The organism is Streptomyces sp. NPDC127114 (assembly GCF_042677525.1).
GTDB lineage: Bacteria > Actinomycetota > Actinomycetes > Streptomycetales > Streptomycetaceae > Streptomyces.
In genome coordinates this window covers 55,894-169,459 of sequence record NZ_JBHXTJ010000003.1, presented here as the reverse complement: position 1 = coordinate 169,459, position 113,566 = coordinate 55,894, and the positions used below count along the sequence as shown (strand labels likewise).

The 113,566-nt window shown below is 72.4% G+C and carries 102 protein-coding genes and 3 tRNA genes (2 of these 105 running past the window's edge); 62 read left to right on the top strand and 43 right to left on the bottom strand.

The window, feature by feature from the left end; translation table 11 throughout:
* The 4 genes from ACFVGS_RS04590 to ACFVGS_RS04575 all read left to right on the top strand — a co-directional run.
* Positions 1 to 787, top strand: partial view of an aspartate kinase gene (locus ACFVGS_RS04590; protein WP_384408867.1) — the 3' portion only. 485 nt of this gene lie to the left of the window's left edge; 787 of the gene's 1,272 nt are visible here — the last part of the coding sequence; its start codon lies off the left edge, out of view; it ends in the stop codon at positions 785 to 787.
* Positions 788 to 831: 44 nt separating this feature from the next.
* Entirely contained in the window at positions 832 to 1,923 is a 1,092-nt protein-coding gene (locus ACFVGS_RS04585) for an aspartate-semialdehyde dehydrogenase (RefSeq protein WP_385690321.1), read from the top strand.
* A gap of 518 nt (positions 1,924 to 2,441) precedes the next feature.
* Complete coding sequence (locus ACFVGS_RS04580; protein ID WP_384408897.1) at positions 2,442 to 3,032, top strand: SigE family RNA polymerase sigma factor; 591 nt, start codon at positions 2,442 to 2,444, stop codon at positions 3,030 to 3,032.
* Positions 3,029 to 4,285, top strand: a complete 1,257-nt coding sequence (locus ACFVGS_RS04575; protein ID WP_385690318.1) for a hypothetical protein — start codon at positions 3,029 to 3,031, stop codon at positions 4,283 to 4,285. The genes ACFVGS_RS04580 and ACFVGS_RS04575 overlap by 4 nt, the downstream gene beginning before the upstream one ends.
* 226 nt (positions 4,286 to 4,511) lie before the next feature.
* On the opposite strand, the gene ACFVGS_RS04570 is transcribed toward ACFVGS_RS04575, so the two are convergent.
* Positions 4,512 to 5,252, bottom strand: a complete 741-nt coding sequence (locus ACFVGS_RS04570) for an SURF1 family protein (RefSeq protein ID WP_384408861.1) — start codon at positions 5,250 to 5,252, stop codon at positions 4,512 to 4,514.
* Positions 5,253 to 5,275: 23 nt separating this feature from the next.
* Positions 5,276 to 7,174, bottom strand: a complete 1,899-nt coding sequence (locus ACFVGS_RS04565; protein WP_384408859.1) for a prolyl oligopeptidase family serine peptidase — start codon at positions 7,172 to 7,174, stop codon at positions 5,276 to 5,278.
* A 70-nt stretch (positions 7,175 to 7,244) separates the two neighbouring features.
* Here ACFVGS_RS04565 and ACFVGS_RS04560 point away from each other — a divergent pair, with 70 nt between their 5' ends.
* The 3 genes from ACFVGS_RS04560 to ACFVGS_RS04550 all read left to right on the top strand — a co-directional run bounded on the left by ACFVGS_RS04560 (position 7,245) and on the right by ACFVGS_RS04550 (position 9,553).
* Positions 7,245 to 8,072: a class I SAM-dependent methyltransferase gene (locus ACFVGS_RS04560; protein WP_384408858.1), complete on the top strand. Its 828-nt coding sequence runs from the start codon at positions 7,245 to 7,247 to the stop codon at positions 8,070 to 8,072.
* Between the two features lie 115 nt (positions 8,073 to 8,187).
* Positions 8,188 to 9,204, top strand: a complete 1,017-nt coding sequence (locus ACFVGS_RS04555; protein ID WP_385690313.1) for a YdcF family protein — start codon at positions 8,188 to 8,190, stop codon at positions 9,202 to 9,204.
* 67 nt (positions 9,205 to 9,271) lie between these two features.
* Positions 9,272 to 9,553, top strand: a complete 282-nt coding sequence (locus tag ACFVGS_RS04550; protein ID WP_384408854.1) for a hypothetical protein — start codon at positions 9,272 to 9,274, stop codon at positions 9,551 to 9,553.
* A gap of 176 nt (positions 9,554 to 9,729) precedes the next feature.
* Here ACFVGS_RS04550 and ACFVGS_RS04545 read toward each other — a convergent pair whose 3' ends face one another.
* Both ACFVGS_RS04545 and ACFVGS_RS04540 read right to left on the bottom strand, forming a co-directional pair.
* A complete protein-coding gene (locus tag ACFVGS_RS04545; protein ID WP_385690310.1) occupies positions 9,730 to 10,896 on the bottom strand; it encodes a protein kinase in 1,167 nt (388 codons plus the stop codon).
* An 87-nt stretch (positions 10,897 to 10,983) separates the two neighbouring features.
* Entirely contained in the window at positions 10,984 to 11,610 is a 627-nt protein-coding gene (locus ACFVGS_RS04540) for a LysE/ArgO family amino acid transporter (RefSeq protein ID WP_384408852.1), read from the bottom strand.
* Positions 11,611 to 11,679: 69 nt separating this feature from the next.
* Here ACFVGS_RS04540 and ACFVGS_RS04535 point away from each other — a divergent pair, with 69 nt between their 5' ends.
* Positions 11,680 to 12,585 (top strand): LysR family transcriptional regulator ArgP, encoded by a 906-nt coding sequence (locus ACFVGS_RS04535; protein WP_385690307.1) that lies wholly within the window; start codon positions 11,680 to 11,682, stop codon positions 12,583 to 12,585.
* Positions 12,586 to 12,612: 27 nt separating this feature from the next.
* On the opposite strand, the gene ACFVGS_RS04530 is transcribed toward ACFVGS_RS04535, so the two are convergent.
* Positions 12,613 to 13,182, bottom strand: coding sequence for a hypothetical protein (locus ACFVGS_RS04530; protein ID WP_384408848.1), 570 nt, complete (start codon positions 13,180 to 13,182; stop codon positions 12,613 to 12,615).
* 243 nt (positions 13,183 to 13,425) lie between these two features.
* Positions 13,426 to 13,875 carry a DoxX family membrane protein gene (locus ACFVGS_RS04525; RefSeq protein ID WP_384408844.1) on the bottom strand — a complete coding sequence of 150 codons (450 nt, stop codon included), beginning with the start codon at positions 13,873 to 13,875 and terminating at the stop codon, positions 13,426 to 13,428.
* A gap of 206 nt (positions 13,876 to 14,081) precedes the next feature.
* On the opposite strand from ACFVGS_RS04525, the gene ACFVGS_RS04520 reads away from it, so the two are divergent.
* On the top strand, positions 14,082 to 15,272 hold the full coding sequence (locus tag ACFVGS_RS04520; protein ID WP_384408893.1) for an amidohydrolase family protein: 1,191 nt from the start codon (positions 14,082 to 14,084) through the stop codon (positions 15,270 to 15,272).
* Between the two features lie 113 nt (positions 15,273 to 15,385).
* Here ACFVGS_RS04520 and ACFVGS_RS04515 read toward each other — a convergent pair whose 3' ends face one another.
* The gene (locus ACFVGS_RS04515; RefSeq protein WP_385690303.1) at positions 15,386 to 15,781 is read right to left on the bottom strand and encodes a hypothetical protein; all 396 of its coding nucleotides are present in this window, start codon (positions 15,779 to 15,781) and stop codon (positions 15,386 to 15,388) included.
* Positions 15,782 to 16,029: 248 nt separating this feature from the next.
* On the opposite strand from ACFVGS_RS04515, the gene ACFVGS_RS04510 reads away from it, so the two are divergent.
* Together ACFVGS_RS04510 and ACFVGS_RS04505 are read left to right on the top strand one after the other, a co-directional pair.
* Positions 16,030 to 16,953, top strand: a complete 924-nt coding sequence (locus ACFVGS_RS04510) for an FkbM family methyltransferase (RefSeq protein ID WP_384408840.1) — start codon at positions 16,030 to 16,032, stop codon at positions 16,951 to 16,953.
* Between the two features lie 263 nt (positions 16,954 to 17,216).
* On the top strand, positions 17,217 to 17,615 hold the full coding sequence (locus ACFVGS_RS04505; protein WP_384408838.1) for a DUF2690 domain-containing protein: 399 nt from the start codon (positions 17,217 to 17,219) through the stop codon (positions 17,613 to 17,615).
* Positions 17,616 to 17,717: 102 nt separating this feature from the next.
* Here ACFVGS_RS04505 and ACFVGS_RS04500 read toward each other — a convergent pair whose 3' ends face one another.
* From ACFVGS_RS04500 to ACFVGS_RS04475, 6 genes are all read right to left on the bottom strand, one after another.
* Complete coding sequence (locus tag ACFVGS_RS04500; RefSeq protein WP_384408836.1) at positions 17,718 to 18,482, bottom strand: glycosyltransferase family 2 protein; 765 nt, start codon at positions 18,480 to 18,482, stop codon at positions 17,718 to 17,720.
* 8 nt (positions 18,483 to 18,490) lie between these two features.
* Positions 18,491 to 19,279, bottom strand: coding sequence for a GntR family transcriptional regulator (locus ACFVGS_RS04495; protein WP_385690299.1), 789 nt, complete (start codon positions 19,277 to 19,279; stop codon positions 18,491 to 18,493).
* Positions 19,280 to 19,516: 237 nt separating this feature from the next.
* Positions 19,517 to 23,527 carry an AAA family ATPase gene (locus tag ACFVGS_RS04490; RefSeq protein ID WP_385690296.1) on the bottom strand — a complete coding sequence of 1,337 codons (4,011 nt, stop codon included), beginning with the start codon at positions 23,525 to 23,527 and terminating at the stop codon, positions 19,517 to 19,519.
* A 522-nt stretch (positions 23,528 to 24,049) separates the two neighbouring features.
* Positions 24,050 to 24,123: transfer RNA gene (locus ACFVGS_RS04485), tRNA-Pro, on the bottom strand.
* Between the two features lie 38 nt (positions 24,124 to 24,161).
* Entirely contained in the window at positions 24,162 to 24,842 is a 681-nt protein-coding gene (locus ACFVGS_RS04480; RefSeq protein WP_385690293.1) for a Pr6Pr family membrane protein, read from the bottom strand.
* Positions 24,843 to 24,891: 49 nt separating this feature from the next.
* Positions 24,892 to 25,830 carry a metallophosphoesterase gene (locus ACFVGS_RS04475; RefSeq protein WP_384408828.1) on the bottom strand — a complete coding sequence of 313 codons (939 nt, stop codon included), beginning with the start codon at positions 25,828 to 25,830 and terminating at the stop codon, positions 24,892 to 24,894.
* A gap of 95 nt (positions 25,831 to 25,925) precedes the next feature.
* Between ACFVGS_RS04475 and ACFVGS_RS04470 the strand changes: the two genes are divergently transcribed.
* A complete protein-coding gene (locus tag ACFVGS_RS04470) occupies positions 25,926 to 26,390 on the top strand; it encodes a GatB/YqeY domain-containing protein (RefSeq protein ID WP_384408826.1) in 465 nt (154 codons plus the stop codon).
* Between the two features lie 122 nt (positions 26,391 to 26,512).
* On the opposite strand, the gene ACFVGS_RS04465 is transcribed toward ACFVGS_RS04470, so the two are convergent.
* Positions 26,513 to 28,753 (bottom strand): transglycosylase domain-containing protein, encoded by a 2,241-nt coding sequence (locus ACFVGS_RS04465; protein WP_384408824.1) that lies wholly within the window; start codon positions 28,751 to 28,753, stop codon positions 26,513 to 26,515.
* A gap of 361 nt (positions 28,754 to 29,114) precedes the next feature.
* Between ACFVGS_RS04465 and ACFVGS_RS04460 the strand changes: the two genes are divergently transcribed.
* Complete coding sequence (locus tag ACFVGS_RS04460; protein ID WP_046910200.1) at positions 29,115 to 29,459, top strand: WhiB family transcriptional regulator; 345 nt, start codon at positions 29,115 to 29,117, stop codon at positions 29,457 to 29,459.
* A 114-nt stretch (positions 29,460 to 29,573) separates the two neighbouring features.
* Here ACFVGS_RS04460 and ACFVGS_RS04455 read toward each other — a convergent pair whose 3' ends face one another.
* Both ACFVGS_RS04455 and ACFVGS_RS04450 read right to left on the bottom strand, forming a co-directional pair.
* Positions 29,574 to 31,049, bottom strand: coding sequence for an ArsA family ATPase (locus ACFVGS_RS04455; protein WP_385690622.1), 1,476 nt, complete (start codon positions 31,047 to 31,049; stop codon positions 29,574 to 29,576).
* A gap of 71 nt (positions 31,050 to 31,120) precedes the next feature.
* Positions 31,121 to 32,083 carry an ArsA family ATPase gene (locus ACFVGS_RS04450; protein ID WP_385690288.1) on the bottom strand — a complete coding sequence of 321 codons (963 nt, stop codon included), beginning with the start codon at positions 32,081 to 32,083 and terminating at the stop codon, positions 31,121 to 31,123.
* Positions 32,084 to 32,198: 115 nt separating this feature from the next.
* On the opposite strand from ACFVGS_RS04450, the gene ACFVGS_RS04445 reads away from it, so the two are divergent.
* From ACFVGS_RS04445 to ACFVGS_RS04425, 5 genes are all read left to right on the top strand, one after another.
* Complete coding sequence (locus ACFVGS_RS04445; RefSeq protein ID WP_005314434.1) at positions 32,199 to 32,360, top strand: DUF4177 domain-containing protein; 162 nt, start codon at positions 32,199 to 32,201, stop codon at positions 32,358 to 32,360.
* Entirely contained in the window at positions 32,357 to 32,833 is a 477-nt protein-coding gene (locus ACFVGS_RS04440) for a RidA family protein (protein ID WP_265865233.1), read from the top strand. The genes ACFVGS_RS04445 and ACFVGS_RS04440 overlap by 4 nt, the downstream gene beginning before the upstream one ends.
* A 200-nt stretch (positions 32,834 to 33,033) precedes the next feature.
* The gene (locus ACFVGS_RS04435; protein WP_384408820.1) at positions 33,034 to 33,924 is read left to right on the top strand and encodes an NUDIX hydrolase; all 891 of its coding nucleotides are present in this window, start codon (positions 33,034 to 33,036) and stop codon (positions 33,922 to 33,924) included.
* Positions 33,921 to 34,751, top strand: a complete 831-nt coding sequence (locus tag ACFVGS_RS04430; protein WP_384408818.1) for an MBL fold metallo-hydrolase — start codon at positions 33,921 to 33,923, stop codon at positions 34,749 to 34,751. Before ACFVGS_RS04435 ends, ACFVGS_RS04430 begins: the two co-directional genes overlap by 4 nt.
* An 80-nt stretch (positions 34,752 to 34,831) precedes the next feature.
* Entirely contained in the window at positions 34,832 to 35,716 is an 885-nt protein-coding gene (locus ACFVGS_RS04425; protein WP_384408816.1) for a prohibitin family protein, read from the top strand.
* Between the two features lie 155 nt (positions 35,717 to 35,871).
* On the opposite strand, the gene ACFVGS_RS04420 is transcribed toward ACFVGS_RS04425, so the two are convergent.
* Positions 35,872 to 36,546 carry a Crp/Fnr family transcriptional regulator gene (locus ACFVGS_RS04420; RefSeq protein ID WP_046910193.1) on the bottom strand — a complete coding sequence of 225 codons (675 nt, stop codon included), beginning with the start codon at positions 36,544 to 36,546 and terminating at the stop codon, positions 35,872 to 35,874.
* Positions 36,547 to 36,774: 228 nt separating this feature from the next.
* Between ACFVGS_RS04420 and nth the strand changes: the two genes are divergently transcribed.
* From nth to ACFVGS_RS04405, 3 genes are read left to right on the top strand one after another with little or no spacing between them, the layout of a single operon-like run.
* The gene (gene nth / locus ACFVGS_RS04415) at positions 36,775 to 37,803 is read left to right on the top strand and encodes an endonuclease III (RefSeq protein WP_385690282.1); all 1,029 of its coding nucleotides are present in this window, start codon (positions 36,775 to 36,777) and stop codon (positions 37,801 to 37,803) included.
* A gap of 60 nt (positions 37,804 to 37,863) precedes the next feature.
* Positions 37,864 to 38,562 carry an NUDIX hydrolase gene (locus ACFVGS_RS04410; RefSeq protein ID WP_384408814.1) on the top strand — a complete coding sequence of 233 codons (699 nt, stop codon included), beginning with the start codon at positions 37,864 to 37,866 and terminating at the stop codon, positions 38,560 to 38,562.
* 48 nt (positions 38,563 to 38,610) lie between these two features.
* Entirely contained in the window at positions 38,611 to 39,810 is a 1,200-nt protein-coding gene (locus ACFVGS_RS04405; RefSeq protein ID WP_384408812.1) for a MarP family serine protease, read from the top strand.
* Between the two features lie 108 nt (positions 39,811 to 39,918).
* Here ACFVGS_RS04405 and ACFVGS_RS04400 read toward each other — a convergent pair whose 3' ends face one another.
* The 6 genes from ACFVGS_RS04400 to ACFVGS_RS04375 all read right to left on the bottom strand — a co-directional run bounded on the left by ACFVGS_RS04400 (position 39,919) and on the right by ACFVGS_RS04375 (position 47,935).
* Positions 39,919 to 40,107, bottom strand: a complete 189-nt coding sequence (locus tag ACFVGS_RS04400; protein ID WP_384408810.1) for a hypothetical protein — start codon at positions 40,105 to 40,107, stop codon at positions 39,919 to 39,921.
* A gap of 130 nt (positions 40,108 to 40,237) precedes the next feature.
* The gene (locus ACFVGS_RS04395; protein ID WP_384408808.1) at positions 40,238 to 41,185 is read right to left on the bottom strand and encodes an alpha/beta fold hydrolase; all 948 of its coding nucleotides are present in this window, start codon (positions 41,183 to 41,185) and stop codon (positions 40,238 to 40,240) included.
* A complete protein-coding gene (locus ACFVGS_RS04390; RefSeq protein ID WP_384408805.1) occupies positions 41,182 to 41,676 on the bottom strand; it encodes a phage holin family protein in 495 nt (164 codons plus the stop codon). The genes ACFVGS_RS04395 and ACFVGS_RS04390 overlap by 4 nt, the downstream gene beginning before the upstream one ends.
* A gap of 37 nt (positions 41,677 to 41,713) precedes the next feature.
* Complete coding sequence (gene nhaA, locus ACFVGS_RS04385; RefSeq protein WP_385690277.1) at positions 41,714 to 43,111, bottom strand: Na+/H+ antiporter NhaA; 1,398 nt, start codon at positions 43,109 to 43,111, stop codon at positions 41,714 to 41,716.
* Between the two features lie 261 nt (positions 43,112 to 43,372).
* Positions 43,373 to 45,328, bottom strand: coding sequence for an acetate--CoA ligase (gene acs, locus ACFVGS_RS04380; protein WP_385690274.1), 1,956 nt, complete (start codon positions 45,326 to 45,328; stop codon positions 43,373 to 43,375).
* 195 nt (positions 45,329 to 45,523) lie between these two features.
* Positions 45,524 to 47,935: a SulP family inorganic anion transporter gene (locus ACFVGS_RS04375; RefSeq protein ID WP_385690272.1), complete on the bottom strand. Its 2,412-nt coding sequence runs from the start codon at positions 47,933 to 47,935 to the stop codon at positions 45,524 to 45,526.
* A 370-nt stretch (positions 47,936 to 48,305) separates the two neighbouring features.
* Here ACFVGS_RS04375 and ACFVGS_RS04370 point away from each other — a divergent pair, with 370 nt between their 5' ends.
* Positions 48,306 to 49,610, top strand: a complete 1,305-nt coding sequence (locus ACFVGS_RS04370; protein WP_385690269.1) for a hypothetical protein — start codon at positions 48,306 to 48,308, stop codon at positions 49,608 to 49,610.
* Positions 49,611 to 49,626: 16 nt separating this feature from the next.
* On the opposite strand, the gene ACFVGS_RS04365 is transcribed toward ACFVGS_RS04370, so the two are convergent.
* Positions 49,627 to 50,613: an ATP-binding protein gene (locus tag ACFVGS_RS04365; RefSeq protein ID WP_384408794.1), complete on the bottom strand. Its 987-nt coding sequence runs from the start codon at positions 50,611 to 50,613 to the stop codon at positions 49,627 to 49,629.
* Positions 50,614 to 50,715: 102 nt separating this feature from the next.
* Between ACFVGS_RS04365 and ACFVGS_RS04360 the strand changes: the two genes are divergently transcribed.
* Positions 50,716 to 51,534: a Fic family protein gene (locus tag ACFVGS_RS04360; RefSeq protein WP_384408792.1), complete on the top strand. Its 819-nt coding sequence runs from the start codon at positions 50,716 to 50,718 to the stop codon at positions 51,532 to 51,534.
* A 399-nt stretch (positions 51,535 to 51,933) separates the two neighbouring features.
* On the opposite strand, the gene ACFVGS_RS04355 is transcribed toward ACFVGS_RS04360, so the two are convergent.
* Positions 51,934 to 52,806: an HAD family hydrolase gene (locus tag ACFVGS_RS04355; RefSeq protein ID WP_384408790.1), complete on the bottom strand. Its 873-nt coding sequence runs from the start codon at positions 52,804 to 52,806 to the stop codon at positions 51,934 to 51,936.
* Positions 52,807 to 53,301: 495 nt separating this feature from the next.
* Between ACFVGS_RS04355 and ssd the strand changes: the two genes are divergently transcribed.
* The 7 genes from ssd (at position 53,302) to ACFVGS_RS04320 (ending at position 58,441) form a co-directional block, all read left to right on the top strand.
* Entirely contained in the window at positions 53,302 to 54,525 is a 1,224-nt protein-coding gene (gene ssd / locus ACFVGS_RS04350; protein ID WP_385690265.1) for a septum site-determining protein Ssd, read from the top strand.
* Positions 54,522 to 55,673: a TadA family conjugal transfer-associated ATPase gene (locus tag ACFVGS_RS04345; protein ID WP_385690262.1), complete on the top strand. Its 1,152-nt coding sequence runs from the start codon at positions 54,522 to 54,524 to the stop codon at positions 55,671 to 55,673. Before ssd ends, ACFVGS_RS04345 begins: the two co-directional genes overlap by 4 nt.
* Complete coding sequence (locus tag ACFVGS_RS04340) at positions 55,670 to 56,527, top strand: type II secretion system F family protein (protein WP_385690259.1); 858 nt, start codon at positions 55,670 to 55,672, stop codon at positions 56,525 to 56,527. Before ACFVGS_RS04345 ends, ACFVGS_RS04340 begins: the two co-directional genes overlap by 4 nt.
* Positions 56,524 to 57,300 (top strand): type II secretion system F family protein, encoded by a 777-nt coding sequence (locus ACFVGS_RS04335; RefSeq protein ID WP_384408653.1) that lies wholly within the window; start codon positions 56,524 to 56,526, stop codon positions 57,298 to 57,300. The genes ACFVGS_RS04340 and ACFVGS_RS04335 overlap by 4 nt, the downstream gene beginning before the upstream one ends.
* Before the next feature lie 259 nt (positions 57,301 to 57,559).
* Positions 57,560 to 57,697, top strand: coding sequence for a DUF4244 domain-containing protein (locus ACFVGS_RS04330; protein WP_361585035.1), 138 nt, complete (start codon positions 57,560 to 57,562; stop codon positions 57,695 to 57,697).
* A gap of 10 nt (positions 57,698 to 57,707) precedes the next feature.
* Positions 57,708 to 58,040 (top strand): TadE family type IV pilus minor pilin, encoded by a 333-nt coding sequence (locus ACFVGS_RS04325; protein ID WP_384408651.1) that lies wholly within the window; start codon positions 57,708 to 57,710, stop codon positions 58,038 to 58,040.
* Between the two features lie 44 nt (positions 58,041 to 58,084).
* Entirely contained in the window at positions 58,085 to 58,441 is a 357-nt protein-coding gene (locus ACFVGS_RS04320; RefSeq protein WP_385690256.1) for an Rv3654c family TadE-like protein, read from the top strand.
* A 266-nt stretch (positions 58,442 to 58,707) separates the two neighbouring features.
* On the opposite strand, the gene ACFVGS_RS04315 is transcribed toward ACFVGS_RS04320, so the two are convergent.
* The gene (locus tag ACFVGS_RS04315) at positions 58,708 to 61,383 is read right to left on the bottom strand and encodes a DEAD/DEAH box helicase (RefSeq protein ID WP_385690253.1); all 2,676 of its coding nucleotides are present in this window, start codon (positions 61,381 to 61,383) and stop codon (positions 58,708 to 58,710) included.
* An 80-nt stretch (positions 61,384 to 61,463) separates the two neighbouring features.
* On the opposite strand from ACFVGS_RS04315, the gene ACFVGS_RS04310 reads away from it, so the two are divergent.
* From ACFVGS_RS04310 to ACFVGS_RS04240, 15 genes are all read left to right on the top strand, one after another.
* Entirely contained in the window at positions 61,464 to 61,817 is a 354-nt protein-coding gene (locus ACFVGS_RS04310) for an STAS domain-containing protein (RefSeq protein WP_384408645.1), read from the top strand.
* 52 nt (positions 61,818 to 61,869) lie between these two features.
* Positions 61,870 to 62,328, top strand: coding sequence for an ATP-binding protein (locus ACFVGS_RS04305; RefSeq protein ID WP_384408643.1), 459 nt, complete (start codon positions 61,870 to 61,872; stop codon positions 62,326 to 62,328).
* 341 nt (positions 62,329 to 62,669) lie between these two features.
* On the top strand, positions 62,670 to 65,024 hold the full coding sequence (locus ACFVGS_RS04300) for a sodium-translocating pyrophosphatase (RefSeq protein ID WP_384408642.1): 2,355 nt from the start codon (positions 62,670 to 62,672) through the stop codon (positions 65,022 to 65,024).
* 190 nt (positions 65,025 to 65,214) lie between these two features.
* A complete protein-coding gene (locus ACFVGS_RS04295) occupies positions 65,215 to 65,868 on the top strand; it encodes a small secreted protein (protein WP_384408640.1) in 654 nt (217 codons plus the stop codon).
* A gap of 125 nt (positions 65,869 to 65,993) precedes the next feature.
* The gene (locus ACFVGS_RS04290; protein WP_384408638.1) at positions 65,994 to 67,541 is read left to right on the top strand and encodes a methyltransferase; all 1,548 of its coding nucleotides are present in this window, start codon (positions 65,994 to 65,996) and stop codon (positions 67,539 to 67,541) included.
* On the top strand, positions 67,538 to 68,548 hold the full coding sequence (locus ACFVGS_RS04285) for an ArsR/SmtB family transcription factor (RefSeq protein WP_384408636.1): 1,011 nt from the start codon (positions 67,538 to 67,540) through the stop codon (positions 68,546 to 68,548). The genes ACFVGS_RS04290 and ACFVGS_RS04285 overlap by 4 nt, the downstream gene beginning before the upstream one ends.
* A gap of 60 nt (positions 68,549 to 68,608) precedes the next feature.
* Positions 68,609 to 69,679 carry an ATP-binding cassette domain-containing protein gene (locus tag ACFVGS_RS04280; protein ID WP_385690248.1) on the top strand — a complete coding sequence of 357 codons (1,071 nt, stop codon included), beginning with the start codon at positions 68,609 to 68,611 and terminating at the stop codon, positions 69,677 to 69,679.
* Complete coding sequence (locus ACFVGS_RS04275; RefSeq protein WP_384408632.1) at positions 69,676 to 70,458, top strand: ABC transporter permease; 783 nt, start codon at positions 69,676 to 69,678, stop codon at positions 70,456 to 70,458. The genes ACFVGS_RS04280 and ACFVGS_RS04275 overlap by 4 nt, the downstream gene beginning before the upstream one ends.
* Before the next feature lie 10 nt (positions 70,459 to 70,468).
* Complete coding sequence (locus ACFVGS_RS04270; RefSeq protein ID WP_384408630.1) at positions 70,469 to 71,263, top strand: ABC transporter permease; 795 nt, start codon at positions 70,469 to 70,471, stop codon at positions 71,261 to 71,263.
* A gap of 166 nt (positions 71,264 to 71,429) precedes the next feature.
* Complete coding sequence (locus ACFVGS_RS04265; protein ID WP_384408628.1) at positions 71,430 to 71,627, top strand: hypothetical protein; 198 nt, start codon at positions 71,430 to 71,432, stop codon at positions 71,625 to 71,627.
* Positions 71,628 to 71,889: 262 nt separating this feature from the next.
* Positions 71,890 to 74,727, top strand: a complete 2,838-nt coding sequence (gene topA / locus ACFVGS_RS04260; protein WP_385690243.1) for a type I DNA topoisomerase — start codon at positions 71,890 to 71,892, stop codon at positions 74,725 to 74,727.
* 106 nt (positions 74,728 to 74,833) lie between these two features.
* The gene (gene tmk, locus ACFVGS_RS04255) at positions 74,834 to 78,196 is read left to right on the top strand and encodes a dTMP kinase (RefSeq protein ID WP_385690240.1); all 3,363 of its coding nucleotides are present in this window, start codon (positions 74,834 to 74,836) and stop codon (positions 78,194 to 78,196) included.
* Between the two features lie 60 nt (positions 78,197 to 78,256).
* Positions 78,257 to 79,459 (top strand): DNA polymerase III subunit delta', encoded by a 1,203-nt coding sequence (locus tag ACFVGS_RS04250; RefSeq protein ID WP_384408622.1) that lies wholly within the window; start codon positions 78,257 to 78,259, stop codon positions 79,457 to 79,459.
* 155 nt (positions 79,460 to 79,614) lie between these two features.
* On the top strand, positions 79,615 to 81,150 hold the full coding sequence (locus tag ACFVGS_RS04245) for an alpha/beta hydrolase (RefSeq protein WP_384408620.1): 1,536 nt from the start codon (positions 79,615 to 79,617) through the stop codon (positions 81,148 to 81,150).
* A gap of 74 nt (positions 81,151 to 81,224) precedes the next feature.
* Positions 81,225 to 81,298 (top strand) — tRNA-Thr (locus ACFVGS_RS04240).
* Between the two features lie 46 nt (positions 81,299 to 81,344).
* On the opposite strand, the gene ACFVGS_RS04235 is transcribed toward ACFVGS_RS04240, so the two are convergent.
* The 14 genes from ACFVGS_RS04235 to ACFVGS_RS04170 form a co-directional block, all read right to left on the bottom strand.
* Complete coding sequence (locus tag ACFVGS_RS04235) at positions 81,345 to 82,754, bottom strand: tyrosine-type recombinase/integrase (RefSeq protein WP_385690236.1); 1,410 nt, start codon at positions 82,752 to 82,754, stop codon at positions 81,345 to 81,347.
* Between the two features lie 54 nt (positions 82,755 to 82,808).
* On the bottom strand, positions 82,809 to 83,009 hold the full coding sequence (locus tag ACFVGS_RS04230) for a helix-turn-helix domain-containing protein (RefSeq protein ID WP_385690233.1): 201 nt from the start codon (positions 83,007 to 83,009) through the stop codon (positions 82,809 to 82,811).
* 453 nt (positions 83,010 to 83,462) lie between these two features.
* Positions 83,463 to 84,938, bottom strand: coding sequence for an ATP-binding protein (locus tag ACFVGS_RS04225; RefSeq protein WP_385690230.1), 1,476 nt, complete (start codon positions 84,936 to 84,938; stop codon positions 83,463 to 83,465).
* A gap of 1 nt (position 84,939) precedes the next feature.
* A complete protein-coding gene (locus ACFVGS_RS04220) occupies positions 84,940 to 85,800 on the bottom strand; it encodes a bifunctional DNA primase/polymerase (protein ID WP_385690227.1) in 861 nt (286 codons plus the stop codon).
* Between the two features lie 85 nt (positions 85,801 to 85,885).
* Positions 85,886 to 86,551 carry a hypothetical protein gene (locus ACFVGS_RS04215; protein WP_385690224.1) on the bottom strand — a complete coding sequence of 222 codons (666 nt, stop codon included), beginning with the start codon at positions 86,549 to 86,551 and terminating at the stop codon, positions 85,886 to 85,888.
* Between the two features lie 10 nt (positions 86,552 to 86,561).
* Positions 86,562 to 86,750, bottom strand: a complete 189-nt coding sequence (locus tag ACFVGS_RS04210; RefSeq protein WP_385690221.1) for a hypothetical protein — start codon at positions 86,748 to 86,750, stop codon at positions 86,562 to 86,564.
* Positions 86,751 to 87,010: 260 nt separating this feature from the next.
* Positions 87,011 to 89,173: an FtsK/SpoIIIE domain-containing protein gene (locus tag ACFVGS_RS04205; RefSeq protein WP_385690214.1), complete on the bottom strand. Its 2,163-nt coding sequence runs from the start codon at positions 89,171 to 89,173 to the stop codon at positions 87,011 to 87,013.
* A 90-nt stretch (positions 89,174 to 89,263) separates the two neighbouring features.
* Complete coding sequence (locus tag ACFVGS_RS04200) at positions 89,264 to 89,464, bottom strand: DUF6257 family protein (RefSeq protein WP_385690211.1); 201 nt, start codon at positions 89,462 to 89,464, stop codon at positions 89,264 to 89,266.
* A gap of 79 nt (positions 89,465 to 89,543) precedes the next feature.
* A complete protein-coding gene (locus tag ACFVGS_RS04195) occupies positions 89,544 to 89,930 on the bottom strand; it encodes a DUF6251 family protein (protein WP_385690208.1) in 387 nt (128 codons plus the stop codon).
* Positions 89,927 to 90,118, bottom strand: a complete 192-nt coding sequence (locus tag ACFVGS_RS04190; protein ID WP_385690205.1) for a hypothetical protein — start codon at positions 90,116 to 90,118, stop codon at positions 89,927 to 89,929. The genes ACFVGS_RS04195 and ACFVGS_RS04190 overlap by 4 nt, the downstream gene beginning before the upstream one ends.
* 20 nt (positions 90,119 to 90,138) lie before the next feature.
* Positions 90,139 to 90,477, bottom strand: a complete 339-nt coding sequence (locus ACFVGS_RS04185; RefSeq protein WP_385690203.1) for an RRQRL motif-containing zinc-binding protein — start codon at positions 90,475 to 90,477, stop codon at positions 90,139 to 90,141.
* Positions 90,474 to 91,628: a conjugal transfer protein gene (locus ACFVGS_RS04180; protein WP_385690200.1), complete on the bottom strand. Its 1,155-nt coding sequence runs from the start codon at positions 91,626 to 91,628 to the stop codon at positions 90,474 to 90,476. Before ACFVGS_RS04180 ends, ACFVGS_RS04185 begins: the two co-directional genes overlap by 4 nt.
* Positions 91,625 to 91,795 (bottom strand): hypothetical protein, encoded by a 171-nt coding sequence (locus tag ACFVGS_RS04175; RefSeq protein WP_385690197.1) that lies wholly within the window; start codon positions 91,793 to 91,795, stop codon positions 91,625 to 91,627. The genes ACFVGS_RS04180 and ACFVGS_RS04175 overlap by 4 nt, the downstream gene beginning before the upstream one ends.
* Positions 91,792 to 92,058 carry a DUF6284 family protein gene (locus ACFVGS_RS04170; RefSeq protein ID WP_385690195.1) on the bottom strand — a complete coding sequence of 89 codons (267 nt, stop codon included), beginning with the start codon at positions 92,056 to 92,058 and terminating at the stop codon, positions 91,792 to 91,794. Before ACFVGS_RS04170 ends, ACFVGS_RS04175 begins: the two co-directional genes overlap by 4 nt.
* 454 nt (positions 92,059 to 92,512) lie before the next feature.
* Between ACFVGS_RS04170 and ACFVGS_RS04165 the strand changes: the two genes are divergently transcribed.
* The 3 genes from ACFVGS_RS04165 (at position 92,513) to ACFVGS_RS04155 (ending at position 94,140) form a co-directional block, all read left to right on the top strand.
* The gene (locus ACFVGS_RS04165) at positions 92,513 to 93,301 is read left to right on the top strand and encodes a GntR family transcriptional regulator (RefSeq protein WP_385690192.1); all 789 of its coding nucleotides are present in this window, start codon (positions 92,513 to 92,515) and stop codon (positions 93,299 to 93,301) included.
* Positions 93,298 to 93,948, top strand: coding sequence for a YdcF family protein (locus ACFVGS_RS04160; RefSeq protein WP_385690189.1), 651 nt, complete (start codon positions 93,298 to 93,300; stop codon positions 93,946 to 93,948). Before ACFVGS_RS04165 ends, ACFVGS_RS04160 begins: the two co-directional genes overlap by 4 nt.
* 124 nt (positions 93,949 to 94,072) lie before the next feature.
* Positions 94,073 to 94,140: transfer RNA gene (locus ACFVGS_RS04155), tRNA-Thr, on the top strand.
* A gap of 105 nt (positions 94,141 to 94,245) precedes the next feature.
* Here the strand turns inward: ACFVGS_RS04155 and ACFVGS_RS04150 are convergent.
* From ACFVGS_RS04150 to ACFVGS_RS04140, 3 genes are read right to left on the bottom strand one after another with little or no spacing between them, the layout of a single operon-like run.
* Entirely contained in the window at positions 94,246 to 96,348 is a 2,103-nt protein-coding gene (locus ACFVGS_RS04150; RefSeq protein WP_385690186.1) for a serine/threonine-protein kinase, read from the bottom strand.
* 26 nt (positions 96,349 to 96,374) lie between these two features.
* Positions 96,375 to 98,600, bottom strand: coding sequence for a PQQ-binding-like beta-propeller repeat protein (locus ACFVGS_RS04145; RefSeq protein ID WP_385690183.1), 2,226 nt, complete (start codon positions 98,598 to 98,600; stop codon positions 96,375 to 96,377).
* Positions 98,601 to 98,606: 6 nt separating this feature from the next.
* Positions 98,607 to 99,647 carry a serine/threonine protein kinase gene (locus tag ACFVGS_RS04140; RefSeq protein ID WP_385690180.1) on the bottom strand — a complete coding sequence of 347 codons (1,041 nt, stop codon included), beginning with the start codon at positions 99,645 to 99,647 and terminating at the stop codon, positions 98,607 to 98,609.
* 404 nt (positions 99,648 to 100,051) lie between these two features.
* Here ACFVGS_RS04140 and ACFVGS_RS04135 point away from each other — a divergent pair, with 404 nt between their 5' ends.
* From ACFVGS_RS04135 to ACFVGS_RS04070, 14 genes are all read left to right on the top strand, one after another.
* On the top strand, positions 100,052 to 102,904 hold the full coding sequence (locus ACFVGS_RS04135) for a BTAD domain-containing putative transcriptional regulator (protein WP_385690178.1): 2,853 nt from the start codon (positions 100,052 to 100,054) through the stop codon (positions 102,902 to 102,904).
* Positions 102,905 to 103,239: 335 nt separating this feature from the next.
* On the top strand, positions 103,240 to 104,286 hold the full coding sequence (locus tag ACFVGS_RS04130) for a LuxR C-terminal-related transcriptional regulator (RefSeq protein ID WP_385690619.1): 1,047 nt from the start codon (positions 103,240 to 103,242) through the stop codon (positions 104,284 to 104,286).
* The gene (locus ACFVGS_RS04125; protein ID WP_384408577.1) at positions 104,283 to 104,933 is read left to right on the top strand and encodes a pyridoxamine 5'-phosphate oxidase family protein; all 651 of its coding nucleotides are present in this window, start codon (positions 104,283 to 104,285) and stop codon (positions 104,931 to 104,933) included. The genes ACFVGS_RS04130 and ACFVGS_RS04125 overlap by 4 nt, the downstream gene beginning before the upstream one ends.
* A gap of 99 nt (positions 104,934 to 105,032) precedes the next feature.
* The gene (locus ACFVGS_RS04120; RefSeq protein WP_385690175.1) at positions 105,033 to 105,905 is read left to right on the top strand and encodes a diiron oxygenase; all 873 of its coding nucleotides are present in this window, start codon (positions 105,033 to 105,035) and stop codon (positions 105,903 to 105,905) included.
* The gene (locus tag ACFVGS_RS04115) at positions 105,902 to 106,810 is read left to right on the top strand and encodes a hypothetical protein (RefSeq protein WP_385690172.1); all 909 of its coding nucleotides are present in this window, start codon (positions 105,902 to 105,904) and stop codon (positions 106,808 to 106,810) included. Before ACFVGS_RS04120 ends, ACFVGS_RS04115 begins: the two co-directional genes overlap by 4 nt.
* Positions 106,807 to 107,205 carry a holo-ACP synthase gene (locus ACFVGS_RS04110; RefSeq protein WP_384408571.1) on the top strand — a complete coding sequence of 133 codons (399 nt, stop codon included), beginning with the start codon at positions 106,807 to 106,809 and terminating at the stop codon, positions 107,203 to 107,205. The genes ACFVGS_RS04115 and ACFVGS_RS04110 overlap by 4 nt, the downstream gene beginning before the upstream one ends.
* Positions 107,206 to 107,215: 10 nt before the next feature.
* Positions 107,216 to 107,494 carry an acyl carrier protein gene (locus tag ACFVGS_RS04105; protein ID WP_384408569.1) on the top strand — a complete coding sequence of 93 codons (279 nt, stop codon included), beginning with the start codon at positions 107,216 to 107,218 and terminating at the stop codon, positions 107,492 to 107,494.
* A 21-nt stretch (positions 107,495 to 107,515) separates the two neighbouring features.
* Positions 107,516 to 108,340: a class I SAM-dependent methyltransferase gene (locus tag ACFVGS_RS04100; protein WP_385690167.1), complete on the top strand. Its 825-nt coding sequence runs from the start codon at positions 107,516 to 107,518 to the stop codon at positions 108,338 to 108,340.
* Positions 108,340 to 109,362, top strand: a complete 1,023-nt coding sequence (locus ACFVGS_RS04095; protein WP_385690164.1) for a 3-oxoacyl-[acyl-carrier-protein] synthase III C-terminal domain-containing protein — start codon at positions 108,340 to 108,342, stop codon at positions 109,360 to 109,362. Before ACFVGS_RS04100 ends, ACFVGS_RS04095 begins: the two co-directional genes overlap by 1 nt.
* A complete protein-coding gene (locus ACFVGS_RS04090) occupies positions 109,359 to 109,625 on the top strand; it encodes an acyl carrier protein (RefSeq protein ID WP_384408563.1) in 267 nt (88 codons plus the stop codon). Before ACFVGS_RS04095 ends, ACFVGS_RS04090 begins: the two co-directional genes overlap by 4 nt.
* The gene (locus ACFVGS_RS04085; RefSeq protein WP_385690161.1) at positions 109,622 to 110,452 is read left to right on the top strand and encodes a hypothetical protein; all 831 of its coding nucleotides are present in this window, start codon (positions 109,622 to 109,624) and stop codon (positions 110,450 to 110,452) included. Before ACFVGS_RS04090 ends, ACFVGS_RS04085 begins: the two co-directional genes overlap by 4 nt.
* Positions 110,449 to 111,819, top strand: coding sequence for a condensation domain-containing protein (locus ACFVGS_RS04080; protein WP_385690158.1), 1,371 nt, complete (start codon positions 110,449 to 110,451; stop codon positions 111,817 to 111,819). Before ACFVGS_RS04085 ends, ACFVGS_RS04080 begins: the two co-directional genes overlap by 4 nt.
* A gap of 14 nt (positions 111,820 to 111,833) precedes the next feature.
* Positions 111,834 to 112,904 (top strand): polysaccharide deacetylase family protein, encoded by a 1,071-nt coding sequence (locus ACFVGS_RS04075; protein WP_385690155.1) that lies wholly within the window; start codon positions 111,834 to 111,836, stop codon positions 112,902 to 112,904.
* Positions 112,905 to 112,910: 6 nt separating this feature from the next.
* Positions 112,911 to 113,566, top strand: partial view of an MFS transporter gene (locus ACFVGS_RS04070; RefSeq protein WP_385690153.1) — the 5' portion only. Its footprint extends 748 nt past the window's final position; only the first 656 of its 1,404 coding nucleotides appear in the window; the start codon lies at positions 112,911 to 112,913; the stop codon falls past the right edge of the window.

Genomic DNA, 113,566 nt, shown 5'->3' with positions numbered 1-113,566 from the left:
CGCCGCGCTCGACGCCGAGGTCTGCGAGATCTACACGGACGTCGACGGCGTCTTCACCGCCGACCCGCGCGTGGTGAAGAAGGCGAAGAAGATCGACTGGATCTCCTTCGAGGACATGCTGGAGCTCGCCGCCTCCGGCTCCAAGGTGCTGCTGCACCGGTGCGTCGAGTACGCACGTCGTTACAACATCCCGATCCACGTCCGCTCCTCCTTCTCGGGGCTGCAGGGCACGTGGGTCAGCAACGAACCGACAGGGGACTCCACGGTGGAGCAGGCCATCATCTCCGGTGTCGCCCACGACACCTCCGAGGCGAAGATCACCGTCGTCGGCGTGCCGGACAAGCCGGGCGAGGCCGCGGCCATCTTCCGCGCCGTCGCGGACGCCGAGATCAACATCGACATGATCGTCCAGAACGTGTCGGCGGCCTCCACCGGCCTGACGGACATCTCCTTCACCCTCCCCAAGGCCGAGGGCCGCAAGGCCATCGACGCCCTGGAGCGGACGAAGAGCGCGATCGGCTTCGACTCGCTGCGCTACGACGACCAGATCGGCAAGATCTCCCTGGTCGGCGCCGGCATGAAGACCAACCCGGGCGTCACCGCGGACTTCTTCCGCGCGCTGTCCGACGCGGGCGTCAACATCGAGCTGATCTCCACCTCCGAGATCCGCATCTCGGTCGTCACCCGCGCCGACGACGTCAACGAGGCGGTCCGCGCCGTCCACACCGCCTTCGGTCTGGACAGCGACTCCGACGAGGCCGTCGTCTACGGCGGCACGGGCCGCTGACCGCGGACCTCCGTCGACGAGCGGCGCACTTCGGTGAGTGACGCATGAGTGGCAAACCGACGCTCGCGGTCGTGGGAGCGACCGGGGCCGTGGGCGCGGTGCTGCTCCAGGCGCTCTCGCACCACGAGGACGTCTGGGGCGAGATACGGCTGCTCGCCTCCCTCCGCTCCGCCGGCCGCAAGCTGGCGGTACGGGGGGTGGAGTGCGAGGTCCTCGCTTTGAGCGAGGAGAACCTGACGGGCGTCGACCTCGCCCTCTTCCTCGTGCCCGACGACATCGCGGCGCGCTGGGCGCCGATCGCCGTCGCCAAGGGCGCGGTGGTGGTGGACACCTCCGCGGCCTTCCGGGCCGACCCGGACGTGCCGCTCGTGGTCCCCGAGATCAATCCGTACGCCGTACGGGTGAGGCCGCGCGGCATCGTCGCGAGCCCCGGCTGCTCGACCCTGGCGCTGATCGTCGCTGTCGGCGCGCTGCACGCCGAGTACGGCCTCGGCGAGCTCGTCGTCACGGTCCAGCAGGCCGCCAGCGCCGCCGGACGCGCGGGCACGGCGGCGCTGCGTCACCAGCTGGCCCTGGTGACCGGCAGCGAGCTCGGCATCCATCCCGGCGACGTGCGGAGGGCCGTCGGTGACCACACCGGCCCCTTCCCCGGGCCGCTCGCCCTCAACGTGCTGCCCTGGTCGGGCGAGCCCGTCCCGGGCGTGCCCGAGGCGGACGGCCGGCCGACGACGGACGGCTGGTCCACGGAGGAGCTGGCGGTCCGCGAGGAGACCCGGAAGATCCTGGGCCTGCCGGGGCTGCGGGTCTCGGCCACCTGCGTCCGGGTGCCCGTCGTGGCCGGGCACTCCGCTTCCGTGCACGCGCGCTTCGAGCGGCCGGTCACCGTGGCGCGCGCCCACGAGATCCTGGCGACCTCGCCGGGCGTGGTGCTGTACGACGACCCGGCGGCGGGCGACTACCCGACGCCGGCGGACGTGGTGGGCACCGACCCGACGTGGGTGGGGCGGGTGCGGCGGTCGCTGGACGACGAGCGGGCGCTGGAGTTCTTCGTGTGCGGGGACAACCTGCGCAAGGGGGCCGCGCTCAACGCCGTACAGATCGCGGAGCGGATCGCGGCCGACGTCACTCCTCCGTAGCCCGCGGGGGCCGGCGCTTCCCCAGCCCCTTCCTCAGCCCTTCCCAGCCCCTCCCAGCCCCTCCCCAGCTCTTCCAGAGCTCTTCCGAAGCCCTACTGCGGCCCCCAGCGGTTCTCTGGTTGCGCGGGTGTCCGGAAATCGGCACCACCTCACCGTTCAACTTTGTAGGATCTGTGAACGCCTTGTGAGCAAATCGGCTTCAGATGCCTCTTGATCAGGTCAGATGTCCTGGACGACGATGCTGTTCCCTCCCTCTGCAACCAGTGGTCGGGCGGGAGCGTCTTCGCGTGCACCCGGAAGCATGTGACGCGGAGCACGCCGCACCAGCGGGGCATCGGGGGAGAACGGGTACGCATGAGGGCAAATGACGCACCGCCAAAAACGGTGGCGTACGCGTACAACCCTGACGGGGGGAAGCGTGTCCAACAGGCGTGGCAGAGGTACTCGACATCGCGGCGGTCATCCCGCTGCGCAGCACCGCGATGCGCCCGCTCAGGCGGCCGCGCGCGGTCGGCGGCATGCCGGTGATCGCGCCCATGCCCATCAGGACCAGCCGTCCGGCCCCCGTCAGCGGCATTCCGGCGCCCCGCGAGGGCGCTGACGACACGATGGCAGCCGGCACCACCGTCGACCACCTCACCGAGACCTACCGGGCCCACTACCGCTCGCTGCTGGGTCTCGCCGCGCTCCTCCTCGACGACACCGCCTCGTGCGAGGACGTCGTCCAGGAGGCCTTCATCCGGGTCCACTCGGCGCGCGGGCGGGTGCGCGACCCCGAGAAGACCCTGGCCTATCTGCGGCAGACGGTCGTCAACCTCTCGCGCTCCGCGCTGCGTCGGCGCATCCTCGGCCTCAAGCTCCTCTCCAAGCCCATGCCCGACATGGCCAGCGCGGAGGAGGGCGCCTACGACCAGCTGGAGCGCGACGCGCTCATCAAGGCCATGCGCGGGCTCCAGCGGCGGCAGCGCGAGGTCCTCGTGCTGCGATACTTCGCGGACATGACGGAGGCACAGGTCGCGGAGACCCTCGGGATCTCCCTCGGGTCCGTCAAGGCCTACGGCTCCCGCGGCATCGCGGCGCTGCGGGTCGCCATGGAGGCCACGTCATGAGCGGGCCGCTGGACGGCGCCGGTGACGGCACCCGGGAGGGTGCCCGGGACGGCGTCGCGCAGAGCCGCGCCACGAGCCACGCGGCACATCGCGGGGCGAACCGCGGGGCGAGCGGGGGGACGAGCCCCGGGGCGAACCGGGGAGCGAGCCGCGGCGTGGCGCCGAACGAGCAGCACGACCAGCACGGTGACCGGGACGACCTGAGTGGACGCGGGATGGTGAACGAAGCGCCGGAGAACGGCACGCCCGACGAACTGGCGCTGCGGCGCCTCCTCCAGGGCGCGGTGGCCGGTCTCGAACCCTCCGAGGGCGCGCTCGACCACCTGCGCCGCGCCGTGCCCGCCCGCCGGGTGCGCAAGCGGCAGGCGCTCGTCGGCGTCGCCGCCGCGGTGGTCCTCGTCGGTACGGCCGTTCCGGCACTCGTGCACGTCGCCTCCTCGGGCGGGGTCACCGCCGACAAGGCCGTCAACGCCGGGCACGGCGAGCAGGCACAGGGCGGCACGGGCACCGAGACCGGCATCGAGGGCGGCCAGCAGAGCGACGCCCCGGCCCCCGGCACCGCGGCACCCAGCCAGGGCGAGGCCGAGGGCGCCGGAGGCAAGCCCACCGCGTCGGCCGAGGGCCCCGGCGGAAGCTCCGGCGGCGAGACCGCGCCGTCCGGCGCCCCGGAGGCCAAGCCGGTCTGCGAGGCCGGCCAGCTGGGCGTCAGCTCCGTGCAGACCGGTGCGCCGGACGCCTCCGGGAAGGTCTACGGGACCTTCCGCATCGCCAACGTCTCCACCCGCGACTGCGTGGTCGGCGGCTCCGGACAGGTCGGCTTCGAGGCGCGCGGCGCCGCCGACGGCTCGCGGATCACCGTCGTCGCGCACACCTCCGGCGACGCGGCGAGCGCCCTGCCCGACCCGTCGCAGGAGGCGCCCAAGCTGCTGCTGACCCCGGACAACGCGTACGAGGTGCGGTTCGCCTGGGTGCCCAGCGAGACCTGCCCCACCACCGGCCCGGAGCCCACGCCGACCCCGAGCCCGTCGACGGCCGGAGGCTCCACCTCGGCCGGCACCGGAACCACCGGCTCCACCGGCTCGGACAGCACGGACAACGCCGCCACCACCCAGCTCGCCACCGACGGCGGCCCGGCGGACGGCAGCGTCGAGGTGACCCACACCGCGGACCCGGGCGGTCCCGTCGCCGCGGCCACCATCCCCAACGCCTGCGCGGGCACGATCTACCGGACCGGAGTCCTGGACGCTTCCTGAGCGACCCGGCTCGGCCGGGTCGTCCCACAGGGCCCGGCCCCACGCCGGATCGGCCCACAACGCCGCCTCGCGCCGGGCGACGGACCCAGCCTCGCGCCGGGCGACGGACCCAGCCTCGCGCCGGGCCACGGACCCAGCCTCGCGCCGGGCCACGGACCCAGGCCGGCGCCGGGCGACGGACCCAGCCCCGCGCCGGGTCACGGACCCAGCCCGGCGCCGGGTCCGGCTACAGGCCCAGAGCGGCGTCGCGGGAGGCCTCGGCCTCTCGGCGCAGCAGGCGGAACCACATGAAGAGCACGAAGCCGGCGAAGACGAACCACTCGGCCGTGTAGCCCAGGTTCTGGAAGGCCTTCATGTCCAGGGAGGTGCCCGCGGCGGCCGTCGCCGGCACCGGCGTCAGTCCGGCCGGGGAGTCGGTCAGGGTGATCCAGGCGTCGTAGACGTCGTCCGACACCACGTTCACCAGCGACGCGGCACTGATCATGCCGAGCTGCCCCTCGGGCAGCCCGCCGGCCGCGCGGACGCCCTTGGTGCCCGGGTTCTCCGAGGCCTGGAGCGCGCCCGTCACCGTCACCTCGCCGGCCGGCGGCGCCGGTGCCTTCGCGCCCGGGGGCAGCCAGCCGCGGACCACCGGCAGCGCCTTGCCGCCGTCGGTCTTCAGGAGCGTGAGCACGTACGCGCCGGTGCGGCCGTCCAGCTCCCGGTCAGGCACCAGGAACTGCTCACCGAACCGCCCGCTGGCGCGGGCGACCCGCCCGGAGGTCTCCTTGTCCACCGGCAGCAGCGTCTCCAGTGCCTCGGCGGACTGCGCCGCCGGGTCCGGCCGCCGCTCGTCCTCCTGATGGGCCGCGACACGGTCCTCGAACTTGCCCATCTGCCACGTACCCATGAACAGGCAGAACGGGATCGCGAGGAGAACGAAGGCGTTGATCCCCCACCAGCGGGGCGTTCTCAGGAACCGGTACACACCCCCACGGTACGCAAGGCCCCTCAGTCCACCTCCTTCCGGGTCCCCAGGTGGCGGGCCGCGAAGGCGAGGTCCAGCGCGACCTGCTTGATCCGCTCGTCCACCACCAGCGAGCCGTGCCCCGCGTCGTACCGGTACACCTCGTGCACCGCGCCCCTGGCGGCCAGCCGGTCCACGTAGTTCTCGATCTGGCGGATCGGGCAGCGCGGGTCGTTGACCCCGGCCGAGATGTGCACCGGCGCCTTCACCGCGTCGACGTACGTCAGCGGCGAGGAGGCAGCGAACCGCTCGGGCACCTCCTCCGGCGACCCTCCGAGCAGCGTGCGGTCGAGCGCCTTCAGGGCCTCCATCTCGTCCTCGTACGCCGTCACGTAGTCGGCGACGGGCACCGCGGCGAGACCGACCGCCCAGGCGTCCGGCTGGGTGCCGAGGCCCAGCAGGGTGAGATAGCCGCCCCAGGAGCCGCCCGCGAGCACCAGCTTCTCCGGGTCGGCGAGGCCGCTCGCCACCGCCCACTCACGGACCGCCGCGATGTCCTCCAGCTCGATCAGACCGACCCGGTGCTTGAGCGCGTCCGTCCACTCCCGCCCGTAGCCGGTGGAGCCGCGGTAGTTCACCCGCACCACCGCGTAGCCGTGGTCGATCCAGGCGGCGGGGCCCGCGGCGAAGGAGTCGCTGTCGTGCCAGGTGGGACCGCCGTGCACCTCGAACACGGTCGGGAACGGGCCCTCGCCCTCGGCGGGGCGCTGCACCAGGGCGTGGATCCGGCCTCCCGGGCCCTCCACCCACACGTCCTCCACCGGCACCGACGGCGGCGCCTTCGGGCCCGGAGGGTCGAGGACGACCGAGCCGTCCGTGGACCGCACCACCGAGGGGTGGGCCGCCGAGGACCACAGGTACTCCACGGTGCCGTCCGGCCGGGCCGTCGCGCTCGACACCGTGCCCGCCGGGGTGTCCACCCGCACCAGGGCGCCGGTCGCGATCTCGTACCGCCACAGCTCGCTGCGCGCCTCGAAGCCGTGCACGATCAGCAGGCCCGAGCCGTCCGGATACCACTCGGCCGACACGTCGCCCGGCAGGTCGAGCCGCAGATCGGTCTCCGTGCCCGTGGCCACGTCCCACAGCATCGGCTCCCAGCGGCCGCGCCGCTGGTGACCGACGAGCAGCCGGGTGTCCCCGGCCAGCGGCGCGAAGCCGAGGACGGTCAGGCCCAGCTCCTCCGTACCGCCCTTGGTGTCGTCGAGCTCGGCCACCGCCGAGGCGTCGGCGGCGCGCAGCACCCGGATCGCCGAGTGCATCGCGTCGCCGTGCTCGGTGTGCTCGATCGCGATCAGGCTGCCGTCGTGGGACAGGTCGCCGACGCCGGCAGACTCGCGGTGCCGGTAGATCTCCACCGGCCCGTCGGCGCCCGGCCGCAGCAGATGGACGGTCGAGCCGTCCTCGTCAGTGGACCGGCCGACCACGACCGTGCCCTCCCGGCCGATGGCGAGGCCCGCCGGATAGGAGGCCGCGAGCCCCGGCACGGCCGGCTCGTCCGCGCCGCCGCCGAACGGCTGGCGCATCCACACGCCGAACTCGTCGCCGTCGGTGTCCGAGAACCACCAGATCCACCGGCCGTCCGGGCTGAGCGTGCCGTCCGTCGTCCCGTTCGGCCGGTCGGTCACCTGGCGCTGCACACCGGTCGCGCGGTCCCACGCGTACAGCTCGTACGTCCCCGTCGCGTTCGACACGAACAGCGAGCGGTCCGGGGCCTCCTCGGCCCACTCCGGCAGCGACACCCGCGGCGCGCGGAACCGCTGCTCCCAGGCGGGGGCCGCCGCGAAGTCCCTGCCGCCCGCGCCCGTGTCCGCGGCCACGCCCGCGCCCACACCCGTGTCTTCGTCCACGCCCGCGCCTACGTCGTCCTTGATCTCCTCAGTCATGCAGCCATGATGCTCCGTCGGCCCGACAAATGGTTCGCCCCGTCCGCAGCCTGTGGATAACCTCCCGGGCATGTACGCACCCACCCCCGAGGACTGGCACGCGGCCAACCGCGCCCGCTGGGACGAACGCGTCCCGCTCCACGTCGCCAGCGAGTTCTACGACCTCGACGCCTTCCGCGCCGGCAAGGACGCCCTGCGCGACTTCGAGCTCGCGGAGGTCGGGGACGTCACCGGACGCTCGCTGCTTCACCTCCAGTGCCACATCGGCCTGGACACCCTGTCCTGGGCCCGGCACGGTGCCGCCCGGGTCGTCGGCCTGGACTTCTCCGAGCCGGCGGTGGACGTCGCCCGCTCCCTCGCCTCCGACCTCGGCCTCACGCAGGACCGGGCCGCGTTCGTCGCGGCCGACGCGTACGACGCGGCCGAGGCGGTGCCGGACTCCTCGTACGACATCGTCTACACCGGCGGCGGGGCCCTGTGCTGGCTTCCCGACGTCGACCGCTGGGCGGAGACGGCCGCCTCGCTGGTCGCGCCCGGTGGTTTCCTCTACGTCGCCGAGTTCCACCCGATCACCGACTCGTTCGACGACGAGACGGCGACCCGGATCGTGAACGACTACTTCGTGCGCGAGCCGTGGGTCGACACCTCGTCCGGCACGTACGCGGACCTCGACGCCGTCACCGTCCACAACCGCAGCGTGGAGTGGGTGCACCCGGTCGGCGAGGTCGTCACGGCGATCGCGAAGGCGGGGCTGCGGATCGAGTTCCTGCACGAGCACGACGTGACGCTGTTCCCCCGCTTCGAGGCGCTCGCGCGGCACGAGGACGGCTACTACCGCTTCTCGGCCGGCCGGCCCCGCTTCCCGCTGATGTACTCGATCAGGGCCTCGAAAACCTAGTCCATGTCCCGGCGGGGGAACGGCCAAGCGCACGTGCTGGTCGGCGAGTTGTGACCGCCGTACGAGTCGCCGCCGACGAAGGCCCGTTGTCGGAGGCGGGGCCTACGATGACGGCATGTTCGCCTACGCCGTGGCAGCCGTCTTCCTCGGGCTCTTCGGCGCCGGTGTGCTCCGCGACCGGCGCCGCTTCAGCAACGCCGTGTACCTGGGCCTCGCCGTGACCTTCCTCGGCCTCGGCCTGCTCGCCGGGATCGACGACGCGCCGCCCGGCGTCGCCGTCACGGTGATGGTCGTCGTGCTGCTCGTGCTGGCGCTCGGCCCGGTGGCGCTCGCCGGGCTGCTGTGCGCCAACGGGGTCAAGATGGTCCGCAAGGAGGGCAGACGGCCCGCCAATCTGCTCTCGCTGCTGGCCGGGCTCGGCATGTTCGGCGTCATGGGCCTGATGGTCGCCGCCGTCCTCACCCACTCCCCGACCCTCGGCATCGTCGTCGGCACCCTCCTGATGGTCCTCGGCTACGTCTCCTTCCTGTTCCTCAGCTTCATCGGCTACGCGTTCCTCTACGGCCGGATGCGCATCCGGCGCGACGCCGACTACGTCGTCGTCCTCGGCTCCGGCCTGGTCGGCGGCCGCCGCGTACCGCCGCTGCTCGCGAGCCGGCTGGAGCGGGGCCGCCAGGTGTACGAGACCCTGGCCGAGCGCCGCGAGGTGGACCGGACGCCGGTCCTGATCACCTCGGGCGGGCAGGGACCCGACGAGGAGGTCCCGGAGTCGCACGCGATGGCCGACTACCTCGTGGAGCGCGGCTTTCCCGCGGACCGGATCGTGCGCGAGGACCGGTCGCGTACGACCGAGGAGAACATGCTGTTCAGCCACGCCCTGATGGAGGCGGAGCGCCCCGGTTCGGAGTGCGTGATCGTGACGAACAACTTCCACGCCTTCAGAGCCGCCCTGATGGCCCGGAAGGCCAGCGTCAACGGGCAGGTGGTCGGCTCGCCGACCGCCGCGTACTTCTGGCCGAGCGCGACCATCCGCGAGTTCGCGGCGGTCTTCCTCGAGTACAAGGCGGTGAACCTGGGCATCTGCTCGGTCCTGGTCCTGACGGGCGCCGCCGCCCTCGCCGTCATACCGTGACGATGTCGGACGAACCGGGATGGCTCTACGCTGGAGGGAAGGCGGCCCGGCGCGCGGAGGCGACGTCATGAGAGCACGGCACCACTTCCACATCGACTACCGCGGCCACTCGGTCAGCGCCACCGTGCAGACCGGTCACCGCCCGGTGGTCGAGATCCTCGTGGACGGCAAGGAGACGGGCTACGCCACGACGCACGACGACCGCCCGGTCCTCATCCACGTCGAGCTGCCGACGGACCCGCCGACCCCGGTGACCGTCCGGGCGACGCCGGGCCCCGGGGTGCCGCGCTGCCTGCTGCTCGGACCGGAGGAGCAGGAGGGCCATGTGATGGCCCCGCGCGTCTACTGACCGGCTGGCGCCCGGCGACCCGGCTGGCGCCCGGCGACCGGCTGGCGCCCGACGACCGGCCTGCGCCCCGACGACCGGCCCGCGCGCCCTGCGACCGGCTCGCGCCCCCGGTGACCGCCCGCGTCTGCTGAACGGGTCACGTCCACCGACCCGGCCCGCGCCCCCCGTTGACCGGCTCAGCTGAGCCAGGCCATCCCGATGAGCAGGAAGACGACGAACGCGACCGCGCCGGCGACGGCGGCGGTACGGCGCGGTCTGCGCCGGGATATCGCGGCCAGCGGGTTCTCGGCCGGCGGCTGGGCCCGCCGCGACCGCGGCTGAGGCACGGGCGGGACCGGGGCGGGAGCCGGCCGTGCGGGTGCCTGCCGTACGGGCGCGGGCCGGCCGGGGACGGGGGCGCCGGCGGCCGGATGCGGCGCCCCCGGTCGTACGGAACGCGGCCCGGCCTGCGGCGGCACGCCCTGAGGAGCGGGCCGGGGCGGCACGGCATGCGGAGCGGGCTGCGGTACGGCCTGCGGCAGCGGCATCGGCTGGTCGCGCCACGCTCCCGAGGTGAACCAGTCGGCGATGGCCTGCGCCGTCGGCCGCTGCTCCGGCTGCTTGGCGAGCAGCGACAGCAGATACGCCTCGAACGCGGCGGGCATCGGCACGCCGAGCTGCCGCGGCGGCGTCGGCGGGGTGTCGATGTGCTGGTACAGCAGCGCGGTCGCGGTGTCGGCGCGGAACGGCGTCTGTCCGGTGATCAGTTGATACAGCACGCAGCCCAGCGAGTAGACGTCCGATGCGGGCGAGGCGGGCTGCCCGAGGGCCCGCTCGGGCGCGAGGTAGAGCCCGGTGCCCACGATCTGCCCCGTGGTGGTGAGCCCGGCGGAGGGGTCGTCGACGAAGCGCGCGATGCCGAAGTCCGCGAGCTTCACCGTGCCGTCGGCGTCCATCAGCAGGTTCCCCGGCTTGATGTCCCGGTGCACCACGCCCTGCCGGTGTGCCGCGGCGAGCCCCGCAGCGGCGTGCGCGGCGACCGTGGCGACCTGCTCGGCACCGAGCACCACGGGCCGTGCCCGGTCACCGGCGAGGCTGTCGCCCGCCACCAGTTCCATGACGAGGAACAGCTTCCCGTCCCAGGTGCCGAAGTCGAACACCCCGACCACGTGCGGATGGCTCAGCCGGGCCGCGGTCTGCGCCTCCATGCGGAAGCGGTCGGCCGCCGACGGGTCGTGCTCATGACCCAGCATCAGTTTCACGGCCACGTCCCGCCCGAGCACCTCGTCGGTCGCCCGCCACACCTCGCCCATGCCGCCACGTCCGACACACACTTGGAGCCGATATCGGTCCGCGACCAGCACCTGAGAACCCACCCTTCTTCTGGACGCCTCATCGTAGAGCGGGTATTGAAGGGTGATCGCCCCGCGTCCACGTACGCGTCCCGCGCGCTAGGCCCCGGCCACCAGCATCCCTCCCATCGCGAGCATGGTCGCCGCGACCAGCCCGTCCAGCACCCGCCAGGCCCGCGGCCGGGACAGGACGCCGCTCAGCAGCCGGGCGCCGAACCCCAGGGCGGCGAACCAGCTCAGGCTGGCCATGGCCGCGCCCGCGCCGAAGGCCCAGCGCAGGTCGCCGCGGTCCGAGGCGAGCGAACCCAGCAGGAGCACGGTGTCGAGGTAGACGTGCGGGTTCAGCCAGGTCATCGCCAGGCAGGTCAGGACCGCCCGCCGCGCGGACCGCGCCCCCGGCCCGTCGCCGGCCTTCAGGGAGGCCTCCGGGTCGGGGCGCAGCACCCGCCGGGCCGCCAGGAAGCCGTAGCAGAGCAGGAACGCGCCGCCCGCCAGACCGACCGCGGTCAGCGCCGCCGGCCAGGCCGTGACCACCGCGCCGACGCCCGCCACCCCGAGCGCGATGAGCACCGCGTCCGAGACGGCGCAGATCGCGACGACCGCGAGGACGGCGTGCCCGCGGGCGCCCTGACGCAGGACGAAGGCGTTCTGGGCGCCGATGGCCACGATGAGGGAGAGGCCGGTTCCGAAACCGGCGATTACGGCGGCGATGGTGCTGCTGGTCATGAGACCGACCGTACGAAGCATGGCTCCGTGCGTACAGCTAAAGATTCTTAAGTATCCTTAGCGGTACTTATGGACGAGCTTCCCCTGGACCAGGTCCGGACCCTGCTCGCGGTCGTCGACGAAGGCACCTTCGACGCCGCGGCCGCCGCCCTGCACGTGACTCCCTCCGCCGTCAGCCAGCGCGTCAAGGCGCTGGAGCAGCGCACCGGGCGGGTCCTGCTGCAGCGGACCAAGCCGGTACGGCTCACGGAGTCGGGCGAGGTGGTGGTCCGCTTCGCCCGGCAGCTGGCCCGGCTGGAACGGGACGCCCGCGCCGAGCTCGGCCTGGCGGCCGAGCAGGGCCCGGCGAGGGTTCCGATAGCGGTCAACGCCGATTCCCTCGCCACCTGGTTCCTGCCCGCGCTCACCCGGGTGCCGCAGGACCCGCCGATCTGCTTCGAGCTCTACCGGGAGGACGAGTCCCACACCACCGCGCTGCTGCGCGAGGGCCAGGTGATGGCGGCCGTCACCTCCTCGCCGGAGCCGGTGGCGGGCTGCACCGTACGGCAGCTCGGGTCGGCGCGCTATCTGGCCGCGGCCACGCCGGAGTTCGCGGCACGCCATGTCACCGGGGACCTGGCCGCGGACCTGAGCGAGGCGCCCACGGTGGTCTTCGACCGGCGCGACGACCTCCAGGACGCGTTCGTCCGGTCCCTCACAAGGGGCCGCTCCGGAGCGGGGCGGATCCGGCACATGGTGCCCGCCTCGGACGGTTTCCGGGACGCGGTGGCCGCAGGGCTCGGCTGGGGCCTCGTACCCGAACCGCAGGCCGAGCCACTGCTGCGCACAGGCCACCTGGTGGAACTGGCACCGGGCCGGCCCCTGGACGTCCCGCTGTACTGGCAGCAGTGGAAGCTGGACTCACCGGCCCTGTCCACGGTCGCCGACGTCGTGGCGGCGGCCGCCGCCGAGGCCCTGCTGCCCCGCCGCCCGTAGTACGGCGCCCTGCCCCGGCAGAATCGGTCACGTGCCGGCGGTGTCACCCTCGCGCCGCGTGGCGGGAAGCAGCAGGTCCCGCTCGGGGTGCTTCTCGCCGGAGACGCTGCCGTCCACGCCGAGGTCGACGCGGGCCGACTCGTGGAAGGCGTTGATCGCCCGGAACACGGCACGGTTCCGCTCCCGCCAGTCCTCGAGAGTGCCGTCGATCTTGCCGTTGGCCTGCCAGTCGACCTGGGCCGCGGCCAGGTTCAGCTCGTGGGCGGCCTCCACGACGTCGTCCCCGGCGAGCAGCATGATCCGCTCGAAGGCCCGGCCGCGGGTCCGGCCGGCTTCCGACATCTCGGCCAGGAGCTCCTGGTCGGACTTGTCGCGCTCACGCAGGCCTTCGCGGCACTCGTAGAGGTGCACCGCCAGGAATATGCAGGCACGGACGCAGTCGATGTAGCCCTCGTACGCTTCGAGCTTCTTGCTGTCCCAGCGCGTCACCAACTCGTGCTTCTTGCGCAGCCGTTCCATGAAATACGTCGTGAGATGGGTGGTCAGCGCACCCAGCAACACGGCGGCGATCGTGACCCACTGCTCGGCGCTTCCCATGCGTCCCCCTGACACGGCGTCATCTGGATGTCCAGAGGATCTTAGGAGTCGTCGCGGCATCTCGCGGACCGGGGCCACCGCATGCCCGAAAAGCCGTCGCGGCGGCGCGCCACGCCCACACCTCCTCCTCCGCCTTCCCCGCCCCCCGCCTCAGCACGTCCCAGCCGGCCTCGTCCACTGTCGCCTGAGTGGCTGCTCCTGGTTCGCGGGGCTTCTCCGGAATTCCTGCCGTGGCGCTGTGTCCTACAGGAAGAACCCGAAGGCGCCGTCCAGCGACCACGTCTGCCAGCCCATGGCGAAGAACGCGACCGCCGATATCAGCGCCATCATCAGGTTCTGCCCCTGCTCGCCCCAGTCGTGGATCATCAGCACCAGGTAGATCAGATTGAGGACCAGGCCCGCCATCAGCGCGATCGGCGTCAGGAAGCCGAGGACGAGGCCGAGGCCGAGGGCCAGTTCGGCGTACGCGACGAGGTAGGCCATGAGGCGCGGGCGCGGCCGTACGACGAGGTCGAAGCCCTGGCGCACGAAGGGCCAGCGGTGCCCTTCCGCCACGCCCGCCGCCCAGCGGATGCCGCCGCCGGCGAACCAGTCCTTCTTGTCCTTGTGGCGCCAGCTCTCCAACCACCACAGGCCGAGGCCGATCCGGAGAACCGCCATCCACTCGGCTCCGTCGAGCCAGATCGTCCGCATCGGAGCGCTCCTTCCATCCACCGAACCTGACGGATCGTCAGTTCAGCGGATCGCGGAGCGGCTGGCAAGAGGGGTGCGTCGCCGCGTCAGCCTTGCCGCTCACCGGTCCAGCCCATAACCTCGAACTGACGGTTCGTCAGATTCTCGTCGGGGGCACCGACGAGCGGCAGGGGGTAAGCGACGTGGCTACCGACGACAGCGGCACCATGGATCTCCCGAAGGTGATCAGCGTGGACGATCACGTGATCGAGCCCGCCCACCTCTTCGAGACCTGGCTCCCGAGCAAGTACCGCGACCGGGGGCCGAAGCCGTTCACCGCAGGCATCGGGGAGCTGGAGTACGTCGGCGGGAAGTACCGGTTCACGACCGACCCGGAAGGCCAGCTCACGGACTGGTGGCGGTACGAGGACGGGATCTTCCCGTACAAGCGGATCATCGCCGCCGTCGGCTTCTCACGGGACGAGATGACCCTGGACGGCATCACGCGGGAGCAGATGCGCCGTGGCTGCTGGGACCCGAAGGCCCGGCTCGCCGACATGGACATGAACCACGTCGAGGCCTCGCTCTGCTTCCCGACCTTCCCGCGCTTCTGCGGCCAGACCTTCGCCGAGGCGAAGGACAAGGAGGTGGCCCTCGCCTGCGTCCGCGCCTACAACGACTGGATGGTGGAGGAGTGGTGCGGCGACAGCGGCGGCCGGCTGATCCCGCTCTGCCTGATCCCGCTCTGGGACATCGACCTGGCGGTGGCGGAGATCCACCGGAACGCCGCCCGCGGCGTACGGGCGGTGACGTTCTCGGAGATCCCGACCTACCTCGGCCTGCCGTCCATCCACTCGGGCTACTGGGACCCGTTCTTCGCGGCCTGCGAGGAGACCGGCACCGTGGTCAACATGCACATCGGCTCGTCGTCCCAGATGCCCGCGGCCTCCCCGGACGCCCCGCCGGCCGTCCAGGCCGCGCTGAGCTTCAACAACGCGATGGCGTCGATGATGGACTTCCTCTTCAGCGGTGTCCTGGTGAAGTTCCCGCGGCTCAAACTCGCCTACAGCGAGGGCCAGATGGGCTGGATCCCGTACGCCCTGGAGCGCGCGGACGACGTGTGGGAGGAGCACCGCGCCTGGGGCGGGGTGAAGGGCCTGATCCCGGAGCCGCCGTCCTCGTACTACTACCGGCAGATCTTCTGCTGCTTCTTCCGCGACAAGCACGGCATCGAGGCGATCGAAACGGTCGGCGTCGACAACGCCACCTTCGAGACCGACTACCCCCACGTCGACTCCACGTGGCCGCACACGAAGCAGGTGGCGGCCGACCACGTCGCCGGCCTCCCGGACGACGTCGTCTACAAGCTCATGCGCGGCAACGCGATCCGCATGCTCGACCTTCCTTTCGACCGCTGACCCGCAGTCACGCCACGGTCCCGGCCCCGACGGGCAGCCCGGACGGGTCCTCCGCCCATCGGTGGAGGACCCGTCCGGTGCTCGTCGCGCTCAGTGGTGATTGCCGGCCGTTGCTACAGCCAGCCCGCCGCCGTCACCGCCGCGACAGCCGCCCTTTCGGCGGCCTCCGCCCTGGCGTTCAGGTCCTCGTCCCGGCCGAGGGCGCTCCCGCCCGCCGCCGCTGCGGCGGCCAGTGACGCCTGGAGCGCGCTGCGATACGCGGCCTCGGCCAGGTCGCCACCCCCGCCGTGGGCCCTGGCCGCCTCGGCGGCGAGGGTCGCTGCAGCGGCGGCGTTCCGGGCGCAGCGTGCGTCGGCCGCCGGGTCGGGGCTGGTCCCGGCGAGGGAGGCGAGGTTCTGGTTGGTCAGGCGGACCGCCTGGGCCGCCCTCGACTCCGGGCTGTCGGGTACGAGCCTGGCCTGGCTGTCGTCGATGCCTGCGTGGCGGCACGCCGCGACGGCTCGCGCCACGGCGCTCCGCGCACGGGCGCCGTGGCGGTCGCGAAGTGCTGTGTCAGCCGGGCCGGCGTCGGATTGAGCGGTGCCGTTCGGTGCGGTCATGGCCGTCTCCTCGTCTCCGGTGCGCTCGTCGGCGGCAGGGTGGCACGCCCTCCCCGAAGAGGCCAGAGCAGTGCGGACATTAATTGACCGAGGCAACCAGACGCGGGGGCAAGGCCGGGCGCTACGGTTCAGGTGACGCCCGACAGAGAGGCAAGCGGATGATCACCCCCGTCTCAGAGGCCCTGGTGACCCTCGGGCGCCGGTACGTACGTGACGCCCCGGTCCCGGCCGGCAAGGCCCTGCTCGCCGGCCGCTTCCTCAACCCTCGCCTGCGGGAGCACCCTCGTCGCCGCGTCACCGAGACCCGCTTCGGCTCCCGCGTCGCCGTCGACACCCAGGACCTCATCCAGCGGTACCTCTACCTGTTCGGCGTCTGGGAGCCGCACATGACGGGGTGGCTCCAGCGGCGCCTGCGGCCCGGGGACACGTACATCGACGTCGGTGCGAACATCGGCTACTACAGCCTCCTCGCCGCCTCCCTCGTCGGCGCCGAGGGCCGGGTCGTCGCCGTCGAGGCCTCGCCGGTGTTCCACCGGCGCCTCCTGCGGAACGTCGCCCTCAACGAGTACGGCAGCGTCCGCGCGGTCAACGGCGCCGTCTCGGACACCGAAGAGACCCTGAAGTTCGTCCTGGCCAGCTCCGCGAACATGGGCGCCAACAGCATCGTTCCGTACGAGGGACCCGCCGAGTCCACCTTCGAGATCGCGGCGCGACCGCTGCCCGACCTCCTCACCGACGAGGAGATCGCCCGGGCACGCGTGATCAAGATCGACGTGGAAGGCGCGGAGGGCAGTGTCGTCCGGGGGATGGCTCCCATGCTCCCCAAGCTCCGGACCGACGCGGAGATCACCGTCGAGGTCACGCCGGAGCGGATGGCGCAGGTCGGCGACTCCGTCGACGAGCTGATGCGGACGATGCGGGACCACGGCTTCCACCCGTACCGGCTCGTCAACGACTACACGCCGGAGAGCTACGTGGCCGCGCTGGGCGGCGCAGCCCGTGAGCCGGTCCGGCTGGTGGGAAAGGTGACGGGCGAGACGGACCTCGTCTTCTCGCGCGTGGACGCCGCACGGCTTCCCTGACGAGGGCGAGGACGACACGGGCGGCGGTTCGGGTGGCGGACCCCTGACTGCCGCTCATTTCCGTGCGCCCCACCCTCGCGCGGGCGCACGCCTTCGCCGCCGGACAACCCTCGTATGCGCTCTCCAGCGTGGCGAACGCGGGGCCGATCTCTGGATCGTCGGCATCGAAAGTGGCCGCTGAGCTCTGGAGGATGAGCGTGTCGCGTGGACGGCTCGGAAAGGCCCTGCGGCCCTTGAAGTCCCTGAAGCCTGTGAAGGCTGCCGTGTTGCTTGTCGTGGTCGGCGCCGCCTCGCTGCCGCTGGACGCCGCCGCGGCCTCGCCCGCCGGAGCTCCGGCTGCGTCCTGTGTCGGAGCCGAGTGCACCGACAAGGACCCCGTGGCCATGGGATGCGACGCCGGCGCCCGGACCGTGGCTTCGGAGTCGCTGCCCGGCGGCGGGCTCATCGAGCTGCGGTGGAGCGCCGCCTGCCGGGCGAACTGGGCAAGGGTGAGCGGGGTCGCCCGAGGCACCTGGTTCGGCGTGGAGAACGACCTGTACCAGAGCATCGGCGACTACGCGGGAACGTCCAGGTACAGCTACACGGACATGGTCAACGGCACCGTCAGCGCTCATGCGGGAGCCGAGGCCAACGGGAGGGTGTACTGGACCCGATGGGTCTAGCCACCGGCCCGGCCCACCTGCCCGGCCCACCTGCCCGGCCCACCGGCCGCTCGCCCCTCACCAGCGTCGCCCGAGCCCTGGGCCGCGGCAGCCGCGCAGGGCTCAGCCCTGCGCCTGAGCCGGGTACCCCCACCCCAGCTCCGCCAGTCGCTCCGCCCGCGCCTGTACGACCGCCATGCGGGCCTCCCGCTCCGCCGCCTCCGTGTGCGACGGCTGGCTCGTCGCCTGCCCGGGCCACTTGCGGTAGAGCAGACCCACCTCCGCCGAGAACCAGCCACGGCTCGTCGCGTCCAGGGCCATCAGCAGGCCGGTGTCCTCCGAGGCCGGCAGGGCCATCCAGCCGCCCACGGCGAGGAGGAGGTCGCGGCGGACGAAGAGCGTCGCCGGGTGGACCTGGGCGCGGAAGTCGTTCGTCTTCCAGTGCTCCAGGACCTCGCCGCGCTCGATCGCGCCGGGCTCCGGGTCGCCGGGGAAGCCGACGGTCGAGCCGTCGGGCAGCAGGTCGAGCACGCGGGACGTCGCCCAGCCGATCGACGCGTCCGCTTCGAGGGCGGCCAGGTCGCGGGCGAGGACCCCGGGCGCCAGCTGGTCATCGGCGTCCAGGACCTTGACGTAGTCGCCGTCCGCGTGCGCCAGCGCCATCATGCGGGCGACTCCGGGGCCGCCCGGCCTGCCCTGGTGGAAGGTCACCCGCTCGTCCTGCGGGACGTACGGGGCGACCTGGTCGGTCTGGCCGTCCTCCTGGACGAGCCAGTGCCACTCCCAGCCCTCGGGGAGTTCCTGCTCGCAGATCGACTTGTACGCGTCCGACAGGAAGTGGGCGGAAGGGGCGTGGACAGCGGTGACGATGATGATGCGCCGGCTCACGGCAGCACTCACCACCTTTCCAGGGGAGTGGTGAAGAGCATTTCCGTGCGGTCGCCGGGCAGCGTGACGTCGGAGATCTCCACGGCGCGGTTGTCGATGTCGTACGAGGTCTTCCGGAGGACGATGACCGAGGTCCCCGGCGGGAGTTCCAGCTCCTCGGCCTCTTCGGGCGTCGGCGGACGGGCGGTGATCCGCTCCTCGATGCGGTCCAGTTCGATGCCGATCGTCAGCAGCTGGTTCTGGGTGCCGCCGGGCCAGGGCTCGTTGTTCTCGTCCAGGAGGGCGGGGTTCACGGCGACCATGTCGCGCACGAGGTACGAGCTCACGAGGGCGAAGGGCGCGGTCTCGACCGCGTACCGCGTGCGGTAGATCCGCTCGACCAGGGCCGTGCCCTCGGCGACGTCGAAGGCCTCGGCGAGGAACTTGTCCGCCTTGGCCTCCCCGTAGGAGGCGTGGAAGACGAGGTCGTTCACCTGGAGGCCGGTGTCGTGCTCCGTGGCACCGGTCTGCAGACGCTCCTGCTCCGTCTCCAGCGCCCGGTCCTTCTCCCACTGGTGGCGCAGGTTCGTGCGGAGCACGCGCGTACGGGGGCGACGGACGAAATTGCCGCGGCCGTGCTGCTTCTCGATCAGCCCCTCGTCCTGCAGGAGGCGGAGTGCCTCCCGGACCGTCGGGACGCTCTTCCGGTGCTGGTCCGCCAGGGCCGTCTCGGCCGGCAGGCGGTCTCCTGGAACCAGCTGACCTGCGCGGATGGCCTCTCTCAGCTCATCGGCGATCTTCTCGTACGCCTTCGCCATCTGGTACTCACCGTTCCAGTTCGAGGTACGCCGCCAGCATACGACTCCTCAAGAGGTCTTGACGACCGGAGGCGCGTCCGTCATGGCCCTCCGAACAGAACGGAAAGAGCCCGACCGCTGGCGACGGGGGATGCACCAGCGATCGGGCTGTTTCCCCACAGTAACAAGGCACTTGTACCGCCGGAACCGCATGCTCGGACCCGCGGGTGCGTTGTGAGCGGGATCACCCGGGTCGGTTTACTGATCACACGGGGGCTCGTACGAGAGGCGGGGGAGATATTCGGCCCATTTCTCGCGGGTCAGAATGCCGCGAGTGGTCGAGCAGACGTGACGCACGGCCTCGCCGACGTCCAGGTTCCACAGGCGGACGGTATCGGTGCCGCTCGATACCCCGAGCATCGTGCTCTTGGGGCTGAAGGACAGGAAGTTGCCCGTCTTGGCGTTGGGACTCATCGACTGACCGATGGGAGCGGCCGCGGAGGGGACGGAGACGTTCCAGATCCGGACCGTGTTGTCGTTGCCACCGCTCGCCAGCGTGCGACCGCCCCGACTGAACGTCAGCGACACGACCGCCTCGGTGTGACCGGTGAGGGTGGCGACCGCACGGGCCGCCTTGGGGGCGCCGGTGACGTCCCAGAGCCGGACCGTGTTGTCATCGCTTCCGCTCGCCAGCGTGTGGCCGTCCGGGCTGTACGCGAGCGCGTTGACGGGACCCAGGTGGCCCGTCAGGGGCGATCCCAGTCGGGTGATGTGCCGGGGATCGGCCACGTTCCAGAGCCGGATCGTGTCATCCGCGCTGCCGCTGGCGAGAGTTCGGCCGTCCGGACTGAAGGCGAGGGCGTTGACGTAGCCGCCGTGGCCCGCGAGCGGCCTGCCGAGCGGAACGAGCCGGGACGGATCGCCGGCGTCCCACAGCTGGATGGTGCGGTCGTCGTAGGCGGTGGCCAGCATGCGCCCGTCCGGGCTGAACGCCAGCGCACCGGGGCCCGCGAAGCGTGTCCGCAGCGTGACGGGCGGCCCGTAGCGCACCGGCCGGGCCGGGGCGGCGATGTTCCACAGCTGCACCGCGCGGTTCCCGGTGAACACCGCGAGCGTGTGGCCGTCGGGGGAGAGCACCAGCGCACGCGTGGCTCCCTCACCGGGCACGAACGGCCTGCCCAGCAGCACCGGCGCGTGGGGAGTGTCCACGTTCCACAGCCGGACCCTTCCGTCGCGCGCGGCCGTGGCGAGCACCCGCCCGTCCGGGCGGAACGTCCCGATGCGGCCGATCATGTCCGAGGTCGGCAGCGACCACAGGCGGACCTTGTTGTCGCCGCTCCCCGTGGCGAGGGTCCGGCCGTCGGGGCTGAAGCCCAGGGCGTACATCTCGCCGCTGCTCCCGGAGAGGGGTTCGCCGACCTGTGACGGGTACGCGGGATCACTCACGTTCCACAGGCTTGCCCTGCTGTCCGCGCTGCCGGCGGCGAGCATGGCCCCGTTCGGGCTGAACGCCACGGACCACACGGGACCGGTGTGGCCGGTGAGCGGCGTGCCGACGGCAGTCGCATGGCGTGGGTCGGCCACGTTCCAGAGCCGGACGGTGTCGTCCGAGCTGCCGCTGGCGAGCGTCCGGCCGTCGGGGCTGAAGGCGACGGAGTGCACCGTGTCCGTGTGGCCGGTCAGCGGCGCGCCGACGGGCAGCGGGCGACGGGGATCGGCGACGTCCCACACCCGGATCGTGGCGTCGTCGCCACCCGCGGCCAGCGTTCTGCCGTCAGGTGCGAACGCCACGGACCGCACGGCGGCCGTGTGGCCGGGCAGGGCACCGAGCGGCCCCGGCCGGCGCGGGTCGGCCACGTTCCACAGGCGGACCCGGTGGTCGTCGTGGGCCGAGGCCAGCGTGCGTCCGTCCGGGCTGAAGGCGAGCAGGTAGATCGCGCCGCCCCGGCCGGCCAGGGGCGTGCCGATCGGCTGCGGGCTGCGGGGATCCCGTACGTCCCACAGGCGGATCGTGCCGTCGTCCGAAGCGCTGGCGAGGGTGCGGCCGTCCGGGCTGAAGACCGCGGTGCTCACCCAACTGGTGTGGCCGGTGAGGGGCCTGCCCAGTGGTTCGGGGCGCGTCGGGTCCGTCACGTCCCACAGCCGGACGGTCCGGTCGTAGCTGGCGGTCGCGAGTGTCCGCCCGTCCGGGCTGAACGAGGTGAGGTAGACGGCGCCGGTGTGGCCGAGCAGAGGGGTGGCCAGCGGGGCGTTCACGATCGAGATCAACCGGTTGCGCGTGCCCTCGTCGTCCGGGCGCAGGCGGTGCGCCACGAGGTCGAGCTGAGCGGACAACGACGGATCTGTGTACTGGACGCGGTCCGCTTCGGCGAGCACCTGCTCGAACACGGCGTCGTTCCGCTGCTGCCACGCGACCACCGACGAACCGACGGCCAGGACCACCAGGGCGACCAGAGCCGCCACCGCACAACGCCCGATCCGGACCGTGCGCTTGCGCAGCCTGACCGAGGCCGCGAGGAACTCCACCGCGCCGCGGGTCAGGGCGAGGTCGCCGGCCGTCTCCGCCCAGGCGTGAGCGTGTTCGAGACGGGAACCCCGGTAGAGCAGCGACGTGTCGCGGTGCGAGCTCTCCCAGGCCCTGCTGTCGTCCTCCAGCTGCTGACGCAGCAGGTTGCCGTTCCTGTCCTCGTCGATCCACTCGCGCAGCCGCGGCCAGGCGTGGAGCAGCGCTTCGTGCGTGATCTCCACCGTGTCCGCGTCGAGCGTCACCAGGCGGGCGCGCACCAGCGCTTCGAGCGACTCGTCCGTCTTGCCGGGGTCCGTCGACTCCTCCGCCAGCTGGCGGCGCGTCCCTCGCCGCCGGGTGGCCGGGGTGTCCTCGCCGAGCCGGACCAGTCGGAGCAGGAGCAGCCGTGCGGCCGAGCGTGCCGCCGGGTCGAGGCTGGACCACGCGCGCTCGGCGGTCGCCGCCACGGCTCCCTGGATTCCTCCGGACGCGCGGTAGCCGGCCAGGGTCAGCCTTCCCGCCTTCCGCCGCTGCCAGGTGGCGAGCAGGGCGTGGGAGAGCAGCGGCAGGACTCCCGCGTCGTGCGCCCCGCGGGGTCCGTCGGTGCTCACTTCGCGGACGATGAGCTCCGCCAGCCCGGGCTCGAGTTCCAGACCGACGGCCTTGGCCGGCCCGGTCACCGCCCCGCGCAGTTCCGCGGTGGTCAGCGGCCCGAGCACCATGTGCCGGTGCTGCAGCGCGTCGGCCAGCTCGGGATAGCCGAGGCAGTGCTCGTAGAAGTCGGCACGTATGCCGAGGACGACGAGCGCGGGGGCCGGGGCGCCGGGTCCGTCGGGCGAGCAGATGGCGTGGAGCAGCCGGATGAAGGTACGCCTGTTCGTCTCGTCCGAGCAGAGGGTGAACGTCTCCTCGAACTGGTCCACGATGACGACCGGACGGCCGGGGGCTGACGTCTCGCGTCGCGCCCACGCCGTGACGGCCTCCCTCGCCGCTCGCGCGAAGGGCGTGGTGGCGGCAGCCTCCTCCTCTGCCGGGTCGTCCGCCGCGGGGACGACCCGTGCGAGGTCGGGGATCCGGCGGACCAGCTCGGCGAGGGGATCGGCTCCCGGTACGAGGTGCAGGACCTCCCGCGCCTGGTGGTTCTCGTCTCCCGGCGCGCCGTTCCTGAGCGAGGGCACCAGGCCGGCGTTCAGCAGGGAGGACTTGCCCGCCCCTGAAGCACCCACGAGGACGACCAGGCCGCCCGTCTTCTCCGCCGCGCGGAGCTGGGCGACGAGGGCGTCCGTGCTCCGCTCCCGGCCGAAGAACCACTGGGCGTGCTGCGGGCGGTACGCGGCGAGTCCCAGGTACGGGCAGACGCCGCCGGGGACGGCCGGCGCGGCGGCCGGGGGCCGCTCCTCCTCCGCCGCGGACGAGGCGGTGCGCTCGCCGACGGGGTCGGTCACCGCGCGCTCCCACAGGCGCTGCCACTGCGCGAGGTCGTACAGCCCGGCCGACACGGGCACGGGCCGCGAACGCCGGGCCTGGGGGATCAGTACGTGCAGCACGGCCGCGAGGGCGGCGAACTGGGCGGGCACGTTCCTGGCACGCCGCCAGTCGCTGATCCGCTGGGCGGACACCCGCACCAGCCGTCCTCGTTCGTCGACCCGCTGCAGCTGGGCGACCGCCTCGGCCACCCGCTTGAGGGGCGGGTTGCCGGCCTCCTTGTACAGCAGAGCGAGGCGCTCCGCGAAGGCCGTGCGTGCCTCCGAGTCGGAACTCAAGGCCTCTACCCCTTACTTCCCCCGCCCCCGGACATCCGGACCGGAAAACTCACCCTATAGGTCTGACCTGCTGTTATGGCCTTGCCGCGAGGCCGGAGCCTCCCCGGCGGGAGCCAGAACTGACAGGATCACGAGCAGCAGCGAACCAGCCGCGCGTCTCCCGAACAGGGCACCAGTTCAGCGCTCCCCGAGGCAACTCATGACGAGCGTGTTCTTGGTCGCTTCCGCGCCGCCAGTCTTCGGTCCGCGCGGTATCCGCACGGATCGACGCCGCACGCATCGTCCGGTACCGGTCCGCACGCGGGGAGGGACCGGTACCGGACGACGCGGTGGGGAGAGCGTGATCTCCACCGCGCGACTGCGGAAACCGCCTCCTGAAACCACCCCGGGGCAACGGCCCCGGCACACCCGGAAGCACCCCGCAAAACCGCAGCACCTGGCCGCAGACCCACAGCACCCGGAAACCACTCAGGGGCCCGACCCGCTCTCGCGGATCAGGCCCCTGATCTGGTCTTACAGCTGTCGGGGTGGCGGGATTTGAACCCACGACCTCTTCGTCCCGAACGAAGCGCGCTGCCAAGCTGCGCTACACCCCGATGTCGCTGCTCTGTTCTTCACGTCGCGGCGACATCGATTACTTTAGCCCACCCGCGCCCAGAGACGAAATCCGGTTTTCGCGGCCCGCCACCGCAGGTCGGAAGCGGTCCACGGTGACCAGCGCGAGGGCCAGGGCGTAGAAGGCGAGGCCGAGGACCAGGGCGTTGGTGAGGACGCCCGGGTAGCCGTGGGCGGTGACGTCGAGGAACGGGTACGTGTAGCGGGTCGGGGTGTCGGGGGAGACCAGCGCGCCGCGGGCCAGGGCGAAGCCCAGGTAGGCGCCGGGCGCCGCGAGCCACTGGGCGGCGTGGCGCCACCGGAGGGCGCCCGGGCGGGTGAGCAGGAGCCAGTCGAGGACCACGCCGAGCGGGGTCACGCTGTGGAGGAGCTGGTTGGCGACCGCCCTGGCGCCGGTGAGGCGGGCGATCTCGGCGGCCTGGTCGAACTCGCTCGCCGGGTTGTCCAGGACCAGGTGGAAGACCAGCCCGACCACGGAGATGCAGAGCAGCACCCCGCCCGTCCAGACCGGTGCCAGGGGCGGCTGCCGCCGCCAGGCCCGTACGGCACCCAGGCCGAGGACGACGGCGACGGCGGTGTTCGACCAGATCGTGAAGAAGCTGAAGACGACGAGAGGGTTCCCCTCGACGCACTCGATCACGATGCCCGTCGCCGCGGCCAGGGCGATCAGCGCGCGGAAGAGAGAGGTGGCGTACGGCATGGGGGCACCGTACGTGAGCACTCCGGGCCGGGCGCCGGGGTTCGAGCGGTCAGGTGCGGGCCGTCAGGGTGAGGAGGGTCGCCTCCGGCGGGCAGGCGAAGCGGACCGGCGTGTAGCGGTTGGTGCCGCAGCCGGCCGAGACGTGCAGGTAGGAGGTGCGGTCGGCGACGGTGTGGGTGGACAGGCCCTTCACCCGGTCGGTGTCCAGGTCGCAGTTGGTGACCAGGGCGCCGTAGAAGGGGATGCACAGCTGCCCGCCGTGCGTGTGTCCGGCCAGGATCAGCTCGTAGCCGTCCGCCGTGAACGCGTCCAGGGACCGCAGGTACGGCGCGTGGACCACGCCCATCGAGAAGTCCGCGTCCTGGTCGGGGCCGCCGGCCACCCGCTCGTAACGGTCCCGCTTGATGTGCGGGTCGTCGACGCCGGTGAAGGCGAGGTCGAGGCCGGGCAGCTTCAGCCGGCCGCGGGTGTTGGTCAGGTTCACCCAGCCCGCCGCGTCGAAGGCGTCCCGCATGCCTTCCCAGGGGTTGTGGACGGCGCCGACCACCGGCGGGTTGCCGTTGAGGCCGTGCCGGCCCTGCACCTTCTCCTTCAGATAGCGGGCGGGGTTGCGCAGTCGCGGCCCGTAGTAGTCGTTGGAGCCGAAGACGTACACGCCGGGGAACTCCATCAGCGGCCCCAGCGCGTCCAGGACCTCCGGCACCGCCTCCGTGTCGGAGAGGTTGTCACCGGTGTTCACGACGAAGTCCGGGCGCAGCCCGGCGAGGGACTGCAGCCAGGCCCGCTTCTTGCGCTGGCCGCTGACCATGTGGATGTCGGAGACCTGGAGGACCCGCAGATCACGCATGCCCCGGGGGAGCACCGGGATGGTCACCCGGCGCAGCCGGAAGGAGCGGGCCTCGAAGCCCGCCGCGTAGACGATGCCGGCCGCTGCCGTCGCCGTGAGGCCTGCCGTGATCTTCAGGGGGATCCCGTACCGTGCGCGCATCCCCTTATCGTCGCAGACCCGTCGAGCGGCTTCGTGGACACGGCGGTCGGAAATGCGCGGGCGGTACGGGCCCGGCACCTGCCACACTTGTGCGCATGACCACGCTCAAGGCCAGGCTTCAGGACGACCTCAACGCCGCGATCAAGGAACGCGACGAGCTGCGCTCCTCGACCCTGCGGCTGACCATCGCCGCCGTCACGAAGGAGGAGGTCGCGGGCAAGACGAAGCGCGAGCTCTCCGACGACGAGGTGCAGAAGGTGATCGCCAAGGAGGCGAAGAAGCGCCGCGAGGCCGCGGACGCCTTCGCCCAGGGCGGTCGCGCCGAGCAGGCCGAACGCGAGCGGGCCGAGGGCGAGATCCTGGACGCGTACCTGCCGAAGCAGCTGAGCGACGAGGAGCTGGAGGCCGTCGTGGCCGCCGCCGTCGAGGAGGCGAAGGCCGCCGGTGCGGAGGGCCCGCGTGCGATGGGCGCCGTCATGAAGATCGTCAATCCGAAGGTCGCCGGGCAGGCGGAGGGCGGCCGCGTCGCCGCCGCCGTGAAGAAGCTCCTCGCCGGCTGATCCGCCCGCGCACGGCACGCGCGCAGTCACACACGAAGGCGCCCCTCCCGATCGGATCGGGAGGGGCGCCTTCGCCGTACCAGTACGCGTGCGGGTACTACCGCCTACCGGCGGACCACCGGCTATCCGTTCCGGCCGCCGTTTCCGTTGCCGGGCCTGCCCGCCGTACCGCCGATCAGGTCCGGCGGGAGGGTGATCCCGCCCGGGAGCGTGGTGCCCGGGTTCGGCCCGCCCGGCTTGTTGTCGTCGCCGGGGCGCTTGTCCTTGTCCTTGTCCTTGTCACCGGGCTGCGCGCCGCGCGGCACGTGGATCGGGACGAAGGACGGGGTCTCACCGGCGTCGAGCGCGCCGGTCATCGCGATCCGCCAGATCGGGCCGGGGAGGCAGCCACCGCAGACCTTGTCGTAGTACTGGCCGCCGATGGTGATGTCGTACATCGACTTCTTCTCGCCGACGTCGTCACCGACCCACACCGCCGTGGACAGGTTCGGCGTGTAGCCGACGAACCAGGCGTCCTTGCGGTCGTTGGTCGTACCCGTCTTGCCCGCGTTGTCACGGTCGCTCAGACCGGCCTTGGTACCGGTGCCGTCCTCGACGACGCCCTTCAGCATCTGGTTGACGGTGTCGGCGGTCCGCTCGCTCATCGCCTTGGAGCACTCGGTCTGCGGGACCTTCAGCTTCTCGCCGCCCGCCGTCGTGATCGACTCGATGGCGACGGGCGTGCAGTACGTGCCGCGGTTGGCGAAGGTCGCGTAGACCGAGGCCATGTCGAGCGGGGTGGCCTCCTGGCCGCCGAGGGTGATGGAGGGAAGCTCCTTCAGCTTCTTGCCGAGCTCCCGCTCGTACCCCATCTTCTGGGCCATGTTGACGGTCTCGCAGAGACCGGCCATCTGCTCGAGCTGCGCGAAGTAGGTGTTGATGGACTTTCCGAGCGCGCTGGTCATGTCCCAGGTGCCGGCCTCGGACTGCATCTCGTTCTGCAGGTCCCAGTTGCCGCCGCCGGACGGACCGCCGGCGCAGGTGGTGTACGAGTTCATCGGCACCGAGATCTTCCACGGCGTCGTGAACGACTGCGCCGGGCTGAGGCCCTTCTCCAGTGCCGCGGCGGCCGTGATCGGCTTGAAGGTCGAGCCGACCTGGAAGCCGTAGGTCGTGCCGCCCATCTTCTTGCCGACGGAGAGGTTGAGCGTCGTCTGGTGGAGCTTCTGGTCGAGGCCGTACGGGCGGGACTGACCCATCGAGAGGATCTTGCCGCTGCCGGGCTGGACCTGCACCACCGCGGCGGCGACCGGGTCGTCCTTGTCGACCTTGGCGATGGCGGCCTCGTTGGCGGCGGCCTGGGCGCGCGGGTCGAGGGTGGTCCGGACGGTCAGGCCGCCCAGGTTCCACAGCTTCTGGCGCTCCTCGGCGGTCTTGCCGAAGACCGGGTCGTTGAGGATCGTCTTGCGGACGTAGTCGCAGAAGAAGCCGGCGCCGTCGACGGCGGTGATGCAGCCGTTCTTCGGCGACTTCACCTTCAGCTTGATCGGGGTGGCCTTCGCCTTGTCGGCCTCCGCCTGGCTGATGTCCTTCACGTCGGCCATGCGCTGGAGGACGGTGTTGCGGCGCTTGGTCGCCTCCTGGATGTCGTTCACCGGGTCGTAGCGGCTCGGCGACTGCACGAGGCCGGCCATCATGGCGGCCTCGGGGAGGGTGAGGTCGGCGGCGGGCTTGGAGAAGTAGCGCTGCGAGGCGGCCTCGATGCCGTAGGCCTGCTGCCCGAAGAACGTGATGTTGAGGTAGTTCTCCAGGATCTTCTTCTTGCCCAGCTCCTCCTCGACCTGGATGGCGAACTTCAGCTCGCGCACCTTGCGGCCCATGGTCTGCTGGGTGGCCTGGGCGACCTTCTCGGGGTCGTCGCCGGCCTCCTCGACGAAGACGTTCTTCACGTACTGCTGGGTGAGCGTGGACGCGCCCTGCGCGACCCCGCCCGACTGCGCGTTGCGGTTGATGGCGCGCAGCACGCCCTTGAGGTCGATCGCGCCGTGCTCGTAGAAGCGCGAGTCCTCGATCGCGACGATCGCCTTCTGCATGTACGGGGAGATCTTGTCCAGCGGCACGACCTTCCGGTCGCGCGAGTACACGGTGGCGATGTGGCCGCCCTCTGAGTCGAGGATCGTGGTGCGCTGACTCAGCGGCGGCGTCTTCAGGTTGGACGGGATCTCGTCGAACCCCTCGACCGTGCCCTTCGCCGCCAGCCCCACCACCCCGGCCGCGGGCAGGGCGATGCCCGCCAGCACGGCTCCGGCGAGCACACTGACACCGAGGAACTTGGCGGCCTGCTGGGTCCCGGTCAGACCTCCGCCCGAGCGCTTCTTTGCCATGGGGGCAGCCTACGTTCTCATTCGCCGGACACACGTATATGCCTTGGCCTAAGCTGCTCCCAACTGTCACAGCAGTGTGGTCCGGCATCAAGACCCGTGCGTGACGTAGGTGTGAATTCCCGCGTCCCCGAAGCGCGGTGGCTTCATGCCTGAATCGGGCTCATGTCCGGTATGGCCGTGATGTCCTGGCGTCACTCCCCTGGGTGATCTGACGCGTACGCATAGTCCGTTCGGGCCATTCAAGATTGGGCCCGAAGGGGGTGTTGCGCTGTCCCCGCCTTCCGTAACGTCCCAACTGGCAGCGGTGAATATGCCGCTACCGCCGTGGGGGAGCCTCGATTCGGGAGAGGACGGCGCCGGTATGGGCTGGGTAGCTGACTGGAGTGCGCAGGCGGCCTGCCGCACTACCGATCCGGATGAACTTTTCGTGCAGGGCGCGGCGCAGAACAGGGCGAAGGCGGTGTGCACCGGATGTCCGGTGCGGACCGAATGTCTTGCCGACGCCCTCGACAACCGCGTGGAATTCGGCGTGTGGGGCGGTATGACGGAGCGCGAGCGGCGCGCCCTGCTGCGCCGCCGGCCGACCGTCACCTCGTGGCGCCGGCTCCTGGAGACCGCGCGCACGGAGTACGAGCGGGGAGCGGGCCTGCTGCCCGTGGCGATGGACGACGACGCGACGTACGAGACGTACGCGGCGGTGGGCTAGCCCGCCGCCTGACCGCGCACCGCTTGCGCACCGCCCGCTTGGCCACCGCGTGAGCACCGCGTGCCTCCGCCGACAGGCGGGGCGACCTGTACGGCCGGCCGGCCGACGGGTCGGCTACGGCATGCGGCCGAGCGCGAGTCGGTCACCGATGGCCCGCAGCCCGTCGAGGTCGTGCACATCGCCGGGCAGGGCGGCCACCTCGGCGACCGCCACCTCGGGGTGGAGCGCGGTGAAGCGGTCGCGCGTGCGCTGCTCACGCGCGAGCACCTGCATCCGCTCGGCATGGAGCCGGAGCAGACCGGCGGTGAGTTCCTTCACGTCGGCGTCGGGTGCGGCCGCGTCCTGTGCGTCATTGCCGGGCGCGCCGATGTCCGTTGCGTCCGTGTCCGTTGCGGCGGTGTCCGGCATGTCTGGGGTGGGCATGTCCGTGTTCGGCGGATCCGTGTCCGACAGATCCGGGTTCGGCGGATCTGTGTCCGGCAGATCGGTCTCCGAATCCCTGCCGGCTGTGGGGGCAGCCGGGGAATCGGCTCGTGCGGTGGCGGCGCTGGCGGCGGTGGCGAGGTCTGACGGCTCGGGAGAAGTGGCACGGGAGCCACGCCCAGCAGTCTTCCCGCCCTCCTGATCCACAATGCGACCCTCGTCAAGATTTTCCGCGGCGGCCCGCGCCCGCTCGGCCGACAGCCGGGCGGCACCGCTGCCGTGCACCCGGTTGAGGACGAGCCCCGCCAGCGGCATGTCCTCCGCGGCCAGCCGCTCCACGAAGTACGCCGCCTCGCGCAGCGCGTCCCGCTCCGGCGTCGCGACCACGAGGAAGGCCGTGCCCGGAGCCTGCAGCAGCTTGTACGTGGCGTCCGCGCGGGTCCGGAAACCGCCGAACATGGTGTCCATCGCCGCCACGAACGTCTGCACGTCCTTGAGGAACTGACCACCGAGCAGCTTCCCCAGCGTCCCCGTCATCATCGACATGCCGACGTTGAGGAACTTCATCCCCGCCCGGCCGCCCACCTTGGCCGGTGCCATCAGCAGCTTGATGAACTTGCCGTCGAGGAACGAGCCGAGCCGCTTCGGCGCGTCCAGGAAGTCGAGCGCCGACCGGGACGGCGGCGTGTCGACCACGATCAGGTCCCATTCGTCCCGGGCCCGGAGCTGGCCCAGCTTCTCCATCGCCATGTACTCCTGCGTACCGGCGAAACCGGCCGACAGTGACTGGTAGAACGGGTTCTCCAGGATCGCCCGGGCCCGGTCGGCGTCCGCGTGCGCCTCGACGATCTCGTCGAAGGTCCGCTTCATGTCGAGCATCATCGCGTGCAGCTCGCCGCCGTCGCAGCCCTTGATGCCGTCCACCTTGCGCGGCACGTTGTCGAGCGAGTCGATGCCCATCGACTGCGCCAGCCGGCGCGCCGGATCGATCGTCAGGACCACGACCCGCCGGCCGCGCTCCGCCGCGCGCACGCCGAGGGCGGCCGCCGTCGTCGTCTTGCCGACGCCGCCCGCGCCGCAGCACACGATGATGCGGGTGGCCGGGTCGTCGATCAGCGGGTCGAGCTCCAGACCGGGCGCCGTGTCCAGACCGGCCGCGGTGTCCAGACCGGGCGCCGTGTCGAGACCGGTCGAGGCCGCGGTCTCCTTCGCCGCGGCCTCCCTCGTCGCGTTCTCCGTCACGCGCCCACCCCTTGCCTCCGCAGCTCCTTCGCCAGCCGGTAGAGGCCGGCGATGTCCGCACCGTCCCCCAGGAAGGGGAGTTCGAACGTCGGGACCCCGATCCCGTTCAGCGCCTCGCGCTGGGCCCGCTCCAGCTCCACCCGCTGGGCGTGCTCCGCGGCCTGCTCCAGGAGCGGCTCGACCAGCTTCGAGCCGCCCTTGATCCCGACGGACGCCAGCGTCCCGGCGATGGCCTGCCGGTGGTCGCCGGAGGCGGCCCGTACCGCCGCCTCGTCGAGGACGTGCGGGCGCACCATGTTCACGATGGCGCGGCCCACCGGCAGTTCGGCGTCACGCAGCTCCGCGATGCCGTCGGCGGTCTCCTGGACGGGCATCTCCTCCAGGAGCGTCACCAGATGGACCGCGGTGTCCGGCGACTTCAGGAAGCGCATGATCGCCTGGGCCTGATTGTGTATCGGGCCGATCCTCGCCAGGCCCGCCACCTCGTCGTTGACGTTGAGGAAGCGGGTGATGCGGCCGGTCGGCGGCGCGTCCATCACCACGTAGTCATAGGTGAATCCGCCGTGCTTCTCACGCCGGCGCACGGCCTCGCAGGCCTTCCCGGTCAGCAGGACGTCCCTGACGCCCGGGGCTATGGTCGTCGCGAAGTCGATCGCGCCGAGCTTCTTCAGGGCCCGGCCCGCGCTGCCCAGTTTGTAGAACATCTGGAGGTAGTCGAGGAGGGCGCGCTCGGCGTCGATCGCCAGGGCGAACACCTCGCCGCCACCCGGTGCGACGGCGATCTTCCGCTCCTCGTACGGCAGCGCCTCCGTCTCGAAGAGCTGCGCGATGCCCTGCCGGCCCTCCACCTCGACGAGGAGAGTCCGCTTGCCCTCGGTCGCGAGGGCGAGCGCGAGTGCGGCGGCGACCGTCGTCTTACCGGTACCGCCCTTGCCGCTGACGACCTGGAGCCTGCTCACGCCTTCGAGCCTAACCACTGGCGGCCCGGACCAATCAGAGGGCCGCCCCGGACGCGTCCCTGAATGAGCCCCCTACGGGAACGGGGCGCTTCGCGACAGCGGCTACAGTCGCCTCATGACCAAGTGGGAGTACGCGACTGTGCCGCTGCTGGTGCACGCGACGAAGCAGATTCTTGACACCTGGGGCGAGGACGGCTGGGAGCTCGTCCAGGTCGTGCCCGGGCCGAACAACCCCGAGCAGCTCGTGGCCTACCTGAAGCGGGAGAAGTCCTCGTGAGCGGGGCCGGAGCCGTCGAGGCGAAGATCGCCGAGCTGGGCCTGACCCTGCCCGAGGTCGTCCCGCCGATCGCGGCCTACCAGCCGGCCGTGCAGTCCGGCGTGTACGTCTACACCTCGGGCCAGCTCCCGATGGTGGCGGGCAAGCTGCCGGTGACCGGCAAGGTCGGCGCCGAGGTGACGGCCGAGGAGGCCAAGGAGCTCGCCGCCACCTGCGCGCTCAACGCGCTCGCGGCCGTGAAGTCGGTCGCCGGTGACCTGGACCGGATCAAGCGGGTCGTGAAGGTCGTCGGCTTCGTCGCCTCCGCCCCCGACTTCACCGGCCAGCCGGGTGTCATCAACGGCGCCAGCGAGCTGCTCGGGGCCGTCCTCGGCGACAAGGGCGTGCACGCCCGCAGCGCCGTCGGCGTCACCGTCCTCCCGCTGGACGCGCCCGTCGAGGTCGAGGTCCAGGTGGAGCTCGAGTCCGCCTGAGCGCCGCGGGCCGGCAGGCCCTGACGCCGTAGAAGCACCGCGGCCACGCTTCGGCAGTGCTGTTGCCGCGCCGCGGCCACGCCTCGGGCCAGCAGCCGGCGCGCCGCGGAAGCGTCGTACGACAGCCGACGAGCCGGTTTCCTCCCACCCGGAGGGAGCCGGCTCTCGTGCATTTCGATGCTTGCGCATAGCATCCGGCCATGTCGAATGGTCAGTCGAACGGACAGTGGTACCCACCGGAGTGGCCCGACCGGATCCGCGCCCTCGCCGCCGGTGAGCTGGTCCCCGCGACGCCCAAGCGGGCCGCCACCGTGCTCCTTCTGAAGGACGGCGTGGACGGCCCCCTCGTCCACATGCTGCGCCGCCGCGCCTCCATGGCCTTCGCCGGCGGCGCGTACGCCTATCCCGGCGGTGGCGTCGACCCGCGCGACGAGCATCCCGTGCGCTGGGCGGGCCCCTCCCGGGAGGAGTGGGCCGACCGGCTCGGCCTCGCGGATCCGGCGCAGGCGCAGGCCGTCGTCTGCGCCGCCGTCCGCGAGACGTACGAGGAGGCGGGCGTCCTGCTCGCCGGCGAGACCGCGGACACGGTCGTCGGCGACACGACGGGTGACGACTGGGAGAAGGACCGGGCGGCGCTCGTCGCCCGGGAGCTGTCCTTCGCGGACTTCCTCGACCGCCGCGGGCTCGTGCTCCGCTCGGACCTGCTGGGCGCCTGGGCCCGCTGGATCACCCCCGAGTTCGAGCCCCGGCGCTACGACACCTGGTTCTTCGTCGCGGACCTCCCGGCCGGCCAGCGGACCCGCAACGCCTCCACCGAGGCCGACCGCACGGTCTGGATCCGCCCGGCGGACGCCGCGGCCGGGTACGACCGGGGCGAGCTGACGATGATGCCGCCCACCATCTCGACCCTGCGGGCGCTCGAACGGTACGGCAGCGCGGAGGAGGCCCTGGCCGCTGCGCGGGAACAGGACATGACCCCCGTACTCGCGCAGGCGCGCCTGGACGGTGAAAGGCTGGTCCTGAGCTGGCCGGGCCACGACGAGTTCACGAAGCACATCCCGACGGCGGGGCCGGAAGGAGGCACGGCATGAGCGACGCCGCAGCCCTTCCGGGGCAGCCGCGCGGGTCGGTGAGCTCCGGACCGGGCACCACGCGCGCGTACAACGTGCTCGCGCCGAACCCGTCCGCGATGACCCTGGACGGCACCAACACCTGGATCGTCGCCGAACCGGACTCCGACCTCGCCGTCGTCATCGATCCCGGGCCGCTCGACGAGGGGCACCTGCGCAACGTCGTGGCGACCGCCGAGAAGCTCGGCAAGCGGATCGGGCTCACCCTGCTCACCCACGGCCATCCGGACCACGCCGAGGGCGCGGCGCGGTTCGCCGAGCTGACGCGGACCGCGGTGCGGGCACTCGACCCGGCGCTCCGGCTCGGCGACGAGGGGCTCGCGGCCGGCGACGTGATCACCACCGGCGGGCTCGAGCTCCGGGTGGTGCCCACGCCCGGGCACACCTCCGACTCGCTCTCGTTCCACCTGCCGGCCGACCGGGCGGTGCTGACCGGGGACACGATCCTCGGGCGCGGCACGACGATCGTGGCCCACCCCGACGGGCGGCTCGGCGAGTACCTGGACTCGCTGCGGCGGCTGCGTTCGCTCACCACCGACGACGGGGTCCACACCGTCCTGCCGGGGCACGGGCCGGTCCTCGAGGACGCCCAGGGCGCCGTCGAGTTCTACCTGGCGCACCGCGCGAACCGGCTCGCGCAGGTCGAGACGGCCGTCGAGAACGGCTACCGGACCGCCCCGGAGGTCGTGGCCCACGTGTACGCGGACGTGGACCGCTCGCTCTGGCCGGCCGCGGAGCTCTCCGTCCGGGCGCAGCTGGACTACCTGAAGGAACGCGGCCTGATCTGAGCGCGACCCCGGGAACCTTAAGCCTCCCCCGTGTGTCTTACGCTCCGCTTACATCTGGCCGTAGCTCTCGGGGGGATCCCGTGTTCGTCATAGCAATCCTGCTGGTCATCGCGGCAGCGGTGTTGTACTTCGTCGGCCGCGCGAACGACACCCGCGGCCTCAAGCTCGGCGCCCTCGGCGCCCTGCTCGCCGGCGTGTTCTCACTGATCGTGAGCATGACGTACGTGATCAGCGCGTACGAGGTCGGCGTCCCGGTCGCCTTCGGCAAGGTCGGCTCGCCGATGAACTCCGGCATGCACGTCAAGTCGCCGTTCACCAACGTCACGACCTTCTCCACCCGCCCCGTCGACCTCAACCTCTCCGACAAGGACGTGGTCGAGGTTCGCTCCTCGCAGGGCGGCGTCATGTACGCCGAGGTCACCGTGAAGTGGGCGGTGCACCCGTCCAAGGCGGTCGAGCTCTACAAGCTGGCCGGCAGCGAGGACGCCATCCAGCAGCGGCTCGTCTACCCGGACAGCCGCGAGATCGTCCGCAACGTCTTCGCCCGCTACACGAGCGAGCAGGGCTACGCCTCCGACCGCGAGAAGATCAACGCCGAGATCGCCGGCCTCATCAAGGAGCGTCTCGCCCCGCGCGGCATCGACGTCACCACCGTCAACCTGCGCAACGTGAAGCCCTCGGACGCCCTGCAGGGCCAGATCGACCGCAAGATCCAGCAGCAGCAGGCCACCGAGCGGGCCCTGGAGGCCTCCCGCACGGCCAAGGCGGAGGCCGACCGGCGCCGCATCGAGGCGGAGGGCATCGCCCGCGCCAACAAGATCCTCAACGACTCGCTGACCGACAAGGTCCTCATGAACCAGTGCATCGAGGCGTACAAGGAGGCCGCGGCGAAGAACCCGGTCTACGCGGTGCCCTGCGGCAGCGGCGGCTCGAACCCGCTGATCGTGGACGGCTCGAAGCGCTGATCCGGCGCTGATCCCGGGCTGGTCCCGGCCGAGAACGCGGAAGGGGGCCGCCCGGTCGAACCGGGCGGCCCCCTTCTCGTACGTACGGTCTGCCGGCGTACGCGGTGATGCTCAGGGTCTGTCGGCCTTCGGCCTGCCGGCGTACGCGGTGATGCTCAGCGCGAGCGCTTCGCGAGGCGCTCCACGTCCAGCAGGATCACGGCGCGGGCCTCCAGGCGCAGCCAGCCGCGCTGGGCGAAGTCGGCGAGCGCCTTGTTGACCGTCTCGCGGGAGGCGCCGACCAACTGGGCCAGCTCTTCCTGGGTGAGGTCGTGGACGACGTGGATGCCCTCCTCCGACTGCACGCCGAAGCGGCGGGACAGGTCGAGGAGCGCGCGGGCGACACGGCCCGGGACGTCGGAGAAGACCAGGTCGGACATCTGGTCGTTGGTCTTGCGCAGGCGGCGGGCGACGGCGCGGAGCAGGGCGCTGGCCACCTCCGGGCGGGCGTTCAGCCACGGCTGGAGGTCGCCGTGGCCCAGGCCGAGCAGCTTGACCTCGGTCAGCGCGGTCGCGGTGGCGGTGCGCGGGCCCGGGTCGAAGAGGGACAGCTCACCGATCAGCTCGCCGGGGCCGAGGACCGCCAGCATGTTCTCGCGGCCGTCGGGCGAGGTGCGGTGCAGCTTCACCTTGCCCTCGGTGACCACGTAGAGCCGGTCGCCCGGATCGCCCTCGTGGAAGAGCGCGTCGCCTCGGGCAAGCGTCGCCTCACTCATCGAGGCGCGCAGCTCAGCGGCCTGCTCGTCGTCGAGCGCCGCGAACAGCGGGGCGCGCCGCAGAACGTCGTCCACGAGTTCTCTCCTATGTCGACCTCAGTGCGATCAATCACAACAAGTTTGACTCACCGGACGGCCTTTCCGTACGTCAGGGGCCCGATTGGGTCGTGATCGGGTCCGGACGGGGCGGATGTCGGCGGCGGCCCCTAGGCTGGCCGGGTGTCCAACTCGCCGGTGAGAGCACAGGCCAAGGGGGCTGGAAGAGTGCGGGACGAAGTGAATTCCGCTGTGGGCGAACACGGTGTGTCGAAACAGACGAAAGCGACGAAACGCCCCCTGACGGGGGAGATCGGGACGCAGAGCGCGGGCCCTGGGACGGCGGCGCCGAAGCCGGCCGCCGCGAAGAAGGCCGCCGCCAAGAAGACCGCAGCCAAAACCGCCTCCAAGAAGACCGCCGCCAAGAGCGCAGTCCCCGCGAAGGCCGCCTCTGAGAAGGCCGTCTCCGCGAAGGCCTCCTCCAAGAAGGCCGTCTCTGCGAAGGCCGCCCCCAGGAAGGCCGCCAAGCCCGAGTCGCATCTCGCCATGGTCCGGCGGGCCCGCAAGATCAACCGCGAGCTCGCCGACGTCTATCCGTACGCCCACCCCGAGCTCGACTTCCGCAACCCCTTCGAGCTCCTGGTCGCCACGGTCCTCTCGGCCCAGACCACGGACCTGCGGGTCAACCAGACCACGCCCGCCCTCTTCGCGAAGTACCCGACCCCGGAGGACCTGGCCGCGGCCGTCCCCGAGGAGGTCGAGGAGCTGATCCGGCCGACCGGCTTCTTCCGCGCCAAGACCAAGTCGATCATGGGCTTGGCCACCGCCCTCCGGGACGAATTCGGCGGCGAGGTGCCCGGCCGCCTGGAAGACCTGGTCAAGCTGCCCGGCGTGGGCCGCAAGACGGCCTTCGTCGTCCTCGGCAACGCCTTCGGAGTGCCGGGCATCACCGTCGACACCCACTTCATGCGGCTGGCCCGCCGCTGGAAGTGGACCGAGTCCGACGACCCGGTGAAGATCGAGGCGGAGGTCGCCGAGATCTTCCCCAAGAGCGACTGGACGATGCTCTCGCACCGGGTGATCTTCCACGGCCGGCGCATCTGCCACGCCCGTAAACCGGCGTGCGGCGCCTGCCCGATCACCCACCTCTGCCCGGCGTACGGCGAAGGCGAGACCGACCCCGAGAAGGCGAAGAAGCTCCTGAAGTACGAGAAGGGCGGCTTCCCCGGGCAGCGGCTCAATCCGCCGCCCGACTACCCCGGCCGTCCCGCGCCGCCGCTGGGCGCCACGTCCTGAGGGAACGATCCGAGACTCCGACCGCGTTGTGAAACACGGGTGTGAAAGACGGGGGTGCCGATGACGCGCACTGACGAAGAGGTCCACGGGGCGGGCGGCCTGCTCAGCCGTGAGGGGCTGCCCGACTGGCTGGCGCCGGTCGACCGCGCGGCCCGCACGGTCGAGCCGGAGCAGCTCAGCCGCTTCCTGCCGCCCGCGGACGGCGCGGGGCGGCAGTCCGCCGTCCTCATCCTCTTCGGCGAGGGCCCGCGCGGGCCCGAGCTGCTGCTGATGGAGCGCTCCGGCAGCCTCCGCTCGCACGCGGGGCAGCCGTCCTTCCCCGGCGGCGCCCTCGACCCCGAGGACGGCGACCCGGCCGCCGGCGGGCTGCTGCGGACCGCGCTGCGCGAGGCCCGCGAGGAGACCGGCCTCGACCCGGCCGGCGTCCAGCTCTTCGGCGTCCTGCCCCGGCTCTACATCCCGGTGAGCGGCTTCGTCGTCACGCCCGTGCTCGGCTGGTGGCGCACGCCCAGCCCCGTCGGGGTCGTCGACCCCGCCGAGACCGCCCGGGTCTTCACCGTCCCCGTGGCGGATCTCACGGATCCCGAGAACCGTGCCACCGCGGTCCACCCCAGCGGTCACCGCGGCCCCGCGTTCCTCGTCGAATCGGCTCTGGTCTGGGGTTTTACGGCCGGAGTGATCGACCGCATCCTTCATTTCGCGGGCTGGGAGCGCCCCTGGGACCGGTCCAAGCGGGTCCCGCTGGACTGGAGGTCATGACAGGCTGGCCCCGGGGCGACCGATGACGAATCTGCGAGGCTATTGACGGTGAACGTGCTGGACATCCTGTTGCTGCTCGCCGCCGTGTGGTTCGCGATCATCGGTTACCGCCAGGGTTTCGTGGTCGGCATCCTCTCGGTGATCGGCTTCCTCGGGGGCGGCCTCGTCGCGGTCCTGCTGCTGCCGGTCATCTGGAACCAGCTGACCGACCACAGCCAGGTCACCACGACGGCGACGGTCGTCTTCGTGATGGTGGTCATCGTCAGCGCCTCCGTCGGCCAGGCCTTCACCACCCACCTGGGGAACAGGCTGCGCCGGCACATCACCTGGACTCCCGCGCGCGCCCTGGACGCCACCGGCGGCGCCCTGGTCAACGTGGTGGCCATGCTCCTGGTCGCGTGGCTGATCGGTTCTGCACTGGCCCGCACCGCGATGCCCACCGTGGGCAAGGAGGTCCGCAGCTCCAAGGTGCTGCTCGGCATCTCCCAGGTGATGCCGGATCAGGCGCCGAGCTGGTTCGACGACTTCACCTCCGCGCTCGCCCAGAACGGCTTCCCGCAGGTCTTCAGCCCCTTCGCCAACGAGCCCATCACCGAGGTCCGGGCGCCCGACCCGGCGCTCGCCGGCAGCCCCGTCGCCGCCCGCGCCCAGCGCTCCATCGTCAAGGTCGTCGGCACCGCGCCCAGCTGCGGCAAGGTCCTGGAAGGCACCGGCTTCGTGTTCGCCGAGCGCCGGGTCATGACCAACGCCCATGTCGTCGGCGGCGTCGACGAGCCGACCGTGCAGATAGGCGGCGAGGGCAAGCTCTACGACGCCAAGGTCGTGCTCTACGACTGGAAGCGCGACATCGCCGTCCTCGACGTGCCCGGTCTGGACGCCACGCCGCTCCAGTTCACCGACCAGGACGCCCGCAGCGGCGACGACGCCATCGTGGCCGGCTTCCCGGAGAACGGCTCGTACGACGTCCGCTCGGCGCGTGTCCGCGGCCGGATCGCCGCCAAGGGACCCGACATCTACCACCGCGGCGAGGTGCGCAGGGACGTGTACTCCCTGTACGCGACGGTCCGTCAGGGCAACTCCGGCGGCCCGCTGCTCACCGCGGACGGCAAGGTCTACGGCGTGATCTTCGCCCGCTCGCTCGACGACGCCAACACCGGCTACGCGCTGACGGTCGACGAGATCCAGGAGGACATCCTCCGCGGCCGCGCCGCCAACCAGCAGGTCGACAGCCAGGGCTGCGCCCTCTAGCCCGCTCCCTTGCCCGCGTACGGGCTCCGCGCCGGGTACGGCCTCCACGCCCGCGTACGGGCTCCATGCCCGCGTATGGGGTCCGAGCCGCGTACGGGCTGGGTACGGCTATGTACGGGTGTGCCGCAGCCGGGCCGACACCCAGCGGGCCCGGCGGCGGAGGATGCGGGAGATCCCCACGTCCCGCGCCGGGTGCGGGTAGCCCTGGTCCTGCGTGCCGCCCCGCTCCGGGGCGTCGGATCCGCCGATCGAGCGGCGGTCGCGTGCTGTGTCACCGTAGTCGTGCGTCCAGCCCATACCCGGACGTCTGCCCGGGCCCCAAGGTCGGTAACCGCCCCGGGGCCCGCCAATTGGCGTATGCGCGAGGCACATGGCAGTTCGAGGGACGCCTGTGCGTCGGCGGCCACCACGGCCGGGCGACGGGCCGTCAGCGGTCCGGCTCGGGGTCCTTGAGCCAGTTGACGAGCTCCGTGGTGAACGCCACCGGGTCCTCCTCGTGGGGGAAGTGCCCGAGCCCGTCGAACAGCCGCCAGCGGTAAGGAGCCTCCACGTACTCCCCGGAGCCGGCCGCGCTGCGCGTCCGCATCACCGGGTCGAGCGAGCCGTGCAGATGCAGCGTGGGCACCCGCACCGGCCGCTTCATGCGCCGGTTGAACTGGATGCCGTCCGGGCGCGCCAGGGAACGCACCATCCAGCGGTACGGCTCGATGGAGCAGTGCGCGGTCGACGGGATGCACATCGCCCGCCGGTAGACGGCCAGTGCCTCCTCGTCGGCAGCCGAGCGGGGATGCGGGCCCGACCAGTCCTGGATCAGCCTGCCCACGAGTGCCGCCTCGTCGGCCACGAGCTGACGCTCCGGAATCCACGGGCGCTGGAAGCCCCACACGAAGGAGCCTGCGCGGGTCTGCGCGAAGTCGGACAGCATCGCCGAGCGCCAGCGGCGCGGGTGCGGCATCGAGGAGACCACGAGCCGGCGCACGAGCTTGGGCCGCATCACCGCCGCCGTCCAGGCGAGGTAGCCGCCCAGGTCGTGGCCGACGAGCGCCGCGTCCGGCTCGCCGAGCGAGCGGATCACGCCGGTGATGTCGAGGGCCAGGTTGGCCGGGTCGTAACCGCGGGGCGTGCGGTCGCTCCCGCCGACCCCGCGCAGGTCCATGGCCACGGCCCGGAAGCCGGCGTCGGCGAGCGCGGGCAGCTGGTGGCGCCAGGTCCACCAGAACTGCGGGAAGCCGTGCAGCAGCAGCACCAGCGGGCCGTCGCCCATCTCGGCGATGTGGAAGCGGGCACCGTTGGCCGCGACGTCGCGGTGGGTCCACGGCCCGTCGATGCGTACGGGGCTTCCGCCGTTGGCGCTGCTGCTCTCTGGGACGGTCATGCGGACGAGCGTGCCACAGTCTCGCCCTTGGCCAGGGCGACTCGGGCCGCGTCGGCCGCGGGGCGCGGGTGCGGCTTGACGTTCTGCATGATCGCCGCGGTCTGCTTGGCCGAGGCGATGGACTTCTCCGGCTTCTTGACCTTGCGGAACTTCGCGTAGGCGAGCAGGCCGAGCAGACCGGCGAGCAGCACGTTGGCCGTGAAGGACAGCAGGAAGCACCAGACCATGTTCCAGCCGCCGTTGCCGTTGTGCCCGCCGGTCCAGGTGTTGATGGCGTAGGCGAGCGCGAAGCTCAACATCGGCAGGGAGAACAGCAGCACCACGCCGGCGGCGATGCCGGCGGCGCTGCCGATCGCGCCGCGCTTGACGTCCTGACGGATCTCCGCCTTGGCGAGGGCGATCTCGTCGTGCACCAGGGCGGACATCTCGGCGGTCGCCGAGGCGACCAGCTGGCCGAGGCTGCGCTCGGTTCCGTCGAACGGGTCGCTCATGGCTGCTCCCTCTTCTCCTGTGTCGTCTGCCCTCAGATCATGCCGGACGGTCGGCCTCCTCGCGCGATGCCCCCGCCAGTTGGGCGCGCTCTCTGTGCTCCGCGGCCTTCCGCTCGTAGATGTCGGCCATCCGCAGGTGGTACTCCGGCGTGTGCTCCTCGTAGATGTCGGGAATGCCGTCGTGGTCCTCGTCACGCTCCTCCTCCGCGCACAGCGCCTGGTACTTGCGCACCCGCAGCTTCAGCAGCACGGAGGCGAGCACGGCGGCTATGAGCGAGCCGACCAGGACGGCGGCCTTGACCTCGTCCATGAGGGCTGCGTCGTCGGCGAAGGCCAGTTCCCCGATGAGCAGCGAGACGGTGAAGCCGATACCGGCGAGGGTCGCGACGGCGAAGACGTCCGCCCAGGCCAGGTCGGGGTTGAGCTGGGCCCTGGTGAAGCGGGCGGTGAGCCAGGTGCCGCCGAAGATGCCGATCGCCTTGCCGACGACGAGTCCGAGGACCACGCCGAGGGTGACGGGCTGGGTGAACACCTCGCCGATTGCCCCGCCGGAGAGGGAGACCCCGGCCGAGAACAGCGCGAACAGCGGCACCGCGAGGCCGGCGGATATCGGGCGGACCAGGTGCTCGATGTGCTCGCCGGGGGAGTGCTCCTCGCCGTCCCGGGTGGTGCAGCGCAGCATCAGGCCCATGGCGACGCCGGCGATGGTGGCGTGGACGCCGCTGTTGTACATCAGTCCCCAGATGACCAGGGCCAGCGGCACGTAGACGTACCAGCCACGGACGCCCATGCGCAGCAGCAGCCAGAAGAGCGCGAGTCCGGCGAAGGCGCCTCCGAGAGCGGCGAAGTTGAGGTCGCCGGTGAAGAAGATCGCGATGATGAGGATGGCGAACAGGTCGTCGACGACGGCGAGGGTGAGCAGGAAGGCCCGCAGCGCCGAAGGCAGCGAGGTGCCGATCACGGCCAGGACGGCGAGCGCGAAGGCGATGTCGGTGGCGGTGGGTACGGCCCAGCCGTCCATGCTCCCGTCGCCGATGGTGTTGACCAGCGTGTAGACCAGGGCGGGCACCGCCATGCCGCACAGGGCCGCGACGACGGGCAGGGCGGCGGCCTTGGGGTCGCGGAGCTCGCCCGCGACCAGCTCGCGCTTGAGCTCGATGCCGGCGACGAAGAAGAAGATCGCGAGCAGACCGTCGGCGGCCCAGTGCTGGATCGACAGGTCGAGGCCGAGGGCGGCCGGCCCGATGTGGAAGTCCCGTATCGTCGCGTAGCTGTCCTTGAGGGGCGTGTTGGCCCAGACGAGGGCGACGACCGCGGCGACCAGGAGGAGCACGCCGCCGACGGTCTCGGTGCGCAGGGCGTCGGCGACGAACCGGCGCTCGGGCAGGCTCAGACGTCCGAGGAACCTGCGGTCGGTGGGCGTGGGCGCGGTCACGGTGTGGACCTCCGGTCGGTGGGCAGCACAGAGCACATGCCGACCAGACTTCCCGGCGCACCTCGGTTTTCCTGACGCGTCGCTGACGCGATCCTTACTTTACCTAAAGATGCCCGGCGGTGCCTGGTGATCTTCACTTTAGGTGCATAGCCGGACACCGGCACCCCCTGTGGACAACCGCCTGTGGACAACTTTCCGGGCATGCGGAAGCGCCCGCCGCGGAGTCCGGGACGGGCGCTTTCACCTGCGCTTTTCGGCTGCTCAGTCCTCGCTGGACGCGGCCGGCAGCTTGGTCTGGATGAGGTCCATGACCGACGAGTCCGTCAGCGTGGTGACGTCGCCCAGCTCGCGGTTCTCGGCGACGTCGCGCAGCAGGCGGCGCATGATCTTGCCCGAGCGGGTCTTGGGCAGCTCGGCCACCGGCAGGATCCGCTTCGGCTTGGCGATCGGGCCGAGGGTCGCGCCGACGTGGTTGCGCAGCTCGGTGACCAGTCCTTCGTCCTCGCTGGCCGTACCGCGCAGGATCACGAAGGCGACGATCGCCTGGCCGGTGGTCTCGTCGGCGGCGCCGACGACCGCCGCCTCGGCGACGGACGGGTGGGAGACCAGCGCGGACTCGACCTCGGTGGTGGAGATGTTGTGGCCCGAGACGAGCATGACGTCGTCGACCCGGCCGAGCAGCCAGATGTCGCCGTCGTCGTCCTTCTTCGCGCCGTCGCCGGCGAAGTACTTGCCCTCGAAGCGGGACCAGTAGGTGTCGATGAAGCGCTGGTCGTCGCCCCAGATGGTGCGGAGCATCGACGGCCACGGCTCGGTCAGCACCAGGTAGCCGCCGCCCCCGTTCGGGACCTCGTTCGCCTCGTCGTCGACGACGGTGGCCGAGATGCCGGGCAGCGCGCGCTGTGCCGAGCCGGGCTTGGTCTCGGTGACACCGGGCAGCGGGGAGATCATCATCGCGCCGGTCTCGGTCTGCCACCAGGTGTCCACGATCGGGCACTTGTTGGCGCCGATGTGCTCCCGGTACCAGATCCAGGCCTCCGGGTTGATCGGCTCGCCGACGGAGCCGAGGACGCGCAGCGACGACAGGTCGAACTTGGCGGGGATGTCGTCGCCCCACTTCATGAACGTGCGGATGGCGGTCGGCGCCGTGTAGAGGATGGTGACGCCGTACTTCTGGACGATCTCCCAGAACCGGCCCTGGTGCGGGGTGTCCGGGGTGCCCTCGTACATGACCTGGGTCGCACCGTTGGCCAGCGGCCCGTACACGATGTACGAGTGGCCGGTGACCCAGCCGATGTCGGCGGTGCACCAGTAGACGTCGGTCTCCGGCTTGAGGTCGAAGACGGCCTGGTGGGTGTACGCGGCCTGGGTGAGGTAGCCGCCGGAGGTGTGCAGGATGCCCTTCGGCTTACCCGTCGTGCCGGAGGTGTAGAGGATGAAGAGCGGGTGCTCGGCCTCGAACGGCTCCGGGGTGTGCTCGGTGGACTGGCGGGCGACGATGTCGTCCCACCACACGTCGCGGCCCTCGGTGAAGGCGGTGTCCTGCCCGGTGCGGCGGACCACGAGGACGTGCTCGACCTGCGGACAGCGGGCGACGGCCTCGTCGATGGCGGGCTTGAGCGCGGAGGGCTTGCCACGGCGGTAGCCGCCGTCGGCGGTGACGACCAGCTTGGCGTCCGCGTCCTGGATGCGGGAGGCGACGGCGTCGGCCGAGAAGCCGCCGAAGACCACCGAGTGGGCGGCGCCGATGCGGGCGCAGGCCAGCATGGTGATCGCGGCCTCGGGGATCATCGGCAGGTAGACCGCGACCCGGTCGCCCTTGCGGACGCCCAGCTCGGTCAGGGCGTTGGCGGCCCTGGAGACCTCGTCCTTGAGCTCGGCGTAGGTGATCGCGCGGCTGTCGCCCGGCTCGCCCTCGAAGTGGATGGCGACCCGGTCGCCGTTGCCCGCCTCGACGTGGCGGTCCACGCAGTTGTACGCGACGTTCAGCTCACCGTCGGCGAACCACTTGGCGAAGGGCGGGTTCGACCAGTCGAGGGTCTCGGTCGGCTCGGTGGCCCAGGTGAGCCGCCTCGCCTGCTCGGCCCAGAAGCCCAGCCTGTCCGCCCTGGCCTGCTCGTACGCCTCCGCCGTCACATTGGCGTGCGCGGCCAGTTCGGCGGGCGGCGCGAAGCGGCGCTCTTCCTTGAGCAGATTGGCCAAGGATTCGTTGCTCACGACTTCTCCCTTTCCCAGGGCGTCTTATGTGCCTGTGTGTCCCGCGTCATAGCTCATCAGGCGGATGCCCGGGTGACAAGAGCCTCCGGGTAATTGGTTTAGACCTGTGGGGTGACATGCGGAGGTGACCCCTCGCTCCCCGAGCGGAAGGGAGCGAGGGGTCACACACTGGCACGGACGAACGGAAGGAAAGGTTCAGGACGCGCGAGCGGCCTGCCAGACCCCCGGGTACGCCTCCGGCGCCACGGCGGCGGAGGCCACGGCGGGTGCCACGGCCGCCGGCGGCACGTGGTTGAAGACATCGTCGTAGCTGTGCACCTCGTCCGTCCCGGCCAGCAGATAGGCCTGCGCCTCGCCCACGTGGAAGTACATCCCGTGCAGGGTCAGCGTCCCTTCCGCGAGCCGCCGCGCCACCGACTCGTACGCCTTCAGATGCTCCAACTGCTGCACGACGTTGGTCAGACAGAGCTGCTCGACCGCGTCGGCCGGCAGCCGGCCGGAGATCCTGGCCCAGGCGTGCCGGCGGCTCGCCATCCGCTCCAGACTCGGCCGGCCGTGCCGCAGCCAGCGCCGCAGCGGGCTCGGCGGGTCGTCCGGGCCGCCGTTCAGCAGGGCCTGCATCGCGCCACAGCCGGAGTGCCCGCAGACCGTGATCGACTCGACCCGCAGCACCTCCACCGCGTACTCGATCGCCGCCGCCACCGAGTCGTCCCCGCTCTCCTCACCCGGCAGGGGCACCAGATTGCCCACATTGCGCACGGTGAACAGGTCGCCGGGACCGCTCGACGTGATCATGCTGGTGACCAGCCGGGAGTCGGCGCAGGTCAGGAAGAGCTGCGAGGGCGTCTGGCCTTCCCGGGCGAGCCGCGCCAGCTCGTCCCTGACCAGCGGCGCGGTGTCCCGCTGGAACGCGCCGATGCCGCTCGCCAGCCGGTGACCGGTCGTGTGCCGGGTCTCGTCGGCCGGCTGCTCGCCGCACTGGTGGTTGCGCCACGGCGTCCAGGGCCGGCAGCAGGAGTGGGACCCGTGGTCCCGCGCGGACGCGTCCTCGGGCGGGGCGTCGGCGATCCGGCCGCCGGACGGGCCGGTCGTCTCCACCGTGCCGCCACGGGACAGATGCGCGGCCTGCCAGTCGTGCAGCGCCTCGTACGCCGCGTGGTCCATGAAGGAGCCGTCCAGCTCCACCACCACGGCGGCACCCGGCGGGATCTGGTGCAGGGCCCGGCTCAGTCGCGGCACGGCGAGGAAGGTCAACTGGCCGCGGATCCGGATGAGATGGAGCCCGTCCTTCTCCTCCCGGGTGATCCGGGTACGGGCGAGGCGGTGCAGCGCGACGGCGACCGCCACCGCGATCCCGAGGCCGACCCCCTCCAGGAGGCCGACGAACACCACGCCCGCCAGCGTCACCACGTACACCAGCGCTTCACGGTGACGGGTGACCGTGCGGATGTGCGTGATGCTGACCATCTGGATGCCGACGACCATGACGAGGGCGGCGAGCGCGGGCAGCGGGATGAGGTCGAGGACCGGGACGAGGAACAGGGCCGCGAGCACGATCCACACGCCGTGCAGTATCGACGAGTTGCGGCTGACGGCTCCGGCCGAGACGTTCGCGACGCTGCGCACCGCGACCCCGGCCACCGGCAGGCCGCCGAGAGCCCCGGACACCACGTTCGCCGCGCCCTGGCCCGCGAGTTCGCGGTCGAGCCGCGAGCGGGGGACCGCGGCCGCGCCGGTGTCGGCGGCGCGCTTCGCCGCCAGCTTGTCGACGGCGACGGCGGACAGCAGTGACTGCACGCTGGTCACCAGCGTGATGGTGAGCACCCCGGCCGCGATCCCGAGGAAGGGCCCCTCGGGGAGGCCGGGCAGCGCGTGGCTGCTCCAGGAGGGCAGGTCGACCCGCGGCACGCCGAACCCGGCGAGTGTCGCGACGGCAGTGGCGGCGGCCACGGCGACGAGCGCGGCGGGAGCCGTACGCAGCAGCCGGCCCGTACGGCCGGGCAGGCGCGGCCAGAGCAGCAGCAGGCCGACGGTGAGGGCGCTCACGACGAGCGCGGCGGGCGAGGTGTCCGCGAGCTGGGCGGGCAGCCCGAGCGCGTTGTCGACGGCGGAGCTCTGGGGGTTGCCGCCGAGCACGATGTGCAGCTGGGCGAGAGCGATGGTCACGCCGATGCCGGCCAGCATCCCGTGCACGATCGCGGGGGACACGGCGAGGGCGGAGCGGGCCACCTTGAGGGCCGACAGGCCGAGTTGGGCGAGCCCGGCGAGCACCGTGATGGCGCAGGTCGTGCGCCAGCCGTAGAGCTGGATCAACTCGGCGGTGACCACGGTCAGTCCGGCGGCCGGGCCGCTGACCTGGAGCGGGGAGCCGCCGAGGCGTCCGGCGACGATGCCGCCGACGGCGGCGGCCACCAGACCCGCCTGCAGCGGGGCACCGGTGGCGAGCGCGATGCCGAGGGAGAGCGGCAGCGCGATCAGGAAGACGGCCACGGACGCGGAGAGGTCCGCGCCGTCCAGCCGGAAGCGGCGTCGGGGGCTTTCCGGCGGACTGTGGGGCCGCTGGACGCGGGGTCGGTTGGTCGTGCGGGCAGGGGTGGTGAGAGTCATGTCCCGTCTCCTCCGGGGGCAGCGCGGTCGCGGCTCATGCGGGGTGCAGCGGCGGGGCCATCGAGCGTTCTCGACCAGCGAGGATCAACGCTCAGTAAATGAAGAGTAATGGAGAGTAAAGACTCCGGCATTATTTTCGGGGCAAACGGGGCAAGGATTCACCGGATCCGGTGACAGAACGTGGTCATGCCGCTTGTCGTTGCCGCTCTCCGGCCGCCGCGGTGCGACGTTGACGCCGCTTGTACGGAAATCCGAGGAACCGTGCGAAGGGGCAGGCGGGCGACTGCGCAACCCGGGACCCGCCGCACGGCGCAATCCAGGACGCACCGCACGAGGCAACCGAGGACGCAGACCGAGGAGAGGTGGGCGGATGTCAGCCGCCGGGAGAAGGACCACTGTCCACAAGAGGGCGCTCACCGTCGGCGCGCTCGCCGTCGCCCTCGCGGCCGGGCTCGCCGGCTGCTCGGGCTCCGGCGGTTCGGCCCCGGGCGGGGCGCCGGGCGCGGGGGCGAAGAAGGAACCGGCCGCGGCCCCGCAGGCCGCGGTACGGCTGATCGGCGACGGCTCCACCGCCTTCACCGGACAGCAGCCCCACCAGCCGACCTGGCAGCGCCTGAAGCCCGGTCAGGAACCGCCGCAGTTCGTGGTGTTCTCCTGGGACGGCGCCGGCGAGGACAGCCAGCGGCTGTTCTCGCACTTCCGCAAGGTGGGCCGGCAGTACGGCGCGACCATGACGTACTTCCTCAGCGGGGTGTACCTGCTGCCGGAGGACAAGCGCGAGCTGTACGACCCGCCGAAGCACTCCCCGGGCCGCTCGGACATCGGCTTCAACGACGTCGAGGGCATCCGCGACACCGTGCGCGAACTGCGCGGCGCGTGGGAGGAGGGCAACGAGATCGGCACCCACTTCAACGGCCACTTCTGCGGCAAGGAGGGCGGTGTCGGCACCTGGTCGGTCGAGGAGTGGAAGAGCGAGATCAACCAGGCCAAGTCCTTCGTCAAGAACTGGAAGACCAACGCCGGTCTGAAGGCGGAGAAGCCGCTCCCGTTCGACTACGACAAGGAGCTGGTCGGCGCCCGTACGCCGTGCCTGGAGGGCCGGAAGAACTTCGTCCGGGCAGCGGCGCAGATGGGCTTCCGCTACGACACCAGCGGCGTCAACGACCAGATCTGGCCCAAGAAGGACCAGGGCCTGTGGGACCTGTCGATGCAGCTCGTCCCGGTGCCCGGCCGTGCCTTCCAGACGCTGTCGATGGACTACAACTTCCTCGTCAACCAGTCCGGCACGACGAAGGGCGACCCGTCGATGCACGAGTTCTGGGGCAACCAGATGCGCGACGGGCTGGTGCAGGCCTTCGAGCGCTCCTACCGGGGCAACCGGGCGCCGCTGATCATCGGCAACCACTTCGAGTCCTGGAACGGCGGCACCTACATGCGCGCCATCGAGCAGACCATCGCCACGGTCTGCGTGCAGAAGGACGTCAAGTGCGTCTCCTTCCGCCAGCTCGCCGACTGGCTCGACGCCCAGGACCCGGACGTCCTCGCCAAGCTCCGCACCCTGAAGGTCGGCGAGGCCCCGCCGGCCGGCTGGAAGTCCTTCCTCGCCCCGCAGCCCGCCCTCCCGGCCGGCTCGGCGGCCCCGGCGGCCGGGGCCAGGCCGACCGAACGGCGCTGAGCCCCGGCCCGTGCCGTCAGCTGGGCTGGGGGACGGCCAGGCGTTCGTCCAGGACGAAGCCGGGGTCGACCTGCGCCGCCAGGTCGGCCCCCGTCTTGGCGTTGCCCCAGCTCTCCGCGTTCCGCAGGTGGAAGTGGACCATCTGGTGCGTGTAGCGCTCCCAGTCGCGGTGGGCGTACGAGTCGTCCGCCGCGTTCTGGAGGGTCTGCAGGGCCGTGCGGTTGGCCGCCTCAAGGAGATCGAAGCGGGGCGGGCGGCCCTTCTCCATGGAGCGGACCCAGTCGGAGTGGCCGACCGTCACCAGCAGGTCCTCGCCGACCTCGGAGCGCAGGAAGTCGACGTCGTCCGCCCCCTGCACCTTGTTGCCGACCACCTTCAGGGCGACTCCGAAGTCCCGCGCGTACTCCTTGTACTGGCGGTAGACGGAGACGCCCTTGCGGGTCGGCTCGGCCACCAGGAACGTCATGTCGAAGCGGGTGAACATGCCGGAGGCGAAGGAGTCCGAGCCGGCCGTCATGTCGACCACGACGTATTCGTCCGGCCCGTCCACCAGGTGGTTCAGGCACAGCTCCACGGCGCCGACCTTGGAGTGGTAGCAGGCCACACCGAGGTCGGACTCCGTGAACGGGCCCGTCGCCATCAGCCGCAGTTCGCCGTCGTCGAGCCGTACCGGCCGTGCGCAGGCCTCGTACACCGGGTTGTCCTCGCGCACCCTGAGCAGCCGCGAGCCCTCCCCAGGCGGCGTCGTCTTGATCATCGTGTCGGCGGAGGCGATCCGCGGATTGGAGCCCCGCAGGTACTCCTTGATCAGCGGCAGGTGCGCACCCATCGCGGGCAGCGCGGAGGCCTCTTCGTCGGAGAGGCCGAGCGCCGCTCCGAGGTGCTGGTTGATGTCCGCGTCGACCGCCATGACCGGGGATCCGGCGGCGGCGAGGTGACGGATGAAGAGCGAGGACAGCGTCGTCTTGCCGCTGCCGCCCTTCCCTACGAAAGCGATCTTCATGTTCACCTAGCGTAGTGGCATGAATGCTGCGCGTGGTCAAGGTGCGTGAAGAAGACCACTCCAACGTGGGGTGGGGGCCGTGGGCGCGTAGCCTCGCTACTTATGAGTACGCACGCCTCTGACCCCCTGGCCGCCCTCGGCTCCCTGCCGGGCGTCGCCGACTCGGTGGACTCCGTACGCAAGGCCGTCGACCGGGTCTACGGCCACCGCGTGATGCGCCGCCGCAGCAACGAGATCACCTCCGAGGCGGCGCTGCGCGGAGCCCGTGGCTCTGCCGCGCTCGCGGGCGCCGACTGGGCCCTGGAGGAGGTTCGCCGGCGTACCGACTTCGGTGCGGACCCGGAGGCCCGCACCGTCGGCGCGGCGCTGCGGCTGACCGCCGAATGCGGACAGCTGCTCTCCATCTGGCGCCAGTCGCCGCTGCGGGTGCTCGCCCGGCTGCACCTGGTCGCCGAGGGCGAGCCGCTCGACTCGACGGGGCGGCCGCGGCAGGCTGGCGAGCCGGTCGACGAGACGCTGGTCGAGGCGCCGCTGCCGGACCCGGCCGAGGTCTCCGGCAGGCTCGACGGGCTCGCCGACCTGATCATCGCGGGCGGCGACGCCCCGGCGCTGGTCACGGCCGCCGTGGTGCACGGTGAACTGCTGGCCCTGCGGCCCTTCACCTCCCACAACGGTCTGATCGCGCGGGCGGCGGAGCGGATCGTGCTGGTCGGCAGCGGTCTCGACCCGAAGGCGATCTGTCCGGCCGAGGTGGGCCACGCGGAGCTGGGGCGGGCGGCCTATCTGGCGGCCTTCGACGGCTACCTGTCGGGGACGCCGGAGGGCATGGCCGCATGGATCGCGCACTGCGGGCGTGCGGTGGAGCTGGGTGTCCGCGAGTCGACGGCCGTCTGTGAGGCGCTGCAGCGCGGCGCGGCCTGAGAAGCCCCTGACATGGGTTGCGGCGGTACCAGACTTCGGTACCGCCGCTGGCACGTCCACCCAGTTACCAAGCGTCCTCGATATGTGCCCATCAGGCGGGGAACTTTGCCCTTCGCCTGGTGCGGCTGGCCCTTAATCGAAGGGTCGACGTCGCGTGGGTGCCAGGTTTCTGTGCGTCAGGTCCGTGGGGCCGTTCTGCTCAACAGGTGATCCTCTCGGATGTCCTAGGTCTCGCGGGCCTGATTCCTTTCTACTCCTGTCGGCGAGGAAGCGAAAGTCCTGGCTCCGCTTCTTTGCGTTCCGTTCAAATCCGGGCAAAGCGAGTGGCAAGTTCCGAGGTCCGGGCGTCGGCCGGGCGGCGGGTGCGCCGCCCGGTGAGGCGCCGGCTCAGGGCGCGGCTCAGGCGGTGGCCCCGGCCGCGAGCCTCGCCAGCGCGGCCTGCCGGCGGCGGCTCGCGTACCAGACGAGACCGGCGGTGGCGGCCGCCGCGCCCACAGCCGCCGCGGCGACGAGTGCCGGGCGGGGCGGCAGGCGGAACTCGGGCAGCCGCTGCTTGAGCCGCACCGGCCGGTCGAAGACGAGGACCGGCCAGTCCCGGGCCGTCGCCTCGCGGCGCAGGGCCCGGTCGGGGTTCACCGCGTACGGGTGGCCCACCGCTTCCAGCATCGGCAGATCGGTCGCCGAATCGCTGTACGCGTAGCAGCGGGACAGGTCGTAGCCCTCGGACTCGGCGAGCTCCCTCACCGCCTCCGCCTTGGTCGGGCCGTACGCGTAGTACTCCACCTCACCCGTGAAACAGCCGTCCTCGCCGACCACCATCCGGGTGGCGACGACGCGGTCGGCGCCCAGCATCTCGCCGATGGGCTCGACGACCTCGGCCCCGGAGGTCGAGACGATCACGACGTCGCGGCCGGCGGCGTGGTGGTCCTCGATGAGCGAGGCCGCCTCGTCGTAGATGAGCGGGTCGATCAGGTCGTGCAGGGTCTCGGCCACGAGCTCCTTGACCTGGGCGACGTTCCAGCCTTTGCAGAGCGCGGAGAGATATTCGCGCATCCGCTCCATCTGGTCGTGATCGGCGCCCCCGATCAGGAACACGAACTGGATGTACGCCGTCCGCAGTGCGGCACGGCGACTGATCAGCCCGCCCCGGTAGAAGGACTTGCTGAAGGTCAGCGTCGAGGACTTCGCAATGACCGTCTTGTCCAGGTCAAAGAAGGCGGCTGCGCGCGGCATCGAGTGGTTTTCCACGAGCTGAGCATAGGTGCCCGCCATTCGGCGTACGCTGGGGCGCGTGGGTTTGCCTGAGAAGGCTCTCGGGTACACCATGGAAGTCACGGATCGTTCGCGACCGTGCTAACCCGGACCGGCTCCTCCCCCCCCGAGTCGGCCGGAGAGACGACCCCCGCTCTCCCCCCCGGCGGGGGTCGTCGCATGTCCGGACCTGGTCCGGACCTGTTTTCTCCTCGATCTTCCCTCATCCCTGCCCCTCCTCGCCCGACTGTGCCGCCGCGCGGCCGGGTGGACGCGCGACGCCCGGTTTCGTCACTCAGCGTAGTCGAGAGGCTGCTCTCCGGGCAGTACCGGTTTGGGTGGCGAAGTTATTCACAGGCGGCGGGTTATCCACAGTTTTTGACCAAGATCCACAAGTTTTTCCCGATGGCTGCACGGTGATTCCGGTCGCGAAGTCCGCGAACCGCAGGAATCACGTGAGGGGTGTGTGCCGTGGAGGGACCGAAGACTTCCGGAACGCCGACGCGAGGCGCGGCGATGGGGCGGGCGGTCGCGGGAGCGGCCATGGGTTCGCGCACGAGCGCGAGCGCGTATGCCGGCGCGAGTACGGGCTCGGGCGTGGACGGGGGCTCAGGCGTGGGTTGGGGCGTGGGGGTGGGCTCGGGCGCGGGTGTGGGCTCGGGCGCGGGAGAGGGAGGCGGGCGGGCAGCACGGCCGCTGCTCGTCACCGAGGACCTGGCACTCCTCGACGACCTGCTGCGGCTGTGCGCCGCCGCGGGCGCCGAGCCCGAGGTGCACCACACGGTGCCCGAGCGCCGCGCGGCCTGGACGGACCCGCCCCTGGTCCTCGTCGGAGACGACGCGGCGGCCCGCTGCCGCGGCGCCACGCGAAGGCCGGGAGTGCTGCTCGTGGGACGCGACCCGGACGACCCGGGCGTATGGCGGCGCGCCGTCCGGATCGGCGCGGAGGACGCGCTGACCCTGCCCGACGACGAGGGCCGTGTCGTCGACCTCATCGCCGACGCCGTCGAGGGCGTGGGGCGGCAGGCGCTGACCGTCGGCGTCATCGGCGGTCGAGGCGGCGCGGGAGCGTCCACGCTGGCCTGTGCGCTGTCGCTCGCCGCCGTCCGGGCCGGGCAGCGCACCCTCCTCGTCGACGGCGACCCGCTCGGCGGCGGACTCGACGTGCTGCTGGGCGGCGAGCGCGCCGAAGGGCGGCGGTGGCCCGACTTCGCCGCGTCGAAGGGACGGGTGGCGGGCGCGGCCCTGGAGGAGTCGCTGCCGTCGGTGCGCGGGCTGCGAGTGCTGAGCTGGGACCGGGGTGACCCGGTGCTCGTGCCGCCCGAGGCGATGCGCTCGGTCCTCGCCGCAGGCCGCCGGCGCGACGGAGTCGTCGTGGTCGACCTGCCCCGCCGGATCGACGGCACCGTCACCGAGGCCCTCGCCCAGCTCGACCTCGGCCTGCTCGTCGTCCCCGGCGAGCTGCGGGCCGTCGCCGCCGCCCAGCGGATGGCCGGAGCCGTCGGCACCGTGCTGCGCGATCTGCGCGCGGTCGTACGCGGTCCCTACGCCCCCGGGCTCGACGAGCAGTGGATCGCCGACGCCCTGCGGCTTCCCCTCGCCGGCGAGCTTCCCTGCGACACGGGCCTCGCGACGGCCGGGGACGGCGGACCTCCGCCCGGCTCCGAAGTCCGCGGCGGCCTCGCCCGCTTCTGCTCCGCCTTCTGGGAGCGCGTCCTCGTACCGGAGCGTGCGGCATGAGCGGCACGGGACTCCTCGACGCCGTGCGCCAGCGGCTCGCGGAGAGCGGCGCCGAACCGACCCCGGCACGCGTCGCGGCGGCACTGCGGGCCCAGGGGCGGCTGCTCGGCGACGCCGAAGTGCTGGGCGCGGCGGAGGAACTGCGCTGCGAACTGATCGGCACAGGCCCGCTGGAGCCGCTGCTCGCCGACCCGAGGGTGACCGACGTCCTGGTCTCCGCGCCCGACCGGGTCTGGGTGGACCGCGGCACGGGACTCGAGGCGACCGGTGTGACGTTCCCCGACGCCGCGGCGGTACGGCGCCTCGCGCAGCGGCTCGCGGCGGTCGCGGGGCGCCGGCTCGACGACGCCAGGCCCTGGGTGGACGCGCGGCTCCCGGACGGCACCCGCATGCACGCCGTCCTGCCGCCGGTCGCCGTCGGCTCGACCTGTCTTTCGCTGCGAGTGGTGCGGCCGAGGGCGTTCTCCATGAGCGAGCTGGCCGAGGCGGGCACCGTCCCGCCGGGCGGCGAGCCGGTGCTGCGGGCACTGGTCGAGGCCCGGGTCTCCTTCCTCGTCAGCGGCGGCACGGGCTCGGGCAAGACGACTCTCCTGTCCACCCTGCTCGGCCTGGTCGGTCCGTGCGAGCGGATCGTCGTCGCCGAGGACTCGGCCGAACTGCGCCCCGACCACCCACACGTGGTGCGTCTGGAGGCTCGACCGCCCAACCAGGAGGGCGCGGGACTCGTCACCCTGCGGGACCTGGTGCGGCAGGCGCTGCGGATGCGGCCTGACCGGCTCGTGGTCGGCGAGGTCCGGGGCGCGGAAGCGGTCGACCTGCTCGCAGCCCTCAACACGGGCCACGAAGGCGGCTGCGGCACGGTCCACGCCAACGCGGCCGCGGACGTGCCCGCCCGGCTCGAGGCGCTGGGCACGGCCGCTGGGCTCGACCGTGCCGCGCTGCACAGCCAATTGGGCGCCGGGCTCTCGGTGGTGCTGCACGTGGTGCGGGACCGATCCGGAATCCGGCGGATCGCCGAGGTGCACGTTCTCGAACGCGACCGGCAGGGCCTGGTGGTGACGCTTCCCGCGCTGAGCTGGGCACCGGGTGGCTTCCGGCGGGAGCCGGGCTGGGAGCGGCTGCGGTCGCTGATCGGAGGCGGACGATGACGACGACGGGCGCGGCGGCGCTGTGCGCGGTTCTCGCACTGTGGTGGACGGCCCGGCAGGAGCGGGCGGCCCGCAGGGCCCGGGCGGTCCTGGCGGCCCCGGGAGGCCCGGTGGAGAGCTGGACCTGGGCCGCGGCGCCCGCGGTCGCCGCGCGCTGGTGGAGCGGACTGCGCGGCCGGCCGGAGTGGCTGTGCCTGCCGGTGGCGGCACTGCTCGCCCTGCTCGGCTCCTCACCGCTGCCGCTGCTCGCGGGGGCGGTCGCGGTTCCGCTGACCGGTCGCCGGCTCAGGGCGGCGCGGGCGCGACGGGAGCGGAAGGCGCGCGCCGACCGGGTCGTCGCCCTATGCGGGACGGTCGCGGGAGAGCTGAGAGCCGGCTGGCAGCCCGCCCAGGCACTGGCGTTCGCCGCGCGCACCACGGGCGCGCTCGGCGGCCAGGAGGCGGCGGTTCTCGCGGCGGCCCGCTTCGGCGGGGACGTGCCGGAGGCGCTGCGCCGGGCGGCCCGTGACGAGGGTGCCGAGGGCCTGGCCGGGATGGCCGCTTGCTGGCAGGTCGCCGTGGATGGAGGCGCGGGCCTCGCCGCCGGCCTCGACCGGCTGGAGGCCGCGCTGCGGGCCCACCAGGACCAGCGGGAGCGGCTGCGGGCCCAACTGGCCGGTGCCTGGGCGACGGTGGCCGTCCTCGCTGTCCTGCCCGTCGCCGGACTCGGCCTCGGCGCCGCACTCGGTGCCCGCCCGCTGTGGGTGCTGCTCCACACGCCTGCGGGCCTCGCCTGCCTCGCCGTCGGCGGTGCCCTGGAGACGGCGGGGTTGTGGTGGGCGGCCCGGATCGTGCGGGGAGGTGAGCGGTCGTGACAGCCGTCCTCGCCGTGCTGTGCGCCCTCGCAGCGGCGGCCCTGGCCCTGGCCGGCCGACGCCGCGACCGGCGGGCCCGCGCCCGGACGGCGGCCCTGCTGGGAGTGGGGAGGTCACCGGGGAAGCCGCTGGGGAAGTCGCCGGAGAGCAGACGCAGACCGGCGCTTCCGGCTCGGGTACGGGCCTGGGGTGTGCCGTGTGCGGCGGGCCTCGCCGGGTTCGCGCTGATCGGCGGACTTCCCGGGTTGCTGGTCGGAGTCGGCGGGGCCTGGGCGCTGTGGCTGTGGCGAGCACGGCGGCCGCACGCAGGGCGCGAGGAACGAGACGAGGAGACGGCGCGTCAGCTCCCGCTCGCGGCAGACCTTCTGGCGGCGTGCGCCTCGGCCGGGGCGCCGCCCGGGGAGTCGGCGGACGCGGTGGGCCGGTCGCTTGGCGGCCCCGTGGGCGAGCGGCTCGTCCGCACCGCTGCCGAACTGAGACTCGGCGGAGAACCGGCCGACGTGTGGCGGAGGTTCGGCGAGATACCCGGTGCGGTTGGGCTGGCCCGCTGTCTGGAACGCGCGGCCTCCTCCGGGGCGCCCGCGGCCGATGCCGTGGCACGCCAGGCGGAGGCACTGCGCGCGGCCCGCGCCCGAGCGGCGGCAACCCGGGCACAGCGCGCCGAGGTGCTGATCACCGCGCCGGTGGGGCTGTGCTTCCTGCCCGCGTTCCTGGCGGTCGGTGTGGCTCCGGTGGTGATCGGCCTGGCGAGCGGACTGCTCGGCGGCCGGTGAGAACGAAGTGGACGAGAGATCACGAAGAGGTACGGAAATGAAGCTCAGCGAGGTCGGTCAGCTCAGTCACGTCGGCGAGATCGGTGACATCGGTCATCGCGGTGACGTCAGTCGCGTCCGTCAGGACAGGGCTTGCGGGGAGGCCGTCGAGTCCAGGGAGTGCAGGAAGTCCAGGAAGCGCGGGAAGGGCGGGGGCTCGGGGAGCCGGCTGCTCGGATGGTGGCGGGACCGGACGGCGGCGGCACGCCGCGACACGGGCATGAGCACGACGGAGTACGCGATGGGCACGATCGCCGCCGCGGCCTTCGCGGCCGTGCTCTACAAGGTGCTCACCAGCGGCACGGTGAGCAAGGCGCTGGAATCGGTGATCGGGAAGGCTCTCGATGCGCCGTTCTGACCGGGGATCGGTGACCGCGGAGACGGCGGTCGCACTGCCCGCCCTCGTCCTCTTCACCGCGGCCCTGCTCTGGGGACTGGCAGCAGCCGCCGCACAGATCCAGTGCGTGGACGCCGCCAGGGCCGGGGCGCGGGCGGTCGCCCGCTCCGAGCCCGTCCCGGCCGCCGAGGCAGCGGCCCGGGCCGCTGCTCCCGAGGGCGCGACCGTCACGGTGGCACGGGAAGGCGAGCTCTGGCGGGTGAACGTGGAGGCGACCGCGCCGGGGCCCGGTGGGCTCGGGCTGACGTTGCGGGCCGGGGCGGCGGCGCTCGCCGAGGACACGGTAGGGGAGGCGATCCCATGAGGAGCGCCCGCCGGACATGTCCGGCCGACAGGGGTGCGGCCACGGTGTGGACCGCGTTCGCGGCCTGCGCGCTCTGCGTCGTCTTCGGCGCGGTGCTCGCCCTCGGCCAGGCCGTCGCGGCCCGTCACCGCGCGGGCGCGGCTGCCGACCTGGCGGCCCTCGCCGCGGCCGGCCGCACCCTGTGGGGCGAGCAGGACGCCTGTGCGGCCGCGGCCCGCGTCGCGGCGGCGCAGGGCGCCACTCTGGTCCGCTGCCAGGTCCGCGATGACATCGCCGACGTCACCACGCGCGTGGCGCACCCTCCATGGGACCCGCAGTCCCGCGCCCGCGCGGGCCCGCCTGCCCTCCCACCGGCCGGAAGAGCGTCTCCGGCCGGCCCTGACCCGCCGGACACGCCCTAGGGCCTGCGGCGGATCAGAGCCGAACAGGCCCTAGGCCGTCTCTTCCGGATCTTGGCCGGGTCCGCGACGCCTGGCACGGCACCTCGCCGCGTTGCCGAAACGCCCCGATAGCTCCTTCCCCAAGCTCTCGGCTTCGCTCGAGCAGGGGAGACCCCATTCGCGACGCTCCGGCGCCTTGCGATGCTTCGCCTCGGCCCTGGCGGGCCTGGGGAGACCCCATGCACCAGACGCCGCGGCCTGTCCGGCCCTGATCCGAAAGAAACGGCCTAGCCGCCGCTCGCCCGCCGGGGCCGGCCGGGCTCGTCCGTGCCCTCGGGAGAGGCGCCGTCCGCAGACGCGTCTGCTGCGGCCCCACCGTCCCGGGTTCGACCCGCCCGGGCCCCACCGTCCTGGGGCCCACCGTCTCCGGACCCGCCGTCCCGGGGTTCACCGTCCCCGGGCCCACCGTCCCTGGGTCCACCGGCCCCGGACAGGTTCTCCTCCGCCGTGGATTCCTCGGGGGCGCCCCGCAGGAGTTCCGTGAGGAGGCGGACGGCGCCGCGTTTGTGGAGGGGGTCGTTGCCGTTGCCGCATTTGGGGGACTGGATGCAGGACGGGCAGCCCGCGTCGCACTCGCAGGAGGCGATGGCCTCGCGGGTGGCGGTGAGCCAGGCGCGGGCGGTGTGGAAGGCGCGTTCGGCGAAGCCGGCGCCGCCGGGGTGGCCGTCGTAGACGAAGACGGTCGGCAGCAGGGTGTCGGGGTGGAGCGGGACGGAGACGCCGCCGATGTCCCAGCGGTCGCAGGTGGCGAAGAGCGGCAGCATGCCGATGGAGGCGTGTTCGGCGGCGTGCAGGGCGCCGCCGAGGATCTCCGGGTTGATCCGGGCGGCGTCGAGCTGGTCCTCGGTGACCGTCCACCACACGGCCCGGGTGCGCAGGGTGCGGGGCGGCAGGTCGAGCTTGGTCTCGCCGAGCACCTCGCCGGTGATCAGACGGCGGCGGAGGAAGGAGACGACCTGGTTGGTGACCTCGACGGAGCCGTAGCAGAGGCGGCCGGCTCCCCAGGGGATCTCGGTGTCGGTGGACAGGACGGAGATGGAGGTGGTGTCGCGGGCGGTGGTCGAGTAGGGCGGGTTCGCCTCCTCGACGAGGGCCACGGAGTCCTTCAGGTCGAGCTCGCGGACCAGATAGGTGCGGCCCTGGTGGAGGTGGACGGCACCCTCGTGGACGGCGGCGTGGGAGGCGGCCTCGTCGACCGTGCCGAGCAGCCGGCCCGTGCCGGCCTCGACGATCCGTACGGGGCTGCCGCCGCCGCCCCGGATGTCGGCGAGGTCGGCGGCGCGCTCGCGGCGGGTCCAGTACCAGCCGGTGGAGCGGCGGCGCAGCAGGCCGGCGGACTCCAGCTGGGGCAGCAGCTCGGGCACGGCCGGGCCGAAGAGGGCCAGGTCGGACTCGGTCAGCGGCAGCTCGGCGGCGGCGGCGCACAGATGGGGGGCGAGGACGTAGGGGTTGTCGGGGTCCAGGACGGTCGACTCGACGGGCTGCTGGAAGATCGCCTCGGGGTGGTGGACCAGGAAGGTGTCGAGCGGGTCGTCGCGGGCGACGAGGACCGCGAGCGCGCCCTCGCCGGAGCGTCCGGCGCGCCCGGCCTGCTGCCACAGGGAGGCGCGGGTCCCCGGGTATCCGGCGATCACGACGGCGTCCAGGCCGGAGACGTCCACGCCGAGCTCCAGGGCGGTCGTCGCGGCCAGGCCGAGGAGTTCGCCGGAGTGCAGGGCCCGCTCCAGGGCGCGCCGCTCCTCGGGCAGGTAGCCGCCCCGGTAGGCGGCGACCCGGCGGGCGAGGGTGCGGTCGACCTCGGCGAGGCGTTCCTGGGCGATCACCGAGATCAGTTCGGCGCCGCGCCGGGAGCGGACGAAGGCGACCGAGCGGACGCCCTGCACGGTGAGGTCCGTCAGCAGGTCGGCGGTCTCGGCGGTGGCGGTGCGGCGGACCGGGGCTCCCTGCTCGCCGTGGAGCTCGGTCAGCGGCGGCTCCCACAGGGCGAAGACCAGTTCGCCGCGCGGGGAGGCATCGTCGGACACCTCGGTGACCGGCAGCCCGGTGAGCCGGCCCGCGGCGCGGGCGGGGTCCGCGGAGGTGGCCGAGGCCAGCAGGAACACCGGCTCGGAGCCGTAACGGGCGCAGACGCGGCGCAGCCGGCGCAGCACCTGGGCGACGTGGGAGCCGAAGACGCCCCGGTAGGTGTGGCACTCGTCGACGACGACGTAGCGGAGGGAGCGCAGGAACGAGGACCAGCGGGGGTGGGACGGGAGTATGCCCCGGTGGAGCATGTCGGGGTTGGTGAGGACGTAGTTCGCGTACTGGCGGACCCACTCGCGCTCCTCGACCGGCGTGTCGCCGTCGTAGACGGCGGGGCGGATCCGGTTGCCGAGCGGGGCGGCGAGTTCGCGTACGGCGCGCCGCTGGTCGGCGGCGAGGGCCTTGGTCGGGGCCAGGTACAGGGCGGTGGTGCCACGACCGTTCGCGGCCTCGCTGCCGTCGAGGAGAGTGGAGAGGACGGGGGTGAGATAGGCGAGCGACTTGCCCGAGGCCGTTCCGGTGGCGATCACCACGGAGGTGCCGTCCAGGGCGTGCTCGGCGGCTTCCGCCTGGTGGGCCCAGGGATGCTCGATCCCGGCCTTCTCGACCGCCGCGATCACTTCCGCCCGGATGCGGTGCGGCCAGACGGCATGGCGGCCCGCACGGGCGGGCAGATGCTCCGTATGAGTGATGCGCGCGGCCCGGCTCTCGCCTCGCGAAAGCCGGTCGAGGACCTCGCCGGGAGAGGGGCGGCTGCCCGTGTCTCCGGCGGGTCGGCTGGGGCGGTGATTCTCTGCCATCGGCACCGAGTGTGTCACCGGCGTGACGGACAATGCTCCCAAGGCGTCGTGCATGGCTGCCGGTAAGTGATTGAATGCCATCGCGGCCGGCGATCCGTCCCGTGGCTCCGCCCGGGAGACCCCGAGGGACGGCCGCTCGATAGCTAGGTGCTGGAGGACCCGTGGACCTGTCTCTGTCGACTCGCACTGTGCCCGGCCCCAACGGCGACCGTACGGTCGTCGAGGTCGGTGGCGAGATTGATGTGTATACCGCGCCCAAGCTGCGCGAGCAGTTGGTCGAGTTGGTGAACGACGGCAGCTACCACCTGGTTGTCGACATGGAAGGCGTGGACTTCCTCGACTCGACCGGCCTCGGCGTGCTGGTGGGCGGTCTGAAGCGCGTGCGCGCGCATGAGGGATCGCTGCGACTGGTGTGCAACCAGGAGCGCATTCTCAAGATCTTCCGGATCACCGGCCTCACCAAGGTGTTCCCGATCCACACGTCGGTGGACGAGGCCGTCAACGCCGCTGACTGAGGCCACGCACAGCGTCGCCCCGTTCAGCAGCCGAGAATCGCAGGGGGATCACATGGCCACCGTTGAACTCCTCTTCAGTGCCCAGCCCGAGCACGTCCGCACGGCCCGCCTGGTGGCCGCCGCGGTGGCGCGCCGGGCCGGGGTCGACGACGCGGTCCTCGACGAGGTCCGGCTCGCCGTCGGTGAGGCCTGCTCCCGCGCGGTCGGGCTGCACCGCAGCAACGGCGTCACCACCCCCGTCCGGGTCAGGCTGACCGAGGAGGAGAAGACCTTCTCCATCGAGGTCGGCGACGAGGTGCCGGGCGCGGGTGTGGCGGCCGCCGACGCCGTCGGGGTGCCCGGCGCGCGCGAAGCGGCTCCGGCCGAGGACTTCGACGATGCCGGTGGTGAGGACGAGATGGGTCTCGCGGTGATCCGTGGGCTCGTCGACGACGTGGAGGTGAGCGCCGGCGAGGACGGCGGCACCATCAGGATGAGCTGGCCCGCCAACCCGGACGCCGCGCTCGGCTGACCCCGGGACCGGCGCGAGGCTCGGGCGGGACGCGGGGTCAACGGAGGCCGCGCGGCTCGCGAAGGCCCGCGTCGGCACGGAGGTGCCGGGCGGCGGCTGCGCCCGTGGCGCGCCCGTAGGGGCGGCATCCGAGAACATCAGAACGTGAGAAGAGGCCCTGCCCCGCAGGGCCTCTTCTCATTCCCCGGAGCCGAAATCGGCCACGAATGCTTTGGGCCCATTACCGCATTCGGCCGCACTTGTGAGGTATTCGGGAATTACCATTGCGGCGCCCTGTTTTGATCAGGTTTCCCTCCTTACAATCCGCCTTGTCTTGACCCCTCGACGTCAAGGAGGACGGAATGGCGGGTCTAGCAGCCGCGGTGCTCACCGAGGAGAACCGCGTGATCGTGATCGTCGTCGCGGCCGTCGCGCTCGCGGCGCTGGTCGTGGCACAGCTCCTCGTACGACAGGTCCTCGCGGCCGGCGAGGGCACGGAGACGATGCGGAAGATCGCGGCCGCCGTGCAGGAAGGCGCGAACGCCTATCTCGCCCGGCAGCTGCGCACCCTCGGCGTCTTCGCCGTCGTCGTGTTCTTCCTGCTGTTCCTGCTGCCGGCCGACAACTGGTCGCAGCGGGCCGGACGCTCGCTGTTCTTCCTGGTGGGCGCGCTTTTCTCGGCGGTCACCGGATATGTGGGAATGCGGCTCGCCGTACGCGCGAACGTACGGGTGGCCGCGGCGGCGCGGGAGGCCACCCCGGCCGAGGGCGAACCGGAGAAGGACCTGACCTCCGTCTCCCACAAGGCGATGAAGATCGCTTTCCGCACCGGCGGTGTGGTGGGCATGTTCACCGTCGGACTCGGTCTGCTCGGCGCGTCCTGCGTGGTCCTCGTCTACGCCGCCGACGCGCCGAAGGTGCTGGAGGGATTCGGGCTCGGCGCCGCCCTCATCGCCATGTTCATGAGGGTCGGCGGCGGCATCTTCACCAAGGCCGCCGACGTCGGCGCGGACCTCGTCGGCAAGGTCGAGCAGGGCATCCCCGAGGACGACCCGCGCAACGCCGCCACCATCGCCGACAACGTGGGCGACAACGTCGGCGACTGCGCCGGCATGGCCGCCGACCTCTTCGAGTCGTACGCCGTGACGCTCGTCGCCGCGCTGATCCTCGGCAAGGCCGCGTTCGGCGACCTCGGCCTCGCCTTCCCGCTGATGGTGCCGGCGATCGGCGTGGTCACCGCGATGATCGGCATCTTCGCGGTGGCTCCGCGGCGCGCCGACCGCAGCGGGATGACCGCCATCAACCGCGGCTTCTTCCTGTCCGCGGTGATCTCGCTCGCGCTCGTCGCCGTCGCCGTCTTCACCTACCTCCCGTCCTCCTACGCCGAACTCGAGGGCGTCACCGAGCCCGGCATCCCCGCCCACGACGGCGACCCGCGTGTGCTCGCCCTGGTCGCCGTGGCCATCGGCATCGTGCTCGCCGCGCTGATCCAGCAGCTCACCGGTTACTTCACCGAGACCGGCCGGCGCCCGGTCCGCGACATCGGCAAGTCCTCGCTGACCGGCCCCGCCACCGTCGTCCTCGCCGGCATCTCCATCGGTCTGGAGTCGGCCGTCTACACGGCGCTGCTGATCGGCCTCGCCGTCTACGGGGCCTTCCTGCTCGGCGGTGCGTCGATCATGCTCGCGCTGTTCGCGGTCGCCCTCGCCGGCACCGGGCTGCTCACCACCGTCGGCGTGATCGTCGCCATGGACACCTTCGGCCCGGTCTCCGACAACGCCCAGGGCATCGCCGAGATGTCGGGCGACGTCCAGGGCGCCGGCGCGCAGGTGCTGACCGACCTCGACGCCGTCGGCAACACCACGAAGGCGATCACCAAGGGCATCGCGATCGCCACCGCCGTCCTCGCGGCGTCGGCGCTGTTCGGCTCCTACCGGGACGCCATCGCGACCGCCGTCGCCGACGTCGGGGCGAAGGCGAGCGAGATGAACCTCTCCATGGACATCTCCCAGCCCAACAACCTCTTCGGCATGGTGCTCGGGGCCGCCGTCGTGTTCCTGTTCTCCGGGCTCGCGATCAACGCCGTGTCCCGGTCGGCCGGGGCCGTGGTGTACGAGGTGCGGCGGCAGTTCCGCGAGCATCCCGGGATCATGGACTACACCGAGAAGCCCGAGTACGGGCGGGTCGTCGACATCTGCACCAAGGACGCCCTGCGCGAGCTAGCCACGCCCGGTCTGCTGGCCGTGATGGCCCCGATCGCGGTCGGCTTCACCCTCGGTGTCGGCGCGCTCGGCGCGTATCTCGCCGGTGCCATCGGCACGGGCGCGCTGATGGCCGTGTTCCTCGCCAACTCCGGCGGCGCCTGGGACAACGCGAAGAAGCTGGTCGAGGACGGCCACCACGGCGGCAAGGGCAGCGACGCGCACGCCGCGACGGTCATCGGGGACACCGTCGGCGATCCCTTCAAGGACACCGCGGGACCGGCGATCAACCCGCTCCTGAAGGTGATGAACCTGGTGGCGCTGCTGATCGCCCCCGCGGTCGTGCAGTTCGCGTACGGGGACGACGCCAACCCCTGGCTGCGGGCGCTGGTCGCCCTGCTCGCGTTCCTCGTCATCGTGGCGGCGGTGCGGGTCTCCAAGCGGCGGTCCGTGGCCGTCGGCGACGGCTCGGCGGAGCGGGACGGCTCTTCGAAGGACGCCGCCGTCACTCCTTGAGAGGACGTGGGGCACAGCCTGATGAGGATCCGTCAAAGGAGGGGCGGACGGCACATTCTGACGTGACGTCCGCCCCTGTCTGCTTGGTTCAAACGGCTGCAATATCGGATGAATCGGTCGCACGATCGGTGGATGGCGTCCGTGCGGCGTGTATGTTCCGGGGCCGAGAGCCTTGGAAGGGACCGATCCGGTGAACAAGAAGCTTGCGGCCGCACTGTCCGGCGGCGCGGTACTGGTGCTCGTGCTGTCCGGTTGCAGCGACGACGAGGGCGACAAGGTCAACGACTGGGCCAAGACGTTCTGCGACCAGGCGCAGCCGCAGATCCAGAAGCGGGCCAACGCCAACCAGCTGATCATCTCCACGGCCGCCGACAGCAAGCCGGAGGCGATCAAGGCCGCCGACTCGAAGGCCTTCCAGGACATCGCCGCCGCCGACCGGGCCCTCGCCAAGGCCGTCGAGAGCGCCGGGGTGCCGCCGGTCGAGAACGGCGAGAAGGTCCAGCAGGACGCCATCAAGGAGCTCAACGCCACGGCCGTGGCCTACGACGGGCTGAAGAAGCAGGTCGACGCGCTCGACACGTCGAACCAGCAGAAGTTCGCCGACGGCCTGAAGGTCGTCTCCGACAACCTGGCGAAGATCCAGAACATGGACCAGGACGCCGTCGCCAAGCTCCAGGCCGGCGAACTCGGCCAGGCCATGGCCAAGCAGCCGGGCTGCCAGACGCCCAAGGCGTCGGTGCCGCCGAGCGCCTCCCCGAAGGCCGGCGCCCCGGCGACCGGCTCCACCGCGCCTTCGACGAAGCCGTCCGCGAAGCCCTCGGCCTCGGCCAAGAGCGAGGAGTAGGCGCCCGAAGCGCTGCCACGACGCGCGAGGCCCGTTCGGCATTCCGCCGGACGGGCTCGCCGCAGCCCCTGCGGAGGCGGGCGCGGTGACGTCAGTGGCTGCCGTTGTCGGTGGTGGCCGTCACAATGGGGCACGTGAGTACGACCAGCACGACCCCCAGCCTTCCGGTGCCCACGCACGCCGCCCGACTGCGCGAGGCCCTGCTCGCCGCCGACTTCACCGCCGACGGCCTGCTCGACCTGCTCGGCGCCCAGGCCTACGCCGCTCTCGCGCGCAGCGAGACCGTGCCCGCGCTGCGGGCCACCCGCGGGGACTCCCCGCTGGAGACCCTCGTCCGCCTCTTCCTGCTCCAGCGCGCCGTCGAGCAGGAGCGGGCCGCCGCCGCGCTGCCCCTGGAGGACGCGCTCGCCGACGGCTGGCTGGTCCGTGAGGACGACACCGTGTACGCCACGGTCGACGTCCGGCCGTACGGCGGACCGGACGGCGAGGACTGGTTCATCGTCTCCGACCTCGGCTGTGCCGTCGGCGGCGCCGGCGGCATCGGGAAGAAGGACGAAGGAGTCGTCCTCGGGGTCGGCGGGGCGTCCACCACCCTCGCCGGCATCACCGTCCGCACCCCGGTCGCCACCGCGCTGGACCTCGGCACCGGCTCCGGCATCCAGGCGCTGCACGCCGCGCAGCACGCCACCCTGGTCACCGCCACCGACCTCAACCCGCGCGCCCTCGACTTCACCCGGCTCACCCTCGCCCTCTCCGGGGCCCGCGGCGCCGAGCTGCTGCAGGGCTCCCTGTTCGAGCCCGTCGACGGCGACACGTACGACCTGATCGTCTCCAACCCGCCGTTCGTGATCTCCCCCGGCGCCGGACTGACCTACCGGGACGGCGGCATGGGCGGCGACGACCTGTGCCGCACCCTCGTGCAGCAGGCCGGGGACCGGCTCAACGACGGCGGCTACGCCCAGTTCCTCGCCAACTGGCAGCACGTCGACGGCGAGGAGTGGCAGGACCGGCTCCGCTCCTGGGTGCCGGCCGGCTGCGACGCCTGGATCGTGCAGCGCGAGGTCCAGGACGTCACCCAGTACACCGAGCTGTGGCTGCGCGACAGCGGCGAGCACCGCGGCGACCCGGCCGAGTACCGGCTGGCGTACGGGCGCTGGCTCGACGAGTTCGAGGCGAGCAAGACCAAGGCCATCGGCTTCGGCTGGATCACCCTCCGGAAGAACGCTGCCGTCGCCTCGGGCCGGGTCGAGCCCTCGATCGTCGTCGAGGAGTGGCCGCATCCCGTCGAGCAGCCGCTCGGCGACACCGTCCGGGCCCACTTCGAGCGCCAGGACTACCTGCGCGGCCACGACGACGCGGCGCTGCTCGCCGACAGCTTCGTCCTCGCGCCCGAGGTCGTGCAGGAGCAGGTCGGCCTGCCCGGCGCGGAGGACCCGGAGCACGTCCTGCTGCGGCAGAACCGGGGCATGCGCCGCGCCACCCGCGTCGACCACGTCGCCGCCGGGTTCGCGGGCGTGTGCGACGGCACTCTCAGCGCCGGCCGGATCCTCGACGCCATCGGCCAGCTCACCGGCGAGGACCCGGTCCTGCTGCGGGACCGCACTCCGCAGGCCATCCGGCTCCTGGTCGAGGAGGGCTTCCTGCTGCCCGCGACGGGAGAGGAGCCCGCTTGATACGGATCGAGCTCGACGAGGCCGCGCTCGGCGCGACCCGGATCGCGACGAGCCCGCTGCGGGACGCCTTCTGCGCCCTCCACCTGCAACTCCCGCAGCGAAACCCCTCCTGGCCGTACCAGGAGTGGGTGGGGCACGCGCGGGAGGTGTGGCGCGAGGACGACCGGCTGCGGCCGCTGTGGGACCTGTTCGCCGAAGGGCGGTACGAGGTCTCCGACTTCCTGATGCCCCGGCCGGTCGGCACCGCCGACGTGCACGAGGAACTGGACCTGCTGCGGTCCACCGACCCGGCGTTCGTCCGCGCCCAGGCCGCCGTCTGCTACCCCGGCATGGCCGAAGCGTCCTTCCTGCGGCCGTATCTGACGGATCCGCAGGCCGCCTGTGCGGCGCTCGCCGACGCGTACGCCGCCTGGTGGGAGGAGGCCATCGCGCCGTACTGGCCGGTCATGCGCCGGCTGGTGGAGGACGAAGTCCTCGTCCGGGCCAGGACCTTCGCCACCGAGGGCGTCGACGCGCTGTTCGAAGGGCTGGAGAGCCGAGGTCGCTGGGAGCGGCCCGTGCTCGAACTGACCAAGTACCTCGACGCGGAGTACGCGGCGGGGGAGCGGCGGCTCGTGCTGGTGCCGCTGGTCTTCGCCGAGGGCTGCCGGCTCTACTCGACCGACGACCCCGAGGTGCTGACCGTCTCCTTCCAGGCCAGGGGCGCCGGAGTACTGCGCGAGCGGCAGGCCGGGCCGGCCGACGGCGGCGACCGGCTCGGGCTTCTCCTCGGCCGGGGCCGGGCCGCCGTGCTCAGGGAACTGGACGGGCCGCTGACCACGCACGGCCTCGCGGACCGCCTCGGCCTCGCACCCAGTACCGTCTCCGAGCACCTGTCGCTGCTCACCGGCGCCGACGTGGTCACCCGCCACCGGGTGGGACGCTCGGTCTACTACCAGCTGACGGACACCGGGCGTTCGCTGCTCGCGCTGCTCGCCGGCGAAGGGGTGCTGACCGAGGCCGCCTGACGATTCGGGGGCTCCCGAATCGTTCGCCCGGCCGCCGGCCGCGCTCCTACCGTCCGGCGCATGCTTGCGATCGAGGCGGACGCGCTGCGCCGCACCTACACCAGCCGGACCGGATGGCTCCGGCCGCGCCGTACCGAGACCGAGGCCGTGCGCGGGGTCACGTTCGACGTGGCCCCCGGGGAGCTGTTCGGGCTCCTCGGGCCGAACGGCGCCGGGAAGACCACCACCATCAAGATGCTCAACACCCTGCTCCTGCCGACCTCCGGCACGGCCCGGGTGTTCGGGCACGACGTGGCCCGCGAGCCGGTGGCCGTTCGGCGGCGGATCGGGTACGTCTTCGGCGGCGACCGAGGCCTGTACGAGCGGCTCAGCGCGCTCGACAACCTGCGCTACTTCGCCGAGCTGTACGGGGTCGAGGCCCGCGACCAGAAGCGGCGGATCGCCGGACTCCTCGACCTGGTCGGTCTCGCGGGCCGCGAGCGGGAGCGCGTCGAGGGCTACTCACGCGGCATGCGGCAGCGGCTGCACATCGCCCGCGGACTGCTGCACCGGCCCGACGTGCTGTTCCTCGACGAGCCGTCCATCGGCGTCGACCCCGTCGCCGCCCGCGACCTGCGCCGCACCGTCGCCGGCCTCGCGGCCGCCGGCACCACCGTGGTGCTCACCACGCACTACATGGCCGAGGCCGACGAACTGTGCGACCGCATCGCCGTCATCGCGGGCGGCCGGATCCGGGCCCTCGGCACGCCCGAGAGCCTGAAGTCCCGGGTCGGGGACCGGGACGTCCTGGAGTTCGAGGTGTACGGCGTCGACGAGGAGCTGCTCGGCCGGGTCCGCCGGATCCCGGGCGTACGCGGCGCCGCCGTCGAGGAGCGCGGGGCGGCGCAGGCCCTGACCGTGCAGAGCGACCGCGGCGCCGAACCGCACGCGCGGGTCCTCGCGGCGCTCGACGGCGTGCGCGTCGGACGGGTCGTCAGCCGCGAACCGTCCCTGGAGGACGCCTACATCGCGATCGTGGAGGACACGGCCCGACGCGAGCCCACGGACCCCGCGGAGGCGGAGGCGGAGACCCAGGCGGAGTCGCCCGCGGAGTCTCCGTCCGCGTCGTCGGCGCCGGAGGTGGCCGCGTGATCCGCGCCCCACGGCTGCTGCGGCTCGTCGTCGTCGGCGTGCGCACGCACGTCTCGTACATGTCGCGCTCCCCGATCGAGATCACCTTCGCGGTGCTCGTCCCGCTCGTCTACGCCACCCTCGCCGTCTACCTGTTCCGCGCCGCCGGCGACCCCGACCGGCTGCTCACGGCCTCCGTCGGCGCCGGACTCATGGGCATCTGGGGCTCGGTGCTCTTCGGCTCGGGCGGCGCCGTGCAGAACCAGCGCTGGCTCGGCACCCTGGAGACCCTGGTCGCCGCGCCGACCCCGCTCGCTCTCGTACTGCTGCCGATCACCCTCGCGACCGCCGTCATCGGCACGTACGCGATGGGCGCGACCGTGCTGTGGGGCGTGGTCCTCTTCGGAGTGCCGCTGGACTTCGCGCATCCGCTGCTGTTCCTGCTCGCCGTGCCGGTCTGCGTGCTGGCCCTCGGCATGACGGGACTGCTGCTCGCCGCGACCTTCGTCCTGCTGCGCAACGCCAACGCCCTGGCCAACCCGCTCGACACGCCCGTCTGGCTGCTGTCCGGGCTGCTCGTACCGGTCACCGTGCTGCCCGCCTGGACGCACCCGCTCTCCTGGGCGCTGCCCACCACCTGGGGCGCGCGGGCCGTGCACGCGGCGACCTCCGGCGGTGACGTGCTCACGCCGCTGCTCGCCGCCGTGGCGCTGGGCACCGGCTACGCCCTGGCCGCCGTGCTCGTCCTCGGCCGGGTGGAGCGCCGGGCGCGCGCCGCCGCGACCCTTGCCCTCGTCTGAAAGGCCCGCCGTGCTGTTCCGCTTGCTCTCCTCCGCGCGGCTCGTCGTCGTCGGCGGAGCCCTCTCGTACCGCGCCCTGTTCAACTGGACGACGCCGCCCATGTTCATCGGAACTCTGCTGGTCGGCCCGCTCCTTCAGGTTTTCTTCTTCGTCTTCCTCGGGCGGGAACTCGGGGTCGCCGACGACCGTTTCCACCTTGTCGGCAACGCCGTACTCGCAGCTTCCGCCTCCTGCGTGTACGGCGGCACGATGGCCGTCGCCAACGAGCGCCGGTACGGCACCCTCGGGGCCGTCCTGCTCTCACCCCGGCACCGGGTCCCGCTGTGGGCGGGTCGCGCTCTGCCGTACGTCCTCAACGGGCTGCTCGTCAGCGCGTTCGTGCTCGCCGCCGCCACGGCCGTGCTCGGGCTGCCCGTACCGGCGCAGGCGCTGCCCGGACTCGGCCTGGTCCTGCTCGCCGGAGCCGCGGCCTGCTCGGCGTTCGGGCTCGTGCTCGGGGCGTTCGGGCTGCGCTTCCGTGACGTGTTCCTGGTGTCGAACGTGGCGAGCTCGGCACTGCTCCTCCTGACGGGCGCCGCCGTGCCCCGGGACACCCTGCCCGGCTGGATGCGCACCGCCGGGGAGCTGCTGCCGCTGACCCACGCGGCCGACGCGGCGCGCCGGCTCGCCGCGGGCGGCGGTCTCGACGGCCGGCTGCTCGGGACCGAGCTGCTGGTCGGCTCCGGCCACGCGGTCCTCGCCGTCGCGCTGCTCGCCGTCTTCGAGCGGGGCAGCCGGCGCCGCGCCACGCTCGATGTGATGTGAGTGACGTGACGAAAGAAGAGAGGAGGAAGGGGGAGTACCGGCCATCCTCGTGAAACCGTTCGGGACCGATCGTGCCGTTCACCGGGAATTCGCCCTGATGACGCCGGAAGGTGCCAGCCTCGGCTCCGGGGCCGAAAAGCCATGGGCGAGGGAACGGGGTACGGGCATGGAGAGCGGGCCGGCGATCTTCGCGGGGACGGCGTTCGCGCTGTTCGGAGCCGCGCTGCTGCTCTGGACGGGCGTGCGCGTGCGCTACGGCGAGCCCGTCGCGCTCGGCGTCGCGCCGCGGACGGCCGCGGCGCTCACGACCCTCTTCGGGGCCGGCTTCCTCCTCCTCGGGATCTGGTGCTTCGGGCGGCTGTGACGCGAGCCCGGCCGGATGGCCCGCCCGGTCCGTCCGGGAGTCCGGGCGGCAGGAAGGGCAGGAGTCGGGTTACCGTTCGAGTGGCCGTTGCGGGCTTTCGCCGTTTGACACGGGGGCGGGTTGTACCGTCACACTCCGCAGCGACGACAGCGTCACCGTCCGTGTCGCTGCCGTGCGTGCCAGCGCAGCCCGTACGCAGTGCGTCGTACGGTCGCAGTACGCAGTACGTGCCAGAGAGCGTCGACCGGAGAGAAGAGCGAAGTTGTCCCCGACCAGCGAGACCGCACAGGGCGGCCGCCGACTCGTCATCGTCGAGTCGCCTGCCAAGGCGAAGACGATCAAGGGCTACCTCGGCCCCGGCTACGTCGTCGAGGCGAGCGTCGGGCACATCCGCGACCTCCCGAGCGGCGCCGCCGAGGTGCCCGAGAAGTACACCGGCGAGGTGCGCCGTCTCGGCGTCGACGTCGATCATGACTTCGCGCCCATCTACGTCGTCAACGCCGACAAGAAGGCGCAGGTCAGGAAGCTCAAGGAGCTGCTCGCCGAGTCCGACGAGCTCTTCCTCGCCACCGATGAGGACCGCGAGGGCGAGGCCATCGCGTGGCACCTCCAGGAGGTCCTGAAGCCCAAGGTCCCCGTCCACCGGATGGTCTTCCACGAGATCACCAAGGACGCCATCCAGCAGGCCGTGCGCAACCCGCGCGAGCTCAACAAGCGGATGGTCGACGCCCAGGAGACCCGCCGCATCCTCGACCGCCTCTACGGCTACGAGGTCTCGCCGGTCCTCTGGAAGAAGGTCATGCGCGGCCTGTCCGCCGGCCGCGTCCAGTCCGTCGCCACCCGGCTCGTCGTCGAGCGCGAGCGCGAGCGCATCGCCTTCCGCTCCGCCGAGTACTGGGACCTCACCGGTACCTTCGCCACCGGCCGCGCCGGCGACCCGTCCGACCCGTCGTCCCTGGTCGCGAGGCTCGCGACGGTCGACGGCAAGCGGGTGGCGCAGGGCCGCGACTTCGGCGCCGACGGGCAGCTGAAGACCGCGAACGTGCTCCACCTCGACGAGGAGAAGGCCCGCGCGCTCGCCGCCTCCCTCGCCGACACGCGCTTCTCCGTCCGCTCGGTCGAGTCGAAGCCGTACCGCCGCTCCCCGTACGCGCCGTTCCGCACCACCACCCTCCAGCAGGAGGCCAGCCGCAAGCTCGGCTTCGGTGCCAAGGCGACCATGCAGGTGGCGCAGAAGCTGTACGAGAACGGCTTCATCACCTACATGCGTACGGACTCCACGGTGCTGTCCGACACCGCCGTCTCCGCGGCCCGCGCCCAGGTCACGCAGCTCTACGGCGCCGACTACCTGCCGGAGAAGCCCCGCGTCTACGCGGGCAAGGTCAAGAACGCCCAGGAGGCGCACGAGGCGATCCGGCCTTCGGGTGATCGTTTCCGCACCCCGGCGGAGACCGGTCTGACCGGCGACCAGTTCCGGCTCTACGAGCTGATCTGGAAGCGGACCGTCGCCTCCCAGATGAAGGACGCGACCGGCAACTCGGTCACGGTGAGGATCGGCGGCACCGCCGCGGACGGCCGCGACGCCGAGTTCACGGCCTCCGGCAAGACGATCACCTTCCACGGCTTCATGAAGGCCTACGTCGAGGGCGCCGACGACCCGAACGCGGAGCTCGACGACCGCGAGCGGCGTCTGCCGCAGGTCGCCGAGGGCGACGCGCTCGCCGCCGAGGAGATCACCGCCGACGGCCACGCGACCAAGCCTCCGGCCCGCTACACCGAGGCCAGCCTGGTCAAGGAGCTCGAAGAGCGCGAGATCGGCCGCCCGTCGACGTACGCCTCGATCATCGGCACCATTCTCGACCGCGGCTATGTCTTCAAGAAGGGCACGGCCCTCGTGCCGTCCTTCCTGTCCTTCGCCGTGGTCAACCTCCTGGAGAAGCACTTCGGGCGGCTCGTCGACTACGACTTCACCGCCAGGATGGAGGACGACCTCGACCGCATCGCGCGCGGCGAGGCCCAGGCGGTGCCGTGGCTGAAGCGCTTCTACTTCGGCGAGGGCGGCGGCGAGGGTTCCGGCGCGGCCGACGCCGGCAACGGCGACGGCGACCATCTCGGCGGCCTGAAGGAGCTCGTCACCGACCTCGGCGCCATCGACGCCCGGGAGATCTCCTCCTTCCCCGTCGGCGACGGCATCGTGCTGCGCGTCGGCCGCTACGGCCCGTACGTCGAGCGCGGCGAGAAGGACCAGGAAGGCCACCAGCGCGCCGACGTGCCCGGTGACCTGGCGCCCGACGAGCTGACCGTCGCCTACGCCGAGGAGCTGCTCGCCAAGCCGAGCGGCGACTTCGAGCTGGGCACCGACCCGGTCAGCGGCAACATGATCGTCGCCAGGGACGGCCGCTACGGCCCGTACGTGACGGAGATCCTGCCCGAGGACACCCCGAAGACCGGCAAGAACGCGGTCAAGCCGCGTACCGCCTCGCTCTTCAAGTCGATGTCGGTCGACACGGTGACCCTCGAGGAGGCGCTCAAGCTGATGTCGCTGCCGCGCGTCGTCGGCACCGACGCCGAGGGCGTCGAGATCACCGCGCAGAACGGCCGCTACGGCCCGTACCTGAAGAAGGGCACGGACTCGCGCTCCCTGACGGACGAGGAGCAGCTGTTCACGATCACGCTGGAGGAGGCGCTGGCGATCTACGCCCAGCCCAAGCAGCGTGGCCGGGCCGCCGCCAAGCCCCCGCTGAAGGAGCTCGGCACCGACCCCGTCAGCGAGAAGCCCGTGGTCGTCAAGGACGGCCGCTTCGGCCCGTACGTGACGGACGGCGAGACCAACGCCACCCTGCGCACCGGCGACAGCGTGGAGACGATCACGCCCGAGCGCGGCTACGAGCTGCTCGCCGAGAAGCGGGCCAAGGGCCCCGCGAAGAAGGCGGCCAAGAAGGCGCCCGCGAAGAAGACCGCCGCCAAGAAGACGGCGGCCAAGAAGACGACGGCGGCCAAGACGACGGCGGCGAAGAAGACCACCGCCGCCAAGAAGACCACGACGGCGAAGAAGACCACCGCCGCCGCCAAGAAGACGGCGGCCGCGAAGCCGGAGTGACGCTCGCGACACCGCGGGGAGGGCAGGGGCCACGGCGCCTGCCCTCCCCGCTTCTTTGTTCGGGCGAAGGCCACGGGGAGCAAGGCCGTCCGGATAGGGTGGACGGATGACGCGAGCAGAGCAGCCAGACACCGACGCCGCACTCGTCGCCGATTCCCGGGAGCGTGCCGTACGGGCCCTCTTGCGCCATCAGCCCCTGCGGAGGCTGTGGAGCGCCCAGTTCGTCGGCGGCACGGGCGACGCCCTCGCCCTCCTCGTCCTCGTCCTGCTCGGCCTCCAGGCCTCAGTCGTCAGCGGCGCGCTCGGCGGCGGGTACCGGGGCGCCGCGCTCGCCGTCGCCGCCGTCATCGGCGTACGGATGCTCGCGGCGGTCCTCTTCGGCGCCGTCCTGCTCGGCCCGCTCACCGCACTGACCGCGGCCGGCGGCCCGCTCGACCGCCGCTGGACCATGATCGGCGCCGACGCCGTACGGCTCGCGCTGCTCGTCGTCGCCCCGCTGTGGATCGACTGGACCCCCGACAGCGCGCTCTGGTTCCTGCTCGGCACCGTCTTCGTCGCCGGCGCCGCCGAGCGCCTGTGGACGATCGCCAAGGAGGGCGCGGCGCCCGCGCTGCTGCCCGCCCCGCCGATCGAGGGCGAGGCCGTCCGGCCGCTGCCCGACCACCTCGGCGCGCTGCGCACGCTCAGCCTGCGCACCGGATTCCTGGCGGTGCCCGCGGCCGCCGCCGTCCTGCTGCTCGCGACGCTGCTGGGCAACCTGCTCGGCAGCGGCATCGACTGGTTCGGCGAGCACCAGGCCGCCCTCGGCTCGTACGTCGCCGCCGGGCTGTTCTCGGCGTCCGTCTCCGTCCTGTGGTTCGTCGAGCTGCCCGGCGGCCAGACCCCGCGCCCCCGCTCGCCCCTGGAGGGCCTGCGCCGTCCGTCGAGCGACGGCCAGGGCCCCGAGAAGGGCCGCACCGGCGCGCTCGGACTGATCGTGCTCGCCTCCGCCACCGTCGCCGGAGCCATCGCCGCCGCGGCGGCCGTCGCCGTGCTCCACGCGTACGACCTGGGCGGCGGGCCCGTCACGTACGCCCTGCTGATCCTCGCGCTCAGCGGCACCACCGCCGTCGGCATCCGCACCGCCGGATCCGTCCTGACCGTGCTCTCGCGGCGCCGGCTGCTCGCGCTCGCGGTCGCCGTCACCGGCATCGCGCTGCTCGCGATGGGCCTGGTGCCCGACACCGCGACCGTGCTCGCGCTCGCCGTCCTCGCCGGCTACGCCGCCGGAGTCGCCGCCCGCACCGGGCACAGCCTCGCCGACCAGGAGACCGAGGAGGCCCGCAGGCCCCGGGTCACCGCGCACCTCCAGGCCGTCGCCCGCGTCGGCATGGGCGTGGGCGCGCTCGGCGCGCCGCTGCTCGCCGCCGCGATCGGCCCGCACCGGCTCGCCTCCGGCAGCTTCGTCTTCGCCCACGGCGGCGCCGCCTTCACCCTGATGCTGGTCGGCGCCCTGCTGCTGCCCGTCGCCGCGCTCGTCCTCGCCAAGACCGACGACCGGTCCGGCGTCCCGCTCCGCCGCGACCTGCGCGACGCGCTGCGCGGCGCCGACCCGGCCCAGGCGCCCGCGCCGACCGGCTTCTTCATCGCCCTGGAGGGCGGCGACGGCGCCGGCAAGTCCACCCAGGTCGAGGCGCTCGCCGAGTGGATCCGCGCCAAGGGCCACGAGGTCGTCGTCACCCGCGAGCCCGGCGCCACGCCGATCGGCAAGCGGCTCCGCTCGATCCTGCTCGACGTGTCGTCGGCCGGCCTCTCGAACCGCGCCGAGGCGCTCCTGTACGCGGCCGACCGCGCCGAGCACGTCGACTCGCTGGTCCGGCCCGCCCTGGAGCGGGGCGCGGTGGTGATCTCCGACCGGTACATCGACTCGTCCGTCGCCTACCAGGGCGCCGGCCGCGACCTGTCCCCGACCGAGATCGCCCGTATCAACCGCTGGGCGACCGGCGGGCTCGTCCCGCACCTGACCGTGCTCCTCGACGTCTCCCCGGAGACCGCCCGCGAGCGCTTCACCGAGGCGCCCGACCGGCTCGAGTCCGAGCCGCCCGAGTTCCACGCGCGCGTGCGGGCCGGTTTCCTCGCCCTCGCCGCCGGCGACCCCGGCCGCTACCTCGTCGTCGACGCCGGCCAGGAGCCGGCCGCCGTCACCACCGTCGTACGCCACCGGCTCGACCGGATGCTGCCGCTCTCCGCTGCCGAGGTGAAGGCCCAGGAGGAGGCGCGGAAGAAGGCCGAGGAGGAGGCCCGCCGCAAGGCCGAGGAAGAGGCCGCCCGCAAGGCCGAGGAGGAGCGCCTGGAGCGCGAGCGCCAGGAGCAGCTCGCCAAGCTGCGCGCCGAGGAGGAGGCTCGGCGCAAGGCCGAGGAGGAAGAGGCCCGGCGCCTGGAGGCCGAGAGGCAGGCCGAGGAGGCTCGCCGGCGCGCCGAGGAGGCCCGGATCGCGGCCGAGGAGGAGCGCAGGCGGCGCGAGGCCGAGGAGAAGGCCCGCCGCGAGGAGGAGGAACGGCGCCGCAAGCAGGCCGAGGAGGAGGCCCGCCTGCGGGCCGAGGCCGAGGAGCGCCGCAAGGAGAAGCAGCGCAAGGCCGAGGAGGCCCTGCTCCGCGCCGAGGAGGCCCGTCGGCTCGCGGAGGCCGCGGCGGCGAAGGCGGCCGAGGAGGCTGCCGCTCGCAAGGCGGCCGAGGAGAAGGCCGCGGCGGAGCGCGCGGCCGCGGAGAAGGCAGCCGCGGAGAAGGCAGCCGCGGAGAAGGCGGCGGCGGAGCAGGCCGCGGCTGAGCGTGCGGCCGCCGAGAAGGCCGCCGCTGAGCGGGCAGCCGCTGAGCGGGCCGCCGCCGGGAACGCGGAAGCCGAACGCAGGGCGGAAGCCGAACGCAGGGCGGAGGCCGAGCGTCGAGCGGACGCCGAGCGCCGGGCCGCCGAGGCGAAGGCCCTGGAGGAGTCGGCGAACGAGATCACGGTCGCGACGCCGCTCGTGAAGCCGGACCCGCGGTCGGGCGGTCCGCGGTCGGGCGATCCGCGGTCGGGTGAGCAGCCCGGCCCGGAGCCGGACGACGCGCCGACCGTGTCGCCGAACGAGATCACCGTCCCGACCCCGGTCGTCCGGCTCGACGAGGAGACCACGGTCATCCCGCGGATCCGGGAGACCGGGCCCCGCGAGGTCGACGAGACGGCCGTGCTGCCCGCCGTACGGAACGGCGACCCGGCCGACCGGGTGCCGCAGGGCTTCTTCCGCGACGAGCGGGACGAGCACGGCGAGCCGGAGCCCACGGGGGCGAACGACCGCACCCGTGAGCTGCCCCAGCTCGACGAGCAGGGCCGGCCCCGGCGCCGCTCCGACTGGGCCGAGGAGACTCCGCTCGACGACCTCCCGACCCTCGCGGACGAACTGCTCGGCTCCTTCGGTGACGACGACGAGGACGGCCGCGGGCGCCGCCGCTGAGAGCCTGCTGTCAGCGGGGTGCCCCACAATGGAGGGCGTACCTGAGGAGGGGCAGCAGACATGGCCGTATGGGACGACCTCGTGGGGCAGCCGCGGGTCGAGGAGCAGCTGGCCGCCGCCGCGCGCGACGCCGACGCGCTCGTGACCGCGCATGCCGCCGGCGAGCCCGCTCCCGAGGCGTCCAAGATGACGCACGCCTGGCTGTTCACCGGGCCTCCCGGGGCCGGTCGGGACACGGCGGCGCGGGCGTTCGCGGCGGCGCTTCAGTGCGTCAGCCCGGACCGGGCGCTGGGCGGCGCGCCGGGCTGCGGTTTCTGCGACGGCTGCCACACGGCCCTCGTGGGGACGCACGCGGACGTCGAGGTGGTGCGGACCGACCTGCTCTCCATCGGTGTGAAGGAGACCCGGGACCTGGTCCGCCGGGCCCAGCTGTCGCCCGCGGTGGGACGCTGGCAGGTCATCGTCCTGGAGGACGCTGACCGGCTCACCGAGGGCGCGGCGAACGTGCTCCTGAAGGCGGTGGAGGAGCCCGCGCCGCGCACGGTGTGGCTGCTGTGCGCGCCGTCCCTGGAGGACGTGCTGCCCACGATCCGCTCCCGTTGCCGGCACCTGACGCTGACCACGCCGTCGGTGGCCGCGGTCGCCGACGTGCTGATCCGACGTGACGGTGTCGAGCCGGAGGTGGCGCACGCCGCCGCCCGCGCGACCCAGGGCCACATCGACCGCGCGCGGCGGCTCGCCACCGACGAGCGGGCGCGGGCCCGCCGCGCGGTCGTGCTGAAGCTGCCGCTGCGGGTCGGGGACGTGGGCGGCGGGCTGCGCGCGGCCCAGGAGCTGATCGACGCGGCGGCCGAGGACGCCAAGCAGGTGGCCGAGGAGATCGACGTCAAGGAGACCGAGGAGCTGAAGGCGGCGCTCGGCGCGGCGCAGGGCGGGCGGATGCCCCGGGGCACGGCCGGTGCGATGAAGGAGCTGGAGGAGCGCCAGAAGCGGCGCCGTACGCGGACCCAGCGCGACAGCCTGGACCTCGCGCTCTCCGACCTGACCGGCTTCTACCGTGACGTGCTCGCCCTGCAGCTGCGCGCCACGACGCCGCTGGCCAACGAGGACGTCCGGGACTCCGTGGAGCAGATCGCCCGCGACACCGCACCGGAGCGGACCCTGCGCCGGATCGAGGCGGTCCTGGCGTGCCGGGAGGCCCTGGACCGGAACGTGGCGCCGCTGCTGGCGGTGGAGGCGATGACGATGGCGCTCCGCGACTAGGCCGTCCCCGGAGGGTCACGGTCACGATCACGGTCCCGGAAAGCTCGGAGTTGTCCACAGGCAGGCGGAGGACAGGGACGGGCAGCCCTGCGGTTGTCCACAGCCCGACGAGGCGGATTGGACACGATACGTACTCGTGCCGATACGCTCCGGACATGGACTCCCGGCGGCTGCTTCGTAACTCCGCCACCGCCCTCGCGGTCGGTGGCCTCGTCCTTTCCGGCTGTACGGACAGGAGCGGCGCCGTCGCGCCGTCGTCGAGTGCGTCCGGCGCGGCGGGCCCGGCCGCTCTGGGCGCGTACTACGGGCAGAAGGTCGCCTGGCGGGACTGCGGGGTTCCGGACTTCCAGTGCGGCACGGTGCGGGTCCCGCTCGACTACGCGAAGCCCGACGGCGAGCAGGTCGAGCTGGCCGTGTCGCGGGCGAAGGCCACGGGCCCCGGGAAGCGGCTCGGCTCGCTCCTGGTGAACCCGGGCGGGCCCGGCGGCTCGTCCGTCGGCTACGTGCAGGGTTACGCGGGCATCGGCTATCCGGCGCCGGTCCGGGCGCGTTACGACATCGTGGGCGTCGACCCGCGGGGCGTGGCCCGCAGCGAGCCGGTCGAGTGCCTCACGGGCCCGCAGATGGACGCGTACACGCAGGTCGACGTGACGCCCGACACCGCGGCCGAGCAGGACGCGCTGGCGGGCTCGTACAAGGGCTTCGCGGCGGCGTGCAAGAAGCGTTCGGGCAAGGTGCTGCCGCACGTCTCCACGGTGGAGGCGGCGCGCGACATGGACATCGTGCGGGAGGTGCTCGGCGACGAGAAGCTGACGTACGTGGGAGCGTCGTACGGCACGTTCCTGGGCGCCACGTACGCCGAACTGTTCCCGGGGCGGGTCGGGCGGCTGGTCCTCGACGGGGCGATGGACCCCTCGCTGACCGCGGAGCAGCTCAACCGCGAGCAGACGGCGGGCTTCGAGACCTCGATCAACGCCTTCGCCGCGGACTGCGTGAAGAAGGCCGACTGCCCGCTCGGCACGGAGTCGGTGCCGGCGGCCCTCGACGCGCTGCGGGGCTTCTTCCGTGAGACCGACGCCAAGCCGGTGCCGACCGGCGAGAGCCGGCAGCTGGGCGAGTCCCTCGCCACGACCGGCGTGATCGCCGCGATGTACGACGAGTCGGCCTGGCCGCAGCTGCGGGAGGCGCTGACCCGGGCGATGGGCGGCGAGGGCTCGGCGCTGCTCGCGCTGGCCGACTCGTACTACGAGCGGGAGTCGGACGGCACGTACGCGAACCTGATGTTCGCGAACGCGGCCGTGAACTGCCTCGACCTCCCGCCCGCCTTCTCCGGCCCGGCGTCTGTCGAGAAGGCGGTGCCGTCCTTCGAGAAGGCCTCCCCGGTCTTCGGCCGCAACCTGGCCTGGGCCGCCCTCAACTGCACCTACTGGCCCGCCCCGGCCACCGGCCGCCCCCACCGCATCACGGCCGAGGGCGCCGCCCCGATCGTCGTCGTCGGCACCACCCGCGACCCCGCCACCCCGTACAAGTGGGCCCGCTCCCTCGCCGAGCAGCTCTCCTCCGGCACCCTCCTCACCTACGACGGCGACGGTCACACGGCGTACGGCCGGGGCAGCGACTGCATCGACACGGCGATCAACACCTACCTCCTGGAGGGCACCCCGCCCCAGGACGGAAAGCGCTGCTCATAGGGGTGGTCAGAGCACTCCGGGAAACTGTGTAGACTTGGCGACGCTGCTGCACCCACCATGGGGCGCACGGCGGTGCCGCCTTAGCTCAGTTGGCCAGAGCAACGCACTCGTAATGCGTAGGTCTCGGGTTCGAATCCCGAAGGCGGCTCAGATGGAACCCCAGGTCAGATTCTTCTGACCTGGGGTTTTCTGGTTCAGCGGACGCGGCGACGGAGCCGAGAGCGGGCTGCCCGGGTGGCGCTGGTCTCAGTTTTGGTCTCAGTTACGGGCTCCGCGGGGCCTGGGGCCTGCGGCCGAAGCTGGGGGAGGAAGGTGTCTCCCATCCGCTTCATGGCGTCGCGCGATTGCTCAGACCGACCCTTCACGTATCGCCGGGTCTGGGTCACCTGGGTGTGCCGCAGGATCTCCATGATGGTCACCAGGGGAACACCCAGCTCGTTCAGGATCGTGCCGGCGGTGTGGCGGCTCCCGTCGTAGAGCCGCCGATCGTCGATCCCCGCCTCCTTCAGGAGCTCTTTGAACTCCTCCCAGTCCTGACGCGGGTCGAGCGGCCGGCCGTCGAGGCGCGCGAACACGACGTCGTGGTCCTGCCATAGGTCGCCCGCTGCGGTCCTCTCCTGCTCCTGGAGGGCCCGCAGCTCCCGCAGCGGCGGGATGAACGGCGGCGGGATGGGCACCGGATTCTGGCTCTTCTTCGTCTTCGGCCTGGTGAAGACCAGCCCACCACCCTTCCGCTCCGGGCATGCGCTCGCGTGCTTCGTGCACGACTTCTCGCATGGCTTCGGGCATCCGCGCTTGTACCCCTTGTGAGTGGTGCAATCCGGCGGGCACGGCTCGAAGCGGTGCAGCCGCTCACCGCAGGCGTGCGGGTCGGCGCAACCGTGCCTCCACGTGAGCCGCTGGAGCTGCCAGCGTGGGTGGAACAGCTCCGCCTCCAGGTCGACGTACTTCCAGCGCATGCCAAGCGTCTCGCCCTGCCGGAACCCCATGCCCACGCCGACCAGCCAGCGCATGAACGTGGGCCGCTTCGCCGCCGCCTCCAGGAACGCGCGTGCCTGCTCCTGGGTGAACGGGTTCGCCTCGGTCTCGTCCACGGTCGGCGGGTCGACCAGCGTCGCGACGTTCTCGACGATGATCCGGCGGCGGTGTGCGATCTTCAGCGCGCGGGACAGGATGCGATGCACCTTGAGCACGTGGGAGGGCGCGTGCCCCTCCTCCAGCATGGCCGCGTACATCGTCTCCAGGTGCTCCGGCTCCAGCTTGTTCAGACGGTGCTGCCCGATGCCCGGGATGATGTCGTTGCGGGTCTTGGACCAATAGTCGTCCAGCGACCGAGGCTTGAGCTTCAGGCTCGCGATCGTCGTAAGGTACGTCTCCATCCACTGCTGCACAGTCGGCACCCGGCCCGCCTTCGGCGCCCGCTGTTCGTCACGCAGCTTCTCCAGCGCGCGGACTTTGCGGATGACCTCGGCTTCGGTCTTGCCCGTCCGGTGGCGGCGGTCCGGGCTTCCGTCGGACTTCACGCCCATGGTCACGCGGCCGTGCCACTGGCCGTCGCTCCCCTGGTAGATGGACGACTGCATGTTGGGCTTGCGGGTCATCATCGCCTTTCGCGAATGAGGGCCCCGGAGTTGCCGGGGCCCTCAGTGGTTCCTGTGTCAGTGGTTCAGCGGCTTCAACTGGGCTACGAACGCGTCGAGTTCAGCGAGGCGGATGCGGCGGGAGCGGCCGACCTTGACGTACGGCAGCTCTCCAGCGGCCATCAGCTCGTAGACCGTGGACCGGCTGAAGGAGAGGTACTCGGCCGCGTCCTTGACGGTGAACAGGGCACGGTTGGTGGGCTTCACGGCGGTGGTCACGTACGCGGCCTCCTTGGCGAAGTGGGCAGTCGGAGTCTGTCCGAGGTGGGAATTTCTGCGTCACGGCGTCATCAGCGTCATTTAGGCGTCTGACCTGCGGTTTCCAGTGACGCAGGGGGAGACGGGCTGTGTCACAGGTGACGGAGCTGTCCGTCACGGGGTGACGCAGGTGACGAAGGGTGACGCAGAGATTCGGGTCCTGCGTCACCCTTATCGATACAGGTCAGGGCCGGTTTTCGGGGTCGTGGTGACGCGGGTGACGCAGAGTCTTCCTACTTAGGAAAAAGAGGGGCCTGTGCCTGTTGTTGTGCGTGCCTTCGGGCGTGAATGAGGAGCCGCGAAGCGGCACGCCCTTTGAGCGGCGGCAAGCCGCCGAACAGCAAGAAGAGCACGCCGCGTCGGGGCGGGGGTGCTCCTCTTGCTTGTGCGGTCGGGACCCGTGTGGCGCAGGGTCTAGAAGACCTGGCCCTGCTCGTCCTGCGCCGGCTTGGGGCGGGTCATCTCGATGTAGCGGGCGGTGCGGGTGCGGCCCCAGTCGACGAGCACGCCGCGGGCGGCGAGGACGGGCTGGAGGCGCTTAAGGCGGTCGGAGAGGACCTTGCCGGTGGTGGGCCAGCCCTTGGGCAGGGGCCGGAACTCTCCCTCGCCGGTGTAGAGCTGGGTGAGGCCGTGCAGCCACTCGGCGGACGTCATCCGGACCTCGGTGCCGGGCTCGATCTCGGCGGCGCGCTTGAGGACGGTCTGAGCGAGCAGGTCGCCCTCGATGACGTCGTCGTTGAGGTCGTCCAGACTGGCCCGGTAGGCGTCCAGGGCACCGAAGTTCTTCGCGGTGTCGAGCTGCGCGCACAGGTGGGCGAAGTCGGCCATGCGCAGGTCGGTGGGAATGTCGGCCTGGGCGGCGCGGACCTCGACGGCCAGGTCGAGCACCGAGCCGACGATCACGGGCAGGGACTGGGCGAACTCCGACCACAGCTCCGCCTCGGTCCGCCGCACCCGGGGCCGTTCGAGGCGGAGGGGCAGGAGGCGTTCGGCGAGGTCGGGGCGGATGACGCCGACGTCGATGCCGGTCAGCAGCATCGGCCGGCGGTAGCGGGCGCGGACGACGTCGCCGTCGGTGAACAGGGCGCGCTTGATGTTCTCGGCGCCGGTGACGATGCAGCACATGAGGTCGGAGAGGTCCGGGCCGAGGTGGGAGAGGTTGTCCAGGCCGGTGACCCACCCGGCCGCGACGGCCGTGATCAGGTTCTCCTCGTCCTTCGGGGCCCGGCGCAGGTCGCCGCTCATGCCCTCGATGATCCGCACGAGCATCTTGCCGGCGGTCGACTTACCGGCGCCCTGCGGGCCGGTGAGAAACGGGGCGGGGACCGGGACGTCGGGACCGAGGCAGCCGACCAGCCACGCGAGGGCCAGGCTCTCGGCGCGAGCGTCGGAGAAGTTGCACAGCCGCATGAGCAGGTCGATGCCCTTGCCGTCGGTGTCCTTGACCGGGAGCGGGAGTTCCCCGGTGAGCTGGGTGCGGCGCCAGCAGACCTCGCGCGGGTCGGGGGTGCGGATGTCCCAGCCGGTGGGGTGGATGCGGACGGACTTGCCGTCGTCGCGGCCCAGGTCGAGCCAGGTGGCGCCGTCGAATCCGGGGGCGACGCGGATGTGAACGGGCTGGACGTCCTCGGTGAGCGCGAGTGCTTCGATCAAGTCGAGTGCCTCCTTCAAGGCGGTTCCGTTGAAGACGCCGACCCCGTCGCGGAACAGGCCGACCATGAGCTCCTGGCGGTGGCTGCCGGTCGTGCCCTGGGAGCGGATCGGGCGGGCGACCGGGTGGCCGTTGCGCTGGGCGTAGACCGTGCCGTCGATGGTGCGGAAGTACCGGAAGTGGCTCTGCGCGTAGTCGGTGATGACCTCGCGGGCCGGGTTCTTCTCGTCCTCGGACATGTCACATCCCCAAAGCCGTGCGGGCGTTGGTCCAGGCCTCCGTGCAGTGCCGCGGGGACTCTCCCTTGGCCTGAGCGGCGGTGAACAGCCGCTCGATGTGCCCCTCGGTCAGGCAGCCGCACCGGCCGTGGGCGGACAGCACCGCCAGGAACGTCCGGTACACCGTCGCGTGCACCCCGCTCGTGGCGTCCGTGATGCGCTGTTCCGCCATGGCGATGCCCCGCTCCAGGTACGCGGGCGAGCGGTGACGGCACTGTCCGCCCCCGGCGGGCGCGGGCACGGTGAGGACGCGGGGCGCGGGCCGGACGGCGGTCTTCTTCTCGGCGAGCGCGCGCACGACCTGAGGCAGGGCCGTCATGGTGTCGGTGCCGGGCCCGAGCCACCGGGCGTAGGACATCGAGGACTTGATGTCGACGCCCTCGCGGACGCCGTTCACCGAGCACATAGTGCCGGAGTAGATCCAGTGCTGGCCCCGCGTCGTCTGCACGGTGCGGGTCGGCGGCAGGGTGGCACGGGCCCAGTCGACGGCGTCGGCGTCGTCGAGGTCGACCACGGTCACCCCGGCGCCGCCGGGGTGGTAGCCGACGACTCCCGCGCCGCGCCAGGCGGCCGCCCAAGCGGGCGAGGTGAGGACACGGGGGTCGGTGGTCGCGGCGGCCCAGGCGTGGCAGGGCCGAGGGCACAGGCAGGGCCCGGCGGCCTTCATGTTCGGCCGGCCGCCGCACGCGTTGTCGGTGCAGTCGCGGCAGTTACCGAACGGGCCCTTCCCCGCCCGCAACGGCAGCACCGGCACACCGGCTGTGGCGAGGTGCAGGGCGGTGGCGAGGTGCCGGTCTCGCCGGATCGGGTTCGGATGGGTCATGCTGAGTGTCTCCAGTTCTGTAGAAGGTGCTGGCAGACGAGGGCGGCCCCGGACTTTGGCGAGACGGGGGCCGCCCTCGGCGTAGCTACGGGTTGGTGCGGCGGGTGCGGGCGCAGAGCAGAGCGAAGTGGAGTGCGGATTCGGCGAGGACGCCGTAGGCGTAGGCGGCGTCCGCCATGCCGCTAGCCTCGGCGAACGCCTGGTGCATCTCGTACGCCTCGTGGTCCGCGAGGTACTCCTGGTCGGCGAGCGCGGAGGCGTACTCGCCGGCGGAGTCGCAATCCCACCACCGCTGGCGGGCCTTCTCGAGCTTGGCGTTGTCCCGCCAGCGGTCGAGGCCGTCGAGCTGAGGCGGGATGGGGCACAGTTCGCGAGGGATGGTCAGGGAGCCGTCGTTGGTCCAGCCGACCTCGGCATGCGGCGGTTCCTGGCCGTCGAGGACGCGCAGGATGGCCCAGGCGGTGCCGTAGGCGTAGCTGGCGGCGGCCCGGTCGTACAGGCGCGCCATGTGGTTCTCGCACTCGCGCAGCGCGTCGCCGATGCGCATCACGGCCTGGTCGTGCGGGCGGGACAGGGAGCTCCTGCCGGTGACGGCTACCTCGCCGTCCAGGAGACGGACGCGGTCCAGGTCGTACTGCGTGCGGGCCGCCTGCGCGGCCTGGTGGGCAGTGCGAGCCTCACGGGCGGCGGCGCCGAGGGAATAGATGCTGTCGGTGAGGGTCTCGAACCAGGGCAGGGTCTTAGTGGACAAGAGGGACTCCTCAGAGGTTGGAGAGGGCGTCGATGACGCTGTTGGTGAGCTGGTTGATGGGGGTGGCGGCGCCGGTGGAGGCGAGGAAGAAGCCGAAGCCGGCGGCGGTGAACGCGGCGCCGTAGCCAAGTTCCTTGGAGCGCAGGAGGAAGAACAGGACGAGTCCGAAGACGGCGACGAGCGAGACCGTGATGGCCATGGCGGGGATCTCCCTGAAGGGCGGGCAGGCCCCGGATCCGGGGCCTGGCGGGTCCCGGCAGGGGGCGCCAGGGGCCCCCTTTACCGGCATTACCTTGCAGGTCAGAGGCCCTTACCTCCCCCTTGACCGGGGTAAAGGGCCCCCTCTACTTCGCGGCCCCCGGCAGGTGTGCCGGGAGGGCCGTTGGCGGGGTGGTGATCTTGGCTGGGGTAGCGGGGTCCCCTTTACCCACTCCATGGAGTGGTAGAAGGGCACCGGTCCTACCGGCCGGCCGACAGGAGGATCTCGGCGGGCACGGCGGCCTCGATGTCGCGGCGCTGGTACCCGGCGCCGTTGCTGCCGCTGATCTTGACCTGCTTGCTGGTGCGCTTCACGCCGGCGGCCTCCAGGGCGGAGGCGAGCTGCTCGGCGTTGTAGTCGCCGTAGGTGTCCTCGTCGATGTTGACGAGTCCGGCGAGCAGGTCGGTGGTGAACATCCGGGGCGAGTGCCGCATGACTTCGAGGACGTCGGAGACGATCGCGGGCACGGTGATGCCGGCCGCGTCGGCGGCGGCGGTCACGTCTCCGGCCGCGTCGCCGGTGAGCTGCCCGGTTTCCTCGCGCAGCGCGCGACCCTTGCGGCACAGCTGGGCGAAGGTGGGGCCGTCGAGGTAGTCGGCCCGGACGGTCACGTAGGACGCGGGTCCGGTGACGAGGACGCCGACGCCCTTGTGCTCCTCGGAGAGGACCGAGGCGTCGGCGCCCTGGGCGGCCTTGCCCTTGCCCAGCACCATGTCGCTGGACGTGCGGTCCACGACCTGGGTGGAGTAGCGGATGGTGATGATCTCCCGCAGCTTCGGGGGGACGGATTCCGCGTCGGGACGCTGGGAGGCGAAGTTGGAGATGAACCCGGCCGCCGGACCGCGCCGGGCGATGCGGCACAGGTCGTTGATGACCTGCTCGCGGTCCTCGCGCTCCATGGCCGTGAAGTACTCCTGGAGTTCGTCGATGGTGACGAAGATGACCGGCAGGTTGTAGCGGGCGACGATCTCCGGGGTCAGTTTGCCCTCGGGGCACACTGACGTCGGCAGGTCGCGCAGCAGGGCGAAGCGGCGTTCCATCTCCGCCAGCAGTTCGGCGAGCATGGCCTTCAGGGCGTCGATGGCGTCGTCCTCGGCGCCCATGACGAGCCGGTGGGCGACGGCCTTCATGGGCATCCAGTCGGCGCCGCCCTTGCCGTCGGCGATGTAGTGCCGCACGTATGGGTCGAGCAGGCCGGCCGCCGTGAGGAGACGCTGGGTGAAGGTCTTGCCCCGGCGGGGCAGGCCGCCGAAGAACATCGACTGCCACATGACCGGCACGCTGATCCGGGTGCCCCGGGCGTCCTGGCCGAAGGGGACCGGCTCCCAGATGGAGAACCGCTCGGCCTTCTCCAGCGGCGAGGGGTTCGGGGTGCCCAGGTAGGGGTCATCGTCGGCAACCCACATCGAGACGCGGCCGGCGTTGCCGCCCTTGGCGGCGCGGACGCGGGACATGATGACCTGGATCTCGTCCACGCCGAGTTCCTGGGCGATGACCTCCCGCTTGGCGAGCACGTCGGAGGCGGTCTTGCCGCCACCGCGCGGCATGTCGAAGATCACCGACCAGCCACGGCCGTCCCGGACGGGGCCCATCGTGCACGTAACGCGCGGAAGTTCCTTCTCGTCCTTGCCGCCACCGCTTTTGAGGAGGCCGGCGGCCCGCAGCGCTTCGTTGAGCTGCTGCGCGGACATGTCCACCCGGATCGGCGGCGCGGCCTGATCCAGCAGCTTCGTCTCCTCGCCCCGCCCGAGGTGGGCAAGGGGGATGGTGATGGCGGCGGCGATGCCTGCCTGAAGCAGTGGGTCGGCGAGCAGGACGCCGGTCGCGGCGGCCGCGACACCGGTGGCGGCGATGCCGAAGCGCCACTTACGCGAGCGGGTTCGCTCGGCGTAGGCGGCCTGGTGGCGGGCCGCCAGGTCGATGTCCTCGGGGCGGAGCTTGGACTGCGCGCGCAGGGCCTTCACGGTCGCGGAGTGCTCCTGCGCGGACATCCACGGCCACACGCCCGCAAGCGCGCGGTAGAAGCCGCGGGCGGCGAGCAGCACGGTCTTGAACAGGTACTTCGGCGTCCGCACGAAGTGGTAGCGGGTGTGCCACCACGTCAGCCGGCAGAGCGCGGTGACGTTCTCGCGGACTGAGGTCCACGAGCGGGCCCACACCGGCAGGACCGGGGTGTCGGGCACGGTCAGCCAGTCCGCCAGCGGGTTGCCGGGAAGGTCGACCACGTCGACACCGGCGCCCTCGCCGGACTCCGCGTCGGCGGGCGGCGCGGGCTTGGTCAGGTCTATCCGCGCCGGCTCGATACGGGCGGCGCGGTGCTCGTCGAGGCTGACCACGGTCGCCTCGGAGGCGGGCTCGGTCATGATGGAGGTCTCCTACTGCTCGAAAGAGTGGAGGGCAGGGCCCGGGGCGGCTGGTGATGCTTGGCGGCTGTCGGCCGCCCCGGGGCGCCGCTACTTGGCGTTCTTCTGCTCGCGCTGGTGCGCGCGGTCGAGGATGCGATCGACGTTGCGCTCCAGGTCGGAGCGGTCGGCGTTCTCGCCGGCCAGGCAGCGCTTGGCCATGCGGGCGACGTTCCACGCGACACGGGCGTGCTCGCCGACGGTGAGCTTGGGGTAGTTCGGGTCCGGCTGCTCGTTCTTCTTGCTGGCCACGACAGATCCCTCTCTGGGCCGGGGCTGTCCCGACTCCCCGCCCGCCCCCGGCTCACGGCCGGGGGCGGACAGGCAGCCGTCAGCGACGGCGCAGGGACTTACGGGTCTTGGCCAGAGTCTTGGCGGCGGCCCTGCCGTCCGGCCCGCCGATCGACTTCACGACCGTGTGGACACCCCAGGCGAGAACGACGGCGAGGAACGCGAGCAGGGCCAGGTTCGCGGCGATCGCGGTCAGCGCACCGACAAGCAGCGGCCCGAAGTAGACCCCGGCCGCGACCGCGCCGGCACCGATACCGGAGCCGAGCGCGATCCGCTGCACGGTCCGGTCCGGCGGGGCCTGGTGGATGTGCTGGTGGACCACCTGCGGCCCGGCGGACGGCTGGAAAGTGGCGGGCAAGTGGTCGGCGTAGGCGTAGGTGCCGTCCGGGAGCTGTACGACCCGGACCGGCTCAGGCAGGTTGTTCACGGCTTCTTCCCCTCGACTCGGGCCTTCTTCGTCCACGCGTCCTGGAGGCCGTGGAACTCGGCGTGGATGGGGTCGCCCTCGGCGCACGCGTCGCCGTCCTGGCACTCCACACAGACAGCGGTGTGCTTGGAGGACTCCTCGAACGCGCGCATGTAGGCGATGAACAGGGCGTCGTTCCGGTTGTTCACGGTCGTCTCCTCAGTGCCGCTCAGGCGGCGGACTGGGTGTCGGGGTAGGCACACGGGGCGCACATGCCGAGCGACGGCGGGATGCGGTATCCGGCGTCCCGGCCGCACTGCGGGCACACCCGGCGGGCGGCGTTCGCGCGCTCCAGAGCGGCCCGCTTCGCCGGGGTCATCGGGCGGACCGGCAGGGCCAGGTCGACCCGGTACAGGTAGGCGACCAGCGGCCCACGCCGCCGACGGGGCCGCTCCAACTGGGCGACGACGTCCTGACCACCCGGACGCAGACCCCGTTCCCGAAGCTGCCGGAACGTCGCCAGCCCCTCGGGGGCGAGGCGCCAGGGGTAGACCGGGATGCCGCTCACGCCGCCCTCTCAGCCTTCAGGGTGTCGCGCAGCCACCGGCCGCTCGCCGGTGAAGTGCGCAGCTCCTTGCGGATCCGGTCGGCCGTCAGGTGCTCAATCGGCCACGACTCGGTGAACTGCCGCGCCTCAGCCAGCAACTCGTCCTTCGAGCGGCGCGGCTGAGTTGACTTGGCTGCCTCCGGAACCCGATGGGTCACCTTCCGGCGGGGAGGCTGATCGAGCCCCAGCGTCTGGAACACCCGGCGCCGGGCAGCTTCCTCGCCGTCCTCCGGGTCAGGCGGGGTGGACTCGTCAGGCTCGAACAGGTCGTCCTGCCCACGGTCGGCCGGGCCGGACTCCAGGGCCGGAACGGCCTGCTCAGAGGTAGACCGTTCCATGCTGGTCTGGGTCGATTCCTCCGTATTTGCGGGGTGGATCGGTCGGGTGGACCGGTCCACCTCCAGCTCGATCGTCACCGTGTCCTGCTCGGCGGCCGGTCCGGCCGTAGACGCCGGTGCGGTCGGGGCGAGCGCGATGGCGTACATGGCGGCGAGGGCGGCGTTCGCGCCGTCGGTGAGCTGGGTGCGCTGGACGTCGATCAGCCGCTCGCCCAGGGCGAGGTCACCGGAACCGACCCGCTTGGCGAGCTTCCACGACGTGAGGTCCGACTTTCGCCGCACCTTCTCGTCGGGGTGGTTCGCGGCCCGTGCGCGGTGATAGGCGAGAGCCTGGACGACCTCGGCGGCGCGGCGCTCTGCTTCGGCGTCCCGGCCGTCGCGGTAGACCACGATCCGCCGCGCGAGGAATGCCGCACCCTCGGCCGAGGCGGTCATGCCGAGCGGGGTGAGGGCGTAGATGACCATCTCACCCGGCGTGGTGGCGGCCATGGCCGACATGGCGGAGGCGGCGGCGGGAAGGGCCCACAGCCCGACCCGGATCACGGCCGGGGCGGACTGCCCCAGCAGCGTCAGGCCGAGCAGCACGACTGCGAGAACGGCGGTGGCTCCCTCACCGGCCGCGACCGCACCGACGGCGGTGCCGGAGCCGTACGCGGCCTTGATGTTGGTGTACGTGCCGTAGGCGCCGGCGCCGCCCGTGGCGAGCATCGGCACGAACGCCAGACCCAGCACTACCTTCTGCACCCGACTCAGGGGCTTGCCGGTGGTGTTCACGACTCGCCCCCGTCGCGGCGGGCCAGGTAGAGCAGCCGCGCGACGGCGATCACGCCAAGTGCGGCGATGGCACCGGCGTAGTGGATGTCCCGGCGGTCAATGACCATGCCCAGGACCTCCACGGTGACGCACAGGGCGAGCAGGCTGCAGAAGGTCAGGCGGTTCACGCGGCACCGCCCGCCTGCGCCAGGCCGGCGCGGTTGGTCAGGTTCCGGCGCTCGGCCATGACCCGGTTGCGGGCCCGGCGGATGCGCCGCTCGTCCAGCACCGTGGCCGGACGGTCCAGCGTCATGATCTGCGCGTCGAGCAGGTCGACCTCCGCCAGGATCAGCGGCATCTCCTGCTCGATCGCGTCCAGCTCCGCGTCCGACGGCTCACCGTCGAACGACACGGCCGTAACAGCCGTCTGAAGTGCAGCGATGGACTTCATTGGGTGTGTTCCTTCCAGACAGGAACGGCCCGAACCGAACCCCCGGTGTTCGAGCACCGGGGGTTCTCGCCGTTAGAACCGAACTCCGGCTCCCCTCAACCCCGCCCGTACGGCACCCCAAAAGGGGCCCGGACGGGCAGGGGAGGCAACCGGCCGCAGCCGAACGGCTGCGGAAGAGTTGAGCGCGCGGACCTCTGCCGCGCCGGCCGCCTTGTTGTGCCTAAGGACAGGCGGCGAACCCTCATCACGCTGTTCAGTTCTCAAACACCAGTCGCTTCCATCGAGCCGACCCGCCTACACGGGGCTCTCCGGGCGCCGGGAGCAGCCCAAAGAAAGCCCTCCCACATTCGCTGTCCTGGGACTGCGAGCGCTTGAGAAGACTGTGGCGTACAGTCCTGGGACTGTCAACAGTCCCGGGACTGTGTTTGACTGGACTCAGTCGAGAGGAGTTCGCGTGGCACCGAAGTGGCGGGAACTGGCGGACAAGCTGGCGGAGCAGATCAGAAACGGGGAGTACGCCCCGGGCCAGCAGCTTCCGCAGATCCGCGACCTTGTCGAGGCGGGCGAGGGGTCGAAGACGACCGTCCACGCGGCCTACAAGGCACTGGAGGCTGAGGGGCTGGTGACTTCCTCCCGTGGGCACGGCACCGTCGTGCGGGAGCGGGCGCCGCTGAAGCGGTTGGGCATCGCTCGGTACGACAAGGCGAAGTGGCGGGACGGCGATGAGGTGGCGTTCATCGCGGACCGGGTCGCTTCCGGGCGGGCGTACAAGCGCGGCGAGCAGACGCAGACGGTCAGCCGCATCGTGGCGCCCCCGATCGTGGCGGCGGCCCACGGGCTGTCGGAGGGAGCTGAGGTGTACGCGCGCGCCCGGTTGGTGAAGGAGGGAGACCAGCCGACGCATACCCTGACCAGCTACTACCGCCCGGAGCACGTCGAAGGGACGCGCATCGTCGACCCGACGCCCGGTCCCGCCGGCCGAGGAGGCGGCTTCCGGGTGCTCTATGACGCTGGGTACGAGATCGACCACATGCGGGAGGAGCTGTTCGCCCGGGCCGCCAAGCCCGAGGAGGCGGAACAGCTCAAGCTCCTGCCGGGGGAGTGGGTTGTTGAGCTGCACCGGAGCACGTTCACGGCGGACGGCACGCTGGTGGAGTTCGCGATCGGCGTGCACGCGGCGACGCGCTTCGCCTGGGCGTACGACTTCAAGGTGCCTGACTCGGCGGCGGAGGAGGGGCAGTGATCTCCGCGCAGAACTGGGCCGACGCGGAACGGTTGTGGGAGTTCCAGCAGATGGGCCACGAGCCGCGCCCCTGCTCGGTGGGCATCGGTCTGGGCAGCCACGACCTGGGCGTAGCGGACGTGACGGTCGACCTGTACCGGCGCGGCCTGTTCCCTCTCATGGTCTTCACCGGTGCCACCAGTCGCACGACCAAGGGGCGAATGCCCCGCGGCGAGGCGGAGCACTACCGTGACCGGGCGCTGGAATTGGGGGTGCCGGCGTCCGCGATCCTCGTCGAACCCCACGCTCGGAACACGGGCGAGAACATCCGTCTGTCCCGCGCGTTGCTCGCCGAGCATGGGATGGACGTCAAGTCTGTGCTCCTAGTCAGCAAGCCGTACGAGGAGCGGCGCGCGTACGCGACCGCGCGGAAGCTGTGGCCGGACGTCGACATCGTCAGTGCGTCCGCGTCCATGACGCTCCGAGAGTACGTCGACTCCATCCAGGACGCCCGGCTGGTGCTGGACATGCTCGTCGGCGCCCAACAGCGCCTGTTCATCTACCCGGAGCGCGGATTCATGATCGCTCAGGAAGTGCCGACCGACGTGGCGGCGGCCTATGACCGGCTGCGTGATGGGGGATTCACCAGCCGCCTCATGCCGGAGTGAGGATCGGAGTCCGGTCTCAGTTGCGGTCTCAGTAAGCCGCTGTTCCGTGGGCGTCCGCCAACGTTCGGCAGGGTCCGATTGCCCTCGCTGACCTGCGGCGCAGCCGTTTCGGCGGACGCCCACGGCCGCCCCCGGAACAAGATCGGACAACTCGTAATGCGTAGGTCTCGGGTTCGAATCCCGAAGGCGGCTCAGATGGAACCCCAGGTCAGATTCTTCTGACCTGGGGTTTTCTGGTTTCCGTGGCCGGGCGGTGGCACCCGGGCCCGGGCGGGGGCCGCCCGGGTGGCATCGGTGTCAGAAGACCGGCAGGGCGGTCAGGGACGTGCCGTCCAGGAGGAAGACGCGGTTGGCGTCGCCCGTGATCCAGTAGCGGTCGGGGTTCTTGATGATCGGGAAGACCCAGGGCGGACGGTTCTCGGTGGAGAGGTCGGTGACGTTGACGCCGCCCTGCTTCGTGTTGACGGCGACCGACCAGAGGCCGTTTCCCTGGACGACGAGGGGGCTGGGCGGGTCGCACTGGAAGAGGCCGTTGTAGGCCCAGTCGCTCGGTCTGCCGGTGCGGAGGTCGTGGCGGAACGGGTAGGAGAGGACGGACGCGTAGACGTGGGGGCCGTGGATGGTGGGAGGGCCCCAGGAGATGATCTCGGCGTTCGGCACGCGTGGTTGGTCGGCCGTCCAGAGGGGCTTGCCCGTGACGACGTCGACGGCGGCGAGTTCCCTGCCGGTGATGCACAGGGTGCGGCCCGAGAGGGCGAGCAGGGCCCGGCCGCCCTCGGCGCGGCGGCCGGCGGTCCAGGACTTGCGGCCGTCGGCGGTGTCGAGGGCGAGGACGGTGCCGTCCGACGCGTTGAGGACCAGGCGGCCGTGGGCCGCGAGGCCGCGGGTCGCGGCGTTCGTGCCGAGGTCGGCGGGGACGTCGACGGTCCAGCGGATCCCGGCGTCCGCGCGGCCGATGCTGCGGACCCGTCGGTCCTTCGTGATGACGTAGACGGCGTCGTCGTCCGCGGCGAGGAGCGAGGCGGCCCCGGCGGGGGCGGTCCACTTGGGTGCGCCGGTGGAGGCGACGAAGGTGACGAGGGTGCCGTTCTTGTCGGTTGCGGCCACCAGCCGGTCGGAGAGGGACAGATAGCGACCACCGGCCACCGTGTCCGGTGCCGACCAGCGGACGGAGCCGTCGACGACGCTGCGCGCGGCGATGCCGCCCTTCGGGGCGCCGGTGACGACGACGTCGCCCACGGGGAGGGGCGCGGGGGTGTCCGCCGCGACGCCCCCGGGGACGCTCCAGAGCGGCTCGGGCGTCGAGCCGAGGAGGTAGTCGCCCTTCTTCGCGTCGAGGACGCGTGCCCGCGGGGCCGGCACGGCCGGCGGGATGTCGAAGGGGCCGCCCCGGCGGCCGTCCCGCAGGTTCCACCACGCGGCGGTGCCGCCGCCGACCGCGAGGACGGAACCGCCGACCGCGAGGCCGGTCAGCAGCCGCCGCCGGGAGACGGAGCCCGGCGCGACGCCGCCGGGCACGGTGGTCAGCCGGTGGAGACCGGTCGCGCGGGTCGTGATCTCCTCGGCCAGCGGGCCCTTCCGCCAGGCCCGGTCAGCGCCCTGCGGCGGGGCCGCCTGCCGCGCGATCTGCTCGGGCAGCGGCCGGGCCGCCGGATCCTTCGCGAGGCACGGGCCGATCAGCGGCTGCAGCGCGGTCGGCACCCGGTCAAGGCGGGGCAGGCCGTGCACGACCTCGTACTGCACGGCCGCGACATGGGCGCCCTCGAACGCCGGCCGCCCGCTCGCCGCGTACACCAGGACCGCGCCCAGCGAGAACACGTCGGCCGGCGGGCCGACGCGCTGCCCGAGGACCTGCTCGGGCGCGCCGTAGCCGGGCGTGACCGGGACCTGGCCGCTGGTGGTGAGGGTGAGGCCGTGCTCGGGGCGCGCGATGCCGAAGTCGATGACGTGCGGACCGGCCGCGGTGAGCACGATGTTGGCGGGCTTCAGGTCCCGGTGGACGAGGCCCGCGGCGTGGATCTCGCGCAGCGCGTGCGCGAGCGCCGCCGCCAGGGCCCGTACGGCCGGCTCGTGCAGCGGGCCGTGGGCGGCGACGGCTTCGGCGAGGGTCGGTCCGGTCAGGAACTCGGTCGCGATCCACGGCCGGCCGCCCTCCGTTCGGGCGTCCAGGACGCGCGCCACCGACCCGCCGGTGACCGCGCGGGCCATTTGGGCCTCGCGGACGAAGCGCTGGGTGAGGTGCGGATCGTGCGCCAGGTGCGGGTGCAGCACCTTGACGGCGGCGGGCTGCCCCTGGCCGTCCTGTCCGACGTAGACCTTGCCCATGCCGCCCTCGCCGAGCACGGCGAGGATGCGGTACGGGCCCAGGCGAATCGGGTCTCCGGATTCCAGCGGCTTCATCGTGGTGCGGCTTTCTGTGAGCTGGCTCAGGCGAGCGGGTATGCGGCGGTGTACTCCCTGCCGACGGCGATCAGCCGCCGCGCGGACGCGTCGACGAGGAACCGGGCTCTGGCCGCCTTCAACGGGCGGGCCGAGGTGCCGGTGCGGAGGTCCGCGGCGATCACCCCGGACGCCGCCTTCCGGTACGCGTACACGCGCTCCGGTCCGACCACGGGCGGGAAGGCGAGGTCCTCGGCCGTGACCGGCTGTCCCTGCTCCGCCCACCGCGTCGTGCCGCCGCCCGCGTCGACGGCGACCAGGCCGCGGCCCTCCTCCTGCGCGTACACCACACCGCTCCGGACGGCCGGCGGGCCGAACCGTGCCTGCGGGCTCGCCCCGGCGAAGCGCCAGGCCCGCTTGCCGTCGGCCAGGCGGAGCGCGACGAGTTCTCCCGTGGACGGGTAGACGTGCCGGTCGTCGACGGCCGGGAAGGCCCGGACGAACTCCGGCTGCTCGGCGCCGAGCGACGTGCTCCACCGTTCCCTGCCCGTCCGCGCGTCGTGGACGACCAGGCGTAGGGCGCCGTCGGCCGACTGCTGGACGAGGACCAGGTGATCGCCGCTGACCTGGGCGAACAGATAGTGCAGGCGCTCCGACTCGTCCGGCCGGGCGGGCAGGGGGTGCTGCCAGAGCCGCCGGCCCGAACGGACGTCGACGGCCAGCAGGAACCACGACTGGTCCTTGCGGAAGTTGCTGCTCTGCGAGACGGGACCCCGGCCGGCCGTCAGGTAGACGGTGCGGGGAGTCGCGCAGAGCATCTGGTTGCCGTACGAGATCACGTGCAGGTCCGGGAGCTCGGCGAACGGATCGTCGAGCTCCCCGGTGGCCGGGTCGACCGTGGCGAGGGAGAGGGGTTCCTTCTCGTCGGCGGACGTGTCGACCGCGTACAGCCGCTTGCCGTCCGTGGTGAGGTGGCGCAGGAAGTAGACCTTGGGATCCGTCCACTTCTCCGCGCCCGTCGCCGGGTTCAGACCCTTCACGCCGTTCTCGCCGACGACGGCCAGTCCGTCCAGGATGATCGGGTCGGACGGCGCCAGGGGTTCGACACTGCCTGTCCTCACCTGCCAGGACAGGTTCCACGCCGGTGCCTTCGACGCGGTGTCGGTGGGGGCGGCGGTGCCGGGCGCCTTCGCGCCGGCCGACGGTCCCCCGTTCCCCAGCCACGCCCACGCGCCGCCCCCGAGCGCTGCCGCGCCGAGGACACCACCTGCCCCGGCGGTGAGCAGCTTGCGGCGGGACGGGCCGGACATGCGGGCCGCGGGCGTGGCCGGGGCCGGACCCGGGGCGGTCGCGGCGAGGTGCTGGTCCGGCGGGGCCGGAAGGCGCTGAGGACGGGCGTGCCAGACGCCGCCGACGCGGCGGGTGATCTCCATGAGCAGCGACTCGGGGAGGTGGTCGGCGAAGGCGCGCTGCCCGGCGGCCAGGTGGGCGGCCAGTTCGCCGGTGGTCGGGCGGTCGGCCGGGTTCTTGGCGAGGCAGCGGGTCAGGGTCGGGAGCAGAGCCGCAGGGACCCCGGTGAGGTCGGGCTCGGCGTAACGCACCCGGTAGACGAGGTCGGCGTGCTGCCCGGTGCCGAAGGGACCGTGGCCGGTGGCCGCGTGGACGAGGACGCCCGCGAGGGCGAACACGTCGCCGGCCGAGGTGTGTTCCTGGCCGGTCGCCTGCTCGGGGGACATGTAGGCAGGCGTGCCCGCGGCGGTTCCGGTGCGGGTGAGGTGGTCGTCGCCGATGGCCCGGGCGATGCCGAAGTCGATGACCTTGGGGCCGTCCGCCGTGATCATGATGTTGGAGGGCTTGAGGTCGCGGTGGACGACGTCCGAGGCGTGGAGCTGTGCCAGCGCCGCACACAGCAGGGCTCCCAGCGCGCGTACGGCGGCCTCGGGGAGCGGTCCCGCCAGGGTGACGGCCTCGTCGAGGGGCGGGCCCAGGACGTACTCGGTGGCGAGCCACGGGGTTTCGGCGAGCGGGTCGGCGTCGAAGACCCGCGCGCCGTGGACGGGGCCGATGACGCGGGCCGCGTCCACTTCGAGCCGGAAGCGGGCGCGGACGGCGGGGTCGGTGGCGAGGTGGGCATGCATGGTCTTCAGCGCCGCGGTGCGGCCGGTGGCCGAACGGGCGAGGTAGACCGTGCCCATGCCGCCGCTGCCCAGGCGGGCGATGAGGTGGTAGGCGCCGATCCGGTGCGGGTCGTCGTGGGTCAGGGGGGAGAGCATCAGCCGTCAGACCAGGGAGAGGGAAGCGGGGAGTTCGGCCGCGAGGACCTGCGCCGACTGGCGCGCGAGCGCAGTGACCACGGAGGCCGGGAGCGGGACGGGAGCGGTGGTGTCCAGGGCCGTGGGTCGGTGGGGCGGCGCCGGGTGTGTGGCCGGGTGCGCGACCGGGTGTGCGGTCGTGTCCAGGGCGGTGGGCCGGTGGGGCGGCGCCGGGTGCGTGGCCGGGTGGGTGGCCGGGTGTGTGGTCGTGTTCAGGGCGGGGGTCTGGTGGGGTGCCGGGTGTGTGGCCGGGTGCGGCGACGACTCCAGCCGGGCGAGGGCCTGGTGGGCCTGCGGTCGTCTGCCGGGGTCCCGGGACAGGCACGCGGAGACCAGTTCGCGGAGGGAGGCGGGGAGTTCGTCGCGTTCCGGGACGGTGTGGCCGGTCACCGCGTACGCGAGCACTGCCCCCAGGGCGTAGACGTCGCCCAGCGGGCGGGGCCGTCCGCCGGCCGCCTGTTCCGGGGCGAGGCTGCCGGGGTCGAGGCCCGGCAGGCCGCTGCGCGCCACGCCGTCCGGGGCGGCGGCCCGTGCCGCGCCGAAGCAGCTCAGGCGGGGGCCTTCGGGCGTGAGCAGGACGGCCGCGGGTGACAGGCCCGCGTGGGTCACGCCCTGGGCGTGGGCGGTGGCCAGGGTACGGGCGAGGGCGGCGCCCAGGGCGCGGACGACCGGCTCGGGCAGCGGACCGCCGTGCGCCCGCAGGGCGGCGGGGAGCGGGAGGGCGGGGGCGTACGGCGAGGTGTACCAGGGGAGTTCGGGCGTGCCGCCGACCTCTTCGACCGTCAGGAAGCCGGGCAGCGGGAGCCGACGGGCGGCCTCGGCCTCGATCGCCCAGCGGGACGGGTCGACGTCGACGCGCGGGAGGCAGACGAGGACGTCGCGGGCGCCGTCGGCGCTGCGTGCGACGAACCGGCGAACGGGAAGGGCCTGTTCGGGATCCGCGTCGAGCCGGCCCAGGGTGATGTGGGGCCCGCTCCGGGGAGGGTCGTCAGGGCGCAGCCGTTCCATGCGCGTTTCCCCCCGGTCGTCGACAAGCCTGGTCAAGCCTACTCAAGTGCCGGTGGGGGAGCGGAGGAAGGTGGTGACGCCCAGGGTGCGGGTCCTCCAGCTGTCTCGATGTGCGTCCTCGCGCCTCCCGACGCGCGCTCTTCGGCTGTCTCGATGTGCGTCCTCGCGCCTCCCGATGCGCGCTCTCCGGCTGTCTCGATGTGCGTCCTTCGGTTGTCCCGACGGCGCGTCCTCCGGTTGTCCCGGAGGCCCGGCGCGCGCCCCTTCGCGGGCGTCTGTCAGTTGTCATGTCCCCTTGCCTGTGGCATTGGTCTAGTCCAAACTGATCAATCGACGAAGCCTCTGCACAGGCGGCCGCACGCGGGCCGCGAGGGGGCCGCCGGTCATGGGATGAGGGGGATGCCATGTCAGAGAGGACGACCGGCGCGGGGCTATCCGGAGGAGGGCAGGCCGGGGAGGGCGGGGCCTTCGGGGGGCGGCTGCAGGCGTTCCGGAGGCGGGCCGGGCTGAGTCAGGAGGCGGCCGCGGCGCGCGCCGGGATCAGCACCCGGGCCCTGCGCGACATCGAGCGCGGGCGCGTGCGGCGGCCGCAGGCGCGGACCCTGCAGCAGCTGGCCGAGGCGCTCGGGCTCAGCGGCGGCGAGCTGGCCGACCTGCTGGTGGCCGCGCGCACCGGGCCACCTCGCGGCGCCGCCCGGCCGCGGCTTCTGATCCTCGGCCCGCTGTCCCTCCAGCACGGCCGGACCCCCGTCCCCGTCACCAGCCCGATGCTGCGCCGTCTGCTCGGTCTCCTCGCGCTCAAGCACCCCGAGTCCGCCACCCAGCAGGAGATCATCGACATCCTGTGGCCGTCCGGGCCGCCCACCTCGCACCAGAGCCTCATCCACACGTACGTCAGCCAGGTCCGCCGGCTCCTCGGACCGGGCGGCCCCCGGACCGGCCCCCGGACGACCGACCCGCCGCCGACCGTGGCCCGGACCCCCACCGGATACCTCCTCGAGGCCGCCCGGAACCAGATCGACCTCGGCCACTTCGACGAACTCCTCGCCCAGGCGGAGCGCCTGCACCGCGCACCCGACCCGAGGGCCGCGTACGAGTCGCTGACGCAGGCCCTGCGCTGGTGGCGGGGCCCGGTGCTCGCCGACGCCGACCCGGTGCTGAGCCGGCATCCGGCCGCGGTCGTGGCCAACGAGCGGCGGGTCAAGGCGGTGCTGCTGCACGCCGACACGGCGCTGCTGCTGCGCCGGCCCGAGGACGCCGTCCCGGTGCTGTGGGACATGGTGAACGCCGAGCCGCTGCACGAGGGCCTGCACGCCCGGCTCATCCTCGCCCTCGCCAGCTGCGGCGAGCAGGCCGCCGCGCTCAACGTGTTCAACCGGCTGCGCGACCGGCTCGACGACGAGCTGGGCATCGCGCCCAGCGCGGAGGTCCGCGACGCCCACCTGCGGGTGCTGCGCCAGCAACTGCCCCTCGCTCAGCGCACCGACCACCCGGCGCCGGCCGGCCACGGGGCGCCGGCCGACCACCGGACGTCGGCCGGTCTCGGGGCATCGGCCGGCCTCGGGGCGCCGGCCGAGCGTCCCGCGCCGGCCGACCGCGCCGCGCCCGCCGGTCCGCTCCCGGCCCAGCTGCCCGCCATGGCCGGTTCGTACGTCGGCCGGCGGCGGCAGATGCGGGAGCTCGACGCCCTCGTCTCGCCCGACCCGGCGCGGCGCGCGCACGTGGTGGCGGTGGTCGGCGCCCCCGGCGTCGGCAAGACCGCCCTCGCCAAGCACTGGGCGCACGCGCGGCGCGAACACTTCGAGGACGGGCAGCTCTTCGTCGACCTGCGCGGCCATTCCCCGCTCCCGACGCTGCGCCCCGGCGACGTCCTGGCGCAGTTCCTCCGGGCCCTGGGTGCGCCGCCCGGCCGGCTGCCCGCCGACGAGGACGAGGCCGCCGCGCTGTACCGCACGCTCCTCGCCGACAAGCAGATGCTGATCGTCCTGGACAACGCGCGCGACGCCGAGCAGGTCAGGCCGCTCATCCCGGGCGCCCGGGGCTGCGCGGTGGTGATCACCAGCCGCAGCCGGCTGGTGGGCCTGGTCGCCAGCGACGGCGCCCGGCAGCTCGCCCTGGACGTGCTCGCTCCCGACGAGGCCCGCCAGCTGCTCGCCGGCACCATCGGCGAGAGCCGCGTCGCGGCCGAGGAGGAGGCGGCCCGCAGGCTCGTGCGGGTGTGCGGCGGCCTGCCGCTGGCCATCCGGATCGCCGGGGCCAACCTGCTCGCCCGGAACGTCGGCATCGCCGACTACTGCGACGAGTTAGCCGGTGACGACATGCTCAGCCGGCTGCACATCGAAGGGGACCGGCGCTCGACGGTGCGGGCCGCGTTCGAGCTCTCGTACCGCGCGCTCCCGGGCGACGCCCAGCGGATGTTCCGGCTCCTGAGCGTGGTGCCCGGGCCCGATCTCACGGCGGACGGCGCCGCGGCGCTCGCGGACTCGACCTCGGCCTGCGCGGCCGGGCTCCTGGTGAGCCTGACGGACGCCCACCTCGTACGGGAACGGGCTCCCGGCCGGTTCGGGCTGCACGACCTGCTGCGCTCGTACGCCCGCGAGCTGGTCAGCAGGGAGGAGGCGCACGCCGCCCGGCAGCGGCTGTTCGACTGGTACCTGTACCACGCGGACGCGGCGGCCCGGCTGCTCTACCCGGCGGGCCCGGGGGCCTCGGACCCGTGCGCCGGGTCGGGGCCCTCGGCCGCGCTGGTGTTCTCGGACCAGGGCCAGGCCTCGGAGTGGCTGGACAGCGAGCGGGAGAACCTGGCCGGCGCCGTCCTGCAGGCGTCCGGCGCCGGTTTCACGACCGTCGCCTGGCGGCTCGCGGAGAGCCTGCACGGCTATCTCGCCCAGGGGATGTACACGGGCGACTGCCTGAAGGTCGCGACGGCCAGCCTCTTCGCCGCCACCGCCGACGGCGAGCCGCGGGCCCAGGCGTCCGCCCAGTTGCGGCGGGCGGAGTGCCACCGGTCCCTGGCGAACACCGCACAGGCCCTGGAGCTGTTCGGCAGCGCCCTGGAGCTCGCGCGGCAGGCCGGCTGGCACGACGGACAGGTGCTCGCGCTGCGCGGCATCGGTGCCGCGCACCAGGAGAACGGGGCCGGGCGGCTGGCCCGCGACTACCTCTCCCAGGCCCGTGAACTCGCCCGGCGCGGCAGCGCGGCCGCGGGCGCCACCGGCGAGAACGGCGGCGAGGACAGTGGCTGGAACGGTGGCTGAACAGCGGTGAGAACAGCGGTCTCGGTCTGTTCTGCCGAGCTGAGGGGCGGCAGCACAACTCCTGCGGAAGTGCTACCAGTTCTGCCGGTCCCTACGGCCCCTCCCGCGGCGCCCGGCGGAACCGCAGCTCAGCACCGGTGCGAACGGCCGGGACCGGCATGCCGACGGGTTCCCGGCCCTCTGGTCCGGCTGTAGGCGCCGGACCAGGTCTGGACCATACGGTTGCCGCCGCAAGGCCTTTCCACGCCCGAAGCACCGCATCCGCGCCATCCGTGCCATCCGCACCATCCGCACGTCCGCATCCGCAACGTCCGCGCACGCAGATTGAGGTGACGATGGAATCCGCGGCACTGACCCCACGCCAGGGACCCCAGGGAACCCAGGGGGCCGCCGAGGTCGACGAGTTCGTGGTCCTCTTCTACGAACACACCGTCGGCCGTGCCGACTTCAGCCCGTCCGGCGTCGCCGAGGAACTGGGCGTCCCGCGACAGCGCGTCGAGCACGCCGTCGGCGTGCTGAGCGAACTGCGCCTGGTCAAGCCGGCGGAGGGCCGCGCCGGCCGGCTGGTCGCCGTCAGCCCCGAGGCCGCCCAGATGGAGCTGCTCGTCCCGCTGGAACGCGAGATCCTCGACAGCCGTCGCCGGCTCGCCGGGTTCAAGGGGCAGCTGAGCTCGTTCGTGGCGGCGTTCGAGAAGCAGTCGCAGTCCAAGGCCCGCACCGAGCCGGTGGTGATCACCGACGACCGGGAGGAGATCGAGCTCCGGCTGCTTCAGGCCGCGCAGACCTGCACCACCGAGGTCCTGGTCGTCCAGCCCTGCGTGGCCCGCGAGACCCGCGAGCTGCGCCTCGCCCGCCCGCTGGTCCTCGACGCCCTGCGGCGCGGCGCGCAGGGCCGGATCATCTACCCCCACACCGCCCGCGGCGACTCCGACACCCGCGCCCACCTCGGCGAACTCCTCTCCGTCGGCGGGCAGGTGCGCACCGTCAAGGAGGTGCGCGACCGCTTCCTCGTCTTCGACCGGAAGACGGCCTTCATCCCCGCCGGCGAGGGAGAGGCGATCGCCGTCGTCTACGAGGGCGCGGTCGCGGCCTTCCTGGCCGGACTGCACGGCCGGCTCTGGGAGTCCGCGTTCGACTTCGACTCCGGCGCGGCCGGTTACGCCGGAACGCTCGAGGACCTCAAGGCGACGCTGCTCGACCTGCTCGCCTCCGGCGCCAAGGACGAGGTGATCGCGCGCCGGGTGGGCATGTCCGAGCGGACCTTCCGCCGCCACGTGGCCACGATCATGCAGGACCTGTCGGCCACCAGCCGCTTCCAGGCGGGCGTGCTCGCCGCCCGTACCGGCCTGGTCGACCCGGCCCCGAGGAGCGATGCCGCATGAGCCGCTACGACCGCATCGCGTACACCCCGTCGGTGCGCCGGGTCCAGGAGGAGATGGGCAGCGCCACGGCGGGCGACCGCCGGCTCGGGGAACCGGTGGGGGAGGCCGAGCCGCTCACGGGCGCCGCGGCCGGCTTCATCCGCAGCCTCGACGGCTTCCTGTTCGCGAGCGTGAGCGAGACCGGCTGGCCGTACATCCAGTTCAGGGGCGGGCCGCCGGGCTTCGTCCACGTCCTCGACGAGCACACCCTCGGCTACCTGGACGTCCGGGGCAACCGGCAGTACATCACCACCGGCAACGTGCGCGGCGACGGCCGGGTCGCGCTGTTCTTCCTCGACCAGGCCCGGCAGGCCCGCCTCAAGCTGTACGGCCACGCCACCGCCGTGCCGGCCGACGAGGACCCGGCGCTCGCCGAGCGCCTGAGCTCGCCGCGCACCGACGGCACGGTCGAACAGCTCGTCACCATCCGGGTCGAGGCCTTCGCCTGGAACTGCCCGAACCACATCACACCCCGATTCAGCGAGCGCGAACTCTCCGACGCCCTGGCGCCGGTCCGCGACCGCCTCGCCCGCCTGGAGCAGGAGAACGCCGGCCTGCGCGCGGAAATCGCCGCGCACCGCGACTCCGCCGTACGACCCGCCCGCTGACCGAATTCGGCAGCCGGTTCCGGTCATTGATGAACCGCCCGGGGAATTTCTAGGCTGGATCCAGCAAAGAGCCCCCGAAGCAGACGGAGACATCACGCGATGGTCAGCGACGTGATCGACCGGAACGACCGGTTCCGGGGAATTCTGGACCGACTCGCCACCAAGTCCATCGACGACTACTACAACCCGTACCGGCTGTTCGAGTGGCCGGACCGGCTCCCGGAGGACATGTGGTGGATGAGCCCCGAACTCACCACCACGTACGGGACGGAATGGGTCGAGAAGCTCACCCCGCAACAACTCCACACGCTTTCCAAGCACGAGAGCATAAACTTCTACAGCCTCAATGTGCACGGAATCCGGGAACTGCTCGTCGAGGTGGTCAACCGCATTCACACCGCCGGTTTCGAAACGCCGTCGGAGTTCTTCCACCACTTCATCGGTGAGGAGAACGAGCACATGTGGTTCTTTGCCGAATTCTGCCTCCGTTACGGCAAGAAGATCTACAAGCAGCCCGCCGGCGGCGCGGAGGGCGCCGCCCCGTCGGAGAAGATCCAGAGCCTGCTGGTGTTCGCCCGCATCCTGATCTTCGAAGAGCTCGTCGACCACTTCAACTCGGCGATGGCCGAGGACGAACGGCTGCACGAAACGATCCGCGGCATCAACCGGATCCACCACCAGGACGAGTCCCGGCACATCGCCTTCGGCCGCGAACTCGTCGGCCTGCTCCACCAGGACCTCCGGCAGACCGCCACCGAGCAGGAACTGGACGACGTCTCCACCTACCTGCGCCGCTACATGAAGCACAGCTTCGAGTCCCTCTACCACCCGCAGGTCTACCGCGACGCCGGCCTGGAGAACCCGCACGCGGTGCGCCGGGCCCTCCTGGAGTCGCCCGCCCGGGCCGAGGCCGAGCAGCGCACCTTCCGCAAGACCGCCAGGTACCTCGAGAAGACGGGAATCATCCGATGAACCGCCTGACCGGGAGCGACGGCGCGCCCGCCCTGGCCATCCTCGGGCCGGGGGCCACCCGCCTCGTCAAGGAGCTCGACCGGGTCTTCGCCGGCTGGGGCCTCGCGGCCGGCGCCGAGGAGATCAGCGCACCGCCGCTCTTCCCGGTGCCCGACCTGGAGAAGTTCGACGTCTACACCAACTTCCCGCACCTCGCCTGGGTGGCCGGTTCGCTGGATCTGACGGAGGATCAGTTCAAGCCGGTGGAGGGCCGCTTCGGACCCGGAGCGGTGTCCGAGGCGCGGTACGGGCTCCCGCACGCCACCTGCTACGGCGCGTACCTCTTCCACGAGGGCGAGCAGGTCGCCGACGACACCCTGGTGACCCTGGTCAACCGCTGCTTCCGCAACGAGGACCACTACGGCGGCCTGCGCCGCCTCGCCAGCTTCCAGATGCGCGAGATCGTCGCCCTCGGCAGCTTCCCGCACACCCAGGAGGTCCTCGCCCGCTTCACCGGGCGCATCCAGGCCTTCGCCGCCGCGCTCGGCATCGAGCTCGCCAAGGTGCCGGCGGGCGACCCGTTCTTCCGCAACGACGGCGGCCGCGCCCTGATGCAGAAGCTCAGCCCGGTCAAGTACGAGTTCCAGTACGGCGGCGACCTGGCGATCGCGTCGGTGAACACCCACCGCAACTTCTTCGGCGAGCGCTGCGGCATCCGCCTGGAGTCCGGCGAGCACGCCTACACCGCCTGCGTGGCCTTCGGCCTGGAGCGCTGGCTCGCCGTCCTGACCGAGCACTTCGACGCGGACCTCGACGCCGCGCTGGCCGCCGTACGCGCCGCCGAGGCGACCACCGCCGAGGCCGCCGCCGACGCCGCCGCCGACGCCGCGGCCGGCGACACCGACGCCGCCGCCGGCGCGTCGTGACCCAGCCCCTGATCGGCGTCGACATCGTGCCGCTCGCCCGGGTACGCGAGCTGACCGCTCCCGGCGCCGGGCCGCTGCTCGGGCGCTACCTCTCCGCCGACGAACTGGACGCCTCCCGGACCCCGGACGGCGCGGCCGACGAGGCCGGGATCGCCGGCCGGCTGGCCGCCAAGGAGGCCGTCTTCAAGCTCTTCGGGGCCGTCCGCAGACCGGTTCCCTGGCGGGGCATCGAGGTCCTGCGCGGCCCGGGCGGCCGGCCGGGCGTCCGGCTTTCCGGCAAGGGCGCCGAGCTGGCCCGGCGCGCCGGACTCGGCCCGATCGACGTCAGCATCAGCCACGACGCCGGCTTCGCCATCGCCGTCGCCGCGGCCTCCACCTCTCTCGACCGTCTCTGAAGGGAATGCCATGAGTTCCGCAGGTATCGACTCCGCAGGTGTCTCCTCCGCAGGTGTCTCCTCCGCGGGTATCGACAAGGTCCGGGACTGGATCCTCGGCCGTCACCCCGAGCGCACCGAGCTCGCCGCCGACGTCGACCTCATCGAGAGCCGGCTGGTCGACTCGCTCGCCTTCGTCGAGCTCGTCTACACGATCGAGGACGCCGCGGGCGTCGAGATCGACTTCGACAACATCGACATCGAGGACTTCCAGACCCTCGCGACCATCGAGAAGGCGTTCTTCGCCTGATCCCGAGGAGGGATCTTCACCATGGATGCAGTCTCCTACACCGCACAGTGGATGGCCGCGGCCCGCGCGCAGGAGTCCGAGCGCGAGGACGCGCTGTTCGTCGACCCGCTGGCCCGTGACCTGGCCGCGCCCCGCGGCTTCGAGCTGATCGAGCGCTACGCCGGGGGCGGTCTGCTGCCCTTCATCTCCATCCGGACCCGGTTCCTCGACGACGCCATCCGGGACGTCCTCGCCGAGAGCGGGATCCAGCAGGTGGTGCTCATCGCCGCGGGCATGGACACCCGCGCGTTCCGGCTCGACTGGCCGGAGGGCACCGAGCTGTACGAGGTCGACCACGCCCTGCTGATCGCGGAGAAGCGCCGCCGGCTGGACGCGCTCGGCGCCGAGCCGCGCGTCGACCGGCGCGAGGTCTCCGCCGACCTCACCCAGGAGTGGCTGCCCGCTCTGGAGGCCGCCGGCTTCGACCCCGACCGCCCGACCCTGTGGGTCGCCGAGGCGCTCACCTTCTTCCTCACCGAGGAGCAGGCCGCCGGACTGCTGCGGCTGCTCGCCTCCGCCTCGGCGCCCGGCAGCCACCTGGCCTTCGACATCCTCGGCCGCGCCCTGCTGCGCAGCCCGTTCTCGAAGCGCTTCCTGGACACCCTTGCCGCCGACGGCACGCCGTGGATCTTCGGCACCGACGAGCCCGAGGAGTTCCTGACGGCGAACGGCTGGAAGACCACCGACCTGCGCGAGCCCGGCCAGCCGGGCGCCGGCGAGGGGCGCTGGCCGTACGACGTCCAGCCGAGGGACCGCCGCGGCGCCAACCGGCTGTGGCTGATCCGCGCCGAGGTCGTGACGGCCTGATGAGCCTGCCGACCACGGACCGCCGGATCACCCTGGAGCGGATCGAGTCCTACCTGCCCGAGCGCAGCGTACGGATCGAGGAGCTGGGCGAGCGGCTCGGTCTGCGTCGGGCCGAACTGGGCGTGTTCCGCAAGTTCTACGGCCTGGACACGCTCCGCTTCGACCCCGAGCTGCCGCTGCTCGACCTGCTGCGGCCCGCCGCGCGCGGCGCCCTGGCCGCCCTGCCCGAGGGCGGCCGGGTCGACTACCTGGCCTACGCCCACGTCACCCAGGCGGTCGCTCCCGCCGACGTGGACGTGGCCCGGGAGGTCGGCGACGCGCTCGGGCTCTTCGACACCGAGGCCTTCGGCCTCAGCCACCAGGCCTGCGTCAGCAGCCTGGGCGCCATCGAGGTGCTCGGCGAACTGCTGCGCGCGGAGGGCGCCGAGGGCGCGTACGCCCTGATGATCACCGGCGAGCAGGCGTACTCGCCGATCGTCCAGCACGTGCCCAACACCTCGATCATGGCCGATGCCGCCGCCTCCTGCCTGATCACCCTGGACGGCGAGGGCGACGAGGTCCGGTCCTTCGCCACCCGGACCCTGGGCGAGTACGCCCAGTGGCTGGAGCTGACCGCCGAGCAGAACACCGAGTTCGGCGAGCAGTACGGCCGGCGGATCGCCGAGGTCATCCACCGGGCGGTGGCGGAGGCCGGGCTGACGCTCGACGAGATCGACCTGGTGATCCCGCACAACGTCAACAAGCTGGCCTGGCGGCAGACCATCAAGGAGCTGGAGGTGGCGCCGGAGAAGGTCTTCCTGGACAACGTCCCCCGCTACAGCCACACCTTCGCCTCCGACGTGTTCGTCAACTACACGACCTTGCGCGACGCCGGCCGCCTCGTGGACGGCGCCCACTACCTGCTGGTCTCCGTCGGTCTCGGCGCCACCTTCGGCGCGATGGTCATCACCCACCGGGCCGACCAGGCCCGTGGGGCCGACGAGGCAGACGGGGCCCACCCGGCAGGAGGCGAGAGCCGATGAACCGTCAGGAAGTGCTGCTCACCATAGAGAAGGCGCTCAGCGAGGTCCTGGAGCGGCCCGTCTCCGGACTCACCGAGGAGACCGCGCTCTTCGACGAGCTGCAGCTCACCTCCCTCGCCGTGCTCGGCCTGCTGATGACCGTCGAGGAGACGACCGGAATCTCCATCGACCCCGAGCAGCTCGACATCGACCACCTGCGGACCATGCGCTCCTTCGCCGACTACGTCGAGGCCGCACTCCGCGAAGCAGAGGGGACGTCATGAGCGGACTCGCCGTCCGGGCCGCCACCGCGGTGCGCTCGCCGCAGGGCCGGGGGCCGGCCGACGACCCGGCCGTGCTCGACTACTACCGCGACCTGCTCACCCCCTTCGGCGAGAAGCCGGACGAGGAGCTGCTCGGCCGCGGCGCGCACGTCCACCACCGCGACCTCGCGGACCTGCTCGTCGCCGACGAGGGCGTCGGCCGCAGCAGGCCCGAGCTGCTGATCGTCACCCACGCCCTGCCGGACGTCGTGCCGTTCACGGCCGTCGCGCCGCACCTCACCGACCGCCTCGGCGGCCGGGCGGCCAACTTCACGATCGCCCAGCAGGGCCTGGCCGCGCCCTTCACCGCGCTGCGGATCGCCTCGGCGTACCACCGCGCGGGCCGGGCCGCGGAGGTCGTGCTCGCGGTCCTGGAGCAGACCACCCTTCCGACGGCCTTCCCGCTGGTCCAGGACACCCCGCTGACCGACTCGGCCGCGGCACTCGTCCTCGGCGCCTGCGACGGGCCCGGTCTGCGCTTCGTCCGGGCGCACTCGGCCGGTTCGGCGGCGGCCGCGCTCGACGGGTACGGCCGGGGGCGGGAGCTCGACGAGGACGGCACGCTCCTCGTGCTCGGGCCCTGGGTGACCGAGGAGCTCCCCGAGCGCACCGCGGTGCACCGGGTGGCCCCGGGCAGCTACTGCACCAGCCTCTGGCTGGAGCTCGCCGACCACTGGCAGGAGTGGCAGCGGTCCTACCGGCGGGTCGTCCTGTGCGACACGGACCCGCGCTCCGGCCGCAGCCACGTGGCGCTCTTCGCAACCGAGGGAAAGGCGGCAACACGATGACCACCGCTGAGGAGCCGGCCGTCAGGCTGGTGTCCGCGAGGTCCGGCAGCGGCCCGGCCACCTGGGGACAGCGGGCGATCTGGGGCGTCGTCACCCGGCTCGGCGACGACGCGCCCCGCTACAACGTGCCCGTCGACCTCCCCGTCGCCCCGCCCCGCCCCGTCGCCCGCGTCCTCGCGGACCTGACGGAGCTGCTCCTGCTCCACGACAGCCTGCACACCAGGTGGCTGCCGGCCGGAGAGGACGGTCTGGAGCAGGTCGTCGACGGCAGCGGCGAGCTGCCCGTGGAGGTCAGGACCTCCCCGGAGGAGAAGGCCGCGGAGGTGAGCGCGGGACTCCTCGCCGAGCTGGCCGGCCGCTCCTTCGACCACACGCGGGAGTGGCCCCTGAGGATCGGCCTGGTGGAGAGCGAGGGCCTGGTCCACCGGCTGGTGATCGTCGGGGCGCACACCGGCATGGACTACTGGGGCCTCGGCCGGCTGCTGCGCGACCTGGAGTCGATCCAGGCGGGGGAGACCGCCGCGTCGCTGCGCCAGGCCCGCCCGGCCCAGCAGCCCCTGGAGGCCGCCGAGGTCCAGGCCTCCCCGCTCGGCCGCCGCCGCGACGAGGCCGCCCGCCGTTACTGGTGCGAGCAGCTGACCGCCGGCCCCCGGCGGATCTTCCGCAACCCGGCGGCGCCGGAACTCGCGGACGACCCGGCCCGGATGTTCCCCAACGCCCTGCTGCGCTCTCCCGCCCTCGCGGTCGCCGTCGGACGGGTCGCGGCGGAGCTGGAGGTCAGCGACGCCGCGGTGCTGCTCGGCGCGGCGTCCCACCAGCTGGCCAGGATGTCCGGGAGCAGCGACGTGCTGTTCCAGGTCGTGGTGGGCAACCGCTTCCAGCCGGCCGCCGCCGCCTCGGTCAGCACGGTGGCGCAGGAGGCCCTGTTCCGGCTGACGGACGCGGACCGGGACTTCGGCGACGCGGTGCGGCGGACCCGGTCGGTCGCGCTGAACGCCTTCCGGCACGCCGCGTACGACAAGTGGGCGCTCGACCGGGAGGTGGCGCTGCTCGTCGAGAAGGGCGAGGCGGCGGACCACTCGTACTGGTGGAACGACACCCGCGACCCGGGCGTCGGGCCCTTCGACACGGTCGAGCGGCCGCGGGCCGCGCTGAGCGAGCTGATCGGTCGGACCGAGCTGAGCTGGCCGACGGAGTTCCTGCCCCGCAGGAACGTGTCGATGGCGGTGGACGTGCTGACCGCGCCGGGCGCCCTGGACCTCGCCATGACTGCCGACCCGGCGGTCGTCGACCGCGCGGGGATGGAGCGGTTCCTGCGCGGGGTCGAGCGGCTGGTCGTCGCCGAGGCGATCGCGCTGGGGGACTGATGACCACGGGACCGATGACCACCACGCGGTACGCGGGAATCGCCTGGACCGGCTCGGGCTACCGGGTCCACGTCGTGGACGGCACGGGGCGCCGGGTCGTCGAGCCGAGCAGCTGGGGCGCCGCCCAGGTCGCCGAACTCGTCGACTGGCTGCGGGACCTGGACGGCGGCCCGGCCCCGGCCGTGGTCCTGGAGAGCACCAACGGCCTGCTCGACGGCCCCCTGACGGCCGCCGGCCTGGAGGTGTACCGCGCGGATCCCTGGCTGCTGCCGTCCCGGCCGCGGTTCGGCTCCGTCCCGGCCGAACGGCTCGCGGAGCAGGCCAGGACGGCGCCCGGCTCGCTGGCCCGGGTGACCGCCGAGGGCGGCAGCCTGACCGGCCGCGCCGAGGAGTACTTCGACGGCGTACGGCGCGGCGAGCCGATCGTCGCCGAACTGACCGCCTCCGGGCGGTGCTTCGAGCACGGCAGTCGTGAACTCCCGCGCGTCGCCCTCACCTTCGACGACGGCCCCGACCCGGTGTACACCCGGCAGGTCCTGGAGATCCTGGACCGCTACGGGGCCCGGGCGACGTTCTTCTGCGTCGGCCACCACGTCGCGGCGCTGCCCGACGAGGTGCGCCGGATCGCCGCGGCCGGCCACGAACTGGGCAACCACTCGTGGTCGCACCCGTTCCTGTTCGACCTGACGCCGGACGAGCTGGGCGAGCAGATCGACCGTACGGCGGAGGCCCTGGACGGGCTGACCGGCGTGGCCCCGGCCTGGTTCAGGCCGCCGTACGGGGCGCTGAGCCCCGAGGTGCTCGCCGCCCTGGAGAAGCACCCGGTCGCCCTGACGATGTGGGACGTCGACGCCCGCGACTGGTCGCGGCCGGGAGCGGAGCGGATCGCCGCGACCGTCCTGGAGGGCGCCGGGCCTGGGTCGGTGGTGCTGATGCACGAGGGCGCCGGCGATCGCGGCCAGACCGTCCAGGCCCTCCCGTCGATCGTCGAGGGCCTGCTCGAGCGCGGCCTGGAACTGGTCACGGTGAGCGAACTGGCCGCCGGCGCGGCCGCTGACGACCACGATCAACGACGGAAGGGCTGAACGGTCATGGAAGAACGCTTGGCGGACCCGCCCGCGGCGGCGACGTCCCCACCGGCGCAGGGCGGCCACGACGGCGCGCGGCCGTCGGCGGAGCCGTCGTCGGAGACACCGGCCTCCGGAGGCGGGTCTTCGGAGGGCCGGTCGTCGCCGGGCCCGTCCACGGGAGGCGCGGCCTCCGGAAAGTCCTCCTCCGGCGGCCCGTCCGCGGGCGAGCCGGCGATCTGGTCCCGGAACTTCCGGTTCTATTTCGTCGCCCGCAGCGCGGGCCTGCTCAGCTGGGCGATGCTGCCGGTCGCGGTCTCCGCCGGTCTGCTCAGCGGCGGCTACGGCCTGGACGCCGCCGGCTACTCGATGGCCTTCCTGGTCGCCCCGTTCGCCGGCCTGGTGCTGTTCGGCGGCGTGCTCGCCGACCGGTTCACCGCCCGCCGGATGATGATCGTGGCCGACCTGGCCAACCTCACCGCCCACGTGCTCCTCGCCCTGCTGTTCATCCACGGCATCGACCACCTCTGGCAGCTGTACGCGCTCCTCGTGGTGGCCGGTACCGCCAACGCGCTGTTCCAGCCGGGCGCCTCCTCGACCGTGCCGCTGATCTCCCGTGACGTGCAGGGCGCCAACGGCGTGCTGCGCACCTCCGAGGCGATCACCGGCCTCGGCGGCCC

Coding starts and splice junctions, on each gene's coding strand:
- ACFVGS_RS04585 (WP_385690321.1), top strand. CDS start 832: ATGAGTGGCAAACCGACGCTCGCGGTCGTGGGAGCGACCGGGGCCGTG.
- ACFVGS_RS04375 (WP_385690272.1), bottom strand. CDS start 47,935: ATGACTCTCACCACCCCTGCCCGCACGACCAACCGACCCCGCGTCCAG.
- ACFVGS_RS04090 (WP_384408563.1), top strand. CDS start 109,359: ATGAACCGTCAGGAAGTGCTGCTCACCATAGAGAAGGCGCTCAGCGAG.
- ACFVGS_RS04410 (WP_384408814.1), top strand. CDS start 37,864: ATGACGCGCACTGACGAAGAGGTCCACGGGGCGGGCGGCCTGCTCAGC.
- ACFVGS_RS04365 (WP_384408794.1), bottom strand. CDS start 50,613: ATGAAGATCGCTTTCGTAGGGAAGGGCGGCAGCGGCAAGACGACGCTG.
- ACFVGS_RS04170 (WP_385690195.1), bottom strand. CDS start 92,058: ATGAAGTCCATCGCTGCACTTCAGACGGCTGTTACGGCCGTGTCGTTC.
- ACFVGS_RS04430 (WP_384408818.1), top strand. CDS start 33,921: ATGAGCGACGCCGCAGCCCTTCCGGGGCAGCCGCGCGGGTCGGTGAGC.
- ACFVGS_RS04135 (WP_385690178.1), top strand. CDS start 100,052: ATGTCAGAGAGGACGACCGGCGCGGGGCTATCCGGAGGAGGGCAGGCC.
- ACFVGS_RS04105 (WP_384408569.1), top strand. CDS start 107,216: ATGAGTTCCGCAGGTATCGACTCCGCAGGTGTCTCCTCCGCAGGTGTC.
- ACFVGS_RS04085 (WP_385690161.1), top strand. CDS start 109,622: ATGAGCGGACTCGCCGTCCGGGCCGCCACCGCGGTGCGCTCGCCGCAG.
- ACFVGS_RS04075 (WP_385690155.1), top strand. CDS start 111,834: ATGACCACCACGCGGTACGCGGGAATCGCCTGGACCGGCTCGGGCTAC.
- ACFVGS_RS04580 (WP_384408897.1), top strand. CDS start 2,442: ATGCCGGTGATCGCGCCCATGCCCATCAGGACCAGCCGTCCGGCCCCC.
- ACFVGS_RS04565 (WP_384408859.1), bottom strand. CDS start 7,174: ATGACTGAGGAGATCAAGGACGACGTAGGCGCGGGCGTGGACGAAGAC.
- ACFVGS_RS04330 (WP_361585035.1), top strand. CDS start 57,560: ATGAGCACGACGGAGTACGCGATGGGCACGATCGCCGCCGCGGCCTTC.
- ACFVGS_RS04140 (WP_385690180.1), bottom strand. CDS start 99,647: ATGGAACGGCTGCGCCCTGACGACCCTCCCCGGAGCGGGCCCCACATC.
- ACFVGS_RS04525 (WP_384408844.1), bottom strand. CDS start 13,875: ATGCGGACGATCTGGCTCGACGGAGCCGAGTGGATGGCGGTTCTCCGG.
- ACFVGS_RS04460 (WP_046910200.1), top strand. CDS start 29,115: ATGGGCTGGGTAGCTGACTGGAGTGCGCAGGCGGCCTGCCGCACTACC.
- ACFVGS_RS04555 (WP_385690313.1), top strand. CDS start 8,188: ATGTTCGCCTACGCCGTGGCAGCCGTCTTCCTCGGGCTCTTCGGCGCC.
- ACFVGS_RS04235 (WP_385690236.1), bottom strand. CDS start 82,754: ATGATGACCCGCAAGCCCAACATGCAGTCGTCCATCTACCAGGGGAGC.
- ACFVGS_RS04530 (WP_384408848.1), bottom strand. CDS start 13,182: ATGGGAAGCGCCGAGCAGTGGGTCACGATCGCCGCCGTGTTGCTGGGT.
- ACFVGS_RS04280 (WP_385690248.1), top strand. CDS start 68,609: ATGCTTGCGATCGAGGCGGACGCGCTGCGCCGCACCTACACCAGCCGG.
- ACFVGS_RS04495 (WP_385690299.1), bottom strand. CDS start 19,279: ATGGCGAAGGCGTACGAGAAGATCGCCGATGAGCTGAGAGAGGCCATC.
- ACFVGS_RS04535 (WP_385690307.1), top strand. CDS start 11,680: ATGGACGAGCTTCCCCTGGACCAGGTCCGGACCCTGCTCGCGGTCGTC.
- ACFVGS_RS04395 (WP_384408808.1), bottom strand. CDS start 41,185: ATGACCGTCCCAGAGAGCAGCAGCGCCAACGGCGGAAGCCCCGTACGC.
- ACFVGS_RS04510 (WP_384408840.1), top strand. CDS start 16,030: ATGATCACCCCCGTCTCAGAGGCCCTGGTGACCCTCGGGCGCCGGTAC.
- ACFVGS_RS04550 (WP_384408854.1), top strand. CDS start 9,272: ATGAGAGCACGGCACCACTTCCACATCGACTACCGCGGCCACTCGGTC.
- ACFVGS_RS04130 (WP_385690619.1), top strand. CDS start 103,240: ATGGAATCCGCGGCACTGACCCCACGCCAGGGACCCCAGGGAACCCAG.
- ACFVGS_RS04355 (WP_384408790.1), bottom strand. CDS start 52,806: ATGGCGGGCACCTATGCTCAGCTCGTGGAAAACCACTCGATGCCGCGC.
- ACFVGS_RS04370 (WP_385690269.1), top strand. CDS start 48,306: ATGTCAGCCGCCGGGAGAAGGACCACTGTCCACAAGAGGGCGCTCACC.
- ACFVGS_RS04400 (WP_384408810.1), bottom strand. CDS start 40,107: ATGGGCTGGACGCACGACTACGGTGACACAGCACGCGACCGCCGCTCG.
- ACFVGS_RS04095 (WP_385690164.1), top strand. CDS start 108,340: ATGAGCCTGCCGACCACGGACCGCCGGATCACCCTGGAGCGGATCGAG.
- ACFVGS_RS04340 (WP_385690259.1), top strand. CDS start 55,670: ATGACGACGACGGGCGCGGCGGCGCTGTGCGCGGTTCTCGCACTGTGG.
- ACFVGS_RS04470 (WP_384408826.1), top strand. CDS start 25,926: ATGACCACGCTCAAGGCCAGGCTTCAGGACGACCTCAACGCCGCGATC.
- ACFVGS_RS04300 (WP_384408642.1), top strand. CDS start 62,670: ATGGCGGGTCTAGCAGCCGCGGTGCTCACCGAGGAGAACCGCGTGATC.
- ACFVGS_RS04575 (WP_385690318.1), top strand. CDS start 3,029: ATGAGCGGGCCGCTGGACGGCGCCGGTGACGGCACCCGGGAGGGTGCC.
- ACFVGS_RS04290 (WP_384408638.1), top strand. CDS start 65,994: ATGGGGCACGTGAGTACGACCAGCACGACCCCCAGCCTTCCGGTGCCC.
- ACFVGS_RS04225 (WP_385690230.1), bottom strand. CDS start 84,938: ATGTCCGAGGACGAGAAGAACCCGGCCCGCGAGGTCATCACCGACTAC.
- ACFVGS_RS04390 (WP_384408805.1), bottom strand. CDS start 41,676: ATGAGCGACCCGTTCGACGGAACCGAGCGCAGCCTCGGCCAGCTGGTC.
- ACFVGS_RS04520 (WP_384408893.1), top strand. CDS start 14,082: ATGGATCTCCCGAAGGTGATCAGCGTGGACGATCACGTGATCGAGCCC.
- ACFVGS_RS04115 (WP_385690172.1), top strand. CDS start 105,902: ATGAACCGCCTGACCGGGAGCGACGGCGCGCCCGCCCTGGCCATCCTC.
- ACFVGS_RS04475 (WP_384408828.1), bottom strand. CDS start 25,830: ATGCGCGCACGGTACGGGATCCCCCTGAAGATCACGGCAGGCCTCACG.
- ACFVGS_RS04540 (WP_384408852.1), bottom strand. CDS start 11,610: ATGACCAGCAGCACCATCGCCGCCGTAATCGCCGGTTTCGGAACCGGC.
- ACFVGS_RS04100 (WP_385690167.1), top strand. CDS start 107,516: ATGGATGCAGTCTCCTACACCGCACAGTGGATGGCCGCGGCCCGCGCG.
- ACFVGS_RS04435 (WP_384408820.1), top strand. CDS start 33,034: ATGTCGAATGGTCAGTCGAACGGACAGTGGTACCCACCGGAGTGGCCC.
- ACFVGS_RS04120 (WP_385690175.1), top strand. CDS start 105,033: ATGGTCAGCGACGTGATCGACCGGAACGACCGGTTCCGGGGAATTCTG.
- ACFVGS_RS04145 (WP_385690183.1), bottom strand. CDS start 98,600: ATGCTCTCCCCCCTGACCCACGACGACCCGCACCGGATCGGCGCCTAC.
- ACFVGS_RS04210 (WP_385690221.1), bottom strand. CDS start 86,750: ATGGCCATCACGGTCTCGCTCGTCGCCGTCTTCGGACTCGTCCTGTTC.
- ACFVGS_RS04480 (WP_385690293.1), bottom strand. CDS start 24,842: ATGCCGTACGCCACCTCTCTCTTCCGCGCGCTGATCGCCCTGGCCGCG.
- ssd (WP_385690265.1), top strand. CDS start 53,302: ATGGGGCGGGCGGTCGCGGGAGCGGCCATGGGTTCGCGCACGAGCGCG.
- ACFVGS_RS04265 (WP_384408628.1), top strand. CDS start 71,430: ATGGAGAGCGGGCCGGCGATCTTCGCGGGGACGGCGTTCGCGCTGTTC.
- ACFVGS_RS04125 (WP_384408577.1), top strand. CDS start 104,283: ATGAGCCGCTACGACCGCATCGCGTACACCCCGTCGGTGCGCCGGGTC.
- ACFVGS_RS04445 (WP_005314434.1), top strand. CDS start 32,199: ATGACCAAGTGGGAGTACGCGACTGTGCCGCTGCTGGTGCACGCGACG.
- ACFVGS_RS04080 (WP_385690158.1), top strand. CDS start 110,449: ATGACCACCGCTGAGGAGCCGGCCGTCAGGCTGGTGTCCGCGAGGTCC.
- ACFVGS_RS04150 (WP_385690186.1), bottom strand. CDS start 96,348: ATGAAGCCGCTGGAATCCGGAGACCCGATTCGCCTGGGCCCGTACCGC.
- ACFVGS_RS04205 (WP_385690214.1), bottom strand. CDS start 89,173: ATGACCGAGCCCGCCTCCGAGGCGACCGTGGTCAGCCTCGACGAGCAC.
- ACFVGS_RS04220 (WP_385690227.1), bottom strand. CDS start 85,800: ATGACCCATCCGAACCCGATCCGGCGAGACCGGCACCTCGCCACCGCC.
- ACFVGS_RS04315 (WP_385690253.1), bottom strand. CDS start 61,383: ATGGCATTCAATCACTTACCGGCAGCCATGCACGACGCCTTGGGAGCA.
- tmk (WP_385690240.1), top strand. CDS start 74,834: ATGACGCGAGCAGAGCAGCCAGACACCGACGCCGCACTCGTCGCCGAT.
- ACFVGS_RS04305 (WP_384408643.1), top strand. CDS start 61,870: ATGGCCACCGTTGAACTCCTCTTCAGTGCCCAGCCCGAGCACGTCCGC.
- ACFVGS_RS04465 (WP_384408824.1), bottom strand. CDS start 28,753: ATGGCAAAGAAGCGCTCGGGCGGAGGTCTGACCGGGACCCAGCAGGCC.
- ACFVGS_RS04360 (WP_384408792.1), top strand. CDS start 50,716: ATGAGTACGCACGCCTCTGACCCCCTGGCCGCCCTCGGCTCCCTGCCG.
- ACFVGS_RS04245 (WP_384408620.1), top strand. CDS start 79,615: ATGGACTCCCGGCGGCTGCTTCGTAACTCCGCCACCGCCCTCGCGGTC.
- ACFVGS_RS04250 (WP_384408622.1), top strand. CDS start 78,257: ATGGCCGTATGGGACGACCTCGTGGGGCAGCCGCGGGTCGAGGAGCAG.
- ACFVGS_RS04345 (WP_385690262.1), top strand. CDS start 54,522: ATGAGCGGCACGGGACTCCTCGACGCCGTGCGCCAGCGGCTCGCGGAG.
- ACFVGS_RS04560 (WP_384408858.1), top strand. CDS start 7,245: ATGTACGCACCCACCCCCGAGGACTGGCACGCGGCCAACCGCGCCCGC.